Origin of the sequence: Streptosporangium sp. NPDC020072, assembly GCF_040631445.1 — a bacterium.
Taxonomy (GTDB): domain Bacteria; phylum Actinomycetota; class Actinomycetes; order Streptosporangiales; family Streptosporangiaceae; genus Streptosporangium.
On the sequence record NZ_JBEYAB010000016.1, the window covers coordinates 115343 to 230685 of the forward strand.

The window sequence follows — 115343 nt, forward strand, 5'->3', positions numbered from 1 at the left end:
GAGGGTCACACGTCGGTGTGCGTGGGGTCGAGCACCCGGCGCAGGAAGCTCCTGGTCCGTTCGTACCGAGGTGAGCCGATCACCTGGTCCGGGGGGCCGTCCTCGACGATCACGCCCCCGTCCATGAAGACCACGCGGTCGGCCACGTCCCTGGCGAAGGCCATCTCATGGGTGACCACGAGCATCGTCATGCCCTCCTCGGCCAGTTTGCGCATGACCGTGAGCACGTCGCCGACCAGCTCCGGGTCGAGCGCGGAGGTCGGCTCGTCGAAGAGCATCAACGCGGGGTTCATGGCCAGCGCCCTGGCGATGGCCACCCGCTGCTGCTGGCCGCCGGACAGCTGGGCCGGGTAGAAGGCCGCCTTCTCCAGGACGCCGACCTTCGCCAGGTGCTCCCTGGCGATCCGCTCGGCCTCGGCCGCGCCGCGCCTGAGCACCCGCCGCTGGGCGATCATCACGTTCTGCAGCACGGTCATGTGCGGGAAGAGGTTGAACTGCTGGAAGACCATGCCGACACGGCGCCGGGCCGCGTCGATGTCGACGTCGGGGTCGGTCAGTTCGACGCCTTCGAGCACGACCTTGCCCGAGGTCGGCTGCTCCAGCAGGTTCACGCAGCGCAGCAGTGTCGACTTGCCCGACCCGGAGGGGCCGATGACGCACACCACCTGGCCGGGGTCGACGGCGAAGTCGATCCCCCTGAGGACCTCCAGCCTGCCGAAGCGCTTGTGCAGGTCCCTGATCTCGACCGCGTGCGCCACGGGGGCGGCCGCCTGGGTCGTCGGCTCGGTCATCGCCGTCCCCTCCCCTGCCGTCTCTCCAGCCGGTTCGCGAGGTAACCCAGCGGGATCGTGACGAGCAGATACGTGATGCCGACGACCAGGATGGGCGTGGCGTTGGCGTGTGTGGAGGCCAGGTCGTTGCCGAACTTGGTGAGCTCGACGTACTCGCTGGTCACGCCGAGGAACAGCACCAGTGAGGAGTCCTTGAGCAGGGACACGAACTGGTTGGTCGTCGGCGGGATGACGATCCGCACGGCCTGCGGGATGACGATGCTGACCGTGGCGCGGGTGTGGGACATGCCCAGCGAGCGCGCCGCCTCCATCTGGCCCTTGGGAACGGCCTGCAGGCCCGCGCGCAGCGTCTCGGCCATGTAGGCGGACCCGACGACCGTCAGGCCCAGGATGCCCTGCCCGTAGGTGTCGCCGGGCACCTGGAAGCCGGGCAGCGCCTGTGGCAGGAACAGGATGAGCAGGAAGATGAGCAGCGCGGGCAGGCCCCGGAAGACCTCGATGTAGGCGATCGCGAGCCATCGGTACGGCAGCACCGACGACATCCTCATCAGGGCCAGCAGCAGGCCGAACAGGAAGGCGAAGACGAAACCGCCGACCGAGTAGATGATCGTGTTCTTCAGCGCGACCGTGATCACCTCGGGCCACGCCTCGGCGGCGATCTCCGGCTTGGCGAAGTTCTGCGCCAGACTGTTCCAGTCGATGCGCAGGACGAGGAACACGGCCACGGCGACCAGCACGGCGTACTGGACGGCCCGGCTGACGCGTTGTCTCTTTCGCGGACTGAGCCGGGTCCTGCGGGCGCGTCCCGCCGGACCCGGTTTCTCAGCCGTCGTTGACTGGTCGGTCATGGATCAGCCGAGCTCTCCGGGCTTCTTACCGAACCACTTGACGTAGAGCTTCTCGTAGGTTCCGTCCGCCTTGGCCGTGGTGATCGCCTCGTCGACGGCCTTGAGCAGCGCCGGGTCGGCGCCCTTCTTCAGGCCGATGCCGTACTGCTCACCGGTGTCCAGGCTGGCGAGCAGCTCGAACTTGTCGGCGATCTCCGGCTTCTTCAGCCAGGCCAGCACGACCGGCAGGTCCTGGACGATCACGTCGACCTGGCCGGACTGCAGGCCGAGCAGCTCCTTGGGCGAGTCCGCGAACTCCTTGGGGTCGAAGCCGTTCTTCCTGACGTACTCCAGGCCCGTGGTCGAGGCCTGCGCGCCCAGGCGCAGGTTCTTCGCCTTGACCTCCTCAAGGGTCTTGATCCCGATGCCCTTCTTGCCGAGCAACGCCTGGGTCGCGTCGAAGTACGGAACGGAGAAGTCGATGTTGGCCTTGCGCTCGGGCGTGATGGTCATGCCCGCCGCCGCCACGTCGCACTTGCCCGCGGCCATCGCCGCGCCGCTCTTGATGACGGCGAAGTCGATGTCGACGACGTCCTGGGTCAGGCCGAGCTTCTTGGCCGCCAGGTCGACGATGTCGATGTCGAAGCCGACGGTCTTGTCCCCTTCCTTGAACTCGAAGGGCTCGTAGGGAAGGTTCGTGCAGGTGGTCAGCTTGCCAGGGTGGACCACCTTCACGCCGCCCTCCGAGGGGGCGCTCGCGGAGGAACCTCCGGTGTTCTCGGTACCGCAGGCCGCGAGGCCGAACGTGCCGGCGACCACCACCGCCCCCGCCGCGAGCACACGACGGGAAACAAAACTCAGGCCCACAAGGCCTCCTTCGGTCAGAGTCACATCGTGGACAGTTACCTCCGGGTAATACTGCCCACCCGTACGGACGTATGGATCACCGCTACAACACGATTCGGACAACAACCCCTTTCGGCGCCACCATGATCGGTATCATGCCCCACCAGGCCCTTGACACCTTCGGACGCCGAGTGGTCAACACTGCCACCCAATACGGTCCGGGACAGGAAATCACCAAGCCACAAAACGGTGCAAATATTCTATCTTCGCACTTCAGGTGGGGTAAAGGCCGCTACGAAACTCCCCGAATCCATGGGGAAGTGCATTGAGGAACAGCCCACGCCTCGGTTACCTTGCCCGGTGTGCGCAACCTCCCAAAGACGTTGACCGGTGCCGTCCTGGCCACCGCGCTCCTCACCGCGTGCTCGGGGCAGCCCTCCGCAGCCCCCTCCCCCTCGCCCACCCCCACCTACCAGCTGACGCCCCGCCCGGTACGGCCGGGCGAGCACCCGGTCGCCGCCGCGCCCGTGACGGACGGCGACATCCGCTTCCAGGTGATCGGCCTGCAGACCGGCCTGAGCGGGTTCGTCGGCAGCCACGGCGAGTGGCAGGCCAAGGGCCAGTACGTGGTCGTGCGGATCGTCGCCGAGAACCCGGGCCGCACCAACTCCCGCTTCGTCGCCGGCCGCCAGCGGCTCCTCACCGCCGACGGCACGGCCCACGCCGTCGACAGGTTCGCCCAGGCCATCAAACGCCAGCCGGACACCCTCCCGCTCGGCGCCGAGGTCAGGATCGAGATGGACCTGTGGTTCGACGTCCCCAAGGACGCGAAGATCACCGGCGTCCGCCTGTACGGCGACCCGCCCCTCGGCGTCGGCGGCACCACCCAGGGCGCGACCGTCCCCCTGGGCTAGGCCGGGCACGTCCTCGCCGCACGCGCGCAGCGAGGACGTGGAACCCCTTCCTAGGCCTCGTGCCCGAGACCGCCGCCCAGATAGGCGGCCTGCACGTCGGGGTCGTTGAGCAGGTCGGCGGCGGGCGCGCTCTTGACCACCTTGCCGGTCTCCAGGACATAGGCCCGGTGCGCCAGCTTCAGCGCCTGCTGGGCGTTCTGCTCGACCAGCAGCACCGTGGTCCCACGGCGGTTGATCTCCTCGATGATCGAGAAGATCTGCTGCACCATCAGCGGCGCCAGCCCCATCGACGGCTCGTCGAGCAGCAGCACCTTCGGCTTGGCCATCAGCGCGCGCCCGATGGCCAGCATCTGCTGCTCACCGCCGGACATCGTGCCGCCCATCTGCGTCCTGCGCTCGGCGAGCCTCGGGAACAGCTCGTAGACCTCGGCCAGGTCCGCGTCGAAGTCACCGGAACGGGTGTAGGCACCCATGAGCAGGTTGTCGTGCACCGTCATACCGGGGAAGACCCCCCGGCCCTCAGGCGCCTGCCCCAGGCCCGCCAGGACCCTCTTGTGACCCGGCATCTTGCTGATGTCCTGGCCGTCGAAGACGACGCTGCCCGACGTCAGGCCACGCAGACCGGAGATCGTCTTCAGGGTCGTGGTCTTGCCCGCCCCGTTCGCGCCGATGAGCGTGACGATCTCGCCCTCGTTCACCTCGACCGAGATGCCCTTGAGCGCCGCGATCTTTCCGTAGTGGACGTGGATGTCCTTGACCTCAAGAAGCATCTGCGGGAGCCCCCAAATACGCCTCGATGACCCGGGGGTCGCTCCGCACCTCGTCCGGCAGGCCGTCGGCGATCTTCTGGCCGAAGTCCAGCACCGCGATACGGTCGCTGATGCCCATGATGAGGCTCATGTCGTGTTCGATGATGAGAATCGTCCGCCCCGCGTCGCGGATGTCGCGGATCAGCTGCTGCAGGGCGACCTTCTCCGCCGGGTTCATACCGGCGGCGGGCTCGTCGAGCAGCAGCAGCTTCGGGTTGGTCGCCAGCGCGCGGGCGATCTCCAGCCTGCGCTGGTCACCGTAGGGCAGGTTCTTGGCGTGGTCGTTCGCCCGGTGCGAGATGCCGACGAAGTCGAGCAGCTCCATCGCCAGCGCGCGCCCCTCACGCTCCGCCCTGCGGTGCGCGGGAAGCCCGAGAGCCACGCTCAGCATGCCCGAACGGTGGTGCGCGTCCGCGCCCACCATGACGTTCTCCACAGCCGTCATGTTGTGGAACAGCCGGATGTTCTGGAACGTACGGGCGACGCCCCGCTTGGTGATCCTGAAGCGCTTGACGCCGCTGATCCGCTCGCCCTGGAAGAGGACCTGCCCCTCCGTCGGCTGGTAGACCCCGGTCACCACGTTGAAGACCGTGGTCTTGCCCGCGCCGTTCGGACCGATGAGAGCGAAGATCTCCCCCTCGCCGATGGTCAGATCGACCTCGCGCAGCGCCGTGACGCCACCGAACCGCATGACAAGACCCTGCAGTTCCAGCATCGCTCGGCCACCGCGCCCACCGGCCGTCCCGCTCACCTCGGTGCTCATCGGGAGGCCACCTCCTCACCATGCGACTCGGGACCGGACACCTCTGCGCCGAGGCTTCCCATCCCGCCCGATCCCTCTTGCAGCTCCGCCTTGCGTTGACGCGAGGGCAGCAGCCCCTCGGGCCGGAAGATCATCAGAGCGACCAGCACCGCGCCGAAGATCAGCATGCGGTAGTCCTGCAGGCCACGGAAGCGCTCAGGCAGCCACGCCACGACGAACGCACCGAGGATGACACCCGGCAGGTTGCCCGCGCCGCCCATGACCACCGCGGCCAGGATCGTCGCGGACAGCAGGAACTGGAAGTCGTTCGGGTTGATCGAGATGGCCTTGGCCGCCCACAGCACGCCCATCGCGCCGCCGATCGAGGCACCGATCGCGAAGGCGAGCATCTTGAAGCGGAACGTCGGCACACCCATGACCTCGGCCGCGTCCTCGTCCTCACGGATCGCCGCCCAGGCCCGTCCGACCCGGCTCTTCTCCCAGCGCTTCACCAGGATGATCACGATGACCGCGAGCGCGACCAGCAGGTAGTAGTAGGGCCGCGGGTCGAGCACGCCGTACTTGAAGATCGCCACGTCACCGATCGTGATGTCGGGGAAGCTCGGCGGGTGCGGGATGCCGCGGACACCGTTCGGGCCGCCGATCGCGTCGGTGTTACGCGCCGTGATCCGGATGATCTCACCGAAGCCCAGCGTGACGATCGCCAGATAGTCGCCGCGAAGCCGCAGCGTCGGAGCGCCCAGCGTGATGCCCGACAGGGCGCACAGCCCGATGCCGACGACCAGGATCAGCCAGAAGTTCCAGCCGAGCCTGGTGCCGATCAACGCCATCGCGTAACCGCCGACCGCGTAGAAGGCGACGAACCCCAGGTCGAGCAGGCCCGCCTGACCGACGACCACGTTGAGCCCGATGGCCAGCACCACATAGGTGCCGATCGGGAAGAACAGGATGCTCGCCCAGTCCGTGTAGGGCGACATGAACGAGCCGATGCTCTCCGAGGGCAGCAGCAGCGCCCCGACGATCAGGAGAACGTAGACGACCCAGCGCTGCCAGCCCGGCGTGTTCAGCCAGCGCTCGTGTACGGCGTCGCCGTACTGGCTGAGCCTGTGACGGAAATCTGCCAGTGAATTCTTCTGGTTCATGCGCGCGCCTGCTGGAGTGATTCACCGAGGATTCCGGTGGGGCGGAACATCAGGACCAAGACGAGGATGCTGAAGGAGATCACGTGCTTCCAGTCGGAGCCCGCGAAGATCGCCCCGTAGTTCTCCACGAGGCCGAGCACCACACCGCCCACCAGAGCACCGCGCAGGTTGCCGATGCCGCCCAGGACCGCCGCGGTGAACGCCTTGATCCCGAAGAGGAAGCCGATGTAGTAGTACGTGTTCTCGTACGAGATCAGATACAGCGCCCCGGCCACACCGGCCATGCCGCCGCCGATCAGGAACGTCATCCGGACGATCTTGTTGATGTCGACGCCCATGAGGACCGCCGCCTCCGGATCCTGCGCGGTGGCGCGGATACCACGGCCGATCTTCGTACGGTTGACGAGGGCGTCAAGGGCGATCATCATGCCGACCGCCGCCACGATCACCAGCACCTGGTCCGCCCGGACCGAGTGGCCGAAGATCGAGAAAAGCTCGTTCCGTTCCATCAACCGGGGAAGGCCCATCTGGATGCGGCCTTGCTGCGGGCGGTTGAAGACGTTCGGAATCACCAGGAGCGCGAACAGCTCCTGCAGGAAGATCGAGGCACCGATGGCCGAGATGAGCGCCGCGAGGCGGGAGGCCCCACGCTTGCGCAACGGCCGGTACGCGATCCGCTCCAGCGCCACCGCGGTTCCCGCGGAGGCGAGCATCCCGGCCACGACCATCAGCAGGATCACCCCGGCCAGCGCGATGCCGGTCAGAGGTGAACTTATGCCGAACACGAACGGGACGAACATCGCGCCGAAGGTCCCGATCATGAACACTTCCGAGTGCGCGAAGTTGATCAGACGCAGCACGCCGTACACCATGGTGTAGCCGAGCGCTATCAGGGCGTAGATCGAACCGAAGGCCAGGCCGTCGATTGTGGCCGGCCAGAACTGATTGATGAAGTCATTGAGCACTAGGGTTTACCACTTCTAGCGGGGGTCGCCTGCACTGCCGGTAGCACACCGCTTCCAGCAGAACCTCGTGGACTCTGGTGGAAGTACACAGAAAGCGGGACCGCGCTTCGGCGATCCCGCTCCCCGTGCGCCAACTACCTTCTCTTCTCGCGGTCCGTCCCTAGCCCAGCTTGGCCTCGGTGGCCTTGCCCAGCAGCGTGATGGCGCCGCCCTTGACCTGGTAGATGTAGATGTCCTTGGCGACGACCTCACCGTTGTCGCCGAACTTCACCTGCTTGGAGACACCGGCCAGGTCAACGGTCTTGATGAACTCGTTGATCTTGTCGGTGGTGGTGTTGCCCGCCTTGACCGCCTCGACGAAGACGGACGCGGCGTCGTAGCCCTCAGAGGCGTAGATCGCCGGGTCGGCGTTGAACTTCGCCTTGTAAGAGTCGGCGAAGCTCTTCACCTTCGGGTCGGTGACATCGGGGGTGGCGATGTAGCAGGGGCAGCCGACGAGGGCGCCCTCGGCGTTCTGCGCGCCGGCGCCGTCGATGAGGCCCTTGTCCAGCGAACCGTCGCCGGAGAAGAACTTCGCGTCCTTCACGCCCTTGTCACGCAGCTGCTTGAGCAGGTTGCCGCCCGCGGCGTAGTAACCACCGAAGAAGATCGCGTCAGGCTTGGCCGCCGCGACCTTGTTCACCACCGAGGAGAAGTCGCTCTCGGCCGGGTCGAGTGAGTCGTTGGTCAGCTTCACACCCTTGGTGCCGAGCTGCGTACGGACCGCGTCGGCCAGCGGCTTGCCGTACTCCGACTTGTCGTCGATGACGAAGACGTTCTTCGCACCCGCCGCACCCGCGATGAAGTCCGCGATACCGGGACCCTGAACACCGTCGTTCGGCAGCACACGGTGCCAGAACTTCCAGCCGTTCTCCGCGAGCTTGGCGTTCGTCGCCGAGGCCGTGATGCTCGGAACACCCGCTTCTTCGAGCACCGGCGCGACCTGCGCGGACTCACCGGAGAACGCCGGGCCGATCAGGCCGGCGACCTTGTCGCTCTTGATGGCCTGCTGCGCCAGCGCGACGGCCTTGGAGGCGTCACCCTGGCTGTCGTACTTGACCAGCTCGATCTTCACAGCCGGGTTCGTCTTGTTGTACTCGTCGACGACGAGGTTCGCGCCGTTCCACGGCGGAATGACGATACCCGCGTTGGCGCCGGTCAGGTCACCCATGAAACCGATTTTGACGGTCCCGGCAGCGGAGGCGGCGGAACTGGAGCCACCGTCCGACTGCGGGGTCCCAGAGCCACTGTTACCACAAGCAGCGAGACCGAGGGTGAGCGCCACACCGGCAGCGAGCACTCCACCGAGGCGAGCAGTCTTGGGCCGCAAGGTTGCCTTCCTTTCGCCCGACCCCTCATGGGGAGCGGGTTCACAGATGCCCTCCCTGACGGAGTGGCCAGGGGGTTGTGTCGGTTAGTACAGCCAGCGGATGTCACGGGTCGATACAGGACAGGCCACCGTAACTATTTCGTTATTACACCGATTCTTTTCAGCTATAACTGACAAAAGTCATGGTCACCACGCGCATCACCACCCTCACATAGATCACTTCGAAGATGCAAAAGCCCGCGTCAGACCGGGGTCACCGGAGCCGCGCGGGCTTAACAAACAGGAAACCTTCCTAAAGGAAGAGGGGCCTCCCCACCGGGCCCACCCCTCACTCCCCCGGCGCACCCCCGGCCCCGGACACCCCGTCGACCACGATCTGCGCCACCTGACGCATGCTCAACCGGCGATCCATCGACGCCTTCTGAATCCACCGGAACGCCTGCGGCTCATTCCACCCGTGCTCCGACATCAACAGGCCCTTCGCCCGCTCGACCAGCTTGCGCGTCTCCAGCCGATCAGAGAGCGACCCCACCTCCCGCTCAAGCGCCACGATCTCCTCGTGCCTGCTGACCGCCATCTCGATCGCGGGCACCAGATCCGACTTCGTGAACGGCTTCACCAAATACGCCATGGCCCCGGCGTCCCTCGCCCGCTCCACCAGATCACGCTGGGAGAACGCCGTGAGAATCAGACACGGGGCGATCCGCCGCGACACGATCTGCTCGGCGGCCGAGATTCCGTCCAGGATGGGCATCTTCACATCCAGGATCACCAGATCGGGCCGGTGCTCGGCGGCCAGCGCGACGGCGGCCTCCCCGTCCCCGGCCTCCGCGACGACGGCGTACCCGTCCTCCTCCAGCATCTCCTTCAGGTCGAGGCGGATCAGAGCCTCGTCTTCCGCGATCACCACTCGCCGCTGCGTACTCACGAGCAAGAGAGTACCGATGTCCGCTAGATTAGAACCACGCCGGTGCCCACAGCCGATCCAGTTCTGGGTAAGCTCACCACCGGCACACAATCCGGACAAGTCCGGAAATATGCCCTGATATCCCAACGGCAGAGGAAATGGTCTCAAACACCATCTAGTGTGGGTTCGAATCCCACTCAGGGCACCAAAGGTCAGACCCCTCGGCGCACCGCGCGTTTTTGTCGCACCCTCCTGCGAAACTCTCCGCATGTATCACCTCACTGTGCGTCAGAGAGTGCTCCGGCTGCTCGATTCCGGGCAGACCATAAGCTCGGTCAGTCGCCAGACGGGTGTTTCCCGGGCGACGGTCAGGCAGTGGCGGGACCATCCCGACCGTCCGCCCTCCCGTACGGCCTCGTGTCCCCGGTGTCAGGAGATCCCGCAGCCTCCCACACCCGGTGACGTCTACGCCTACCTTCTGGGCCTTTATCTCGGTGACGGCTGCATCAGTGCCGTCGGAGACCCCGCGAAACAGGTGTGGTCACTACGGATCATGTGCGCGGACGCCTGGCCCGGGCTCCAGGAGGAGTGCGTCCAAGCCCTCACCGTCATCAGACCGGGCAACAAGGTCCGCAGGCTCCCCCGCCAGGGATGCACAGAGATCAACTGCTTCTCCAAGCACTGGCCTCACCTGTTCCCCCAGCACGGGCCGGGAAAGAAACACGAACGCCGGATCAGTCTGGAGAGCTGGCAGCGAGAGATCGTCGAGGCCAATCCCGGCAGCCTTGCACGGGGCCTTTTCCACTCCGACGGATGCAGATCGAACAACCGGGTCCGGCGAGAGTTCGGCGGCCGGTCACAGTGGTACGAATATCCGCGCTACCTCTTCGTCAACGAATCCCGTGACATTCTCACCCTCTGTGAGGAGACCCTCGACATGCTCGGGGTCGCCTGGAGTCGTCCCAAGCCGAACACCGTTTCCGTCGCCCGCAGGGAGGCCGTCGAGAGGCTGGACGAGTTCGGCGGCCCGAAGCACTGACGGTCCGCGTGGACGACTTGCCGCTGAGGGGAGGCATCGGGAAGAGTCGGCGGTTGCGGCCCTTCGATCTGAGAGGCAGACATGACTGGTGGTGTCGTCCCGGGGGAGCTCCGCCTGAGCGGGCACGGCCTGGTGTTGCGGGAGTGGGAGGACGATGACCTGGAGACGATGGTCGGCCTGTTCGACGATCCCGAGGTGGCCTACTGGACGCCTCTGGTCTCCCCGTTCGATCTGGAGGCCGCCCGGCTCTATCTGAAGCGTGCGCGGGAGCGCCGGGCGGCGGGGCAGGCCGTCCAGCTGGCCATCACAGAAGGCTCGGGGGCGGCGCTGGGTGAGGTGCTGCTGATGTGGAGCGAGCCCGGTTCGGGGGTCGCGGAGATCGGTTACAGCGTGGGTGCGGCCCATCGGGGGCGTGGGCTGGCGGTGCGGGCGGTGCGGGTCATGACGGAGTTCGCCCGGGGCACGCTGGGGATCGACCGGTTGCTGCTGGAGATCGAGAAGGAGAACACGGCGAGCGCGGCGGTGGCGGGTGCGGCGGGTTACTCCCTGACGGAGGCGCCGCCGATTCCCGGTGAGGAGAAGGGCAGGAGGTTGTTCCTGCGGACGTGGGAGTACGACGGTTGACCCGCCGTTGGCCCACGATGCCGGTACGGCGGGCGTCGGGGCGCCGGCCGTACCGGTTGGGTGCGGTTGGTCAGGCGGGGTGGGAGACGGCCGCGCCGATGGTGTGGACGCGCAGGGCGTTGGTCGAGCCCGCGGTGCCGGGAGGGGACCCGGCGACGATGACGACCTTGTCGCCCTTCTCCAGGCGGGCGTTGGCGAGCAGGGAGGCCTCGACCTGGCGGACCATGTCGTCGGTGTGGTGGACGAAGGGCACCTCGAAGGTCTCCACGCCCCAGGTGAGGGCCAGCTGGTTGCGGACGTGGGGGGCGGAGGTGAAGGCGAGCAGCGGGATGGGCGAGCGGTAGCGGGCCAGGCGGCGGGCGGTCTCGCCGGACATGGTGAAGGCGACGAGGGCCTTGGCCCCGACGATGGCGCCGACCTCGGCCGCGGCGCGGGCGATGGCGCCTCCGGTGGTCTCGGGCAGCCGGTCGAGGCTGTGCGTGGCGTGCAGGGAGGTCTTCTCCGCGGCGACCGCGATGCGGCTCATGGTCTGGACGGTCTCGATGGGGTAGTTGCCGACGGAGGTCTCGCCGGAGAGCATGACGGCGTCGGCGCCCTCCATGACGGCGTAGGCGACGTCGGAGGCCTCCGCGCGGGTCGGGCGGGGGGCGGAGATCATGGAGTCGAGCATCTGGGTGGCGACGATGACCGGCCGGGCCTTCTCGTGGCAGAGCTGGATGGCGCGTTTCTGGACGATCGGCACCTCTTCGAGGGGTAGTTCGACGCCGAGGTCGCCGCGGGCGACCATGATGCCGTCGAAGGCCTCGATGATCTCGGGGAGCCGTTCGACCGCCTGGGGCTTCTCGATCTTGGCGAGCAGCGGGAGGCGGACGGCTTCCTGTTCCATGATGTTGCGGACGACGTCGGCGTCCGAGGGGCGCCGGACGAAGGACAGGGCGATGAGGTCGAAGCCGGTGCGCAGGGCCCAGCGGAGGTCGGCCTCGTCCTTGTCGGTGAGGGCGGGGGCGCTGACGTTGACGCCGGGCAGGTTGAGGCCCTTGTTGTCGGAGATCATGCCGCCGATGATCACGCGGGTGGTCACGCGGGGGCCGTCGATGCGGGTGACCTCCAGGTGGACGCGTCCGTCGTCGACGAGGATGCTGTCACCGGGGCGGACGTCCTTGTGGAGGCCGAGGTAGGTGGTCGAGACCTGTTCGCGGTCACCGGGGACGTCCTCGGTGGTGATGGTGAAGACGTCTCCGAAACCGAGGCGGACGGGACCCTCCTCGAACTTTCCGACGCGGATCTTGGGGCCCTGCAGGTCGGCGAGCACGCCCACACCGCGGCCGAGTTCGGCGGCGGCCTCCCTCACCCTGTCGTATACCTCTTTGTGCAGTTCCTGGCTGCCATGGCTGAGGTTGAAACGAGCCACGTCCATGCCTGCGGCGATGAGTTCGCGGAGGCGTTCCGGGGAGGAGGTGGCGGGGCCGAGGGTACAGACGATTTTTGCGCGACGAGTCACGGGTCCCACCCTAATTGGTACAGACCACTTGGTCGTTACGTTGGCCGGAGCAGGGGTGAAAAACTCGATGACATCGTGTCACCGGTGCGGACCCGGGTGTTCCCGTTGAACGCCTGTGGGGGTCGGGGGCGTTGAGGCGGCGGCCCGGAGTCGTGGCCTGTGAACGCGGGCGCGGACCATGATGGCCGAGGGGTCTCGGTCGCGGCGGTGCCGTACGGCCGGGCGTCGGGACCGGCCGGGTACGGCGATCTCCATCCGGCCGGCGGGATGAACCCGTCGGACGTCTTCGGGGCGTCCGATTCGATCGGTGCTGGTCCTGCCGTACGTGGTCGAGGGGGGTTCGCGGTCGTCGTGCCGCACCGGCGGCGGTGAGCTGTGACGGCGCTCCGGCCTGGTGCCCGTGTGCGGCGACGCGGGCGGTCAGGGGCCTGACCCGCCTGCCGGTGGGGGGTGCGCTCGCCGGACCGGTGTTCACGGTGGAGGCGCTTCAGGCGTGGCCGGTGGCCGGGCCGTTGGATGGGCGGGTTCCAAGGCGGGGCTCGTTGGCGGCTGCGGGACCCCGGGACCCCGGCGGCGGGGTGGCCGGGGGCCTGTGCACGATCGGCGCGATCGGGCCCTTCTGGGGCCTGGGCGGACGCGGCTCCGCCTCGGCCCAGGCGCCCTCGCGGGGCGTCACCGGCCCGTGTGGGTGTGACGCCCGGAACGTCAGGGGGCGATGGTCGCGGCCTTGGCGGCGTCGACGATGCCGCGGCCGTAGAAACCGTTGCGGGACTTGGAGCCCTGGCAGGTGTGGGCGGCCTCGTCGCCGAAGCCCTGGTAGACGTAGCGGCGGGGCTTGGGGCAGGAGGTGCGGGTCGCGCTGGCGTAGAGCAGCCGTTCGACGTCGGCGGGGCGCATGGTGACGCCGTCCTTGGACGGTTTGCCGAAGCGGCTGATGATCACGGCGGCGACGCCGGTGGCGTGCGGGGCGGCCATGGAGCTGCCGGCGAGGTACTGGTAGTAGGCGCAGGTTCCCGCCTTGCAGTCACGTACGACGGAGCCGCTGCGCGGCTTGCCGTCGGCGTCGATGAGGTGTTCGGCGCGGAGCACGTTTTCCGGGGCCGCCGCCAGAACGGTCCTGGTGATGTCCTGGCCGCTCTCGCCGTCGGCGGCGTCGCCGCCGGGGGCCGCCAGGTCGGTCTGTTCGAGGCCGTAGTCGGAGTAGGAGGCCTTGCGCTTGGTCGGGCCGACGGCGGAGACCGAGATGACGCCCTTGGACTCGGCGGGGACGCTGAGGCAGGAGTTGCCGATCTTACGGGTGCGCTGCGCGTCGAGGGGGTAGTCGGGGCTGATGAGGTCGGTCTTCGGGTTTCCGAGGTCGGTGGCCTCGTTGCCGATGGCGCTGATCAGGGTGACGCCGTGTGCGCGGGCGTAGTCGAGGGCGCGCTGCATGCCGGTGATGACACCGCGCTGTTCGAGTTGTTCCGCTTTGGAGTCGCGGGGGTTGGCGGTGCAGTTGAACAGCCACGGGTCGATGTAGTAACTCATGTTGACCACGTCGATGCCGTTGTCCGCGGCGTAGGTGAGGGCGTCGATGCTGGGTTTGAGGAAGAACATCCCGGAGTCCTGGCCCGCGCGGAGGTTGACGAGGGAGACGCCGGGGGCGACGCCTGCGACGCCCAGACCGTTGATCGGGGAGGCGATGGTGCTGGCCACGTGGGTTCCGTGGCCGTCGTCGTCCCGGTCGACGGGGTCCTTGCAGCCCTTGAACTCGCAGGGGCCGTCGAGTTCCTTGCCGTTGGGGTCCTTGGGGATGTCGGTGACGAAGTTGCGGCTGAGGTCGCGGTTGAAGTTCGGGGCGATGTCGGGGTGTTTGCCATCGATGCCGGTGTCGATGACGCCGACCAGCACCCGCTTGTCGCCGGGGGCGGTGGCGTGCGATCCGGTGGCGGTCGCGCCGATCATCTTCATGTCCCACTGCCGTCCGGCGAGGGGTTCGCCGCCGCTGAGGGCGATGGTCCTGATGTCGGAGACGTTGACCCCGGTCGCCGTGGCGGGGACGGAGGCGGCGTGGCCGATCCTGCGGTCGCCGGAGACTCCGGCGACGGAGGGGGCACCGGCGAGGCTCTCCACGAAGCCGGCGGCGGGACCTCTGGCGACGACGTAGCCGAGTTTGGGTTCGGTGGAGAGCGGGGCTCCCCCGGCCTCTTCGATGGCCTTGACCGCTCCGGTCCGTGCGCCGTCGGCGTAGAAGACGAGGTAGTCGCGCAGCGCCCCGCCGCCGGCCGTGGCCTGGTTCGCGGGGGCGGCCGCGGTGAGACCCGCAACCACGGCGACGACGGCTGCCGCCCCGGTCAGGCGTGCGCGCCAGCGGTTCATCGATCCTCCACATCCGTTGGAGCCAGGAGAATCATCCTCAAGCCATCCGACCTGCAAAGCAAACCGATGTTCCCGGTACGGCGGGCGCAGGGCCGTACCGGGAACGCCGGGTCGTGTTCAGACCAGGGGTCTGGCGGTCGGCGGGATCGCCGTCGGCAGGGCGGTCTGGCCGGTGAGGTAGCGGTCGACGGCCGCGGCGGCGGAGCGGCCCTCGGCGATCGCCCAGACGATCAGCGACTGGCCGCGTCCCATGTCTCCGGCGACGAAGACGCCCTCGGCGGAGGTCATGTAGCCCTTGTCCCTGGCGACGTTGCCCCGGGCGTCGAAGAACTCGCCGTCGGCGGAGTCCGCGAGGTCCTGGAGCAGGCCGGCCTTCTCCGGGCCGACGAAGCCCATGGAGAGGGTGACTAGGTCTGCGGGGATCTCCCGTTCGGTGCCGGGGATCGGCTTGAAGCCGTTCGCGGGGCCCTCGACCTCGACGAGACGCAGTGCCCTGACGTTGCCGTCGGCGTCGCCGACGAACTCGGTGGTCGAGACGGCGTAGACGCGGTCGCCGCCGCCGTCGGCCAGTTCCTCGTGGGCGCTCTCCATCTTGAACAGGATGGGGAAGGTGGGCCAGGGCTGGCTGCCGGGGCGCTCGGCCGGGGGCTGGGGCATGATCTCCAGCTGGGTGACGGAGGCCGCCCCCTGGCGGATCGCGGTGCCGATGCAGTCGGCTCCGGTGTCGCCGCCTCCGATGACCACGACGTGCTTGTCCTTGGCGTCGATCGCCGAGACGGTGTGGTCGCCCTCCTGGACCTTGTTGGCCAGGGGAAGGTACTCCATCGCCTGGTGGACGCCCTTGAGGTCGCGTCCGGCGACCGGCAGGTCCCGCCACAGGGTGGCGCCGCCGGCCAGGACGACGGCGTCGAACTCCGCGCGGAGCTGGGCGGCCGTGACGTCGACGCCGACGTTGACGCCGGTGCGGAACTCGGTGCCCTCGGCCCGCATCTGGGCGAGCCTGCGGTCGATGTGCCGCTTCTCCATCTTGAACTCGGGGATGCCGTAGCGCAGCAGGCCGCCGACGCGGTCGGCGCGTTCGAACACCACCACGTCGTGCCCGGCCCTGGTGAGCTGCTGGGCGGCGGCCAGGCCCGCGGGCCCCGAGCCGACGACGGCGATCTTCCTGCCGGTCCTGGCCGTGGGGGTCTGGGGGGTGACCCAGCCCTCGTCGAAGGCGCGGTCGATGATCTCGACCTCGACGCGCTTGATCGCCACCGGGTCCGAGTTGATGCCGAGCACGCAGGCGGCCTCGCAGGGCGCGGGGCACAGGCGGCCGGTGAACTCGGGGAAGTTGTTGGTGGCGTGCAGGCGTTCGACGGCCTCGCGCCAGTCGTCGCGGTAGACCAGGTCGTTCCACTCGGGGATGAGGTTGCCCAGGGGGCAGCCGTTGTGGCAGAACGGGATGCCGCAGTCCATGCAGCGGGACGCCTGCTTGGTCAGGGCGGGCCTGGGGAAGTCCTGGTAGACCTCCTTCCAGTCGCGGATGCGCACGTCGACCGGGCGGCGGGCGGGCAGCTCGCGTCCGTGAGTGAGGAAACCCTTCGGGTCAGCCATCGGTGTGTACCCCCTTATCCCTGCACCGCGGCCGTCATGACCGCCTCGTCGATGTCTCTGCCCTCGCGCCTGGCGGCCTCGGCCGCGCGCAGCACCCGCTTGTAGTCGGTCGGCATGATCTTGCGGAAGCGGGCCGGGTCCCAGTCGGCCAGGAGTTCCTTGGCGACGGGCGAGCCGGTCTCCGCCAGGTGGGTCTCGACGATCTCCCGCAGTGTGTCGGCGTCGGTCTCGTCCAGGTCCTCGATCTCGACCATCTCGCGGTTGATCCGCGCGGTTTCCGGGTCGAGGAGGTAGGCGACGCCGCCGGACATGCCCGCGGCGAAGTTGCGGCCGGTGGGGCCGAGGACGACGACCCTGCCGCCCGTCATGTACTCGCAGCCGTGGTCGCCGACGCCCTCGACGACGGCGGTCGCCCCGGAGTTCCGTACGCAGAAGCGTTCGCCGACGACGCCGCGGATGTGGGCCTCGCCGGAGGTCGCTCCGTACAGGCCGACGTTTCCGGCGATGATGTGGCCGTCGAGGGGGGCCTCCTCGTGCGGCCTCACGGTGATCCGGCCGCCGGACAGGCCCTTGCCGAGGTAGTCGTTGGCGTCGCCGGTCAGGCGCAGGGTGACGCCCTTGGGCACGAAGGCGCCGAAGGAGTTGCCCGCTGAGCCGGTGAAGCGGACGTCGATGGTGTCGTCGGGCAGTCCCGCGCCGCCGTACCGCTTGGTCACCTCGTGGCCGAGCATGGTGCCGACCGTACGGTTGACGTTGCGGATGGGCAGGTCGAGCGTGACCGGGTCGCCGTTGGCCAGGGCGCCTTCGGCGAGCTGGATCAGGGTGTGGTCGAGAGCTCGTTCCAGGCCGTGGTCCTGTTCGGTGACGCGGCGCAGCGCGGTTCCCTCGGGGAGTTCCGGGCGGTGCAGGATCGGCGTGAGGTCCAGGCCTGAGGCCTTCCAGTGCTGCTCGGCGGGGGCGGTGTCCAGCAGTTCCGCGTGTCCGACGGCTTCGTCGAGGGTTCGGAAGCCGAGGGCGGCGAGGTATTCGCGGATCTCCTCGGCGATGAACTCGAAGAAGTTGACGACGAACTCGGGCTTGCCGCTGAAGCGCCTGCGCAGCTCGGGGTTCTGGGTCGCGACGCCGACCGGGCAGGTGTCCAGGTGGCACACGCGCATCATCACGCAGCCGGAGACGACCAGCGGGGCGGTGGCGAAGCCGTACTCCTCGGCGCCGAGCAGCGCGGCGATGATCACGTCACGGCCGGTCTTGAGCTGGCCGTCGACCTGCACGACGATCCGGTCGCGCAGCCCGTTGAGCAGCAGCGTCTGCTGGGTCTCGGCCAGGCCGAGCTCCCAGGGGGCGCCCGCGTGCTTGAGGGAGGTGAGCGGGGAGGCGCCGGTGCCGCCGTCGTGGCCGGAGATGAGCACGACGTCGGCGTGGGCCTTGGACACGCCCGCCGCGACCGTGCCGACGCCGACCTCCGCCACGAGCTTGACGTGCACGCGGGCGGCCGGGTTGGCGTTCTTCAGGTCGTGGATGAGCTGGGCGAGGTCCTCGATGGAGTAGATGTCGTGGTGCGGCGGCGGCGAGATGAGGCCGACGCCGGGGGTGGAGTGCCTGGTCTTGGCGATCCAGGGGTAGACCTTGTGGCCGGGCAGCTGGCCGCCCTCGCCGGGCTTGGCGCCCTGGGCCATCTTGATCTGCAGGTCGTCCGCGTTGACGAGGTACTCGGAGGTGACGCCGAAGCGGCCCGAGGCGACCTGCTTGATGGCCGAACGGCGGGCGGGGTCGTGGAGCCGGTCGGGGTCCTCGCCGCCCTCGCCGGTGTTGGACTTGGCGCCGAGGCGGTTCATCGCGACGGCGAGGGTCTCGTGCGCCTCCCTGGAGATGGAGCCGTAGGACATGGCGCCGGTCGAGAAGCGCTTGACGATCTCGCTGACCGGTTCGACCTCGTCGATCGGGACCGGTTCGCGGACTCCCTCACGGAGGGTGAACAGGCCGCGCAGGGTCATCAGCCGCTCGGCCTGGGAGTCGACGAGGGAGGTGTACTCCTTGAAGATCTCGTAGCGGCGTGAGCGGGTGGCGTGCTGCAGCTTGAAGACGGTCTCGGGGTTGAACAGGTGGGGTTCGCCCTCGCGGCGCCACTGGTACTCGCCGCCGACCTCAAGCCTGCGGTGGGCGTTCTCCGCCCTGGGGTAGGCGCGGGCGTGGCGCAGCGCGGACTCCCCGGCCAGGACGTCGAAGCCGACGCCGCCGAGGCGGGAGGTGGTGCCGGTGAAGCAGGTGCCGATGACGTTCTCGTCGAGGCCGAGCGCCTCGAAGATCTGCGCGCCGGTGTAGGAGGCGACGGTGGACACGCCCATCTTGGACATGACCTTCAGGACGCCCTTGCCGTACGCCTTGATGAGGTTGCGCACGGCCTTGTCGCGCTCGACCTTCAGGACGCCGGAGGCGATCATGTCCTCGACGGTCTCGATGGCGAGGTAGGGGTTGACGGCGCCCGCGCCGTAGCCGATGAGCAGGGCCATGTGGTGGGCCTCACGTGCCTCGCCGGTCTCGATGACCAGGCCGACCCGGGTGCGGGTCTTCTCGGCGATGAGGTGGTGGTGCACCGCGCCGGTGAGCATCAGCGACGGGATGGGCGCGAGGGCGTCGGAGGAGCCCCGGTCGGACAGCACGATGATCCGTGCGCCGCCCTCGATCGCCGCGGAGACCTCGGTGCGGATCTCCTCGATGCGGTGGAGCATCGCCTCGCCGCCGCCGTGGACCTCGTAGAGGCCGGAGACGACGTGCGGGCGGAAGCCGGGCAGCGCGCCTTCGTCGTTGATGTGGATGATCTTGGCGAGCTCGTCGTTGTCGATCACCGGGTAGGGCAGCACGAGCTGGCGGCAGGAGGAGGGCTCGGGGGCGAGCAGGTTGCCCTCGGGGCCGAGCGTGCTGGCCAGGGAGGTGACGAGTTCCTCGCGGATGGCGTCCAGCGGCGGGTTGGTGACCTGCGCGAACAGCTGGCTGAAGTAGTCGAACAGCAGCCTGGGCCGGTCGCTGAGGACGGCCACGGGGGTGTCGGTTCCCATGGAGCCGATGGGCTCGGCGCCCGTGGTCGCCATGGGCGCCAGGATGATCCGCAGCTCCTCCTCGGTGTAGCCGAAGGTCTGCTGCCGCTTGATGAGCGCCTCGTGGGTGGGGATCTCCCGCGAGCGGGCGGGCAGTTCCTCGAAGCGGACCAGGCCCGCGTGCAGCCAGTCGCCGTAGGGCAGTTCGGCGGCGAGCCGGGCCTTGATCTCGTCGTCCTCGATGATCTTGCCGCGGGCGGTGTCGACCAGGAACATCCTGCCGGGCTGCAGGCGGCCCTTGCGGACCACGTCCTGCGCGGGGATGTCGAGGACGCCCGCCTCCGAGGCGAGTACGACGAGGCCGTCGGTGGTCACCCAGAACCGGCCGGGGCGCAGGCCGTTGCGGTCGAGGACCGCGCCGACGAGGGTGCCGTCGGAGAAGGTGATCGAGGCGGGGCCGTCCCAGGCCTCCATGAGGGTGGAGTGGAACTCGTAGAAAGCCCGCCGTGCGGGGTCCATCTCGGTGTTGTTCTCCCACGCCTCGGGGATCATCATCAGCACGGCGTGGGGCAGTTCGCGGCCGGCGAGGTGGAGCAGTTCGAGCGTCTCGTCGAAGGAGGCGGTGTCGGAGCCGTCCGGGTCGCAGATCGGGAACAGCCGCGACAGGTCGCCGGGCAGGGCGGCGGTGCTCAGCATGGCCTCGCGGGCGCGCATCCAGTTGCGGTTGCCCTTGACCGTGTTGATCTCGCCGTTGTGGGCGACGTAGCGGTAGGGGTGCGCCAGCGGCCAGGAGGGGAAGGTGTTGGTCGAGAAGCGCGAGTGGACCAGCGAGATGGCGGTCTCGTAGCGCTCGTCGCTCAGGTCGGGGAAGAAAGGCTCGACCTGGCCGGGGGTGAGCATGCCCTTGTAGACGATCGTCCGTGAGCTGAGCGAGGGGAAGTAGACCTTCGTCTCGTGCTCGGCCCGCTTGCGCAGGCAGAAGGCGATCCGGTCCAGCTGGAGGCCGCTCTCACCTCCGGGGGAGGAGACGAACAGCTGCGCGAAGTGCGGCATGGTCGCACGGGCGCTGGGGCCGGGCAGTGCCCGGTCGGTCGGGACGTCGCGCCAGCCGAGGACCGTGAGGCCCTCCTCGTCCGCGATCCGCTCGATCTGCCGTACCGCGTCGTGGCGGGCTTCCGCCTCGGCGGGCAGGAAGGCGGTGCCGACCGCGTACGAGCCCGCCTCGGGGAGCGGGAAGCCCGCCTCCGCGCGGAGGAAGGTGTCGGGGATCTGCGTGAGGATGCCGGCACCGTCACCGGTGTCGGGTTCGCTTCCCTGGGCTCCCCGGTGGTCGAGGTTGCACAGGGCCGTCAGCGCCTTTGTGACGATGTCGTGGCTGCGGCGGCCCGCGACGTCGGCGACCATGGCGACGCCACAGGCGTCGTGCTCGTTCGAAGGGTGGTACAGGCCCTGGGGCTCGGGGAAACCGAGGTGGGCAGCAGGCATCGAATCCCTCCCGTCGTCTCGCTGCTCTGGATCAAGCTAGGGACGACGTTGGCCCTGCTGCGTGGTGGGTAGACATTACCGTACCCTGCCGGAAAGCTACCTACCCGGTCCGCATAGCGACCATTTAGTACAGGTTTGCCCACTTCAGTCAACATGCCCGTACGGCACGGCATTCCATCGGGCGCCCTAAGGTTGGCGCATGGACGCGATTGCGGATCTCCTCGCGCGGGCGGGAGTCGACGGCAGGAGACCGAGGGCCGTGCTGGCCGCGCTGGGCGACGGCCGCTGGTGGACCCTCGCCGATCTGGTCAGGCTGACCGCGACGTCACGGCGGACGGTCGAGTCCCTGCTGCGCGAGCTCGACCTGGAGCGCTCCGGCGACCGGTTCAGGCTCAGGGCCCCGCTGCCGGAGGCACCCGTGTCCCGTGCGCCCGCCGACCCGGTGGCCCATCTGCTGCCCGAGCAGGCCGGCCTGGTCGCCACGATGGAGAAGCTGATCACCGGCGCGCCCCGGGGGCGTCACACGCTCGACCACGTGTCGGCGACCGCGGAGACCGTGGTCAGGCGGGCCCTGCTGCTTGAGGCGAGGTTCTGGCTCGACGGCGCCCGCCTGCTGTGCGTCGGCGACCACGACCTGACCTCGCTGGCCGTCGCGGCGCTGTGCCCCGGCCTTGAGGTGACCGTCGCCGACATCGACGAGCGCATCCTCGGCTACATCGCCGAGCAGGCCGGACGCCTGGGCCTGCCGGTGCGCACCCGCTGGGCCGACCTGCGCCTCGGCCTGCCCGCCTCGGCTCGCGGATGGGCCGACCTGGCGATCACCGACCCGCCCTACACGCCCGAGGGGGTCGGGCTGTTCGTCGCCCGCGCCGCCGAGGGGCTGCGCGACCGCGACCAGGGCCGTGTCCTGCTGGCCTACGGCGCCAGCGAACGCACTCCCGCCCTGGCGCTGAAGGTGCAGAACTCCCTGTCCGCCCTCAACCTCGTCAACGAGGCGATCTACCCCGACTTCAACCGCTATCTCGGCGCCGAGGCCATCGGCTCGGCCGCCGACCTGTACGTCCTGCGGCCGACCACGAAGACCTGGCCCGCCGTCGCCGCCCGCGTCGAGGGCCTCAGCGCCGCCATCTACACCCAGGGCCCCCAGGCGGTCGAGTCGGCGGCCTCATCCGCTCCTCCTCCCCCGGTCACCGGGAGTCCCGAGGTGCTGGTCGGGGACTGGCCCGCCCAGGTGCTGCCCCGCACCCCCAGGGCCCGCCTGTCGACCTGGCTCGCCAAGCCGTACGCCACCGACCCCGCCGAGGTGGCGATCGCGGTGCCCGCGGGGCTTGAGGCCGCACTGCCCCGGCTGCTGCTGGCCACCCGCGCCCGCCGGGTCCAGGTCACGCTGGCCGAGCCTCCCACCGCCCTGCCCGCCGAACTGTCGGCCGTCTACGAGCTGACCGCCGAGGGCCGGACCGTGCACGCCGTACGGCTGCCGCCCCCGCAGACCGACGAGGGCCGCGTCCTGCGGCGCGTCCTGGACAACGCCCACGGCAAGGTCGCCAACACCTGGCGGGAGGCTCTCATCTCGGTCAGAGGTGAGCTGACCAAACGGCAGGCCAGGGCACTCGTCGCGCTGAGCGCGCCGTGGGCGCAGGACGTCACCGTCCTCGAACTGCCCGCGCACCGGCTGCGGGAGCTCCAGGACGCGGTCGCGCGCTCCCTGACCGCGCCCGTGCCCGCGGACTGAGCGCGCTCAGCGCACCAGACGGTGCTGGAGCAGCAGGCTGGGGCTGTCGACGGCCACCTGCGGGTAGGTCAGGTCGGCCTTACCCGCCCCCTGCCCCGTGTTCCCGGCGGGGGCGACCCAGCTGACGGTGACGTAGTGGCCGAGGGCGCGGGCCTGTGCCCAGCCCGCGGCCCCCTGGAAGCCCTCCGGGGTACCCGGGACCGGCCGTACGAAACCGTCACGGCCCAGCACGCCGACGAGCCGGTCGGCGGCGGCGGAGTCGGCCAGGTTGAAGACGACGAACTGGCCGAGGACCCGGCCGTCACGGGTCGCGTAGCGGGCGCGCAACACCTGGGTGCATCCGGCCACGGCCTCCCGTGCCCCACCCCAGACCGCCGAGGCGCAGTCGGTCAGCTGTTCGGTGCCCTGGCGCGTGAGCGTGACGCCGCCCGCGCTCACCGAACCCGTGGGAAAGACCTCCGCGACGGTCAGCGGGTCGGGATCGGCGGCCCGGGTGGCGATGGGGTCGTAGTGCGCCGTGGTCCGCTCGGCCCTGAAGGTCGCCGGGCGCTGGGTGTCCGTACCCGCCCGTGACCACAGGAACACCGCGGTCCCCGCGGCGGCGAGGGCCACGACGGCGACGGCGATGATCCACTTACGCATGACCGATGAGCCTACTGTCCGTGGGGTCACGAGGGGGACGCGGCGGGCTTCACCGCGACGACACGGCGGAAAACGGCCCTCTCCGCGCCCCTGACCGCCAGGGACAGGGAGACGAAGTCGTCCTTCTCGCCGGGATCGGCGCCGTCGGCGCGGCCGATCCAGACCAGGGCCGCGTAGTGGCCCATGGCGTTGCCGCTGCCCTCGCTGTAACCGGAGGAGGAGAACGGTGCCCTGCCGCCCTGCCCCAGCGGCTGTGGCCAGCCTCCCCGGTAGCCCGCGGTCAGGGACTGGACCAGTTCGTTGGCCGCGGCGGTGTCACGCAGGTTGAACAGGGTGTACTGCGCGACGTAGCGGCCGTCCGCGCTGGTGTAGGTGCCCCGCAGCGCCTGGGTGCAGCCCGACCTGGTGAGCTGGTCGGCCAGCTCCCGCCCCCAGACCGCCGCCGAGCAGGTCGCGTCGAGTTTGGTGGCGCCCAGCTTCAGGGTGATCGCACCCTCTTTGAGGGTCCTGACGGGGAAGATCTCCTTGAGGGTGAGCGGCGCCGGGTCGGCCGTGTTCCGCTCGATGGGCGCGAACAGCTTCGGCGAGTTCCATCCCTTGTAGGTGTCGGGCCTCGGCTGGGTCACGATGGCGGCGGCGGTCGCCCGCTCGGGGACGAAGTCGTTGCCGACCGCGGAGATCACAAAGGCCAGGACGACCGCGGTGACGATCACTCCGACGACGGAACCGCCGATCACCAGCAGCCGCTGCTGGAGGCGGCTCAGCCCCAGCTCCCGCAGTCTGCCGCCCTCCACGGGCTGCGCCGTCCTGGAGGAGCCGCGCCGGCGCCTGCGCGACGGGGTCGGGGCCTGGGGGCTGGGCGCGTTCACAGGCCGCCCCCGCCCAGCAGGTGGCCGAGGCCGAAGGTCAGGAGCGCGGCGAGCGCGCCGACGCCGAGCTGTCGCAGCCCGCTGTACCACCAGCTGCGCGCGGTGACCCTGGAGACCAGTGCCCCCGCCCCGAACAGCGCCAGGCACGAGACGATCGCGGAACCGACCAGGCTGGTGACCCCGAGAAGGTACGGCAGCAGCGGCAGGACCGCGCCGACGCTGAAGGACAGGAACGAGGAGACTGCGGCGACCTTGGGCGAGGGAAGGTCCCCCGGGGTTACGCCGAGTTCGGCGCTGGTGTGCACCTCAAGCGCCTTGTCGGGATTGAGGGAGATCTGCCTGGCCACCTCCGCCGCCAGCTCGGGCTGGACACCGCGCGACTCGTAGAGCTGGGCGAGTTCGCGCAGTTCGGCCTCGGGGTTGCGTTCCAGCTCACGCCGCTCGACGTCGATCTCGGCGACGGCGAGCTCCCGCTGGCTGGCGACCGAGACGTACTCGCCGCCCGCCATGGAGAACGCCCCCGCCGCCAGGCCCGCGATGCCCGCCAGCACGACGACCTGGGTGCTCGTCGTGCCGCCCGCGACACCGGCGATCAGCGCGAAGTTCGACACGAGCCCGTCCATCGCCCCGAAGACGGAGGGCCGCAGCCAGCCGCCGTTGACATCCCGGTGGGCGTGGTGGATCTCGGCGCGCTCCTGGGCGCCGCCCTGACTCATCGTTCCTCTTTCTTCGCCTGGTTCCTTAGCGGGGGGAGACCCGGCTCACGCCGTGCCTTTCTCCCCTGCTGCGCGCTCGCCGTCGGCCACGGCCGTCTCGGCTTCGTCGGCCTGGTCGGACCCGTGGGCGGGGTCGGTCTCTGCGCCCGTCTGGGCGAAGGCGGACACGAACTCCGCCTTTCCATCCTGCCCGTCCCGCCCGCCGGCCTGCTCCGAGGGGGGCGCGGAATCGGCGGGCCGGTCGTCCTCGGACTCCGCCCGCGGCCCGGTCTCGTGCTCGTCCGCCTGGTCGGCGGCGTGCGCGGGGTCGGCCGGATCGCCGGCCTCCTGGTCCTGCGTCACCCCGACGACCCGCTCCTCACCGGTCTTGTTCCTGGTGCTCCAGAACCAGATGAGTGCCGCGACGAACAGCACGATGGAGGTCCACTGGTTGAGCCGCAGGCCGAGGATGTGGTGGGCGGTGTCGATGCGCAACCCCTCGATCCAGAACCGGCCCAGGGTGTAGCCCGCGATGTAGAGCAGGAACAACCGGCCGTGCCTGAGGGCGAACCTGTGGCCCGCCCAGACCAGCACGAGGGCCAGACCCAGGTCCCACACCATCTCGTACAGGAAGGCGGGGTGGTAGGTGGAGACCCCCGGCAGCGTGCCCGGCTTGTCGGGGTCGATCTCCAGGCCCCACGGCAGGGTCGTCGGGCTGCCGAACAGCTCCTGGTTGAAGTAGTTGCCCAACCGGCCGATGGCCTGGCCGACCGCGATGGCCGGGGCCACGACGTCGGCGACCGCGGACACCGAGATTCCCCGGTTGCGGCAGCCGAACCAGACGCCCAGCGCGCCCAGGGTGACGGCCCCCCAGATGCCCAGCCCCCCGTTCCAGATGTAGAGCGCCTCGATGGGCGTGTGAGGGGCGTCAGGCCCGAAGTAGAGCTGCCAGTCGGTGATGACGTGGTAGAGACGCCCGCCGACCAGGCCGAACGGCACGGCCCAGACGGCGAGGTCGACGATGGTGCCCGGCGTTCCCCCACGGGCGCGCCAGCGGCGCTCGCCGATGGCGACGGCGACGATGACGCCGAGCACGATGCACAGCGCGTAGGCCCTGATGGGGATTACACCGAGGTACCAGACCCCCTGCGAGGGGCTGGGAATCGAGGCGAGGGGCATGTCAGGTGACGTTACCGTGTCGCGGGCTACTTGGCGGCATCGAGAACGGCTTTACGGAGATCCGCGGGCTTGAACGCGACGTCGTTGCCGATCTCGGTCCCGTTGATCTTCAGCGTCGGCGTGCCGCTGAGCTTGGCGGCCTGCATGGTCCTGGTGCTGTAGTCGATCTGCTCCTGGGCCTTCTGCTGGGTGGTCACGCAGGTGGCGAAGGCCGAGCCGGTGACCCCTGCGTCTCTGCCCCAGTCGACCATGTCGTCCACCTTGAAGCCCTCGACGGTCTCGGAGGGCTGCTCCTTGAACAGCTTGTCGTGGAACTTCGACCACGGGGTCCCTCCGGGGATGCACCGGGAGGCGGCCCCGGCACGCAGGGAGTTACCCCTGGTGACGCCCTGGTTCATCTCCTGCGAGAAGATCGTGATGGGGTGGTAGACCACCTTGACCTTTCCCTCGGCGGCCAGGTTCTTGATGGTGGGCCCGCTGGTCTGCTCCATCGCCCTGCACGCGGGGCACTGGAAGTCCTCGTAGACGTCCAGGACCGGCTTCTCGACGCCCGCGACGGCCATCACGACGGAACCGTCCGGGGAGGCGGTGATCGGCGCGAGCGCCTGGGTGACCTCCTCGGGCTTGCTGCCGTTGGCGGCGTACCACCATCCGGCTCCGATCGCGCCGAGGGCGACGACCACCACGGTCGTCACCGTCGCGACGCGCTTGAGCCGCTCCTTCTGCCGCTGCTCCTCCCGCTGTGCCTTGATCCGCTCACGCACCGAGTGCTCCCGTGCGGCCTTGCCCATCAGTGATCCTCCTGTTTCCGTGGTTCCTCCTCGCCGTCCACCTCGTCGTACGACTCCCGCTCAGGGGCCAGCCCGAGCGCGGAGTCCAGCGCGAGTCGTCCCGGACCGAACCGGGCGACGAGCACGCCGAGAACGAAGAGACCGGAGTCCCGCAGGATGTCGACGAGGTAGTCGGGCTCGACCCCCGGCTTGAGCTGGCCGCCGCCGCCGAAGCAGCCGCAGTCGATCCGCAGGCCGCGCGCCCACACGGAGGCGATGCCGATGACGAACGCCAGCATGAGCAGCGCGGAGATGCCGCCCACGACGCGGGTGAGCAGTCCGACAACCAGCAACACCCCAATGACGATCTCCAGGATGGGCAGGCCGTAGCCGACCACCGTGGCAAGCGAGTCTGGAAGCAGTTCGTACGCCTTGACCGACTGGACGGAAAGCACAGGCGTGCCGATCTTGCCCCAACCTGCGACAATGAGCACCCCCGCCAGCACCAACCGCGAGACGGTCGTCACCCAGGGTAGCGTCGAACTAGCTCTGCGCGACCTCGGGGGGGCCTGCTTTTCAGAAGTCACGAGCATCATCGTCTCCCATTCCGGACCTGCGTCGCGGCCGTCGCCGGCGGCTACACGCGTTCCTGAGGAACCCCATCACGTGCTGGATAAGCGTCGGGTAAGTCAATCGGCCGACCGTAACGCGCTCCGTGAGGGTCCCGAAACTCCGGTCTCCCGTTCGCCGAGTGTCCGGCCGGGCGTGGCATGGCGCGAAGGCGGGGACGGCATGGCCGCCGCCTCGGCTCCTCCGCCACTGGCACACACCCTCCAGGTTCGATGACCGTCCCGGTTCCCCCATGTCCCTGCGCCTGTGCGATCGGCGGGCCGAGCCTGTTCGAACTGGGAAATCGTAGCCGAGGCACGGTCCTCGCGGCGTTTTCAGGTCAACGGGGGGAGCGTTCGGACTGAACCGGGAGAGAGGTCTCGCACCCCCGGGGCCGATGCGCCGCTTCCAGCGTACGCATTTCCAGGGTACGCCGCAGCCTTCCGCGCAGGTCGGCGGGCATGACGACGCCCCGGCCCCATGGGGCGGCGCCGTACGAAGAACGCGGCCGTCCTGTGTGGACGGCCGCGTCGTATGAGATTTCAGGCGTGTCCCGGGCAAGCCCGGTTTTCAGCGGCGAATCAGGCGCGCACGCCCGCCGCCAGCTCGGCTCCCAGCTCCCTGACCGCGGCCAGGCCCGAGGCCTCATCCGGAGCGTCGAGCAGGCGGCGGATGAACGCCGAGCCGACGATGACGCCGTCGGCGTAGCGGGCGACCTGGGCCGCCTGCTCGCCGGTGCCGACTCCGAGGCCGACGCAGACCGGCAGTGAGGTCTGCCTGCGGGTCCGCTCGACCAGGCCTTCGGCGGCCTCGCCGACCGTGGCGCGCGCCCCGGTGACGCCCATCAGGGAGGCGGCGTAGACGAAGCCCGTGCAGCACTCGGCGACGGCCTTGATGCGTGTCTCGGGAGAGCTGGGTGCGACGAGGAAGACGGTGTCGATTCCGGCCCCCGCGCTGGCCTCCCGCCACGGCCCCGACTCCTCCGGGGTCAGGTCGGGGGTGATGGTCCCCGTCCCGCCCGCTGCGGCCAGGTCACGGGCGAACCGGTCGGCGCCGTAGCGGTCGATCGGGTTCCAGTAGGTCATGACCAGCGTGGCGGCGCCCGTCTTGGCCACCCCCTCGACCGTGCGCAGCACGTCGGCGATGCGGGTGCCGTTGATCAGCGACCGGTGCACGGCGTCCTGGATGGTCGGGCCGTCCATGAGCGGATCGGAGTACGGCAGGCCGATCTCGATCACGTCGCAGCCGGCCTCGACCATGGCGGTCGCGGCCGCGATCGCGCCGTCCTTCGTGGGGAAACCCGCGGGGAGGTATCCGATGAGGGCGGCGCGATCGTCCGCCTTAGCCTTGGCGAACACCGTCTGAAGAGTCGTCATCGTTGGTTCCGTTGTCGGTCGTGGCCTCCGTCCCCTCCGCGGGGCGGAGGGGAAGCAAGTCGGTCGTCAGAGGTTGAAGTACTTCATGGCGGTGCCCATGTCCTTGTCGCCCCGGCCTGAGAGGTTGACCAGGATGAGCGCCTCGGGGCCGAGCTCGCGGCCGAGCTTGAGGGCTCCGGCGAGCGCGTGCGAGGACTCGATGGCCGGGATGATGCCCTCGGTCCTGGCGAGCAGGGCGAAGGCGTCCATGGCCTCGGCGTCGGTGATGCCGTGGTAGGCGGCGCGTCCGGTGTCCTTGAGCCAGGCGTGCTCGGGGCCGACACCGGGGTAGTCGAGGCCTGCGGAGATCGAGTGGGACTCGATCGTCTGGCCCTCCTCGTCCTGCAGGACGTAGGTGCGCGACCCGTGCAGGACCCCGATGGAGCCCTCAGTGAGGGTGAGGGCGTGCTCGCCGGTCTCCTTGCCGCGGCCGCCGGCCTCGTAGCCGTGCAGCTGGACGTCCTGGTCCTCAAGGAAGGCGTGGAAGATGCCGATGGCGTTGGAACCGCCGCCGACGGCCGCGGCCACCGCGTCGGGCAGCCTGCCCGCGAGGTCGAGGATCTGGCGGCGGGCCTCGACGCCGATGATGCGGGCGAAGTCGCGGACGATCTCGGGGAACGGGTGCGGTCCGGCGATGGTGCCGAACAGGTAGTGCGTGTGGTCGACGTTGGCCACCCAGTCGCGGAAGGCCTCGTTGATGGCGTCCTTGAGGGTCTGGCTGCCGTTGGTCACCGGGACGACACTGGCGCCGAGCAGCTTCATGCGGGCGACGTTGAGCGCCTGGCGCTCGCAGTCGACGGCCCCCATGTAGATCACGCACTCCAGGCCCATCAGGGCCGCGGCGGTCGCCGTCGCGACGCCGTGCTGGCCTGCGCCCGTCTCGGCGATCAGGCGGTTCTTGCCGAGCCGCTTGGTGAGCAGGGCCTGGCCGAGCACGTTGTTGATCTTGTGGGCGCCGGTGTGGGTCAGGTCCTCGCGCTTGAGCACGATCCGGGCGCCGCCCGCGTGCTCGGAGAAGCGGGGGACCTCGGTGAGGGTGGTCGGCCTGCCCGCGTAGGTGCGCAGCAGGTGGTCGAACTCCCGCAGGAAGGCGGGGTCGTTCCTGGCCTTCTCGTACTCGGCCGCCACCTCGTCCAGCGCGGGGATGAGGGCCTCGGGGACGTAGCGCCCGCCGAAGACGCCGAACTTGCCGTCGGTGTCCGGGTCGTCGCCGTGGACGCCGTTGCCCGCGAGGTCCGCGGAGGTGAGGATGCCGTCTGTCACTGTCACGTGCTCACTGTCCCTCTGGTCGGGATGCGGGGTGGGCTCCGGCGGTGACCAGGTCGACCACGGCGGCCCTGGGGTCCTTGCCGGTCACCAGGCTCTCGCCGACAAGGACGGCGTCCGCCCCCGCCCTGGCGTAGGCGAGCAGGTCGTGGGGACCGCGCACACCCGACTCGGCGATCTTGATGATACCGTCCGGGATCTTCGGGGCGATCTTGGCGAACACCTCGCGGTCGACCTCAAGGGTCTTGAGGTTGCGCGCGTTGACACCGATGATCTTCGCTCCGGCGGCGAGCGCCCGGTCGAGCTCCTCCTCGGTGTGCACCTCGACCAGCGGGGCCAGCCCGATCGACTCGGCCCGCTCGATGAGGGAGACCAGCGCGTTCTGTTCGAGCGCGGCCACGATCAGCAGCACGAGGTCCGCGCCGTAGGCACGGGCCTCCCACAGCTGGTAGGAGGTGACGACGAAGTCCTTGCGCAGCACCGGGATGTCGACCACGGCGCGGACGGCGGCCAGGTCCTCCAGGCTGCCGCCGAAGCGGCGACGCTCGGTCAGGACGCTGATGACGTGGGCGCCACCGGACTCGTAGTCACCGGCGAGCGCGGCGGGGTCGGCGATGGCGGCCAGCGCGCCCTTCGACGGGCTCGAACGCTTCACCTCCGCGATGACCGCCACCTGGTCGCCGCCGAGAGCGGCGTAGGCGTCGCGGGGGGCGGGTGCCCGCTCCGCGCGTTCCTTGAGCTGCGCCAGCGACACCGTCTGCTGCCGGTCGGCCAGGTCCGCGCGGACTCCTTCGAGGATCTCCTCCAGTACGCTCACCTGTCCTCCTCGCGAAACTCGGAGGTCATGTCGGCGAACGCTGCCGTACGCATGGTCCGCTCACTCCACTCGCTCACGAGTAAGGCCCCTCCCGATCGATTGCCCTGTCTCGCCGATGCTATCGGCCTTGCCGTGGTCGCCCCGCCACCGGGTGACGCCTATAGGTGACTATGGGGCCAAGAATTCCCCAAAGGGAACATTCCGCACTATCCAAAAAACGATCATTAAACCAAGAAATGCCCATATATAGGCAGGATTTATAACTTTTCCGGCATCTCGTCTTCCCTGCCAGGAGAACAACGCCCAGCGTCCCCACAGCAGGACCACCACGGGGATCATGATCACGACGAACGGATTGAACCCCAGTGCGGCGGCCGGGTCACCCTGGGTGAGCGCGTGCACCGCCCGCAGCCCTCCGCAGCCCGGGCAGTACAGCCCGGTGAGGGTGAGGAAGGGGCAGGCGGGATAGTGCCCCGGCTCGCCGGGATCGACCAGCGCGACCAGGAGGGTTGCCGCACCCGCCGCCACGGCCAGGCCGAGCGGCGCCAGCACGGCCCGCATCCGCCGTGCTCTCGGCTCTCCCGCCCTCGCGGCCCCGCTGGTCACCATCTGCCCGCCCGCACCCCTTCTCCCGCGACGACTGTCACCGGCAACGATACTCAAGGCGGCGCCGGATGACCGGCGACGCCCCGGCGGGGAACGGTCGGGAGGTCCTAGTAGCCGTAGGTGGCCGAGCCCGCCAGGACGCCTATCGCGACCAGCCAGACCACCAGCACGACCAGCCAGCAGGCGACGCCGAAGTAGGACAGGACCAGGCCCGCGATGGCCATGCCCCGCCCCTCCTCGCCGGTGCGCTTGATCTGGCCCAGCGAGATGTGACCGAGCACGATGCCCACGATCGAGGTCACGCCGCAGACGAAGAGCCCGGCGATGCCCATGATGAGAGCGGCGATGGCCATGCCGTTGTTGCCTCGGGGCGGCGGCGCTCCGTAGCCATAGGGATCGTAACCACCGCCGGGCGGCGTGCCGTACCCGCCGGGTGGCCCGTAGCCGCCCTGCGGGGGCCCGTACCCACCGGGCTGATTCCCATAGCTCATGAATTACTCCCTCTACACACGTTGCGGCGAAATCCTAGCGAAATCAGATCATCGCGGCGGCGGGCCGCCTAGTCCGTGGGCAAGTTGTGACCGTACGGCGCGGCTCAGCGCCCGTCCCGTCCTGGGTCGGCAGCGGGCTCGGCGGTGGAGTCCGTGGCGGGACCCGTGGCGGAATCAGTGGCGGGGTCGGCTGTCGGGTCGGCGCCGAGGTCGATGGCGTCCCACATGGCCCGGCCGCTGCCCGAGGCTCCGGCGCGCGTGAGGGCCTCGCTCCCCCGAGCCGCGCCCCTGCGCTCGTAGCGCTCCGACATGCCGGGCCAGTTCACGCTCCACAGCGCGGCGACCGCTCCCCCGGCGAGCAGCACCAGGCCGCCCGCCCCGGCGAGCACCGGCCAGAGGAGGTGGCCGGTGGCCCGCGCCGTCTCGGCGGCCGCGGCCATGGGCGCGTGCCCGGCCGCGGCGGCGAGACCGGCGTCGGCTCCGCCGCCGGCTACCACCGCGACGATCACCCCTGCCCCGCACAGCGCCATCACGACGCCGATGGCCCTGCGCCACACGCCTCGCGTCGCGAGCACCGCGACCACCGCGGCCAGCGCCGCCCAGGCCGCGGGCGCCAGGGCGGGGGCGAGTTCGGCGGCGGAGACGGGCACGGCGCGCGTGCCGTACCTCACCGTGACCCAGTCGCGGCCCGCGGCCAGCAGCACCAGGCCCGCGCCCGCCGCGCACGCGGCGACCCAGGTCCACAGCGCCCGGCCCGCTCTCACGCCGGGGTCACCGCCAGCCGGTCGGCGTCGAAACAGGTCCGGTCACCGGTGTGGCAGGCGGCGCCCACCTGGTCGACCTTCAGCAGGATCGTGTCGCCGTCGCAGTCGAGGGCGACGGACCTGACGTGCTGGAGGTTGCCCGAGGTCTCGCCCTTGACCCAGTAGGACCGGCGGCTGCGCGACCAGTAGGTGGCACGGCCGGTGGTGAGCGTGCGGTGCAGCGCCTCGTCGTCCATCCAGGCGAGCATGAGCACCTCGCCGGTGTCGTGCTGCTGGACCACGGCGGGCACCAGTCCGTCGGCGGTGCGCTTCAGTCGGGCCGCGATGGCCGGGTCAAGGGGCATGTGGCAATTGTGCCGCACCTGGGCGGAGGTCCCGCGTCCGGCGGTCAGCGGGTGCGGTCGTCGTCGAACAGGTCGGCCGCGTGCACGACGATCCTGGGGTCGGGCCCGCCGACGATCTCGTGGTCCTTGTTGGTGTACTCGAACCGGCTCAGGAGGTAGCGCATGGCCTCGACCCTGGCCCGCTTCTTGTCGTTGCTCTTGATCACCGTCCACGGCGCCTCCTCCGTGTCGGTGTGCAGGAACATGTCTTCCTTGGCCTGGGTGTACTCGTCCCACTTGTCCAGCGACTCCAGGTCCATCGGCGACAGCTTCCACTGCCGCACCGGGTCGACCTGGCGGATGATGAAACGGGTGCGCTGCTCGGAGCGGGAGACCGAGAACCAGAACTTCACCAGGTGGATGCCGTCGCGGACGAGCATGCGCTCGAAGGCCGGCGCCTGCTCCATGAACTCCGTGTACTCCTCCGGCGTGGCGAAGCCCATCACGCGCTCAACCCCGGCGCGGTTGTACCAGGAGCGGTCGAAGAAGACCATCTCCCCCGCGGCGGGCAGATGGGAGACGTAGCGCTGGAAGTACCACTGGGTGCTCTCACGCTCGCTCGGCTTCTCCAGGGCGACCACGGTGGCCCCGCGCGGGTTGAGGTGCTCCATGAACCGCTTGATCGTGCCGCCCTTGCCCGCCGCGTCGCGCCCCTCGAACAGGATCAGCAGCCGCCCGCCGGTGTCCTTGATCCAGTACTGCAGTTTGAGGAGCTCGATCTGGAGCAGCCGCTTGGTCCTGTCGTACTCCGAACGGTCCATCCGCTCCGGGTAGGGATACCTCTCCCGCCAGGTGTCCACCGGGGTGCCGTCCAGCCGTACGAGCACGGGGTCGTCATCGTCGTCGTCGAGGACCCGCAGATTCGGCAGTTCGTCGAGCAGGTCGCTGCGGGACGCGGCGGAGCGCGCGTCGAGCACGGGGTACCTGCTGCCCCGCGCGGGTTCCTCACCCACCAGATCGGTCATGGACGTCCTTCCCGCTTCCCCCCGGCGGGAGCCCGGGGCGGTGGTCCCGCGGCTCCCTTACCTCCATCTCAGCACGTTAATCCCCGACATAAGGACATCAACAGCCCATTTGACGACCTGTAGGCCACTGTTCATCCCTCCTCACTTCCCCCATGACAATAAACCCACTAAACCAGTAGGTCTTGACGGGATTTGGTTCCTGTGTTGGAGTGAGGCCATGCAGGCTGAGCTCCCACCGGCGGTCCGCGGTCACCTCGCGCCGTGCCGCGCGCTGTCCCGTTCCTGTCGCCACTGACCTCGCGCCACCGGCCCCGCCCATCCGGTGCCGCGCGCCACCACGAGCCACCGCGAGCCACCGCGCCGCCGTCCCCGCTCCGGACGCCCCCGCCCAGACGACCTGCCAGAAAGGCCTCAGTCATGCCCGTCGAGTTCCTAGGCATAGGCGCCACGAACGACGGATCGGAGACCAGACCCCGCTCCGGGCCCGTGTTCGACAGACAGTTCACGCTACGGCTGGCGCGGGCCCACCACGAGCACGGCTGGGACCGGATCCTGTTCGCCTACGGCTCGGGCTCGCCGGACCCCGCGCAGGTGGCCGCCCTCGTCGCCGGGCAGGTCGAGGGGATACAGCTCCTGCTCGCCCACCGGCCGAACGTCTCCTACCCGACGTTCGCCCTGAAGACCTTCGCCACACTCGACCAGATCAGCGGCGGCAGACTGACCGTGCACTTCATCACCGGGGGCAACGACCGCGAGCAGGCCCGCGAGGGCGACCGCCTGTCCAAGGACCGGCGCTACGGGCGCACCCGGGAGTACATCCAGATCGTCAAGAAGGGCTGGACGTCCAGGACCCCCTTCTCCCACGAGGGAGAGCACTACCACTTCGACGACTTCCTGTCCGACGTCTTCCCCGTGCAGCAGCCCCGTCCGCTGGTCTCCTTCGGCGGCTCCTCCCCCGCGGCGTACGCGGCGGGCGGCGCCGAGGCCGACATCTACTGCCTGTGGGGCGAGCCGCTGGCCCAGACCGCCGAGCAGATCGCCGCGGTCAGGAGCGCGGCGCTCGCGTCGGGACGCAGGGACCTGCCCAGGTTCCAGGTGGCCTTCCGGCCCGTCATCGCGCCGACCGAGGAGAAGGCCTGGGAGAAGGCGGCCCGCACGCTTGAGGCGATCAAGTCGCGTGGTGCCTCCTCCCGGCGGCTGCCCGCGGGCCACGCCCCGGAGAACGCGGGCTCACAACGGCTCGTCGCGATCGCCGCCGGGGGCGACAGGTACGACCGCGCGCTGTGGACCCCGACCGCCGCGGCCACCGGCGGGGCGGGCAACTCCACCGCCCTGGTCGGCACCCCGGAGACCGTGGCCCAGGCGCTGCTCGACTACTACGACCTCGGCGTGGAGATCCTGTCCGCGCGCGGCTACGACCTGCTTGAGGACGCCGTCGACTTCGGCCGTCACGTCATCCCCATCGTCCGCGAGGAGGTGGCCAAGCGGGACCGCGAGCGTGAGGCCGCCGAGTCCCGGCAGTACCCGGCGACCAGTCTGGCGGGCCGGTGAGCCGCCCCGCGGTCGAGACCCGGCCGCAGGACGACACGGACTCCGGGACGGCCGGCCCGGACGCCCCGCCCGCGCTGCGGGTCGTCACCACCAGGCATCCCGGCCGGTGGGCGGCGGCGGCCGGGGTCGGCGTACTGCTCGCCATGGCGGCGAGCGCGCTGATCACCAACCCCGCCTGGGACTGGAACGTCGTCGGGGAGTACCTGTTCGCGCCCTCGGTGCTGCACGCCGTGCTGTTCACACTCCAGCTCACCGCGCTCGGCATCGGCATCGGCTTCCTGCTCGGCACCGTGCTCGCGATCATGCGCCTGTCGAGGAACCCGCTGCTGTCCTCGGTCGCCTGGGGCTATGTAGCGCTGTTCCGGTCGATCCCGCTCATCCTGCAACTGCTGTTCTGGTACAACCTGGCGCTGCTGTACCAGCGGATCTCCTTCGGCGTTCCGTTCGGCCCCTCCTTCTTCGACATCGGGACCATGGACCTGATCAGCCCGGTCACCGCCGCCGTGCTCGGGCTCGGGCTGCACCAGGCCGCCTACTGCTCCGAGATCGTCAGGGCGGGGCTGCTCTCGGTCGACCCGGGCCAGCGCGAGGCCGCCGCCGCATTGGGCATCCCCTGGAGAAGACAGCTGTTCAGGATCGTCCTTCCGCAGGCCATGCGCTCGATCGTGCCCACCGCGGGCAACGAGATCATCGGCCTGGTCAAGGGCACCTCGGTGGTCTACATCATGGCCCTGCCCGAGCTCTTCTACCAGATCCAGGTGATCTACAGCCGCAACGGCAGGGTCATCGCGCTGCTGCTCGTCGCGACCGTCTGGTACCTGATCATCACCTCCGTGCTGTCCGTCGCGCAGTACTACGTCGAACGTCACTACGCCAGGGGTCGCAGATGAGCGCCGTGATGGTCGACCTGCGGGGCGTGCACAAGAGCTTCGGCCCCCTGAAGGTCCTGCGTGGCGTCGACCTGCGGGTCGCCAGGGGCGAGGTCACCGTGATCCTCGGCCCCTCGGGCTCCGGCAAGTCGACCCTGCTGCGCACCGTCAACCACCTGGAGAAGGTGGACAGCGGATCGGTGCGCGTCGACGGTGAGCTGGTCGGCTACCGGCAGTCCGGCGACAGGCTCTACGAACTGCGTGAACGCGAGATCCTGCGGCAGCGGACCCGGATCGGGTTCGTCTTCCAGCACTTCAACCTCTTCCCGCACCTGACCGCGCTGGAGAACGTCGTCGAGGCGCCGCTGTCCGCGCAGCGAAGACCCCGGGCCGAGGTGCACCGGCTGGCCGTACGGCTGCTCGACCGGGTCGGCCTGGCCGACAGGAAGGACGCCTACCCCGGGCAGCTGTCCGGAGGGCAGCAGCAGCGGGTCGCCATCGCCCGCGCGCTCGCCCTGGAGCCGAAGGTCATCCTCTTCGACGAGCCGACCTCCGCGCTCGACCCCGAACTGGTCGGCGAGGTGCTCGACGTGGTGAAGGACCTCGCCAGGAGCGGCACCACCATGATCGTCGTCACCCACGAGATCGGGTTCGCCCGCGAGGTGGCCGACACCGTCGTCTTCATGGACGACGGGCGCGTCGTCGAACAGGGCCCGCCCGTCCAGGTTCTCGACTCCCCCCGGCACGAACGGACCCGCTCCTTCCTCAGCAAGGTCCTCTGATCCGTGACAACCCCTCCCTGCGATTCCCAGAAAAACAGGACTGAAATGTCGTTCCTCTCCAGGCTCAAGCCCGCCCTCCTCACCGCACCGCTTCTGCTCGCCGCCGCCTGCGGCTCGACCGGGACCACCTCCGCCGCCCCCCGGAGCGACGCCAAGCCCGCCGAACAGGCCTCCGCCCCCGCGGGAACCGGCGGCTCGAAGATCAACATCTCTCCGCAGCAGAACCGGATCCGGGCGGAGAAGGTCGACGCGATCGCCGCCCAGGTGCCCGAGGCGATCCGCGCGAAGGGTGAGCTGGTCGTCGGCTTCAGCGGGGAAGGCGCGCCGCCGCTGACCTTCCTCGCCGACGACGACCGCACCGTCATCGGCGTGGAGACCGACATCGCCCACATCGTGGCCGACGTCCTCGGCCTGAAGGCCAGGGAGGAGGTCACCTCCTGGGAGAACCTGTTCCTCTCGGTGAAGTCCGGAAAGTACGACGTGGCCTTCAACAACGTCACGGTGACCGAGGAGCGCAAGGACATCTACGACTTCGCCACCTACCGGGTCGACCAGCTCGCCTGGCAGACGGCGAAGAACAGCCCGATCACCTCGATCAAGCAGCCCTCGGACATCGCCGGGCGCCGGGTCGCGGTCGGCTCGGGCACCAACCAGGAGAAGATCCTGGTCGACTGGGACACGCAGAACCAGAAGGCGGGCCTGAAGCCCGCGCAGATCCAGAACTACCAGAAGTACGTCGACGCCCTGCTGTCCCTGAAGTCGGGCCGCATCGAGGCCTACTTCGGCCCCAACCCCTCCCTCTCCTACCAGGACGCCGTCGGCGGCGACACCAAGATCGTCGGCACCGTCTCGGGCGCGGGCCCCGACCTGCAGGGCCTGATCGCGGCCATGACCAAGAAGGACAACGGCCTCGTCAAACCGCTCAACGCCGCGATCAACGAACTCATCGGGAACGGCAAGTACGGCGAGGTGCTCAAGCGCTGGAACCTCTCCAACGAGGCCATCCCCGAGTCGCTGGTCAACCCGCCCGGCCTGCCCAGGCAGACGGCGAAGTGACGGCCCCGGGCGGCGCGCCGCCGCCCGGGAACCCGTGGTCAGGATCTGGCGGCCGAGACCCAGGAGGCGTGCAGGCCCGCGTAGACGCCGGGCTCGCCGACCAGCTCGGCGTGCGGGCCGCGCTGGACGATGCGGCCCCCGTCGAAGACCAGCACCTCGTCGGCGGCCTCCGCGGTGGACAGGCGGTGGGCGATGGAGACCGCGGTACGGCCCCGCGTCACCCCGTCCAGCGCGCGGGCCAGGCGTACCTCGGTCGCCGGGTCGACGGCGGAGGTGGCCTCGTCGAGCAGCAGCAGGTCGGGGTCGGCCAGGTAGGCGCGGACCAGGGCGACGAGCTGGCGCTCCCCCGCGGACAGGGACTCCCCCCGCTGACCGACCGGGGTGGCCAGGCCCTCGGGCAGTCCTTCGAGCCAGTCGGCCAGCCCCAGCTCGGTCAGGGCGAGCAGGATCTCCTCGCTCGTCGCCGAGGGACGGCCGAAGCGGATGTTCTCCTCCAGGGTGCCGTCGAACAGGAAGCCGTCCTGCGGCACCATGACGATGCGCTCGCGCAGCGAGGAGAAACGGACCCCGCGCAGGTCGTGCCCGTCGACGGTGACCCGGCCCGTGACCGGGTCCATCAGGCGGGTCAGCAGCTTGGCGAAGGTCGTCTTGCCCGAACCGGTCTCCCCCACGACCGCGATCCGCGAGCGCGGCGGGATGTCCACCGTGACGCCGGTCAGCACCGGCGCGCCACCCGGGTAGGAGAAGCCGACCTCCTCGAAGGACACGGAGATGGGGCCGCGCGGCAGCTCGACGCCGTCCTCGCCGGGGTCGGCGACGTCCGGCGGCGTGTCGAGCACGCCGAGGATGCGGCGCCAGCCGGCGATGGCGTTCTGCGCCTCGTTGAGCATCTCGGTCGCGGTCTGCAGCGGCGAGACGAACAGCGTGATCAGGAACAGGAAGGCGATCAGGCGCCCCGCGGTGATGTCGCCGGCGACGCCCAGTCGTACGCCGATCAGCACGACCGCGGTCGTCGCCAGCGCCGCGACGATCTCCGTCACCGGGAAGACCGTGGCGACGATGCGCTGGGTGCGGGCCTGCGCGGCCTTGTTCGCCTCGATGGTCACATCCAGCCGCTCGGCGGTGCGGGCCTCCGAGCCGTGGGCCCTGATCACCGCCGCCCCGACGACCGACTCGCCGACCGCGGCGAGCATGTCGCCCGCGCGCTCACGCACCTGCGTGTAGGCGCCGGAGAGCCACCGCTGGAAGCGCGGCAGCACGATCATGAGCGGCAGGAAGCACAGCCAGACCGTCAGGGCGAGCTGCCAGGAGTAGACGAACATCAGCACGGTCGCGACGAGGAGCTGGCCCAGGGCGATGATGATCATCAGCCCGCCCCACTGCATGAAGACGCTGATCTGGTCCACGTCCCCGGTGACCCTGGAGACCAGGGCGCCACGCCGCTCGGAGTTCTGGGTGAGCACCGACAGGTCGTGCACGTGCCGGAAGCCGCGTGTCCTGAGGGTCGCGAGGGAGGCCTCGGTCGCCTGGTACAGACGCACGTTCATCAGGTAGGCGCACAGCGCGGTGAGCACGACGGCCGCCGCGCACAGCAGCACGGCGCCGCGGATGTAGGGCAGGTCGGGGACCGCGCCCTTCAGTCCCGTGTCGATGGTCTGCTGGACGGCGATCGGGACGATGACCTTGCCGATCGTCGCCAGCACGGCGAGCGCGAGCGTCCCGGCGATCCCCTTGCGGAACTCCGGTGTCAGCGACAGGCCGTGCCGTACGGTGGCCAGCGCCGACCTTTCGACGCCGTGGAGCGAACTCACGCGCTGACCTCTTCCTCTTTCTCGGCTTCCTCGGCGTCGAGCGCCTCGCGCTCGGCCTCCTCACGTTCGTAGGCGGTGACCAGGTTGCGGTACCCCTCGCACCTCGGCAGCAGCAGCTCGTGCGGGCCCTGGTCGGTCACCCTGCCGTGTTCGAGGTAGACGACCTCGTCGGCCAGGGCGATGGTGGCCATCCGGTAGGCGACGACGACCACGGTCGATGCCTGGGCGGTGTCCCGCAGGCCCTGCAGGATCTTGGCCTCCACCTGGGGGTCGACGCTGGAGGTCGCGTCGTCCAGGACGAGCAGCCTGGGGCGGCGGACCAGCGCGCGGGCCAGGGCCAGGCGCTGGCGCTGGCCCCCGGACAGGGAGGTGCCCCGCTCGCCGACCCTGGTGTCGAGCCCTCCGGGCAGGGCGCTGACGAAGCCGTCGGCCTGGGCCAGGCGCAGCGCCGCCCAGACCTCCTCGTCTCCCACGGGCAGGCCGAGGGTGACGTTGCCCCGCACGGTGTCGTCGAACAGGAAGGTCTGCTGCGGTACCAGTGCCACCGCCTCGCTGACCCCGCCGCGGGCCACCTCGCGCAGGTCGACCCCGTCGATGAGAACGGCCCCCCGCGCCGGGTCGACCAGGCGGACGAAGGTCTGGGCGAGCGTGGACTTGCCCGAGCCGGTCGGCCCGACCAGCGCCACCGTACGGCCGGGCGGGACGTCGAGGTCGACCTCGTGCAGCACCGCGGAGTCCCCGTAGGAGTAGCCGAGGCCCTGTACCCGCAAACCCGCGGGCTTCTCCCCGGTCAGGGTCGCCGAGCCGTACTCCATGGAGCCGGTCGTGTCGAGCACGGCCCGCACCCGCTCGTAGCCGACGACGGCGCGGGGCAGCTCGGCCAGGACCCAGCCGAGGGCGCGGATGGGGAAGGCGAGCAGGGTGAACAGGTAGGCGACCTGGACCAGCACACCAGGGGTGATCGCCCCGCTCTCCAGGCGTCCCGCGCCGACCAGCAGCACGGCGAGCACGCCCAGGATCGGCAGTGCTTCGAGGAGGGGGTCGAACAGGCCCCGCACCCGGCCGACAGCGATGTTGGCGTCGCGCAGTTCCTCGGCTCCGGCGCGGAACCTGGCGGTCTCCTCGTCCTCACGGCCGAGGGTCTTGACGACCAGGGCCCCGTCGAAGCTCTCGTGCGCGACCTCGCTCACCTCGGCGCGCAGTTGCTGGGCCCTGGTGGCCAGTGGGCTGAGCCTGCGCTGGTAGACGAAGTTGAGCACGGCGATGGCCGGGAAGATCAGGAACCCGACCAGGGCGAGGACCGGGTCGGTGGCCACCAGCGCCACGGCCGCGGTGACCAGCATGACGACCACGCCGACGGCCATCGGCAACGGGGCGAGCGGCGCCCAGGCCGCCTCGGCGTCGGCGCTGGCGTTGGACAGCAGCTGGCCGGTCGGGTGCTTGTGGTGCCAGGCCAGGGGGAGCCTGAGGTACTGGCGGGTGACCTCCCTGCGGGAGCGCGCCTGCATCCGGTACTGCATGACGCCCGCGAAGTAGCGCCGTCCCGCGACGCCCGTCGCCTTGAGCAGCGCGACACCGAGGATGAGGAGGACGGCGGTGGTGAGCGCGCCGTCCGCGACCCGGCCCTCGGCGAGGGAGGGAAGCACGAGGTTCTGGGTGGCCCACCCGAGAGCCCACGCGGAGGCGACCGTCATGACACCGTAGACGGCGCTTGACAGGACCGCGACGGCGAAGACCCCTCTCTCGGACCGGATGGCCACCCCCAGGACGCGGAACCCTTGACGCATGACGGCGGAGGTCACCTTGCTCGCCACTCGGGGGGTGTCCTTTCGTTGAGGTTGTCACTACTTATGTGACTATCACTCTCAATCAAGCACTTATTCCCCCACGCCCATGGATCAACTGCTTTCGTAGCATCAGTGACACCTCTCGGGCGTGGAGGCCACGAGGTTCACCCGCTTCCGGCCCCGGCTTCACCAAGTGTCGGGCATATCACGCTTTGTCATGACGTGGCATTGTTAGGATCGCCGGATGACGCATGCCAGCGCCGAACGCGCCGCGCTCGCCGACCTGCTCGACCGGCTCGGCCAGGACGCCCCGACCCTCTGCGAGGGCTGGACGACCTTCGACCTCGCCGCCCATCTCGTGCTGCGGGAGAGGCGCCCGGACGCCGCGGGTGGCATCGCGCTCGCCCCGCTGGCCCGCCGCACCGCCTCGGTCCAGGAGTCCCTGAAGGCCAGGTACGGCTACGCGGGCCTGACCCGGCTCATCCGCACCGGCCCCGGAGGCGTCTACCGCCTGGTTCCCCGGCTGGACGAACTGGTCAACCCCCTCGAATTCTTCGTCCACCACGAGGACGTCCGGCGCGCCCGTCCAGACTGGGAGCCACGCGAGCTTCCCCCCGGTCTCGACGAGGTCCTCTGGAGGCGGCTGCGGATCGTGGGACGCCTGCAACTGCGCAGGTCCCCGGTCGGCGTGGTGCTGCACCGCACCGGCGGCGGCGTCGTTCTCGGCGGCGGCCGGGGAGGCCCCCGGGTCGAGGTGCGGGGCACCGCGGGTGAGCTGACGCTGTTCTGCCTCGGCCGTCAGCGGCACGCCAGGGTCGAGACGATCGGCGGCGACGAGGCCGTCTCCCGGCTGCTGGGCGCGCCGCTGGACCTGTGACCGGCACCGGCGTGAACGCCAGTCAGCCGCACAGGCGCAGCAGCGGGCGATGCGGGTCGGAGTAGTGGTCCAGGACCCCGTCGCAGAAGCCCGCGTACGTCTCCATGAACAGGTGCGCCTTGGCCTGCCAGCTCTGCTCCGTCCCCTCGTCGATCCCGGGCATCCGGGCGAACAGCGCGCGGCTGAGCGCCCCGTGACGACGGGCCGCCCCGGCCCTGGCGTGCGCGCGCATCGGTTCGACGAAGCCGGGGGTCAGCCCCACCCGGTCACAGGCGGCCAGGAAGGGACAGCGGGCGGCGGGCCCCTCGTCCTCCGCTTCGAGACGCTCCTCGATGACGCCGATCGTGGCGACGAAGAACAGCGGGTCGGTCCGCGCCCACCAGGACAACATCTTGATCAGGGCGGCGGTCGTCGGCAGCGGACGGGCGCGCAGCAGGTCGCCGCGCGTGGCGCCGAGAGACCTGAAGGCGTGGACCGCGACGTCGTCGTGGCGCCTTCCCCTGCGGTCGAAGTCGTCGAGCGCCCCTCTGAGGTCGGCGTTCTCCGCCAGAGCCCGTACGGCTGAGCCGAGCTCGCTCTCCCTGGAGAGCAGGAACCAGTTCTCCAGCCCGAAGCCGAAGAAGACGTTGGGGTGCAGCCGCTGCGGGCGCTCCAGGATGCGCCTCCAGAACGGGCCGGTGAGGACCAGGTCCTCAAGGAGGTGGTTGAGGAGGCCCTCAAGACGGGCCAGGGCGGCCGTACCCGGGGAGAAGGCCGGCACGGCGGCGCCCTCGTCGATCAGCCCCTGCACCACGCCGGGCTCGACGACCTCGCGTACCGCCTCACCGTCGAGGCCGGTCTCGCGTTCCAGGTCCTCGATGGTCCTGCTGCCGTCGAGACGCCTGAGCAGGTCGAGAAAATCGTCCCTGCTCATGCCCTCCGGGACTTCGACCTCCAGAACCCCCGAGGGGGTATGCAATTCCGCCTCGCCCTTCTCACCGATGCGAAGGGAGGCTCGCAGACAAGGCTTTACCGGGAGGAAGTTCACAGCCAATGTCAATGTCCTTTGATGTCGGAGAACGCCCGAAGCGAGATGACACACGGGAGGAAGGCCCGTATCAAGGACACCGACCCCCCTGGTCGGTCATGACCGGTCACATCATCGGTGAGCGGCAGAAACAGCGGTCACCCCGACACAACGCCTGACCCGCACGGCACACCCCCTCAACTCCCCGTTGATCACAAAAAGCTACCCCGTCGTACATACTGACCGATTTACCAAGATGCCCTGATCAGTGTCAGACATTAAAGCCGCCACATACGCCCGTCAACCCTGACATACTCAGTTGACATGAATCTGCTTTTTCAGTTGATGTCTCTATGAGACTTACTTGAAGTGATTTTTCGTACTAAGACACCACACAGCGGGCGTTGCCCAAGTCCGCCACGCCCGGGACACTCAGGCCTCCGGCCCACCGCAGATCTCCCCTTCGGGAGCAGGCCCCTCGAAGGCGCCCCCCTGCCGCCGGACATCCTCCCAGTCCACGTTCTCCCACTGCGCGACCTTCCAGTCGTCGCCGAACAGACGGGCCGAGACGTTGGCCTGCGCGACCCGGCGCAGCGCCGCGACCAGCGCGTCCCCGAGCGAGGTCCCGACAACGACGATCTCGATCATGCGTTCCAGGTTCGGCTCCTCGGCCATGCCCGCGACGTCGGCCCTGGCGATCGTGCCCGCCGCCTCCGCGTAGTCGTCGAGCCGGTCGAGGATGCCGTCGTAGCCGAGCCCGCGCAGGGTCAGCAGCACCCCGGCCACGCTCCGCATCGGAGAACTGTCCGGGTGATGCCGCCAGCCGTGCCGGGCGATCAGTTCCTCGGCCTCGCGCATCGCCGCGGCCCATTCCTCCCCCTCCCCCGGCTCGCGCTTGGGCGTGATGCTCGTCTGGGCGTGGCCGAGACGGTCGTGCAGACCATGCGAGGGGTCGTCGAGATGACCGAGCACGTCGCGAATCTCAGCGATCGACAGACCGGCGTAGTCGGCCATGGCCCGTACCAGCTTGATCCGCCGCACGTGCTCCTGGCCGTATTTCGCCTGGTTAGGACTGGTCCGCTCCCCGCTGGGGAGCAGCCCCTCCCGCAGGTAGAACTTGATCATCGGGACCGAGACACCCGTCGCCCGACTCAGGTCCGCCATCCGCACCGCAACTGCCTCCTCTTGTGATCGCACCTGAGTTTAGCTATAGATAACGGATAAATCCGTTATCTATTGAAGGATCTTCTGGATGACCCGCTGGCATCGCCCGCTCCTCCTCATGTCCGCGATCATGGCCGTCCTGTCCGTGATCTCCCTCTTCGGTGTCCTCCTCGACCACCGCACCCTGGACGGCCTGCCCATCTGGCTCAAACCCCTGAAGTTCACCCTCTCCTTCGTCGCCTACGGGCTGACCTGGGCCTGGCTGCTGTCCCTGAGGCGTACGGCGCAGCGCGCGAGCCGGCTGCTGGGCAACGTGATGGCGATCGCGTGCGTCGTCGAGATCACGGTGATCATCAGCCAGGTCATCCGGGGGCGGCACAGCCACTTCAACTTCTCCACCGCGCTGGACTCCTCCCTGTACGCCCTGATGGGCACGACCGTCATGCTCCTCATGCTGGTCAACCTGGCCGCGGCCTTCCTGGTGCTGCGTGAGCGCCAGGCGACCCCGGCCGACACCTGGGCGATCCGCGTCGGGCTCGTCGTCTCGGCCGCCGGTCTCGGCGTGGCCGTCCTGATGCTCCCGCCGACCTCCGCCCAGCTCGCGGACGTCACCACCACGGTCCTCGGCGCGCACGGCGTCGGCGTCCCCGACGGCGGTCCCGGCCTGTCCCTGCTCGGCTGGAGCACCACCGGCGGCGACCTGCGCGTGCCGCACTTCTTCGGCATGCACGCCCTGCAGGCCCTGCCGCTGGTGGCCCTGCTCACCCGGGGAATCCGCGACCAGGCCGTCCGGCTGCGCCTGGTCCTGACCGCCGGAGCCTCCTACACCGGCCTGGTGGCGCTGGTGACCTGGCAGGCACTGCGCGGCCAGCCCCTGGTACGGCCCGACGCCCTCACCCTGGGCGTGGCGGGCCTGCTGCTGGCCGGTACGGCGATCGCCGTACCCCTGTGCCTGCTGCCGCTGCGTGGCGGGCGTGTGAGCCCCGCCGCGACCACGCCCGCCCCCGCCCTCGAACCCGCCGAGTCCGCGGACGACGCGCGGGAGGCCGCCGCGGTCGAGGCGTAGGGCTGCCAGGGGTCTTCAGGGGCCTCAGCACGAGGGAGAGGTTCCACGGCCGGCGCGAGGGGCCGGTTCGCTGGTCACACCCCCTGCCCGGGTGTCAACGATCTTCACGGCGCCCTAACGCTAGCGGTATATCTGGCATTCGGGATTGGACAGAACCGCTTCGCCACCGCACCATTGCGGAGGTGACTCATGCCAATCTCACGATCTGGCCATGGATTCCCACCGCTCAACAGGTATGATCATCAAAATCCGGGAGCCACCCGGGCCGAAGATGCCAAAGATCATTAAAATCCGGGTATAACGGCTGGGACTGGAGCAGCAGGAGGCCCCCCATGCAGGTCAAGAAGGTCGCCACCTATGTAGCGGTGGCGTTCGTGGCCTTTTATCTGTTCACCAGGCCCGCCGATGCGGCGAACGCGGTGAACGGAGTCTTCGACGGGATCGTGAGGGCGGCGGACCAACTGTCGCTGTTCTTCACACGTGTGTTGAGCTGACCGACGGTGGGGGTTTGCCCCACCTCTGACCTGTTTCTCCGGCGTTTCCGCATTCCGTACGCGGGACCGCGTACCCCGTGACGCCGCGTCGCCGCGCGATGTGCTTCCACCGTCCTGCGGGACGTGTTACGCAGGAAGCATGGCAGAGCGCTACAGCGTCACCGGGGTTCATCCTCTCGATCCCGAAGATCGGCGCGTCCTCGAACGCGTCGAGACGGAGGGCATCGAGCTGGTCCGTTTCCTGTACGCCGACCACGGCGGTGTGATCCGCGGCAAGGCCGCCTCACGCTCCCGGCTGGCGGAACGGCTCGGCTCCGGCATCGGGCACACCGTGGCGATGATGGCGATGAACATGCTCGACCAGCTTCAGGAGGTCGAGGGACTCGGTCCGGTCGGTGAGGTCCGTCTCGTTCCGGATCCGTCCACCTTCGTCGCCCTTCCCCACGCCCCCGGCGCCGCGGCCATGCTCGCGGACCTGCGCGAGATCGACGGCTCCCCGTGGGCGGCGTGCCCGCGCACCTTCCTCCGCGAGGCCGTGGCCGCCCTGTCCGAGGAGAGGCTCGTCGCGGTCGCCGCCTTCGAACCCGAGTTCACCCTGGGCCGCCGTGTCCCCGGCGCGGACGGGGAACCGGACAGGCTCCTTCCCCTCGACGACAGCCTCTGCTACGCCACGTCCGGTTTCGACCAGGCCCACGACTACGCCATGCGCCTGGTCCGCGCCCTGCAGGCGCAGGGCCTGCGGGTCGAGCACTACCATCCCGAGCTCGGCCACGGTCAGCAGGAGCTGTCCGTCCGCCACGCCCCGGCCATGCGCGCCGCCGACAACCAGGTCATCTACCGGGAGACCGTGCGCGGCGTCGCCTTCGGCATGTCGCTGTGGGCCTCCCTCGCCCCCAAGCCGATCGCCGACCAGGCCGGGAACGGGGCGCACCTGCACATCTCCCTGTGGGACCCCGAACTGCGCTCCAACGTCTTCAGCGACCCCGCCGACCGGTACGGCGTGTCGGCGACCGCCTACCGGTTCATCGGCGGCCTCATCGCGCACCTTCCCGCGCTCACCGCGCTGACCTGCGGCTCGGTGAACAGCTTCCGGCGGCTGGCACCGAGGATGTGGTCGAGCGCCTACGCCTGCTACGGCATGGACAACCGGGAGGCCGCGGTGCGGATCTGCTCCCCCATGCGAGGGGCGGCCGAGGCGTCGGCCAATCTGGAGATCAAGCCCTCCGACTCCTCCGCCAACCCCTACCTGTCCCTCGGTGCCGTCATCCACGCGGGCCTGGACGGCATCCGCAGGGGGCTCGACCCCGGCGAGGCCGTCGACGTGGACCCCGCCGCCCTCCCCGAGGGGAGCGTGCCCCGCCTGCCCCGGTCGCTGGATGAGGCCCTGGACGCCCTGGAGGCCGACGATCTGCTGATGAACGCCCTCGGCCCGCTCCGCTCCTCCGCCTACCTGGCCGTCAAGCGCTCCGAGGCCCGCGCCTTCGCGGCCGAGGACGTCTCCTACGAGCTGTTCAACCACTTCCGCGCCTTCTGAGGTCACCTGGTACGGCGTGGCTCACGCAGCACGAGGAGGGCGACGACGAGGGCCGTGGCGAGGAGTCCCGTGCCGACGGTGAAGGCCAGGCGGTAGCCGCCGGTCAGCGCCTCGGCCTGGCTTGCGCCGCCGGCGAGCAGGTCCCCGGTGCGGGAGGCCGCCAGGGTCGACAGCACCGCGACGCCCAGGGCCATGCCGATCTGCTGCGTGGTGTTGAACACCCCGGATGCCAGTCCGGCGTCCTCCTCCCCGGCGCCCGACATGCCGAGCGTGGTCAGCGCGGGGAGCGCGAGACCGAAGCCCGCCGCCAGCAGCATCACCGGAAGCAGGTCGGTGACGTAGTCGGCGCGCACCGGAAGCCGGGTGAGCAGCCCGAGGAGCGCGACCAGGAGCACCAGCCCCGCCAGCAGCACCCTGCGCTCCCCGAAGCGGACGTTGAGCCTGGCGGAGACCCCCAGGGAGACCACGCCGATGACCACGGCCGCGGGGAGCATCGCGAAACCGGTCTGGGCGGCGCCGTACCCGAGGACCCGCTGGAGATACAGGGCCAGGAGGAACTGGAAGGCGAACAGCGCGGCGACCATCAGGATCTGGACCAGGTTGGCCCCGGAGACGCCGCGTGACCTGAAGATCCGCAGCGGCATGAGCGGGGCCTTAGCGGTGGCCTGGCGGATGACGAACCCGGCGAGCAGAGCGAGGGTGAGGGCGCCGAGGCCGAGGGTGCGCGCCGAGAGCCAGCCGTGCTCCTCGACCCCGACCACGGTGTAGATGCCGAGCATCAGGCCGCCGGTGACCAGAAGGGCGCCGGGCACGTCGGCTCCCGCGGAGAGGCCGGGTCCCCGGTCCGCGGGCAGTACGGACGCCGCGACCGCGAGCGCCGCGATCCCGATCGGCAGGTTGATGAAGAAGATCCAGTGCCAGGTGAGGGCGTCGGTGAGGAGGCCGCCGAGCACCGACCCCAGGGTGGCGCCTCCCGCGCCGGTGAAGCTGAAGACGGCGATCGCCCTGGCGCGCTCCCCGGGGTCGGGGAACAGCGTCACCAGGATGCCCAGGCCGACCGCCGAGGCCGCGGCGCTGCCGACCCCCTGCAGAAAGCGGGCCACGATCAGCAGTTCGGCGCCGGTGGACACCCCCGCCAGCAGCGAGGAGGCGACGAACACCACGGTGCCCGCGAGGAAGACGCGTTTGCGGCCGATCAGGTCACCGAGTCGTCCGGCCAGCAGAAGCAGGCTGCCGAACGCGATCAGGTAGGCGTTGACCACCCAGCTCAGTCCGGCCGGGGAGAAGCCCAGGTCGTTCTGGATGGCCGGCATCGCCACGGTCACGATGCTGCCGTCGAGGACGGTCATCAGCAGGCTTGTGGCGATCGCTCCGAGGGCGATCCAGCGTGACCCGGTTGCCGGAGGGGCGGAGGTGACGGACATGGGTTCTCTCCTGTCGAATGAGGACGACAGGAGAGACCGTAGCAGATTGTTTTGTAATAGACGATTTTCTTCGGATCTAAGTTGTCCGCTGCCGGGCGCGCCGTACCGGCTGGGGGTTCTCCACGGGGGTGGCCAGATGGCCGGTCACCAGACGGCCGAGGGCCCGCAGGAGAATCTCCCGTTCCTCGTCGGGGATCGTGGCGAGGGCCTCCCGGTGCACACGGTCGACGATCTGCTGGCTCCGCTCGGCGATCCGCGCGCCCTCCTCGGTGACCGCGATGATCCGGGCCCGCCGGTCGGTGCCGGACGGGCGGCGCTCGGCGAGACCGGCCCGTTCCAGGGCGTCGACCGTCACCACCATCGTGGTCTTGTCCATGTCACCGATCTCGGCGAGCTGGATCTGGGTGCGCTCCTCCTCAAGGGCGTGCACCAGCACACAGTGCATGCGGGCCGTGAGCCCGATCTCGGCGAGCGCGGCCGACATCCGGGTCCGCAGGACATGGCCGGTGTGGTCCAGCAGGAACGACAGGTCGGGCGCTGTGCTGGTCGGTGCCATGGCGGTCATGCCCACCAGCATAGTCACCGGTTCCGTAGTGGATCGTCCGGTGAGAATCCATCACGGCGGTAGGAGCCCACCGGTTCTCCGACGGCCTCCTCACGCCGAACTGCGGCCCGGTGAACGGCTTCCGGCGCCGAGGAGGTGGTCGAGGCCCACACCTGCCACGGCCGTCACGTGCTCCGGGATCCGCGCCCCCGCGGACCGTCGGTCGTGTCCGCCGGAAGTGGAGCCGTCCGCCTGGATCCCCGGCCGTCCCAGCGGGTGCCCCGGGTTCGGACGGCCACCTCAACCGATCCTCAACGCGTTCTCAACATCTTCCGTCCTATGTTCCGACCCAGGAAGACGACGTTCCCCCTGGGACAACGATTGGAAAGGGCGACATGATGAGAAATCTTTCCGCCACCATCGCCGCCGGCGTACTCGCCGCGGGTCTCCTCGTTCCGGGGGCGGCCCACGCGGCCGCCCCCGGAACCGCGCTCGCGCCGACCGCGGCCTCTCTCCCCTCGGCCGGTGAGGCGGTCCACGCTTCGGCGCAGGCGCGCTGGTCCACCCTCTGGAGCGGCAGAGCGAACACCAAGAAGCTGCAGAGCCCCTCCCGGAACACCCGCGCCAAGGTGCTGCAGATCGTCGTCCAGTGCTGGAACGGCGGCGACGGCACGCGTGCCAAGGCCTACATCCAGCGCAGGTACGCGGGCCTCTGGATAACGGCAGGCGGGTCAAGCAGCGGTTACTGCGTCGGGGGGAAGATGTACCACCGCATCCGCAACGTACCGGCCGGCACCTACCGTGCCGTCATCACGCTCAGCCCCAAGGCCCACACGGTCAACGCGTGGTTCCAGCAGTACGGCTGATGCCGTGACCCGGATGCGGTTCCCGCCGGTCTCCGCCGCCGGGACCTGATCCGGGGTGGTCCGCAGACCTTCACGCGGGATCACGGCTCGCCCGTGGTCCCGCGTTCTCCCGGTCTCCTGCCCGGCGGAACCCGCCCTGGCGCCCCTCCCTCCGCCTTCGGCGGTGAGGTCAGCGAACCGGATGCCCCGCCCGCCGGAGCGTGTCCTTGACCTCGCCGATCTTCAACTGCCCGAAGTGGAACACCGAGGCCGCCAGGACCGCGTCCGCCCCCGCCTCGACGGCCGGGGGGAAGTCCTCAAGCGCCCCGGCCCCGCCGCTGGCGATCACCGGCACCGAGACCACCGCCCGCACCGCGCGGATCATCTCCAGGTCGTAGCCCTTCTTGGTGCCGTCGCCGTCCATGGAGTTGAGCAGGATCTCCCCGGCGCCGAGTTCCTCGGCTCTGCGGGCCCACTCGACCGCGTCGATCCCGGTGCCCCGGCGTCCTCCGTGGGTGGTGACCTCGAACCCGGAGGGAGTCGGCGGGCCGTCCACGACCCGGCGGGCGTCGACGGACAGCACAATGCACTGCGCGCCGTACCGCTGGGACGCCTCGGTCAGCAGTTCGGGCCTGGCGATGGCGGCCGTGTTCAGTCCCACCTTGTCCGCGCCCGCCCGCAGCAGCCTGTCCACGTCCTCGACCGAGCGCACTCCCCCGCCGACGGTCAGCGGGATGAAGACCTGTTCGGCGGTCCTGCGCACCACGTCGTAGGTCGTGGAACGGTCGGAGCTGGACGCCGTGATGTCCAGGAAGGTCAGCTCGTCGGCCCCTTCCGCGTCGTAACGGCGGGCCAGCTCGACCGGGTCCCCCGCGTCACGGAGGTTCTCGAAGTTGACCCCCTTGACCACCCGTCCGGCGTCCACGTCCAGGCAGGGGATCACACGTACCGCGACAGTCATCTGACCGCCGCCAGGGCGTCCTCAAGGGTGAAGGCCTGGGCGTAGAGCGCCTTGCCGACGATCGCGCCCTCGACGCCGAGCGGGACCAGCTCCGCCAGGGCGCGCAGGTCGTCCAGGGAGGAGACGCCGCCGCTGGCGACCACCGGCCGGTCGGTGCGGGAGCAGACCTCGCGGAGCAGGTCGAGGTTGGGGCCGCGCAGCGTGCCGTCCTTGGTGACGTCGGTGACGACGTAGCGGGGGCAGCCGTCGCGCTCAAGCCGCTCCAGCACCTCCCACAGGTCGCCGCCCTCCTCGGTCCAGCCTCGCGCGGCCAGGGTGGTGCCGCGCACGTCCAGGCCGATCGCGATGCGGTCGCCGTACTCAGCGATGATCTTGGAGCACCAGACGGGGTTCTCCAGCGCCGCGGTGCCGATGTTGACGCGACGGCAGCCGGTGGCCAGCGCCGACTCCAGGGAGGCGTCGTCGCGGATGCCGCCGGACATCTCGACCTTCACATCGAGCGCGCCGACCACCGAGGCCAGCAGCTCACGGTTGGAGCCCCGGCCGAAGGCCGCGTCGAGGTCGACCAGATGGATCCACTCGGCGCCCGCCTCCTGCCAGGCGAGCGCGGCGGACAGCGGGTCGCCGTAGGAGGTCTCGGTGCCTGCCGCCCCCTGGACCAGGCGGACCGCCTGGCCGTCCGCGACGTCCACGGCGGGCAGCAACTCTAGCGACATCTGATCAGGACCTCCGGTCGAAGACGAGAGTGACAAAAAGCGGTACGAGAAGAACAGAAATAACAAAGACCCCGAACCGTGCGGTCCACGAGGACCACAACAGCCAGGCGATGACCTGCGCAATGAGGAACAGGACCGCCACGACGCCGTTCTGGGCCCTGCGGCGGCGAGCCTTGATGCCGCGCTGGGCTGCGATTCTGACGGGCCTGCCGGGCAGGAACGCGGTGACCCGCCCGGCCAGCTCACGCCGCCGGGCGAGCCTGGCCTCCCGCACGGCGCGCAGGGCGGCCTGCCTGGCCTGCTCGGCCTCGCGTTCCGCCCTGCGCCTGGCCCGTTCCCTGCTCACGACGACCTCTGCGAGAAAGGAGTCACCCGAGGGTGCCGAGCCAGTTGGTGAGCAGTTGCGCCCCCGCGTCGCCCGACTTCTCCGGATGGAACTGGGTGGCCGTCAGCGGGCCGTTCTCCACCGCGGCGACGAACGGCACGCCGTGCTCCGACCAGGTGACCAGGGGGTCGGTGAACCCCGGGCCCGCCTTGAGCTCCCAGTCGCGCACGCCGTAGGAGTGGACGAAGTAGAAGCGCGTCTGCGGGTCGAGCCCGTCGAACAGCACACTGCCCTCGGGCGCGCTGACGGTGTTCCACCCCATGTGGGGCAGGACCGGCGCGTCGAGCCGTTCCACGGTGCCCGGCCACTCGCCACAGCCCTCGGTCGTGACCCCGTGCTCGATGCCCGTCTCGAAGAGGATCTGCATGCCGACGCAGATGCCGAGGACCGGCCTGCCCGCGGACAGGCGACGGTCGATGATCCGCTCTCCCCGTACGGCCCGCAGTCCCGCCATGCAGGCCGCGAAGGCGCCGACGCCGGGGACGACCAGGCCGTCGGCCTCCAGCGCCTGCGTGTAGTCGGAGCTGACCGTGACGGTCGCGCCGACCCTGGCCAGCGCCCGCTCGGCGGAGCGGAGATTGCCCGACCCGTAGTCGAGAACCGTGACCCTCACCACCACAACACCGCCGCGGTGGTCGCCAGGGCCGCGAGCGCGCCCAGGAGCAGCGCGCCCTTCTTGAGGCCCTGCTTGAGGAAGGACACGATCCCGCCCACCATGAACAGGGCGACGAAGGCCATGGCGACGGCCGTCCAGTTGCCGGTCACAGGACGCCCTTGGTGCTCGGCACGCCGCTGGCGCGGGGGTCGGGCTCGCTGGCCTCCCGCAGCGCCCTGGCCAGCGCCTTGAACTGCGCCTCCACGATGTGGTGCGCGTTGCGGCCGTAGGGTACGTGGACGTGCAGGCAGATCGCGGCCTGCGCGACGAACGACTCCAGGATGTGCCTGGTCATCGTCGTGTCGTAGGTGGAGCCGATCATCGGCGCCATTCCCTCGGGCTCGCTGTGCACGAGGTACGGCCTGCCCGACAGGTCGACCGTGACCTGCGCCAGGGCCTCGTCCAACGGGCACGACGCGTTTCCGTAACGCCTGATGCCCGACTTGTCGCCCAGTGCCTCCCGGAACGCGGCGCCCAGCGCGAGCGCGGTGTCCTCGATCGTGTGGTGCGAGTCGATGTGCAGGTCGCCCTCGGTCTTCACGGTCAGGTCGAACAGACCGTGCTTGCCGAGCTGGTTCAGCATGTGGTCGTAGAAGCCGACCCCGGTGGACACCTCGACGTATCCGGTGCCGTCGAGGTTGACCTCGACCAGCACGGACGTCTCCTTGGTCGCGCGCTCGACGCGGCCGAGGCGCCGGGTGGGCTCGGCTCCGGCAGAACTGCTCACAGGGTTCCTTCCAGGGCGGCGCGGAAGGCCGCCATCTCCTCGGTCGTTCCGATGGACACGCGCAGCCATCCGGGCGGCCCGACCTCGCGGATCAGCACCCCGCGGTCGAGCATGTCCCGCCAGACGGTGCGCCTGTCGGTGAAACGGCCGAACAACACGAAGTTGGCGTCGGAGTCGGCCACCTCAAGGCCCTTGGCCCGCAGCCACCCGACCGTCGCGTCGCGCTCGGCGCGCAGCGTGTCGACGGTGCCGAGCAGCTCCCCGCGGTGGGCGAGCGCGACGCGCGCGGCCGCCTGGGTGAGCGACGACAGGTGGTACGGCAACCGCACCAGCAGCAGCGCCTCGATCACCGCCGGGTGGGCGGCGAGATAGCCCAGCCGGGTCCCGGCCATGGCGAACGCCTTGGACATGGTCCGCGTCACGATGAGCCGGGGGTTGCCCGGCAGCAGCGTCAGCGCGGACGGCGTTCCCTCACGGGCGAACTCGAAGTAGGCCTCGTCCACGACGACCATGCCGGGCGCCGCCTCCACGATCCTGGCGATGACCTCGGGGTCGAGCGCGGTACCGGTCGGGTTGTTCGGCGAGGTCAGGAAGACGACCGCGGGCCGGTGCTCCTCGATCGCGGCGATGGCCTTGTCCGGGTCGATCCCGAAGTCGTCCTCACGGGACCCGGCGATCCACTCGGTCGAGGCGCCGGTGGTGATGATCGGGTGCATCGAGTAGGACGGCTCGAAGCCGAGCGCCGAGCGCCCCGGCCCGCCGAAGGCCTGCAGGATCTGCTGGATGACCTCGTTGGAGCCGTTGGCGGCCCAGACCCGCTCGTGGGTCAGGCCGTGCCCGAGGTAGGCGGCCAGGTCCTCACGCAGGGCGACCGCGTCCCGGTCGGGATAGCGGTTGAGCTCGCCCGCCTGGGACCGTACCGCCTCGGCCAGGTCGGCGACCAGGGACTCGGAGGGGCCGTAGGGGTTCTCGTTGGTGTTGAGCCGCACCGGGACGTCGATCTGGGGCGCGCCGTACGGCGTGCGTCCCCGCAGGTCGTCACGGATGGGCAGGTCCTCAAGCCTCATCGGGGATCTCCCATCCGAAACGGGCTCGTACGGCGGCGCCGTGCGCGGGCAGGTCCTCGGCGTCGGCGAGCACGCACACGTGCGCGGCCGAGCGCGCCAGCGCCTCGCGGCTGTAGTCGACGACGTGGATGCCGCGCAGGAAGGTCTGCACGGACAGACCGGAGGAGTGACAGGCGCAGCCGCCGGTCGGCAGCACGTGGTTGGAGCCCGCGAGGTAGTCGCCGAGCGAGACCGGCGCGTGGGCGCCGACGAAGATCGCACCCGCGTTGCGCACCCGGGCGGCGAGCGCGGCGGCGTCCGCGGTCTGGATCTCCAGGTGCTCGGCGGCGTAGGCGTCGACCACCCGCAGCCCCGCCTCCATGTCGTCGACGAGCAGGATGCCCGACTGACGGCCGGACAGGGCCTCGGTGACGCGTTCGCCGTGCTTGGTCGCCGCCACCTGGCCGGGCAGCTCACGCTCGACGGCCTCGGCCAGCTCGACCGAGTCGGTGACCAGCACCGAGGCGGCGATCACGTCGTGCTCGGCCTGGCTGATCAGGTCGGCGGCCACGTGCACCGGGTCGGCCGTGGCGTCGGCGAGGATCGCGATCTCGGTGGGGCCCGCCTCGGAGTCGATGCCGATGACGCCCTTGAGCAGCCGCTTGGCCGCGGCGACCCAGATGTTGCCGGGGCCGGTGACCATGGTGACCGGCTCGCACTCCTCGGTGCCGTAGGCGAACATCGCGACCGCCTGGGCCCCGCCGACGGCGTAGACCTCCTCGACCCCGAGCAGCGCGCACGCGGCCAGGATCGTCGGGTGCGGCAGGCCGCCGAACTCCTTCTGGGCGGGCGAGGCGACGGCCAGCGAGGGCACGCCCGCCTCCTGGGCCGGCACGACGTTCATCACGACGCTCGACGGGTAGACCGCCCTGCCGCCCGGCACGTACAGGCCGACCCGTTCGACGGGGACCCAGCGCTCGGTGACGGTGCCGCCCGGCACGACCTGGGTCGTGACGTCGGTGCGGCGCTGGTCGTGGTGGACCAGGCGGGCCCTGCGGATCGACTCCTCAAGGGCGGCCCTGACCCTGGGGTCGAGGTCCTCCAGCGCGCGGGCGATCGCCTCCGCGGGCACCCGGGTGGAGTCCAGCTCGACACCGTCGAACCTGGCGGTGAACTCCCGTACGGCCGCGACCCCACGATGATGCACGTCCTCGCAAATCGGCCGGACCGCTTCCAGGGCGGTTTCGACGTCGAGCTCGGCACGGGGCAGCACGGCGCGGAGGTCCCTCGGCAGGGACCCGCGCAGGTCGGTACGAGAAATCACCCGCCCAGTCTACGGACGTCCGGCACCCGGTCTTGTTCCGTACCATCATACGGACACGTCCTTTACGTTGTAGATTTTTCGTGGTGGTTAGACTCCCCCCGTGAGCAAGAGCAGGAACAAGGGCGGCCAGGGCACTCCGGCGACGGTCGCGCTGGCCCAGGCCGGGATCGGCTTCACCCTCCACCCCTACGAGCACGACGCGGCTTCCCAGGCCTACGGCGAGGAGGCGGCCGACGCGCTCGGCGTGCCGTACGAGCGGATCTTCAAGACACTGGTCGCCGAGGTCGAGGGCGCTCTGGCCGTCGCGGTCGTACCGGTCGCGGGCAAACTCGACCTGAAGGCGTTCGCCGCGGCGCTGGGCGGCAAGCGGGCGGCCATGGCCGAGGCGGCCAAGGTCGAGCGGGTCACCGGCTACGTGGTCGGCGGGATCAGCCCGCTCGGCCAGCGCAGGCGGCTGCCGACCGTGGTCGACGACTCCGCCCTGGGGTTCGACACGATCTACTTCTCCGCCGGGCGCAGGGGCCTGCAGATCGAGACGGCCCCCGCCGGGCTGGTACGGCTGACGCAGGCCGTCACGGCCCCCATCGGCAAGACGGGCTGATGTTCTACCTGACCGCCCTGGAGATGCTGGAGCTGCTGCGGACCCGGCAGGTGGGGGCCGTGGAGCTGCTGCGGGCGCACCTGCGCAGGATCGAGGAGGTCAACCCGCGCGTCAACGCGATCGTCACGCTGGCGGCCGAGCGCGCGCTCGCCGAGGCCGAGCAGGCCGACCGCGACCTGGCGCGGGGTCACCCGCGCGGCCCGCTGCACGGCCTGCCGGTCGCGCACAAGGACCTGACGGAGACCGCGGGCATCCGCACCACCTACGGCTCGCCGCTGTTCGCCGACCACGTCCCGCCCCGTGACTCCATCCTGGTACGGCGGATGCGCGAGGCCGGGGCGATCACGGTCGGCAAGACGAACACCCCCGAGTTCGGCACCGGCTCCCACACGGTCAACGAACTGTTCGGCGTGACCCGCAACCCCTACGACCTGTCGCGTTCGGCGGGCGGCAGCAGCGGCGGGGCCGCGGCGGCGCTCGCGGCCGGGATGATCCCGCTGGCCGACGGCTCCGACATGGGCGGCTCGCTGCGCAATCCGGCCTCATTCTGCAACGTGGTCGGGCTGCGGCCGACACCGGGACGCGTGCCCGCCCCCTCCCCCACCGCCGCGTGGTTCACCCTCGGCGTGCCGGGGCCGATGGCCCGCACCGTCACGGACCTGGCGCTGCTGATGAGCGTGATCTCCGGTTTCGACGCCGCCTGCCCTCTCTCGATCGCCGAGAGCGGGCAGGCGTTCGCCGGGTCGCTGGAGATCGACCCGGCGCGGCTGCGGATCGCGTGGAGCCCCGACCTCGGCGGCCTGCCGGTCGACCCGGAGACCGCCCGGGTCACCGCGTCGGCCCCCGAGGTCCTCCAGGGGCTCGGCGCCCGGGTCGAGCAGGTCAGGCTCAACCTGTCGGACGCCGAGGAGGCCTTCCGCGTCTACCGGGCCTGGTACTACGCGCTGTCCTACGGCGGCATGCCCGCCGAGCGGCTCGGGGCCAACGTGCGCTGGAACGTCGAACAGGGCCTGAAGGTCACCGGGGCCGACCTGGCCAGGGCGGAACGGCTGCGCAGCGGCCTGTACCGGCGGATGGGCCGTTTCTTCGGCGACCACGACTTCCTGCTGACGCCGGTCAGCCAGGTGCCTCCGTTCCCGGTCGGCGAGCCGTACGTCTCGGAGATCGACGGCGAACCGATGCCCGACTATCTGGCGTGGATGCGCTCGGCCTACTGGATCAGCGTGCTGCACGCCCCGGCGATCTCCGTGCCCTGCGGTTTCACCCGGGACGGCCTGCCGGTCGGCGTGCAGATCGTCGGACGGCCGTTCGACGACCTGGGCGTGCTGCGCCTGGCCCGCCTCTTCGAACAGGCGACCGGCCACGGCGCGCGCAGGCCGGACCTGCGCTGAACGACCCCCTCAGGCCCGCCGGGGCCTCGGAGCACGCGTGCGCACGAGGAACAGGATGAGACATCCGGCCAGGCTCGCGGAGGCCCCGGCGCCCAGGAGCGCGGCGGAGGTGAACTGGGAGCGGTGCTCCTCGTCGTCGGTCCCGGCGAAGCCGAGGTAGCGCTCCGCCTCCGCCGTCAGCTCGTCGTATCGCCTCTGGTCCTTCTCCTTGACGGCCTCCGCCTCGGCGAGCAGGTCGGACACCTTCTGCCGATGCCCGTCGAGCCGCTCCCCCGTCTCGCCCGCCCGCAGGAACGCCAGGGTGCTCAGTCCCGCCAGGACCAGGGCCACGGCCACCAGGGCCGCTCCGAACCACATACGTCTCGCCGTCGTCATGGCAGAGGAACGTAGTGCGGCGCCCAGGACGGCCGAACCCGCCGCGAGGGTGATCCCGCCTCCCCCGCCCGGGTGATCGTCAGTGCCCGCTGATGTCGTAGCCGGACAGCGGGCCGTAGGGGTCCCGGCCGCCGAACGGCGTGCGCAGCGGCGAGTCACGGTAGCCCGCGATGCCCTCAAGCACGAAGAACAGGCCGACCGCCAGTGTGGGCCAGGCGAACATGACTCCGGTGGCGGTCAGGGCGAGCGGGCCGGGGAACAGGGAGACGGAGGTACCGGAGGCCACGACGTCGGCCGCCGGGGCCAGGTTGACGGCCCCTCCGGTGAGGCTCGCGAGGTAGGACCCCAGCAGGCCCCCCGCCGCCAGGCCGAGGACGATCGCCAGCGGCCTGCCCCGGCGCGACAGGCTGTAGCCGACGGCGCCGCAGGCCAGCCCGATCACGCCGGTGACGGCCGCGAACAGGCCGTCGTCCGCGATCAGCGCCTGGGTGGAGGGATCCGCCAGCAGCGGGCCCTGCCCGGTCATCACGTACGGCGGGCGCGGCGCGAGCGTCGACCACAGGACACCTGCCACCACCCCGAGGATCCCCAGGGCCAGTACGGTGACGGCGAAGTCGCGCGCATGCCGCAAAGTCTCCCCCTACCCGCTGTACTGATGTCTGTGCTGATGTGCCCGATGTTACCGATCCCGGGTCGTGTTCCCGGAGAGTCAGGGCGAATCCCGTTACGCTGTCCGGGTGAACGAAGAGGTGTGGCTGATCGAGCCTTCCGGACCGCTCCGCGGCGACGTCGAGGTCCGCGGCTCCAAGAACGCCGTGTCCAAGCACATGGTCGCCGCGATGCTCGGCGCCGGGGAGAGCACGATTCACAACGCCCCCGATGTGGGTGAGGTCGGCATCACCGCGCAGATGCTACGGGCGCTCGGCATCGACGTCGAGATCACGCCCAGGGAGATCAGGGTCGCCCGGGGAGAGCGGATCAACCCGCACGTCCCCGCGGCGTTCACCGGCCTCAACCGCATCCCCATCCTGATGCTCGGCCCGTTGCTGCACCTGGCCGGCGAGGCGTTCGTACCGCTGGTCGGCGGCGACCCGATCGGGCGCAGGCCCGTGGACTTCCACGTCGAGGCGCTGCGCGCGATGGGCGCCGAGGTCGAGGTGAGCGACACCGGGGTCTACGCCAAGGCCAGGAGACTGCGCGGCACCCGGATCGAGCTTCCCTATCCCAGTGTGGGCGCCACCGAGACGATCCTGATGTCGGCGGTGCTCGCCGAGGGCAAGACCGTCCTCAAGGGCGCCGCCATGGAGCCCGAGGTGGTGGAGCTCGCCCTGTTCCTGCAGCGGATGGGCGCGCGCATCGAGCTCAGCCCGGACCGGCGCATCGTCATCGAGGGCGTCAAGCGGCTGCGCGGCGCCTCGACCTGGCTGAACGGCGACCGGATCGAGGCCTTCTCCTACCTCGCCGCGGGCCTGATCACCGGTGGCGAGGTCAGGGTGCACGGCTGCCCGCAGGACCGCCTGGTGACGGCCATCACCACCCTCGCCAGGATGGGCGCGGAGATGGACATCACCGACGACTACGTCTCGGCCTCGGCCCCCGAGGGGCTGCGGGCCGCCGCGGTGCAGACCGACACGCACCCGGGGTTCATGACCGACTGGCAGACGCCGCTGATGGTGCTGTTCACCCAGGCCCAGGGCATGTCCGTGCTGCACGAGACGGTCTTCGAGAACCGGCTGGTCTACGTGCCCGCGCTGCAGCGGATGGGCTGCGAGATCGAGGTCTTCGACGTGTGCCTCGGCGGCCCCGCCTGCCGTTACCACGACACCAACGCCAAGCACTCCGCGGTCGTGCGGGGCGTGTCGAAGCTGCGCGGCGCCGACGTGACGCTGCCCGACATCAGGGCCGGCTTCTCCGCCGTGCTGGCCGCCGCGGCGGCCGAGGGCACCTCGACGCTACGCGGCGTGCACCACATCGAGCGGGGCTACCACCGCCCGTTCGAGCAGTTCGCCTCCCTGGGCCTGCAGGTCAGCAGGGAAGCGGTCGGGGAAGGGTAAAGATTCACTGCCGGGCGTTTGCCCCAGCCCGTCCGGCCGCACGTTACTGTCTGTGACATTTCGATCATCCGAGGTGAGACGCGGGCTCGCCGGGTGCCTGTGGGGTCTGACGGCCTGCGGCGTGCTCGGCGGGCTCCTGGTCGCGGCCATCGCCCTGCCGGCGGTCGGCGGCGCGGGCATCACCACCAACACGGTCACACACCTGTTCATCGACCTGCCCCCCAGCCCGAGGGAGGACCCGCTCCCCGAGCGGACGATCCTCCTGGACAGGAACGGCAAGCAGTTCGCCCAGTTCTACACGGAGAACCGGAAGATCGTTAAGCTCGACCAGGTCGCCCCGGCCATGCGCCAGGCGATCGTGGCGATCGAGGACTCCCGCTTCTACGAGCACGCGGGCCTGGACATCAAGGGGACCCTGCGGGCCCTGGTGACCAACACCCAGGCGGGCGGCGTACGGCAGGGCGGCTCCTCCCTCACCCAGCAGCTGGTCAAGAACATCCTGGTCGAGAGCGCCGAGACCGACGCCGAACGGGACAGGGCCCGCGAGCCGAGCCTCAGACGTAAGATCACCGAGCTGCGCTACGCGCTGGCCATGGAGGACAAGTACTCCAAGGCGGAGATCCTGGAGCGCTATCTCAACATCGCCTACTTCGGCGCCGGGGCCTTCGGGGTCGAGGCGGCCGCCCAGCGGTTCTTCTCCGTCTCGGCCGCCGACCTGACCCTGAAGCAGGCGGCCACGCTGGCGGGGGCGGTGCGGACGCCGTACTCGACCGACCCCTCTCTCGGCCCGCAGCGCAGGCACCGCCTGCGGGAGCGCAGGGACATCGTGCTCGACCGGATGGCCCAGCTCGGCGACATCCCGGTGGCGCAGGCCGAGGCGGTCAAACGCACCCCGCTGGACATCCGCATGCGGCCCGAGCCCGGCGGATGCGCCGGGAGCGCCTACCCCTACTTCTGCCTCTACGTCCACAAGGAACTGGTGACCAACCCCGCCTTCGGCCCCACCAGGGCCGCGCGGGAACGGCTGCTGGCCAGGGGCGGCATCGTGCTGCGCACCACCCTCGACCCGACGGCCCAGCGGGCCGCGCAGCGCGCCGTCTCCTCCCACGTCTCGCCGAAGGACACCGAGGTCGCCGCGGAGGCGATGGTCGAGCCGGGAACCGGCCGGATCAGGGCGATGACGGCCAGCAAGAGGTACGGCGTCAACTCGGGCAACGCCAAGAACGGCCCGAGCACCACCTACAACCTCCCGGCGGACATGGCGCACGGCGGCGGGCAGGGCTTCCAGGCGGGGTCGACCTTCAAGGCGTTCACCCTGGCGACCGCCCTGGCCAGGGGCTGGCGCTTCGACGACGGCTTCATGACACCGGGCAGGTTCGTGCCCTCGGGGGGTTACTTCGACTGCCGGGGACACCGGGTGAACGACCCGCACAGCCAGATCTTCAACGCCAGCGGCGAGGGCAGCGGCGGGCCGCAGAGCATCTCGACGGGCACCTGGAAGTCGGTGAACATCTTCTACATGATGCTGGAGCGCCGGGTCGGCCTGTGCCAGGTGGTCAAGACCGCCAAGGCGCTCGGCGTGGTCCGCGCCGACGGCACGCCGCTGCGCGAGGTGCCGACCTTCACGCTCGGGGTCAACGAGATGGACCCGGTGACGGTCGCGGCGGCGTTCGCCGCGTTCGGCGCGCGGGGCCGTTACTGCAGGCCGATGGCGATCATCGACATCGTCGAACGGGACGGCACGCACGTCCCGGTGCCGCCGAGCTGTGTGCAGGCGATCGAGCGTGACGTGGCCGACGCGGTCAACCACGTGCTGTCCGGGGTGTTCAGCAAGGGAACCATGACGGGACAGGACATCGGGCGCGACGCGGCGGGCAAGACCGGCACGAACAACGGCTACACCTCCGCCTGGTTCGCCGGATACACCCCCGACCTGGCCGCCGCGGTCAGTGTCGGCGACATCAGGGGCGCCTACCGCTACCCGCTGCGTGACGTGACGATCGGCGGCGAGTACTACGGGCAGGTGCAGGGCGCCTCCCTGCCGGGCCCCATCTGGGTCTCCTCCATGGAGGCCGCCCTGCGCGACGTCGAGGCGTCCTCCTTCCACCACCCGGACATGTCACGCTTCGGTGGTGGCTACACCCCGGGCATGGACAAACTGCTGGAGGCCGAGAAGAAACGCGACGGCCGGAACGGGGGCGGTGACGGGGATGGCGGGGCGGACGGGCAGGACGCCGGGGAGCCGGACGAACGGCACAGCCTCGGCGCCGACCACGGCTACCGGGGCGGCAGGGCCCACTGGAGGAAACCCCGCCACCAGCAGCGGCAGCAACAGCCGCACCGGCGGCAGCGACACCACCGGCCCGGTCCCGGCCACCGGGCCCGCTGAGGGGCCCCGGGGCCGTCCCCGCGCGGGACGGCCCCGAAGGCCTACCTCTTGACCAGGACCTGCTGGGTCGGGAAGGGCACCAGGGCCGTTCCCCGGGCCAGGGCGGCACCGGGACCGCACAGCGCCCGCAGCATGTGATCACCGAGCGCCTGGTCGATCGGATGCTGCTGCGGAATCCCCTGGGCGTCGAGGCGCTGGTACTTCATCAGGTTGATCCCGAGGGAGATCTGGCGGCGGCCGTCCTGGCTGGACAGGGAGAAGGTGCCCATGCCGAAGACCCCTCCGTCGTGGCCCCAGAACCGGCCGCAGGGCAGGTCCTGGGCGTAGACGCCCAGACCGTAGTTCATCAGGACGTTGCCCTGACCGTCGGTGACGGGCACCGTGGTCTGCATCTGGGCGAGCTGGGCCTTGGGCAGCAGCCTGCCTTCGAGCAGCGCCCGGTAGAACCGGTCGAGGTCGCCGGTCGTCGAGACGACGGCGCCCGCGGTGTACGCCCACGACATGTCGTAGACGCTGTAGTCACGCGGCGGGTCGATGAGCCCGTAGAGCGACTCGTAGGCCTTGGAGTGCGGCCCGGGGATCACCGGCGTGCGGGGGAAGGAGGTCTCGCGCAGCCCGGCCCTGTGGATGACCTCACGGGTGATGTACCGCTGCGCCGGTTCGCCGGTCACCGCCTCCAGCAACAGCCCCGCGATGACGTAGTTCGTGTTGGAGTAGGACCAGCGCTCCCCGGGCTCCCCCGTCGGCTGGGCCTGCAGGCCGAGCCTCACCAGTTCCGCCGGCGCGATGGAACGGAAGCGCTCCTCGTCCAGGCTCGCGGCCGACCCCTGGGCCAGGGAGGGGAAGGCGCCCAGGACGTAGTCGCCGATGCCACTGGTGTGGTTGAGCAGCATCCGCACCGTGACCCTCCGCCCGAGGTCGGCGGGGAGCAGCCTCGGCAGATGACGCGCGACGGGCGCGTCCAGGTCGAGGCGCCCCTTCCCGGCCTGCTGGAGGATCGCGACCGCGGTGAAGGTCTTGGTGATGCTGCCGACCCGGTGGCGCATGCCCGGCCGTACCGGTCTGCCGGTTTCCACGTCGGCGACCCCGGCCGCCCCGTCCCACGCCTGCCTGCCGTTCCGGACGCTGGAGTAGAGGCCGTACATGCCCGCGTCACGGACCGCGTTGAGGGTCGCCTCCAGTCCCTCGCGGTCGAGACCCTGCGGCGCCACCGGGCCGGGCTCCGGCGGCCCCGCCGCCTGCGCGGGCAGGGCGGCGCCCGCCACGAGCGCGGCGCTCAGCCCAAGCCCAACGATCACAACCCCACGACGCCGCATGAAGGCCGCCATTCGCCATCTCCTCGGAACCGGGAACACGACCTCATCACGATCACAAAATCACCACCCCGGGGCCTCCCCTTTCCGGACGAATTGACGTTCGTTCTCAGGAATGACAATCGCCGCCGAACGACCGCGTACCGGTCCGCCCGCGACTCGTCGCGTGTCTGGCCGAATGCCGTGGCGGGCGAAACGGATGCCACCGGCCTCGTGGCCGGTCACCGGTTCACCACGGGTGGCCCCGCATCGTCGGCGCGGGCGGCGATGCGCACCTCCCACGGCGTCCGGGACCGCGCGCCGAGCGGCGGCCTCTCCTCGAAGCCAGAGAAGCCGCGAGGGGCAGAATCCGCTTTCTCCTCCCGAATATTCCGCCCGGTCAAAATCGAAGACTCCCACCGTGAAATCGGTGCACGACGGGAAAAGGAAAACACGTATACGTGGTGGCACGGCCCCGCCCCGTACTTCACCGTTTACCTCCGGCCAGGAGAGCCAGGAGAACCAGAGGAAACCGCCGGGACCATCGGATTCACGCGACGTCCGGCACCCGGCCTGGAGTCGCTCCGCCCTCCCATAGCCGTGAGATCCTGCTGATCTTGAGGACGGACGGGTTCCCCGGGCGAGCCCCATCAGACCGCCTGCCGTAAGGACCCGCGCGTCCGGACGACCGGCACCGGAGGAAAGAGACCATGAAGCACGAGTACGAGGCCACGTTCCTGTCCGTCGAAGTCGCCGACCTCCGGACCAGGCTGATCTCCCTGGGGGCCGTCCAGGTGTTCCCCCGCACCCTCCTGACCAGGAAGATCTTCGAGAGCGACGTCTTCGGCGACGGCCAGTGGCTCCGGCTGCGCGACGAGGGGGGCCGTTCGACCCTCACGCTCAAGCAGGTCACGGACGCCACCGTCATCGACGGCACCGTCGAGGTCGAGACCGAGGTGGGCGACGCGCGGGCCATGGCCGAGATCCTGCGGCGTCTCGGCCTCCGGGAGGCCCGCTACCAGGAGAACTACCGGGAGGAGTGGAAACTCGGCGACGTCGTCTTCGACATCGACACCTGGCCCGGCCTGCCGACCTTCGTCGAGGTCGAGGGGCCGGACGAGGCCGCGGTCCGCCAGGCCTCGGCCCTGCTCGGATTCGACTACTCCACGGCCCGTTTCGGCAGTGTCGACGTGATCTACCGCAGCGAGACGGGCCGGGACATCCTCTCCGAGCCCACCCTCCTGTTCTCCCCGGAGGACCGGCAGGAGAGCGCCGGGCCCTCCGCGAAAGACTGACCTCCCGGAAACCCTCGCACAGAACGTGAGAGCGAAGGGAGGCCGGCGTCCTTCTCCGGCCTTCGGGGCACCCGGCGCGAACACCCTGAGCGACGATTGGATACTGTCCGTAACGTCGTTTCCTGGTGACTGGCGGGGGGACCCATGAAGACGGACGAGGGCTACGTCCACGCGCTCGGCAATCGCCAGGTGCAGATGATCGCGATCGGCGGCGCGATCGGCGTCGGCCTCTTCCTCGGGGCGGGCGGGCGGCTGCAGGCGGCCGGTCCCGCCCTTGTGCTGTCGTACGCCGCCTGTGGGCTCGTGGCCTTCTTCGTCATGCGGGCCCTGGGCGAACTGGTGCTCTACAAACCGTCCTCCGGGTCGTTCGTCGAGTACGCGGGCGACTTCCTGGGCCCGTGGGCCGCCTTCGCCAGTGGCTGGATGTACTGGGTCAACTGGGCCTTCACCGGCATCGCCGAACTGACCGCCATCTCCACCTACGTGGGACTGTGGGCCCCGCACTTCCCCCGCTGGCTCACCGCGCTCATCGCGCTGGCGTCCGTGCTGGTCGTCAACCTGCTGTCGGTACGGCTCTTCGGCGAGCTCGAGTTCTGGTTCGCCATGCTCAAGGTCCTGGCCATCTGCGCCTTCCTGGTCGTCGGCCTGGCCCTGGTCGCCTTCGGCACCTCGCTGGGCGGCGGCACCGCGGGCCTGGGCAACCTCGTCGCGCACAAGGGCTTCTTCCCCAACGGCTTCCCCGTGGTCCTGATGAGCATGCAGTCGGTGATCTTCGCCTACTCCGCGATCGAGCTGGTCGGCATCGCCGCCGGTGAGACGAAGAACGCCAGGCAGGTCATCCCGAGGGCGATCAACGGTGTGATCTGGCGGATCGCGATCTTCTACGTCGGCTCGGTGCTGCTGCTGGCCATGGTCCTGCCGTGGACCGCGTACGGCCCCGGCCAGTCGCCGTTCGTGACGGTCTTCGCCGCTCTCGGCGCCCCCTGGGCCGCCGACGTCATGAACCTCATCGTGATCACCGCGGCCCTGTCGTCGTGCAACTCCGGCCTGTACTCCACGGGGCGCATCCTGCGGGCCATGGCCGTCAAGGGCGAGGCTCCGGCGTTCGCGGGCCGGATCGGCTCCCGCCACGTCCCCTACGGGGGCATCCTCATCACGGCGAGCGTGTTCGTGGCCGGGGTCGTCCTCTACTACTTCGTTCCGGAGCGCGCCTTCAACATCGCGACCGCGGTCGCCTCCCTCGGCGTCGTCACCACCTGGGGGACCCTGCTGCTGTGCCAGATCCGCCTGCGTGAGGCGGCCGGGAAGGGCCTGCTCGTGCGCCCCTCCTTCCGGATGCCGGGCGCGCCGTACACGGGCTGGGGCAGTCTGGCCTTCCTCGGCCTGGTGGTGCTGCTGATGCCGTTCGCCGACGCCGACCAGCGGGTGGCCTTCTTCTGCGTCCCGCTGCTGGTCGCCGGGATCGCCGCCGGGTGGCGGATCGTCGGCTCACGCCGTTCCACCGGAACACCTCTTGATCAATAGTACGTTGCACGATATATATCGACCGTGGGCTTACGCGAGCAGAGCTATCTGATCCTGCTGGCCCTCTCACAGGGGCCTCTGCACGGATACGGCGTGACCAAGACGGTGCGGGAACTGTCCGAGGAACGGGTACGGCTCGGCGCGGGCACGCTGTACGGCGCCCTGGACCGGCTGGCCACGGACGGTCTGGTGACCATGGCGGGCGAGGAGGTCGTCGACGGCCGTCACCGCCGTTACTACGACCTGACGGAACACGGCCGCGAGATCCTCACCGAGGAGACCGCCCGCCTGATCCGCCTCACCGCGACCGCCCGCCGCCGTCTCGCCCTCCGTCCCACGCCTGAGCCGTGAGTCCCGGTCAGTCCCGGCGCGTCCCGGCGCGTTCCTCGGCGAGGTGGAGCCCCGCCTCGATGACGGCGTTCATGATGGGGGCCAGGCGCTCCTCACCGAGGGTGGGGGCGCGGCGGGCCATCTCGGCGACGAGACGGCGCTCACGGTCCATGTCGCGCCCCGCGAAGCCGCCGACGGGCTTGAGCCGCTGGATGGTCCCCGCCAGCTCGGCGCGCCGTTCCAGCAGGACGGCCAGGACGGCGTCCACCCGGTCGATGGCGCCACGCGCCTCGGGCACCGAGCCCGGCGTCTCCCTGCGGACGACCACGCCGACGATCCGCGCGACCTCCCCGGCGTCCAGGGCGGCCTGTTCCGGAGCGCCGGGGTCGAGCAGGAGGCCGTCGGCCCCCGCGGCGACCGCCGCCGCGGCCAGCGAGGGGTCCTCGCCGAGGCCGACCAGCACCGGGCGGCCCGAAGTCCGCCGCGCCGCCCGCATCAGGGCCAGGTCCAGGGTCGTGACCGCCTGGTGCGTACGGCTGCCGCTCTCGCACAGCACCACCTGGTCGTTGCCCTCGGCCACGCAGTAGTCGGCGATGGCCAGCCACTCCTGGAGGGTCGCGGCGGGCCCCCGCTGCACGAGCACCGGGAGCCCGAGTCTGGCCACCGCCCTGACCAGCTGGAAGTCCTGCATCCATGCCGCACCGATCACGATCCCGTCGGCGTGGGCCGCGATCTCCGGCAGATCGGCCGCGGAGAAGGGCTCGACCAGCAGCGGCCCGGACCACCCGGCGCGTGCCTCGGCCACGGTCTGGGCCGCGGGCACCCGCCCGTGGTGGTCGCGCAGGCTGATCCAGCGGGCGTCGGCACCCTCTCCGCCGATCACCACGGCCGGTCCCGCTCCCACGCTGAGCGTCCCCACCCGTACGGCTCCGCGTTCCAGGTTTCGCTCCAGGTCTGCGGTCAACGACATCTCGGCTCCCATGCTCAGCCGGCACGCATCCCCGGGCCGGCGAATCGTAAGAAACAAAAAAGGCAGAGACCTTGTCTCTGCCTGGTGCCGGCTCCGAACGGTCGCTACGTCACGCTGTCACGACCGGCTCCCCGGAGCCGGCTCGGTAAACACGAAGTAGAACGTCATGAAAACGACGATAGGGCATCCTCGCCCCAGGCGCCACTCGCAGGCCAGGGGGCTGCAGGGGGGAGGGAGATCCAGATCTCCGGAGAGTCGATCACCCTCCTCGGCCTATGAGAGTATTCGGTGGTTCCGGAAAGGGGCCAAGAGAGGGGGAGGTGCGATCGATGGCCGAAGCACAGCCTGAGGGACGTCGCGTCGCCTCCCGTTACCACCTGCTCGAACCCATCGGCCGTGGTGGCATGGGCATCGTCTGGCGGGCGCACGACGAGTTCCTCGACCGTGAGGTCGCCGTCAAGGAGGTCCGCTACGCCGACATGCTCGGCGAGGACAGCCAGGAGGACTTCAACCGCCGCACCAAGCGGGAGGCCAGGGCGGCGGGACGGCTGACGCACCCGAACGTGGTCGTCGTCCACGACGTGGTCGAGGAGGACGGCAGGCCCTGGATCGTCATGCAGCTGGTCGAGTCCCGCTCGCTCGGCAAGGTGCTGCGCCAGGAGGGGCCGCTGCCGTACCGGCGGGTGGCGGAGATCGGGTCGCAGGTGCTTGAGGCGCTGCGCGCCGCCCACGCCCAGGGGGTGCTGCACCGGGACGTCAAGCCGGAGAACGTGCTGCTGGCCGACGACGGCCGGGTGGTGCTGACCGACTTCGGCATCGCGACTCTGGAGACGGAGACCGCGCTGACCATGACGGGGATCGCGGGCACGCCCGCGTTCATCCCGCCGGAGCGGATCAAGACCGGCACCGCGCAACGCGAGTCAGACCTGTGGTCCCTCGGGGCGACGCTGTACGCCGCCGTGGAGGGCAAGCCCCCGCACGATCGGGGCGGGGCGCTGCCGACCATGCACGCGGTGCTGAACGACGAGCCGGAGCCCCCCGTCCACGCCGGGCCACTGGCGCCCGTGCTTGAGGGGCTGCTGCGCAAGGACCCCGAGCTGCGGATGTCCTACGACGAGGCGGCCCGGCTGCTGCGCCAGGTGGCCGAGGGGCCTCAGGAACGGCGGCAGCCCGCGAGGACGACCGTCATGCCCGCCGTCGCGGGTGAGGCGGGTGCCGAGACCGATCCGGACATCCGGTACCGCCCGGAGGGGGTGCCCGCGACGGGGCTGAAGCTGGGCTCCGCCGCGCCCGCCCCGGCCTCCCCCGCGGAGGAGCCTCCGACGCAGGCGCGCAGGGACCGGCCCTCCGGCACGGGACAGGGAGCCGCCGCGCAGGGAGCGCGGAAACCGGCCGCCGAACCCGCCCAGAAGGCCCCGCGGCAGGCCGTGCCGAAGGCTTCGCAGCAGGCCCAGCAGGCCGCCGCGACGCGGAAGGTCACGCCGAAGCCCGCCGCGAAGCCGGTTTCCGCGACTCCGGCGCCGCCGCGTGCCCAGGCCGGGAAGGTGGCTCAGCCGCCGCTCTCCAAGCCCTCGGCCAGACGTGAGCCCGCACCGGTACGGCCGCCGGTCCCCGTCTCGCGGCCCGAGCCCTCCTCCGCTCCCCCCGCCGTTCCGCCCGTCACTCCGCCGCCCTCGGCGGCGGAGTTCTTCCCCACGTCGCCCTCCGGGGCGGGGAAGCCCTCCTGGAGCTGGGACTCCATGCCACCGCTGCGGCGGTGGTCGCTGCTGCTGGTGCCCGTACTGGTGATCATCGTGCTCGTCGCGGGTTATCTCGGAATGCGCTACGGCAGGGAGGTCGGGCTGCCGGAGCCCAGGACGAGTGAGTCGAGTGAGACCGTGGGGGCGGCCGACCGGCCCGCGGAGACGACCACCGAGCCGATCTCCGAACACTCCCCCTCCCAGAGCGCGAGTCCCAGCCCCGTCGAGAGTCCCACCAAGGACGACGAAGACGATGAGGACGACAAGAAGAAGGAAGACAAGGAGAAGGACTCCGGGCTTCCCGAGGGCTGGCGCACACACAAGGACTCCAACGGGTTCTCCGTCGGCCTGCCCAAGGGGTGGGACGTCGACAGGCGCTCCGGCCCTTCGGTGTGGTTCCGCGGCCCCGACCGGGTGAGCTACCTGCTGATCGAGTACACCAACACTCCCAACTCCGACCCGAAGAAGGACTGGGAGGACCAGGAGCGCTACAGCAGGGGCAACTTCAACGGTTACAAGCGCATCCGGATCGAGAAGGTCGACTACATGAAGAAGGCCGCCGACTGGGAGTTCACCTGGGACACGAGCGCCGGTAAGGCGCGGGTGATCGACCGGGGCTTCGTGACCGAGGGCGGCAGGGGTTACGCCATCTACTGGCACACCATGGCCGACGAGTGGGACAAGAACCTCGCCCTCTTCAGGGGATTCACGGAGACCTTCTCCTCGAAAAAGTAGGCGAGCCTCCCGACCGGCTACGATGCGTGGGTTTGGGAGGGGCTGGAGAGAATGACCGAACGGAAGGTCGCGGGCCGGTACCGCCTGCTCGAACCCATCGGCGAAGGCGGGATGGGCGTCGTCTGGCGTTCCCACGACGAGCTTCTCGACCGGGTCGTGGCGGTCAAGGAGGTTCGTTACCGCGGGATCGACGAGGCCGCGCGGGCCGACCTGAACCGGCGGACGATCCGGGAGGCCAGGAGCGCCGGACGGCTCGACCACCCCTCTGTGATCATCGTGCACGACGTGGTCGAGGAGGAGGGCAGGCCCTGGATCGTCATGCAGCTGGTCCGTTCGCGTTCCATGGGCGAGGTGGTGCGCCGGGGTGGGCCGCTGCCCCCGTCGCGGGTCGCCGAGGTCGGGCTTCAGGTGCTCGGCGCGCTGCGGGCCGCGCACACGGCCGGGGTGCTGCACCGGGACGTCAAGCCGGAGAACGTGCTGCTCGCCGATGACGGCCGGGTGGTGCTGACCGACTTCGGCATCGCCTCGATGACCCAGGAGACCGGGATCACCCGCACCGGGGGGATGGTCGGCACCCCGGCCTTCCTGCCCCCGGAGCGGCTGCACGGCATGCCCGCCACCCCCGAGTCGGACCTGTGGTCGCTGGGGGCGACGCTGTACGCGGCGCTTGAGGGACGTCCGCCGTTCGAACGGCCGACGGCCGCGGCGACCATGATGGCGGTCCTGAACGGCGAGCCGAGCCCCATGTCGCACACCGGCTCCCTCGTCTCGGCGATCCTCGGCCTGATGGCCAGGGAGCCCGCGGCCCGGCTGACCGCCGACGCGGCCGAGGCGCTGCTCACCCGCGCCTGCACCGAGGCCCCGGGGGCCGCGGCGGGTACGGACGACCGCCTTCCCCAGGCGGGCCCGGCCCCCCGGCACGGCCGCCCCCACACGGCGGAGGTGCCCCACACCGGCAACGGCGCCTTCCCGCACCCGAACGAGGGCCCGTACACGGGAGGGCACACCGCCGATCCTCGCCACGGCGGCGAGCCCTGGCGGCAGGCGGCACCCCAGCCCGGTCCGCAACCGATGCCGCTACCAGGACCCCAGCCGGGAACGCGGCCGGGCGAGGCCCCGTGGGACGCCTCCCCGTGGACCGGGCAGCCGGCCGGGCAGCCGGTGGGACCGGGACAGGCGGCCTCGTGGCACACCGGCCAGGCCGGGGCCTCTCACGGCGCCCCGTCGTCCGCCGGGCAGGCGCCGTACCCGGGAGATCCGGCACATTCCCCCTACCGTGACGACGCGACCCGGGTCGGGCGGCCGTCCTACCCCAACGACCCCTTCCAGGCCTATCACCCGGGTGGCCAGGCTCATCCCGGCGATCCGTCCTCGCACGGCCAGGGCGGACACCCGCTGCCCGAAAACCCGTTCGGCGGCCCCCTTCCCGGCCTCCCCCACGGCACCGAACCGGCCTACCAGGGGCCCGGCAGACGGCGGGGCAGGCGTGCCGCGCCCGGCTCGCAGGCGTCCCCGCGACGGCCGGCCGTACGGCGGGCGGTTCTGATCGTGGGGATACCGGTACTGGTCGCGGGGTTCGGCGCCGGAGGGTGGCTGCTGGCGGACAACTTCGGCGCCGGCCGGACCGCGACCCCGACGCCCCCCGCCACCTCCGCCCCGTCGATTCCGTCCGCCAAGCCGTCGAAGAGCCCGCGCCCGTCCCCCACCGCCTCCCCAACGGTGCGCCCGTCCAGGCTGCCCGAGGGCTGGCAGTACTACAAGGACCCGGTGATGGGCTTCACCGTTGCCCTGCCGCGCGGCTGGACGAGCAAGCGCTTCTCCGGGCGTGACCGGGTGGAGTTCAGGAGGCCCGGCTCGTCCGCCCTGCTGTGGATCGAGTCGACCGCCGATCCGGAGAAGGACCCGGTCAAACACTGGGAGAACCTTGAGAAGGACCGCGTGGTCAAGAAGCTCTGGCCGGGCTACGAACGCATCGGCATAACCCCGCTGCGATACCGTGGTGTGGAGGCGGCCGACTGGGAGTTCACCTACCTGAAGAACGGCGTCCGGACACACGTCCTGGACCGGGGGTTCCACACGATCACGGGCCGTCCTTACGCGATCTACTGGGAGAGTCCTGAGTCCGAGTGGGACCGGGCGTTCTTCGACAGGTTCACCGAGACCTTCCGTCCGTGACCGGCCGGGGGTCGGGCCGGGAGACACCACTGGAGACACGACCGCGGTCCTTGGAGACGGAGACGGGGCTGGAGCCGGGGAGCGGAAGCCTGGAGGCGGCACGCTTCTGGCGCAATCCGGCGCTGCCCGGGGTCGATCTGCTCAAGGCGAGATACGTGACCCATCGGTTCACCCGGCACGCCCACGCGGGCTACGCGATCGGGGTGATCCTGACCGGGATCGAGGAGTTCGACTATCGGGGCGCTCGGCACCGCGCGGGCGCGGGAAGCGTGGTGCTGGTCGACCCCGACCAGGCGCACAACGGTCACGCGGGTGAGCCGGACGGCTGGGCGTACCGGATGCTCTACCCCTCCGTCGAGGTCCTGTCCGGGATCGCCGAGGAGCTGCTCGCCGGGCGGGGCACGCCGTACTTCCCCGAACCCGTCGTCTCCAGCGCGCGCGGTGCCGCGCTGCTCAGGAGGGCGCACGACGCCGCCGAGCGCGGCGACAGCCTGGCCTCCTCGACGCTGGCCCGTACGGCCTTCGGCACGCTGCTGCGCCTGCACGCCGCCCGGCGTCCTCCGGAGACGCGCTCCGTCGGCAACGACCTGGCCGTACGGCTCGCGCGGGAGATCCTGCACGAGAGGCTCATCGATCCGCCCACGATCGAGGACCTGGCGCTGGCCGTGAAGGCGAAGCCGTTCGGGCTGATCAGGGCCTTCAAGGCGGTCACCGGGCTGCCGCCGCACGCCTACCTGAACACGCTGCGGGTCAGCCGGGCGCGTGGCCTGCTCGACGCCGGGGTACCCGCGGCCCAGGTCGCCGCGGACGTCGGTTTCACCGACCAGGCGCATCTGACCAGGCATTTCAAGCGGGTCGTCGGTGTCCCCCCGGTCGCCTACCAACGTGCAGGAACGTACAAGACCGAGGCAGAAAACTCCACATAACCTCACCATCATGGAAATATCCACTCGTTCCTCAGCGACAAGGGACGGACTGGGAGTGGGGATCGCGGTCGGGCTGTCCGGCGTCGCGTTCGGCGCCAGCGCGGTCACCGCGGGGCTGAGCGTCGCCCAGGCATGCGTGCTGAGCCTGTTCGCCTTCACCGGAGCCTCACAGTTCGCCCTGGCGGGCGTCATCGCGGGCGGCGGCAACCTCGTCGCGGGCACCGCGGGCGCCCTGCTGCTGGGGGCCCGCAACAGCCTGTACGGCCTGCGCATGGCCGACGTGCTCGGCGCCAGGGGCGGTGCCAGGTTCGTCACCGCCCACGGCGTGATCGACGAGACGACGGCGGTCGCCCTGGCCCAGCCCGACGAGGAGTCGGCCAGGACGGGCTTCCTCGTCACGTTCGCCAGCCTCTACCTGACCTGGAACCTCACCACCCTGCTCGGCGCGGCGGGCACCTCCTGGGTGGCCGATCCCGCGCTGCTCGGCCTCGACGTGGTCGGGCCCGCGACCTTCCTGGCGATCCTGTGGCCCAGGCTCACCGGCGGCGGCCGGGAGACCGGCGCGCTACGACTGGTCGCGGGGACGGGCGCCGCGATCGCACTGGCCGTGACTCCCTTCGCCCCGCCCGGGGTTCCCGTGCTGATCGCCGCGACCGCCGTACTCGCGGTGACCCTGAGGAGGCCCCGATGAGTGCCGTGTGGTGGGCCGTGATCGCCACCTGCGCGGGGTGCTACGCGCTGAAGCTGGCCGGAATCTCCGCGCCGCGCAGGCTGCTCGACCACCCCAGGGTGCAGCGTTTCGCCGCGTTGGTCCCGGTCGCGCTGCTCGCCGCGCTGATCGCGGTGCAGATGTTCGCCCACGGTCAGTCGCTGCATCTGGACTGGCCGCGCACCGCCGGGCTGGGCGCCGCCGTCGTCGCGCTGCTGCTGCGCGCGCCCTTCCTGGTGGTGCTCGCCGGCGCGGCCGTCGTCACCGCGGCACTGCGGTGGCTGATCGGCTGAGCGGAACCGTACCCGGAGCGTGACGGTGATCCCCGGCGCCAACTATTGCGGTGATCTGCGTAGTTCATCCTGAATACCGGGACACATCACGGGTAGACGAGGCCCATGTCCGACTCTGGAGAGGTCATCGGCACGCGTTACCGGCTGATCGAACCCATCGGCCGCGGGGGAATGGGCACGGTCTGGCGGGCGAAGGACGAGGTACTCGGCCGTGACGTCGCGGTCAAGGAGGTCATCCCCTCTCCCGACCTGACCGGCCCGGAGCGTGAGGTCTTCACGATCAGGACGCTCAGGGAGGCGCGGGCCGCGGGCAGGATCGGCCATCCCGGCGTCGCGACGGTCTACGACGTGATCGAGGAGCGCGGACGGCCGTGGATCGTCATGCAGCTCGTCGAGTCCAGGACGCTCGGGGCGGTGGTCCGTGAGGACGGGCCGCTGCCCGCCTGCAGGGCGGCCCGCGTCGGGCTCGACGTGCTCGGGGCGCTGGTGGCCGCCGGTCACGCGGGTGTGCTGCACCGCGACGTCAAACCGGACAACGTGCTGCTGGCCAGGGACGGCCGGGCCGTGCTGACCGACTTCGGCATCGCGGTGCTCGAAGGAGACTCCTCCGTCACCAGGACGGGCGCCCTGATCGGCACCCCGGCGTTCATCGCGCCGGAACGGGCGGGCGGAGGACCTGCGGTGTTCGCCTCCGACCTGTGGTCACTCGGGGTGACGCTCTACGTGGCGGTCGAGGGACGCTCCCCCTTCGAACGCGCCCACCCGCTGGCCACCCTCAGCGCGGTCATGCACGAGGAACCCGCCCCGATGCGGCTCTCCGGGCCGCTCGGGCCGGTGATCCACGGACTGCTTCGCAAGGACCCCGCCGAGCGGATGTCCGCCGAGGAGGTGCAGGTCGGCCTGCGCTCCATCGTGAACGGAATCGCCCCGCAGGAGACGATGCCGATCGACCTGCCCGTCCCCGCGCCGCCTTCACCGCCCTCACCGTCCTCACCGCCGGAGACCGGACCGGTGGCCGGGCCCGTGGGCGTGGCCGTGACCGGACAGGCGGCCGCGTCCGGCCCTCCTGCCCCCCGGAGACCGCGGAGAGGGGCGGCGGTCGTGGCCGCGGCGGCGCTCGCGGTCACCGCCACCGCGAGCGCGGCGGCCTGGGTCGCCATGAACTCCGTTCCCCCGGCGACCCGGGGACCGGTCACCCCGGCCGGGGTCTCTCCGAGCGGGCGCACCCCCGCGACGAAGCCGGAGCAGGCACGGCTGCCGGCCAGGAAGGACCCCGCCCCCGAGCGGACGCAGGAGAGCGACGAACGCCGCACCGTCCCCGAGGCGCCGCCCGAGAAGCCACAGAACCCACAGAGCCCGGAGAAGCCCGAGAGGACCGAGAAGCCGAAGCCGAGCGAGTCCCCCGATCCCCCGAAGAAAGAAAAGCCCCCAAAGGATGACAAACCAGACAAGAGTGAGGACGAGGGGCAGGAGGCCGGTCCGCCCGAGGAAGGCGGCCAGGACACTCAGGAGCCGGCCCCCGAGGACGACCAGGAGCAGGAGCCGGTGGGCGAGGTGGCCCCGGGCGACGCCCTGAACGCCCTCGCCGTGCTCTCCTGACCCCTACCTGGCTACCGGGACTCTTCGCCGACGACCTTCAACGCGTGCGCGAGATCGTCGGGATAGTCGGTGGTGAAGGTCATCCACTCGCCCGTGACGGGGTGTTCGAAGGCCAGGGAGACGGCGTGCAGCCACTGGCGGGAGACACCGAGCCGCGCGGCCAGCGTGGGGTCGGCGCCGTACATCATGTCGCCGACGCACGGATGGCGCAGCGCCGACATGTGGACCCTGATCTGGTGGGTCCGCCCGGTCTCCAGCTTGATGTCGAGCAGCGAGGCGGCCCGGAAGGCCTCGATCGTGTCGTAGTGGGTGACCGAGTCCTTGCCGCCCGCCACGACCGCGAAACGGCCGTCCCCCGCCGGGTGACGGTCGATCGGCGCGTCGACGGTGCCGCGCAGCGGGTCGGGGTGCCCCTGGACCAGCGTGTGGTAGCGCTTGTCCACGGTGCGCTCCTTGAAGGCCCGCTTCAGCCGTGAGTAGGCGTGCTCGCTCTTGGCCACGACCATCGCGCCGGTGGTGTTGGCGTCCAGGCGGTGCACGATGCCCTGACGTTCGGCGGCGCCGCTGGTCGCGACCCGGTGCCCGGTGCCGAGCAGGCCGCCGATCACGGTCGGCCCGGTCCAGCCCGTGGTCGGGTGGGCGGCCACCCCGATCGGCTTGTTGACCACGACGATGTCGTCGTCCTCGTAGACGATCGTCATTCCGGGGACCGGCTCGGCGACCGGGGTGGGCGCGCTCGGCGGGGGCGGGAGCGTGACGTCCAGCCACGCGCCGGCGTGGACCCGGTCGGACTTGGCCGCGGGCGAGCCGTCGACCAGCACGTCCCCGTCGACGATCAGCTCCGCCGCACGGGTGCGCGACAACCCGAACAGCCGGGACAGGGCCGCGTCGAGGCGTTCGCCCTCAAGCCCGTCGGGGACGGGAAGACTCCGCTGTTCAGCCATCATTCCTGCTCTCCGCCCTGTCCTTGGAACCTTCCTCGGCCTTGTGGGTCTCCGGCGCCGTCTCCTGCCCGCCGTCGCGTGTGCCGTCGAGCTGGTAGCCGCGCCAGGCGAGGAAGACCGCCAGGATCCCGCCGCAGACGATCGCCGAGTCCGCGACGTTGAACACCGGGAAATGGCTGGGGAAGACCTCGACGAAGTCGACGACGTGCCCCTGCAGCCCGCCGGGAGCACGGAAGAGCCGGTCGGTCAGGTTGCCCAGCGCCCCGCCGAGCATCAGGCCGAGTGTGACGGCCCACGGCAGGCTGCGCAGCTTGCGCGCGGTACGCAGGATGGCCACCACGACGCCGGCCGCGATGATCGTGAAGACGATGGTCATGCCGGTGCCGATGCTGAACGCGGCCCCCGCGTTGAAGATCACCCGGAACTGCAGCAGCCCGGGGATCAGCACGAGCGGGTCCTTGCCCTCCAGGGTCCGCAGCACGGCCGTCTTCGTCGCCAGGTCAAGGCCGTAGACGACCACCGCGAGAGCCGCCAGCAGCGCGACACGCCGCCTCCTGGGCGGAGGCGTCCGCGAGCCGGCGGCCTCTCCCGTCAGCGCCGCTCCTCCCGCTGCTTGCAGGCCACGCACAGCGTCGCCCTCGGGAACGCCTGAAGGCGCTCCTTGCCGATCGGCTTGTGGCACGATTCGCACACTCCGTAGGTCCCTGCGTCGATCCGGGCGATCGCCCGTTCGTTCTGCGCGACCAGGTCGCGCGAATTCAGGGTAAGGGCGATCTCACGTTCCCGCTCATACGTCCGGGCGCCCGCGTCCGCCTGATCGTCTCCGGCTCCGTCCGTGACGTCACCCGAGGCGATCTCGCTTTCGGCCTTGAGGATCTCCTCGTTCAGCTCGTCGATCTCCACGCTCAGCCTCGTGCGGACCTCGGCGAGCTCCTCGGCCGTCCAGGTGACGGTGCCGCCGTTCCCCGACGGGGCTACCGCGCTCTCGTCCGCGCGTACGGTCGCGGCCATGGCGGCCTCCTTGCTCGATCGGACCGTATCCGGTGTGGTAAACGGTGCGGGCAGCTTAGGTCCCCCATAACGGAACGGCAAACGACCCGCCGGGATGTTTACCACTCCCGTAACATCCGGTCCCCCTCACCGGATTCCGCCCGCGCCTTGACATCGCAGGAGAAAATCGGGAAGTTTCGCGCGGGGACGTACGTTAGGGTGTGAGCCTGCAAGGCGTTGATGGGGACGAGTACCTCCGAGCCCCTCGCACGAGCGACCCGGGGACGGTGCGAGCCCGGGGCGATGCCCGGAGGGAAGATCACCCCTGAGCCGCCGGAGGAACGGCCGCGCGAACGCGCCGCCCAGTAGAACCGGCAGCAGACTCAAAGGAAGAGGGCCTTCTCGCGAAGGTCAAGGAGGGTGGTACCGCGGGGCCGTACGGTCTCGTCCCTCCACGCCACTGCCAGCACCAGCGTGGAGGTCCAGCCCGGTCATGTCCGCCTATTTCCGCTCTCTTCCCGCGCAGGTCGATCTGCCCGCGCTCGAACACGAGGTGCTCGGCCGCTGGCGGGACGGCAAGGTCTTCGAGCGCTCGGTCGAGCAGAACGCCGACGGCCCCAACTGGGTCTTCTACGAGGGCCCGCCGACCGCCAACGGCATGCCCGGCGTGCACCACGTCGAGGCCCGCGTCTTCAAGGACCTCTTCCCCCGCTACCGCTCCATGCTCGGCTACAACGTGCCCCGCAAGGCCGGCTGGGACTGTCACGGCCTGCCGGTCGAGGTCGGCATCGAGAAGGAACTCGGCCTGTCCGGCAAGAAGGACATCGAGGCGTACGGCATCGCCGAGTTCAACGCCAAGTGCCGCGAGTCGGTGCTGCGGCACGTGGACGCCTTCGAAGAGCTGACCGAGCGCATGGGCTACTGGATCGACCTCTCCCAGGCCTACCGCACGATGGACCCCTCCTACGTGGAGTCCGTCTGGTGGTCGCTCAAGGTCATCTTCGACAAGGGCCTCCTCAGCCGCGCCTTCCGGATCACGCCGTACTGCCCGCGCTGCGGCACCGGCCTGTCCGACCACGAACTCGGCCAGCCCGGCGGCTACGAGACCGTGACCAGCCCGTCGGTCTACGTCCGCATGCCCGCGACCTCCGGCCCGCTGGCCGAGCTCGGCGCCTCGCTGCTGATCTGGACCACCACCCCGTGGACGCTGGTGTCCAACACCGCCGTGGCCGTGCACCCCGAGGTGACCTACGTCGCGGCGCGCCCCGCGGGCTCCGACGAGGTGCTGGTCGTCGCCGAACCGCTGCTGACCGCGGCTTTGGGCGAGGGCGCCGAGGTGCTGGCCTCCTTCCTGGGCGGCGACCTTGAGCACACCACCTACTCACGCCCCTTCGACCTGGTCGACATCCCCGGCGCGCACTACGTGGTGCTCGGCACCTACGTCACCACCGAGGACGGCACGGGCCTGGTCCACCAGGCGCCCGCCTTCGGCGCCGACGACATGACCACCTGCAACCGGTACGGCCTGCCCGTGGTCAACCCGATCGGTCCCGACGGGCGTTTCCTGGACGACGTACCCCAGGTCGGCGGCCAGTTCTTCAAGGACGCCGACGAGGGCCTGACCGCCGACCTGCGGGAACGCGGCCTGCTGTACCGGGGCGATCACTTCGAGCACAGCTACCCGCACTGCTGGCGCTGCCACACCGCGCTGCTGTACTACGCGCTGCCCGCGTGGTACATCCGCACCACCGCGGTCAAGGACCAGATGCTCGCCGAGAACGAGAAGACCAACTGGTACCCCGAGACGATCAAGTGGGGCCGCTTCGGCGAGTGGCTGCGCAACAACGTGGACTGGGCGCTGTCCCGGTCACGTTACTGGGGCACGCCGCTGCCGCTGTGGGTCTGCTCGGCCGACGACTCCCACATCACCTGCGTCGGCTCGATGGAGGAGCTCGGCAGACTGGCGGGCCAGGACGTCTCCGCCCTCGACCCGCACCGCCCCTACGTGGACGACGTGACGCTGCCCTGCCCCACCTGCGGGGCCGAGGCACGCCGGGTACCGGACGTGATCGACGCCTGGTACGACTCGGGCTCCATGCCCTTCGCCCAGTGGGGCGCGCCGTACCGCAACGAGGAGATGCTCACCCAGGCCTACCCCGCGCAGTTCATCTGCGAGGCGACCGACCAGACGCGTGGCTGGTTCTACTCGCTCATGGCGGTCGGCACGCTGGTCTTCGGCAGGTCGTCCTACGAGAACGTGCTCTGCCTGGGCCTCATCCTCGCCGAGGACGGGCGCAAGATGAGCAAGCACCTGGGCAACGTGCTGCAGCCCATCCCGCTGATGGACAAGCACGGCGCCGACGCGCTGCGCTGGTACATGGCCTGCTCCGGCTCCCCCTGGGCCGCCCGGAGGGTCGGGCACGGCGCCCTTGAGGAGATCGTCCGCAAGGTCCTGCTGACCTACTGGAACACCGCCTCCTTCTTCACTCTCTACGCCAACGCCGAGTCCTGGTCGCCGTCCCAGCTCCCCGAGGCCCTGCCGTACGGCGAGCGCCCGCTGATCGACCGCTGGGCGCTGGCCGAGTTGCACCGCACGGTGGCCGAGGTCACCGCGTCGATGGAGGAGTTCGACACCGCCAGGGTCGGGCGGCGGCTGGCCGACTTCCTCGACGACCTGTCCAACTGGTACGTACGCCGCTCGCGCCGCCGTTTCTGGTCCGGCGACACCTCGGCGTTCGCCACGCTGTACGAGTGCCTGGAGACCGTCACCCGCCTGATGGCACCGGTGACGCCGTTCGTCACCGACTACGTCTGGGACGTGCTCCGCGACACCGGGGCTCCCTCCTCCGTCCACCTGGCCACCTGGCCCGCGGTGAAGGAGGAGCTGCTCGACGGGGAGCTGTCGGAGCAGATGGCTCTGGTGCGCCGCCTGGTCGAGCTGGGCCGTTCGGCCCGTGCCTCCAGCGGGGTGAAGACCCGCCAGCCCCTCGGCCGCGCGCTGGTCGGGGCCCGTGGCTGGGGCGCGCTCTCCCAGGAGCTGCGCGACCTGATCGCCGACGAGCTGAACGTGCAGCGGCTTGAGGACCTCGGCGCCGTCGGAGCCGATCTGGTCTCCTTCACCGTCAAGCCCAACTTCCGGGCCCTGGGCAAGCGGTTCGGCTCGCAGACCAAGCTGGTCGCCTCGGCCGTCGGCGCGGCCGACGCGGCCGGGCTGGCCCGCGCGCTGCGCTCCGGATCGGCCGTCACGGTCGAGGCCGGTGAGCTGGGCACGGTCGAGCTGACGACCGAGGACGTGATCGTCACCGAGCAGCCGAAGGCCGGCTGGGCGGTGGAGACCGGGGCGATCGGCACCGGCACCGGCGAGACCGTCGCGCTCGACCTGGCCATCACCGACGAACTGCGCCGGGCGGGCCTGACCCGCGACGCCATCCGTCTGTTCCAGGACGCCCGCAAGTCCACCGGTCTGGCCATCACCGACCGGATCGAGGTGTGGTGGTCGGCCGCCGACGCCGAGCTGGCCGAGGCCCTGCGGGCCCAGGGCGCGACGGTCGCCGGTGAGATCCTCGCCGACTCCCTCACCGAGGGCACCGAGGGCACAGCCGAGGACCTCCCCGTCCACCACGACGCCGACCTGGGGTTGACCTTCAAGCTCCGCCGTAGCGTCTGATCCGGCTCGGGAAACCAAGGGGGCGGGTGGCGTCATACGCCACCCGCCCCCTTGTCCGTCTCACGGGAGACCATGCCTTCCGGGGCCTTCCGGGGACCCTCAGGTTCTTCAGGTGATCGGCCGGCAGACGGAGCAGCTGCGCATGCCCGCCGCCTCGGCGTCGGCAAGGGAGATGGTCTCAAGGCCGCTGCCCTCGACGCCCTTTATGGCGTCCAGGCCCCTGATCAGGGGGCAGGTGGGGCTGTGGAAGCGGCGGGTGCCGACGATGATCTTGACCATCTCGGGCTCGCCCGCGTCCGGCTTCTTCTCCGGCGCGGCACCGCCTTCTCCGGTCTCCTTCGCGTCCGGCGCCTGGGCCTCCGGCTTCGCGGGACTCTCGGGTACGGCGGCCTGCTCGGGGGCCGCCGAGGTGGAGCCGACCGGCACCGGCCGCCCGGCGCGCCCGGGTCCGGTCTCGGCCGGCTCCACCGGCTTGGTTCCCTCCGCGGGGGCCTGTCCGGCGTCGGCGGGCTTCGTGACGGCCGGTTCCGTGGAGGCGGGCTTCACAGGAGCGGACTCGGTCTGGGAGGGCTCGGCCGCCTTGTCCGGGGACGTCGTCTTCCGGGCGGGCTCCGCGGGCTCCTTCTGAGCCTCGGCCGCTTCCCGGTCGCCTGCCTCGGCGGGGACGTCCTTCTTCTCCTGGCCGGTCGCGGGCTCCTTGGACTCAGCCGAGGCGTCGTCGGGCACCAGGTGCCGGACGATGTCACGGCTGAACCAACTGGTGGCGTTGGGGTCCTCCGCCTCCCCTGAGTCCTCTGTCTTCTCGGGACCGGGGGCGGGGGCCTGCGAAGGCTGGGGGTGGGCGGGTGCTTCCGCGGCGCGAGGCGGTACCACCCGTTCCTCGGTCTGTGGCCGGTCCGGCTGCCCTGCCGAGGGCGGCTGCGCGGGGCCCGGCTCCGGCTCCGTCCTGCGGGTCTGCTCGGCTGGAGCCGAGGGACTCTGGACGTAGGGGCGGGTCACCGGGGTGTCGCGGACGTCCGGCGGGACCGCGGCGTGGGAGGCGAGTCCGGCCGGGTCACGGACGCCCGCCTCTGCGGCGTCCGCCCGGTCGGAGGAGCCCGGCCCCCGGGGGGAAGGGGACACGGGTTCCCGAATCTCCGGCGGGGCTCCCTGCTGGAGTCCTCCGGTGAACTCGGGCAGGCACGTGGTGCAGGGCGTGAAGCCCTCCTCCCGCGCCTCCTCGTGAGTGAGTTCCTCATGATCCCGTCCGGCCAGCTGACGGCACCCGGCGACGTGGTACCGCTTACGGCCCGGGATCACCAGGACGATCGCGTCGTCACCGAGGTGACCCCGCCTCGCGGCCGCCGTACGGCCCGGCCCCTGCTGGGGGGCGACGGGAACCGTCTGCCTGACACCGTGCGGCACCGTAGGCGGCGGTGTCCGCATGACGGGCTGGTTCGGCACGGGCGGCCCCGGAGGGACCGGTCCCCTCGGCGGGGGCGGCGGAGCTGCCCCGCCGCGTCCGCCAGCGGGGAACAACTCGTGGCGGCGTAGCAACGCACCGATCACCAGGAAGACCGCGGACAGCACACTGACCGCGATCGACCACATGACCAGGAACGGCTGGGACATCACGAACCCCGCGATGAGCAGGACTATGGCCGTGAGCACCAGCCCAGCGCTGATAAGGATCACAGAGGAACTCCTGGATACGGGTCAGACGGATGACCCGAAACCCTAGCGGCGGCGGTCGTCAGCGGCGGTCGTTGTGCGGGCCGTCGACTCCCTGGAAGGCGCCCGAGTGCTGCGCGGGCTCTCCGCCGAACGGGCTGGCGGCGGCCGGAATGGACGGCTGGACACCGGGGGCGCCGGCGTGGGACATCGCGGGCGGGCCGCCCACGATCGGGAACCCACCACTGCCCTCAGCGGCGACGGTCAGCTCGGCGAGCTGGTTCTCCAGGTACAGCTTCAGACGGCTGCGGTACTCCCGCTCGAAGCTGCGCAGCTCCTCGACCTTGCGCTCAAGCTCGTCACGGGTCTGCACCAGCGACCCCATGGCCTGCCTGTGGCGCTCCTGGGCGTCACGCTCAAGCGTCTCGGCGCGGGCGCGGGCGTCGCCGATGACCTGCTCGGCCTGGCGGCGCGCCTTCCCGAGGATGTCGTCGGCCTCGCGGCGGGCCCTGGTCACCGTCTCGTCCGCCTCCCGGCGGGCGTCGGCGATCGCCTGGTCGGCGGTCTGCTGGGCGAGGGCGAGGACGCGCGCGGCGGTGTCCATGTTGTCCTCGGCGGGGGGCATGCCCATCGCGACGGGGACGGGCTGCTGGTGCGGCGCCGGCTCAGGGGGCCTGATCGGCTCGGGCTGCTGCATCATCATCTCGGGCTTGGGCTCGGCCACCGGGGCGGGCGCCATGGCCATGCCCATCCCGCCGGGCACCTTGCCCCTGAGGCACTCCGCCAGTTTGGCGCGGAGCTCCTCGTTCTCCTGGATGAGGCGGTCGAGCTCGGACTCGACCTCGTCGAGGAAGGCGTCAACCTCCTCCTCATCGTAGCCCGGCCTCAGCCGGGTGGTACTGAATTGCTTGTTCCGCACATCAGCGGGCGTCAGCGGCATTTCGGTCTCCTTGGCGCGCTTGGAGTCTGTCCGGAGGACGGTACCCGATCAACGAAGCGCGGACACGAGTTGGATCAAGCCCAAGACCCCAATGAACAGCATGGTGAAGCTTAGGTCAAAGGCCACCGTACCCAACCGGAGTGGTGGAATGAAACGTCGGAGGAACTTGAGGGGTGGGTCAGTCAGTGTGTACACGACTTCCGCCAGGACCAGGACGACCCCGGTGGGACGCCACTGGCGGGCGAACGACTGCACCATCTCAAGCACGATCCTGCCGATCAGCAGAACCAGGTAGAGGGACAGGACGGCGACCACGATCTCGCTAATGATCCCCACGGCCCGTACCCACCTCCATTCCGCTGCTCCGCCGCCCCCGGTCTCGTACGGACCCGTCCGGCCGGTAACTGTTCATGGTGGAACTCTAGCTCTGGTTGAAGAACCCGCGTTCCGCTATTCGAGCCTTGTCCTCAGCGGTCACCTCGACATTGGCAGGGGACAGCAGGAACACCTTGTTGGTAACACGTTCAATGCTGCCGTGTAGGCCAAAGACAAGACCTGCCGCGAAATCCACAAGGCGCTTCGCGTCACTGTCAACCATCTCGGTCAAATTCATGATGACCGGAGTACCGTCGCGGAAATGCTCACCGATCGTACGGGCCTCGTTGTAGGTCCTGGGATGAAGCGTGGTGATGCGTGCCAGATCGGTCGTACGGCGCTCCAGAACGGCCGTCGAGGGCCTCGGGGCGGGAACCCCCGGGTCGGTCTCGTCCTCACGGTCGTGGACCGTGCCAGGCCTCTCCTCGCCGGGTCTGCGCGAGTCTTCGAAATCCTCGTACTCGTCGTCGGGATAGCTGTCGTACCTCTCATAACGGTCGTCCTCGACAAGACCGAGGTAGACCGCCATCTTGCGCATCGCGCCGGCCATCGCTACTTCTTCCTCCGCCTTACCTCGACCTGTCTGGGGCGGTAGCCGCACCCCCTTGGAGCTCACCACCGAACGACCTCTGTGTGGGCATGTGGACGCCAAGGTCCACTTGGAGGGACATTACCTGACGAAGGGCTTTCTACGACCGAGCAACGCCGTACCGACACGCAGGTGTGTCGCGCCGTTCGCGACGGCCTCCGCCAGATCACCGCTCATCCCCGCGGAGATGACGACCGCCTCCGGGTGGTCCGCCCGTACGGCCTCCGCGATCTCCCGAAGCCTCGCGAACGCCCTGCCGGGCTCCTGCCCCAGCGGTGCCACGGCCATCACCCCGCCGAGGCGTATCCCCCCGGCCTCTGCGACGGCGTCCGCCAGGGTCGTGACCTGGGCGGGAACGACCCCGCCTCGCCCCGGGTCGTCGTCCAGGGCCACCTGCACCAGACATGTGATCTCCCTGCCCGCCCGGACCGCCTCGTGGCTGAGCGCGGTCACCAGGCGTGGGCGGTCGACCGAGTGGACGACGTCCGCGTAGCCGACCACGGAACGGACCTTGTTGGTCTGCAACTGACCGATGAAGTGCCAGGTCAGCCCAAGGTCCGCACACTCGCGGGCCTTGGCGGAGGCCTCCTGGTCACGGTTCTCCCCCACGTTCCGCACCCCGAGCGACGCCAGCAGGCGCACGTCGGAGGCGGGGTAGGTCTTGCTCACCGCGACGAGCGTCAACTCCTCGCGGGTACGGCCCGCGGCCTTGCAGGCCTCGGTGATGGTCGCCTCGACCACGGCCATCCCGGCCGCGATCTCGTCACGTCGTGTTGTCTCCGTCACATCTCCGCCGCTCGAACGCTGGGAAACCGGCGGAGCCCATTCTTCCCGCCACGGCCAGGTGGCCCGTCGCCCGCCTGGCCGTGAGCAATGTCACTTCAGGAAGTCGGGGACGTCGAGCTCCTCCTCCTGCTCCTCGAAGACCACCTGACGCCGCCTGGCGGGGTCGGGGACCCTGGCGGAGATCGGGGTCGGCTGAGGCGGCTCGGGCGCCGGACGCGGGATCGACACCGGCGGGGTGAGAGGCTCCTCCGCCCTGGGCGGCTCGGCCTGCTCAGCCGCGGGCGGCGTGTGGAGAGCGTGCTGGACCGGCTGGGGCGTGTGGTGCGGCGGGGTCTCCACGACGGGCGGCGGAGGCGGTGGGGGCGTGCTGACCACCGGCCTGACCTGGGCGGCGGGCTGCTCGGCCCTCGGCTCCACCCTGGGCTCGGCCTTCACCGTCGGCGCGGGCGGGCGCATCTGCACGCCCACGGAGGGAGGCGGGGAGGCCTGGGCCGGGCGTGCCTGGGGCTGCTGACGCGGCGGTGGCTGCGCCGCGGCCTCCTTCTTGTCCTCCGCCACGGGCTCGTCGAACCCGGCCGCGATCACCGTGACACGCACCTCGTCACCCAGGGCGTCGTCGATGACCGTACCGAAGATGATGTTGGCGTCGGGCGCCGCCGCGTTCGAGACGAGCTGGGCCGCCTCGTTGATCTCGAAGAGACCGAGGTCGGAGCCGCCCGCGATCGACAGCAGCACACCGTGCGCGCCGTCGATGCTGGCCTCAAGCAGCGGGCTGGAGACGGCCATCTCCGCCGCCGCGACCGACCGGTCGTCGCCACGCGCGTGCCCGATGCCCATCAGGGCCGAGCCCGCCCCGGACATGACCGACTTCACGTCGGCGAAGTCCAGGTTGATCAGACCGGGGGTGGTGATCAGGTCGGTGATGCCCTGGACACCCGAGAGCAGCACCTGGTCGGCCGCCTTGAAGGCGTCGAGCACGCTCACCTGCCGGTCGGAGATCGACAGCAACCGGTCGTTGGGGATCACGATGAGGGTGTCGACCTCCTCGCGGAGCGTCTCGATGCCCGCCTCGGCCTGCATCGCCCGGCGCCTGCCCTCGAAGCTGAAGGGCCGGGTCACCACACCGATGGTCAGCGCGCCGAGGGAGCGCGCGATGTTGGCCACGACCGGAGCGCCGCCCGTGCCCGTGCCACCGCCCTCTCCGGCGGTGACGAACACCATGTCGGCGCCCTTGATGACCTCTTCGATCTCCTCACGGTGGTCCTCGGCCGCCTTGCGCCCGACTTCGGGGTTGGCCCCCGCGCCGAGGCCGCGGGTGAGTTCGCGTCCGACGTCGAGCTTGACGTCGGCGTCACTCATCAGCAGCGCCTGGGCGTCGGTATTGATGGCGATGAACTCGACGCCCTTGAGTCCCTCCTCGATCATCCGGTTGACGGCGTTGACTCCGCCTCCGCCGATTCCTACAACCTTGATGACCGCGAGGTAGTTCTGCGGTGCTGCCACGACGAGGGGCCTTTCCGCTCGTTGACTTGCCATTTCATGCGGCACGGGGCCCGTGCCGTCGTTTCCAAAACCCTCACCCTCAAGTTGAGATTTAGATTTATGTCAACCTGAGGAGTGATACGGACAGTAGGAGTTGCCTCCAGGTGGGTCAACTAACCGCGCCGCAAGGCGTGTCCGGCGTGTCGCGGGCCGTCCTTTTCCCGGAAGGCCCGTCCTGCCGTGGATCACTTCACCGTCACGACGTCCGGGGAGCTCACGTCGTAGCTGTCGGCAGGACGTTTCAGCAGCGTGAGGAGGATGTCCGCCTTGTCGGCCGGACGGTCGGGGCCTCCCCACACGACCTCCCTGCCGTCCTTGAGGCGCAGCGAGACCGTCTCCGGCGAGGGCGCGAGAACCTCCGCCACCCTCGGGGCCAGACTCGGCGGCAGCGCGCCTATGACGCTCAGCGCGGCCAACGTGGCCGGGTCGCCCGTCTGCGGACGGTCGACCCGCAGCAGCGGAAGCATCGGCGGCCTGGTGGCCGCGACCTCGGTGACCACGCCGTGCCGGTCCACGACCGCGAACTTCCCGCCGACCGGGATCGCCGCCACCGGCTCGCGCTCGACCACCTTCACCCTCAGGGTGCCCGGCCAGTCCCGGCTGACCGAGGCCGACTCGATCTGCCTGATCCGCCTGAGCCTGCCCGTGACCTCGGCCACGTCGACGGTGGCCAGCGGCGCGCCGTCGGCCACCCCCGTCGCCTGCCGGATCTGCTCGGCGGGGACGGTCAGGTTGCCGACCACCTGGATGTCCCGCACCCCCAGGACAGGGGAGAGGAACACCAGCCAGGCGGCGCTGCCGACCACCCCCGCCGTGAGCAGCGCCAGGAAGGCGGGCCGCCACACGCCGTTCACCGCCTCACCCCGTCCCGCCCCCCGGCCCGGGTCACCGTACGGCCAGCTCCGCCACGATCAGGGGGCCGAGTTCGGTCACGTCACCGGCTCCCATGGTGAGCACGATGTCGCCCGGCCTGGCACGCCCGGCGACCAGGGCGGGGACGCTCTCCCGCTGCGGCGCGTAGACCACCTGTTCCCCGGGGAGCGGCACCCTTTCCGCGACCATGGCGCCGGAGACACCCGGTTCCGGATCCTCGCGGGCGCCGTAGACGTCCAGGACGACCGCCTCGTCGGCCAGGCCGAGGGCGACGCCGAACTCGTCGGCGAAGAACCTGGTGCGCGAGTAGAGGTGGGGCTGGAAGACCGCGATCACCCGCCCCGAACCGGAGAAGGACGCCACGACGTCACGCGCCGCCCGCAGGTCGGCCGCCAGCTCGGTCGGGTGGTGGGCGTAGCTGTCGAAGACCGCCACTCCCCCCGCCTCGCCCTTGGCCTCGAAACGGCGCTTGGCCCCGGTGAAGGCGGCCAGCCCGTCCCGGATCTCGTCGAAGGACACCCCGAGCTCCGCCGCGACCGCGACGGCCGCCGCGGCGTTGAGCGCGTTGTGACGGCCCGGGACCGAGAGCCTGACCTCCCCGTGGCCGACGATCGTGAAGCACACGCCCAGACCGTCGGGGACGACATCGGTGATCCTGAGGTCCGCCTCCTCCGCCACGCCGTACGTGGTCACCTTCAGGCCGCGTGCGCGGGCGATGGGGATGAGGGCCGCCGAGCCGGGGTCGTCGGCACAGACGATCATCGATCGTCCTACCCGCTCGGTGAACCTGGCGAAGCTGTCGTACACCGCCCTGGGGTCGCCGTAGTTGTCCAGGTGATCCGGCTCGACGTTGGTCACCACCGCGATGTCGGGGGCCAGCATGAGGAAGGAGCCGTCGCTCTCGTCGGCCTCTGCGACGAACACCCCGCCCGCGCCCTCGTCCGCGCCGAGACCGGTGGTCACCAGCTGGCCGCCGACGCAGTAGGACGGGTCGGTGCCGCACTTCTGCAGCGCGACCGTGAGCATCGAGGTCGTGGTGGTCTTGCCGTGGGTCCCCGCGACGGCGATCCCGGTACGGCCCGCCATGACGGAGGCCAGCGCGGCGGCCCTGGGGATCACCCGCAACCCCTGCCGCAGCGCCTCGCCGAGTTCGGGGTTGGAGTCGCGGATCGCGGTCGAGACCACGACGGTGTCGACGTTCTTGATGTGCGAGGCGGCGTGACCGATGTGGATCCTGCCGCCCAGCTCGCGCAGCTCGGTCACCAGCTCCGAGCCGCGCGAGTCGCTGCCCGAGACGGGCACGCCGCGCTTGAGCAGGATGCGGGCGATGCCGGACATCCCCGCGCCGCCGATCCCGATGAAGTGCACCCGGCCGAGATCCTCGGCCGCGACCGGGTCGACCAGTTTGACCAGGCTCATCGCTCGTCCGCCCCTCCTCGTCCGCCGCGCGGGCGTTCCCGCCCTTCGAGGACCCGCCTTCCCGCCATGAACCGCTCCCCCCGCTCGCTCACTCCGCGGCCGGCCTCGTCCCTCAGCCGACCACTCCACTCACTCCGCCGGGCTCGTTCCCCTCCCATGGGTCACTCCCCCCGCTCGCTCACTCCGCCGGGCTCGTTCCCGCCCATGGGTCACTCCCGCTCGCTCCCGGCTCACCGCTTCGCCTCTGCCGCGATCTGCAGCACCCTGCGGGCGAGCGTCACGTCGGCGTCCTTGCGGCCCATCCGCACCGCGGCCTCCGACATGGCGACCACGCGCTCGGGGTCGGACAGGATCGGCAGCACGTTCTGGATGATCCACTCCGGCGACAGGTCCGCGTCGTCGACCATGAGACCACCACCCGCCTGCACGATCGGCTCGGCGTTGAGCCGCTGCTCGCCGTTGCCGTGCGGAAGCGGGATGTAGGCCGCGGGCAGGCCGACGGCGGTCAGCTCGGCGCAGGTCATCGCGCCGCTCCGGCACAACGCGAAGTCGGCCGCCGCGTAGGCCAGGTCCATCCGGTCGACGTACTGCAGCACGACGTACTGCGGGTCACCGCGAGGCGGCTCGTACTCCAGTGTGTTCTTCGGGCCGATGACGTGCAGCACCTGCACCCCCGCCCGGCGCAGCGCGGCGGCGGCGCCCAGGGCGGCCCCGTTGAGGGACCGCGCGCCCTGCGAGCCGCCGGTGACCAGCAGCGTCGGCAGGTCGGCCTCAAGACCGAACCAGGAACGCGCCTTGTCCCCCATGGAGAGCCGGTCCAGCCCCACGATCTCCCGGCGAAGCGGGATGCCCACGTGCTGCGCCTTGGGCAGCGGCGTGTTCGGGTGCCCGGTGAACACGTGGTCGGTGAGCCGGGCGCCCAGCCGGTTGGCCAGGCCCGGCCTCGGGTTGGCCTCGTGGACCACGATCGGCACACCACGTCTGCGCGCCCCCAGGTAGGCGGGGGTCGCCACGTAACCGCCGAAGCCGACCAGCACGTCGGCCTGGACCCGCTCCATGATGCTCGCGGCCGTGTTGATGGCCCCGGCCAGGCGTCCCGGCACGGTGAGCAGCTGGGGCGTGAGGGCCCTGGGCAGCGGGACGGCGGGCACGAGCTGTAGCTCGTAGCCCCGGGCGGGCACCAGCCTGGTCTCCAGGCCGCGCTCGGTGCCGAGGCAGGTGATCCCGATGTTCGGGTCCAGTTGGCGCAGCGCGTCGGCCAGAGCCAGCGCCGGTTCGATGTGTCCGGCCGTCCCGCCGCCTGCGAGGACCACCCTCATGTCGGTCCTTTCACTTATCGTCTCTCTCGGGCCGGCCGTCGTTTCCGCGCCGGACCACCCAGGCCAAGCCAGCTTAGGCCCCGCGCAACCGGTCCGGGGCCACGCAGGGCGAGAGCCTCGCGCGCTCCGGGTTCCTGTTTGGCGAAGGAGAGCAGCATGCCGAGGGCGGCCAGGGTCGGCAGAAGCGCCGACCCTCCGTAGGACACCAGGGGCAACGGGATGCCGGTGATGGGCAGCACCCCGATGACCGCCCCGATGTTCACGATCGCCTGCCCGGCGATCCAGGCGACGGCGGCCGCGGAGGCCAGACGGACGAAGGGGTCCTTGACCCTGGTCGCCACCCGCAGTCCCGCGTAGCCGAGCAGACCGAACAGGGCGATCACCACGAGGGTGCCCATCAGGCCGAGTTCCTCACCGAGGATGGAGAAGATGAAGTCGCTCTCCGCGTGCGGGAGTCTGCCCCACTTCGCCCTGCTCGACCCGAGTCCCAGCCCGAACCAGCCGCCGCTGCCGATCGCGATCTGTCCCTGGACCGCCTGGTAGCCGGTCGTCTGCGCGTTGGCCCACGGGTTGAGCCAGCCCTCGATGCGGTCCGAGCGGTAGCCCTCGGTGCTGATCATGATGACGGTCGCGAGCGAGGCGACCGCCAGTACGCCGCCGAACAGCCGCAGCGGGGCGCCGACCACCCACAGCAGCGACAGGAAGATCAACAGCAGCACCAGCGTGGTACCGAGGTCGCTGCCCAGCATGACCATGACGGCCAGGATCACGGTGCCCGGCATCAGCGGGATGAACAGGTTGCGCCACTCGATCATCCCGCCCCGCGCCTTGCGGGCCAGCAGGTCGGCGCCCCACAGCAGCAGTCCCAGCTTGGCCGGCTCCGAGGGCTGCAGATAGACGGGGCCCAGGTCGATCCAGCGCTGCGCGCCGAGCTGGGAGGTGCCGACGAACAGCACCAGGACCAGCGCGAGCACCGACAGGACCATCAACGGGTATCCGGCGAGCCTGAAGAACCGCTGGGGCAGCAGCGAGCAGATCCACATGAGCGGGATGCCGAGGCCGACCGAGATCGACTGCTTGAAGAACCAGTAGAACGGGCTCCCCATCTCCTGCATGGCCTCGATGCTCGACGCGGAGAGCACCATCATCAGACCCAGGGCCAGCAGCAGCGCACTGCAGCCGAGGATCAGATAGTAGGAGGTCAGGGGACGGTTGAGCAGCTCACGGAAGGCGGTCAGGTGCTCGTGAGTCCTCGCCGTCCCCCCGGCCTCCGCGCGGCGCGCGGTCCTGCGGCGCCCGACGTCCTCCTGCGCCGCGGTGCTCACTCCGGCCCGCCGTCACGTCCGTCCGCGAGCCGGTGTACGGCCCGCGCGAACGCCTCCCCCCTCGCTGGGTAGCCGGCGAACATGTCGAGGGAGGCTCCCGCCGGAGCCAGCAGCACGGTGTCCCCGGGGGCTGCGAGCCTGGCGGCTTCGGTGACGACGCGGTCCATGACCCCAGTGTCTTGCCCCGCCACCTCAACCACCGGAACATTCTCGGCGTGTCGCGCCAGAGCCTGACGAATTCGCTCACGGTCGGCACCCAGCAGCACCGCGCCACGCAGACGGGGGGCGGCCCGCCGTACCAGGTCGTCCACCTCGGCGCCCTTGAGCTGCCCTCCGGCGACCCAGACGATCGACGGGTAGGCGGCCAGGGAGGCCGCGGCGGCGTGCGGGTTGGTCGCCTTGGAGTCGTCCACGTAGTCGACCTCGCCGACCCGGGCGACGTGCGCGATCCTGTGCGGGTCGGGGACGAAGTCCAGCAGGCCCCGCCGTACGGCCTCGGGGGGGACCCCGTAGGACCTGGCCAGCGCTGCGGCGGCCAGGGCGTTGGCCACATTGTGCGGCGCGAAGGGCCTGACGTCGGACAGGGAGGCGAGTTCCTCGGCCGCACGGACCGGGTCGGCCACGAAGGCCCGGTCGACGAGCAGGTCCTCGACCACCCCGACCTGTCCCGGTCCCGGCACGCCGAGGGTGAACCCCACCGCCCGCCCCTCCCCCAGGTACGGCAGCGCCAGCCGGGCGGGCCAGTCGTCGTCGGCGTTGTAGACGACCGTGCCCGCCCTGGCGAAGATCTCCCCCTTGACCCTGGCGTACTCCTCAAGGGAGCCGTGCCAGTCGATGTGGTCGGGGGCGACGTTGAGCAGGGCCGCGGCGTGCGGGGCCAGACCCGGCGAACGGTGCAGCTGGAAGCTGGACAACTCGACCGCCAGTACGTCCCAGGGGCCGGTGACCGCCTCGACGACGGGGGTGCCGACGTTGCCGACGGCCAGCGCCCGGTGCCCGGCGGCCTTCAGCATCGAGGTGAGCATCCTGACCGCGGTGGTCTTGCCGTTGGTGCCGGTCAGCGCCAGCCACGGCGCGGCGCCCTCGGGCCGCAGCCGCCAGGCCAGCTCGACCTCGCTGACGACCTCGACGCCCGCCCGCGCCGCGGCGAGCATCAACGGGTGACCCGGCGGCCAGCCGGTGGTGACCACCAGGCCGGTGCCTTCGGGAAGCTCCTGCGTGGAGGCGCCGAGGCGGACCTCGACGCCCGCCTCGGCCAGCTCGGCCGCGGTCTTCCTGACCCGTTCACCGTCGCCGCTCTCGACGACGACCACCTTCTCTCCCCTGGCGGCCATGGCACGGGCGGCGGCGGCGCCCGAGACGCCGAGTCCGGCGACGCAGATCATCACTGCTTCGGCATCCATTCCACGTAGAACAGCCCGAGACCGGCGGCGGCGCACAGGGCCGCGATGAGCCAGAAACGGACCACGATGGTCGTCTCGGCCCAGCCGGACAACTCGAAGTGGTGCTGGAGAGGGGCCATTCTGAAGACGCGTTTACCCGTCATCTTGAACGAACCCACCTGGATGATCACCGACAGGGTGATGAGCACGCACATACCGGCCAGGATGATCAGCAGGAGCTGGGTGCGGGTGGTGATGGCCAGGCCCGCGATCACACCGCCCAGCGCCAGCGACCCGGTGTCGCCCATGAAGATCTTGGCGGGCGGGGCGTTCCACCACAGGAAGCCCAGCAACGCGCCGAGCACGGCCGCCGCGACGACGGCCACGTCCAGCGGATCACGGACCCAGTAGCAGTTGGGACCGAGCTGGGTGGTGCAGTTGTTGCGCAGCTGCCAGTTGCCGATCAGGACGTAGGAGGCGAGCACGACGCCGGTCGCGCCGCTGGCCAGGCCGTCCAGGCCGTCGGTGAGGTTCACCGCGTTCGAGAAGCCCACGATCATGATGAGCACCCAGATCGTGAACCCGACGATGCCGATGGAGGGCCCGAAGTCCCGCAGGAACGACACGCGGGTGTCGGCCGGGGTGATCAGGTGGCCGTCGGGGAAGCGGGTCACCAGGATCGCGAAGACGGCGCCGACGATGAGCTGGCCCAGGGCCTTGGCGCCGCTGCGCAGGCCGAGGCTGCGCTGCTTGTAGATCTTGATGAAGTCGTCGAGGAAACCGACCGCGCCCAGGCCCGTCATCAGGAACAGCACCAGGCTCGCGGAGGGGGTCGGCAGGGTCCTGCTGTACAGGTGGGCGCAGGTGAAGCCGAGCAGCGCCGCGATCACGATGACGGTTCCGCCCATGGTCGGCGTGCCGCGCTTGTCGTGGTGGCCGGAGGGCCCCTCCTCACGGATGCTCTGGCCGTAGCCTCGCCTGGAGAACAGACGGATCGCCAGCGGAGTGCCGAACATCGACAGCAGCAGTCCGACCGCCGCCGCGATGAGGATCTCCATCATTGGCGCTCACCCCCGGTCAGGGCCTGCGCGACGCGTTCGAGGCCGGTGACGCGCGGCCCCTTGATCAGCACCACGTCCCCTGGGGTGAGCAGCGCCTCAAGCCCGGCCGAGGCCTCCTCGACGTCGGCCACGTGAACGACTCTGGTCGGTCTTCCCGGCAGCGCCTGCCGAGGTGCCCCCGGTGGTGCCCCCGCCTCGGGCGCGTCCGTGACGGACGCCGCGCCTGCCAGGACCGGGGCGGCGTCGGAGCCGACCACGAACAGGGCCTCCAGACCTGAGCTCGCGGCCATCCGCCCGACCTCGGCGTTCAGCGCGTCGCCGTCCTCACCGAGCTCCCGCAGGGCGGCGATGACCGCGAACCTGCGCCTGCCGCCCGCCAGGGCGTCCAGGGCGCCGAAGGCCGCGCGCATGGAGTCGGGGTTGGCGTTGTAGGCGTCGTTGATCACGGTGACGCCGTCCGGCCTGTCGCTGACCGCCATCCGCCAGCGGCTGCGCGGCTCGGCCTCTGACAGTTCCTCGGCGATGGCGGCGACCGGCAGGCCGAGCTCGTAGGCGACGGCCGCGGCGGCCAGCGCGTTCTCCACTGCGTGCTCGCCGTACAGACGCAGGGCGACCGGCGCGGTCCCCGACGGGGTGCGCAGCGTGAAACGGGCACGGCCCCGCTCGTCGAGGGTCACCTCCTCGGCGCGCACCGCCGCCCGCGGCCCCCTGCCGAACCAGGTGACGCGGGCGGCGGTGCGCCCGGCCATCCCGGCGACCAGCGGGTCGTCGGCGTTCAGTACGGCCACGCCGTCCGCGGGCAGTGCCTCGACCAGCTCACCCTTGGCCTGCGCGATGGCCTCCTTGCCGCCGAAGACGCCCAGGTGGGCGGTTCCGACGTTGAGGACGACACCGATCCTGGGCGGCGCGATGCGGGCGAGGTCCGCGATGTGACCCGCGTGCCTGGCGCTGAGTTCGAGCACCAGGTAACGGGTCTCCTCATCGGCCCTCATGACGGTCAGGGGGTGGCCGATCTCGTTGTTGAACGACTCGACGGGGGCGATCGTCGGACCGAGCCTGGCGGCGAGCCGGGCCAGCAGGTCCTTGGTCGTGGTCTTGCCCGCCGACCCGGTCACGCCGATGACGGTGGCCAGCGGCAGCTCGGCGGCCACGGCGGTGGCCAGCGCGGCGAGCGCCGCCAGGATGTCGCCGACGACGACCGCGGGGGCGTCGACGGGCCTGGAGGCCAGAACCGCGGTGGCTCCCGCCTCGACGGCCCCGGCTGCGAAGTCGTGCCCGTCCGCCCGCGTGCCCTTGATTGCCACGAACAGCGACCCCGGCTCCACGGCCCGGGAGTCGATGACGACCGGGCCGCGCACCACGGCACGGGGATCGGCCATGCCGGCGAGGGCGCCCGAGGTGATCTCGGCGATCCTGGCCAGCGGCAACGGGATCATGATGAGTCTTCCCTACTCTCCATACGTGCTTGCGTGCCCGGGCCGGTCGCGTCGCCTGACGATCGCGTCGGCGACGACCCGCCTGTCGTCGAACGGGAGCACCTGGTCCCCGACGTACTGGCCCTGTTCGTGCCCCTTGCCCGCCACGACGACGACGTCGCCGTGGCCCGCCCCGGCGACGGCGAGGTCGATGGCGGCGGCCCGGTCCGGCTCAATGATCACATGTGCGCGTTCGTGCGGGGACACGGCGAGGGCCCCGTCCAGCATCTCGGCGAGGATCCGCAGCGGGTCCTCGGAGCGCGGGTTGTCACTGGTGAGGATGGCCACGTCCGCGAGCCTGGCCGCCGCCTCCCCCATCATCGGCCGTTTGCCCTTGTCGCGGTCACCGCCGCAGCCGAGCACCACGGTCAGCCTGCCCGTGGTGACCTCGCGCAGGGCGTTCAGCACCGACTCGACCGCGCCGGGTTTGTGGGAGTAGTCGACGATCGCCTGGAAACCGTCGCCGCCCGGCACCCGTTCCATCCGGCCCGGCACCCCGGTCAGCGTCGCGACGCCCGCGATCGCGGCGCGCAGCGGCGCCCCCGACTCGACGAGGGCGACGATCGCGCCCAGCGCGTTGGCGACGTTGAACGGCCCCGGCAGGGCCACCGTCGCCTCCTCCTCGACACCTCCCGGGCCCACCACGCGGAAGGCGCTGCCCTCGGCGTCCAGGCGGACGTCCACGGCCCGCCAGTCGGCCTCGGCCGCGCCCGACGCGGAGAAGGTGGTCATCGGGATCTTGCCGACGGCCAGGAGCTCCCGGCCGTGGGCGTCGTCGATGTTGACGACACCCACCCGGCTCATCTCCGGGGTGAAGAGCCGGGTCTTGGCGGCGAAGTAGTCGTCGAGGTCCTTGTGGAAGTCGAGATGGTCCTGCGACAGGTTGGTGAACAGCGCGACGTCGTAGAAGACCCCGTCGACGCGGCCCAGCGCCAGGGCGTGGCTTGAGACCTCCATCGCCGCCGCCGTCACGCCCTGCTCCCGCATGAGGGCGAACAATCCCTGCAGGTCGCTGGCCTCGGGAGTGGTGAGCTTCGGGGTGAGGCACAGCTCGCCCGCGTGGATCTCGACGCCGCCGATCAGGCCCGCCCGGTGGCCCGCGGCCCGCAGCCCCGCCTCCAGCATGAAGGCGATCGTGGACTTGCCGCTTGTCCCGGTCACACCGATGACCGTCACGGCGTCGGCGGGCCTGCCGTACACCCAGGCGGCGACCCTGCCGAGGACGGCGCGTGGATCCGGCACGACGAGGACGGGCAGGCCGGTCGCGGCCGCCGCCTCACGCCCGTCGGGGTCGGTCAGGATCGCGCAGGCTCCCGCGGCCAGAGCCTGCGCGGAGAAGTCCGCGCCGTGGGAGGTGTTTCCCGGCAGGGCCACGTAGAGATCGCCGCGCTGGACCTGACGCGAGTCGATGGTGACCCCGGAGACCGGGGCCAGCGGCGCCCGTGACGCGCCCGAGGGCACGCCGAGCAGGCTCGCCAGTCCCGAGAGCGGGCGGGATGAGTTGTTCGAAGGTCGCATGGACGACGGGAAACGCACGGCGAGAGCGTACCTTCCCTGCTCATTCCCCGGCGCGTATCCGCACCGCGGGCGGCTTGGTTCCGGTCGGCGGGATCTTCTTGCTCTTCAACGCGAACGTCATCACTTTCTTGAAGACGGGAGCGGCGATCTCCCCACCGTAGTACCCCCTGTGGGGGTCCTGGACCACCGCGAGAACGACCAGGCGGGGCTTGTCCGCGGGGGCGAAGCCCACGAATGTCGCAGTGTATCCACAGTAGCCCTGACATTTGGCGTCATAGCGCATCGCGGTACCGGTCTTACCGGCCACACGGTAACCGTCGATGGCGGCGAGGTTACCGGTGCCCTCCTCGCTCACGGCGGCCTCGAGCATGCCCGAGATCTGCGCCGCGGTGTCCTGCCCGATCACCCGGGTCCGCCCGGCGGGCGCGGCGGGGGTGAAGGCGCCCTCTGCGCCGGTCGTCCCCGCCACGATCTGCGGGGTCACGCGTACCCCGCCGTTGGCGATGGTCTGGTAGACGCTGGCGGTCTGCAGCGCGGTCACCGAGACGCCCTGGCCGTAGGCGACCGTGCAGCGCTGGCTGCCCGACCACTTGCGCCAGTCGGGCAGCAGTCCCGCCTCCTCGCCCGGCAGGCCGGTGCCCGGCCTGGTGCCGAAGCCGAAGCGCTTCAGCATCTCGTAGAGCTTCTGGTCGCCGACCTTCTGCGCGGCCAGGATCGTGCCGACGTTGCTCGAAGTGGCCACGACACCGGAGAAGGTCAGCCGCTCGACCGGGTGCGGATGGGAGTCCCTGAGCACCTGGTCGGCGCAGCGGATGTTGTCCCTGACCGAGAACACGCTGTCCGGGTTGACCGCCCCGGACTCCAGGGCGGCCGCGGCCGTGATGACCTTGTTGGTGCTGCCCGGCTCGAACACGTCCGTCACCGAGCGGTTGACCCAGTCCTCCGGAGCGGTCTTCTGCCAGTTCTTCAGGTCGAGCTCGGGCGCGTTGGCCATGGCGAGCACGTGCCCGCTCTGCGCGTCCAGGACGATGGCGCTGCCCGTGCGCGCGCCGACGGCCTTGACCTGGTCGGCGATGGCCTTCTGCGCGGCCCACTGGATGTCGCGGTCGATGGTCAGGCGCACGCTCCCGCCGTCCACCGGCGTCTGCAACGTGCTGCCGGTCATCGGGATGCGCTGCCCCCCGGCACCCGTCTCGACGAGTTGCTCCCCGTCACGGCCCGCGAGCAGTTTGTTGTAGGTGCTCTCCAGCCCGCTCAGGCCGCTGCCGTCGGCGCCGATGAAGCCCAGCAGGGTGCCCGCGAGGTTACCGCCCGGGTAGTCGCGCCGGTAACGGTGCTTGCTGCCGACGCCCTTGAAGTCACGGTCCATGATCCGCTGGGCGACGACGGGGTCGACCGCCGCCGCCACCTGCTGGTAGCGGCCGCCCGCGGCGAACTTCGCCATGATCTGCTCTTTGGGCACACTGAGTTCCGCGGCCAGGGCCGTGGCCACCCGGTCGCGCTGCTGCGGGGTGGTCACCACGCCGGGGTCGACGAAGATCTCGCGCGCCTCCAGGGTCAGCGCGAGTTCGTGGCCGTTGACATCGGTGATCGCCCCACGCCGTGCGGGCAGCTTCTCCGGCCTGATCCGCTCGGCCGCCTTGGCCGCGTAGACCTTGGAGTCGAGGCCCTGGAGCTGGATCAGCCGCCCGGCGAAGATGGACAGCACGAAGGTCATCCCGATCAGGCCGATGCTGATCCGCCGTCCCGGGTTGCCCAGGCGCAGTACGGCCGGCGGACGCGCCGGAGGCCTGCCCCTGCCGGAGCCGGGATCACCCGTCCAGCCGGCTCTGGAGACGAGCCCCTGGACCATCTGGGAGAAGGGTGAGGGTCGCGGAGGCCTGGGGCCTCGCGGCGGGCCCGGTCTGCCCGGTGCCTCCGCGCGTGCCTGCCCCGCCGCCCTCGGTCGCGCGGGGCCGCCGCCCACCGGCCCCGGCCCGGACGCCGGCGTCCGGCGCGCCTGGCGTGCCTGCCCGGGGGGAGGGGCCTCCGCCCGTGACCCGGTCGTTCTGGGGCCCGCCGGCCTGCCGCCCCGTGTGGAGCCGTCCTGGGGGGTTCCCTGGCGCGGACGGCCCGGCTGCCCGTTCGCGGGCCTGCCCGCAGACCCACTCTGAGGTCCGCCCCGGCCGGCCGCCGGCCGTTCCTGACGCGGCCTGCCCGCCGGCTGGGACCCGGTGCCCCTGTTCGGGGAAGCGCCCTTGGAACCGCCCTGCTTACCGGGAACACCCGGCCTGCCCGATGCGCCCTCCGGGCGGCCCTGCCTGCCGGAGCCACCCTGGGCTCCCTGCCCGCCCTGCCGTGCCGCACCGCCCGGCCTGCCGGTCGAGCCGTCGGGGCGTGGCCTGCCCGTACCGTCCTTACGGCCGGGGGCGCCTGGCCGTCCTGAACCCTGCTGCCTGCCGCCGTCGTGGCCGCCCTGTCCCTCCGGGCGCCGGGGGCGGCCGGGCTCACCCTGCCCGTCCTGGCGGGGAGGGCGGCCCTGCGGCCCCGGCTTCCCCGCGCCGTCCTGGCCCGAGGGTCTGCCGGTACGGCCCGGCCCGCCCGGTCCCCTGCGGCCCGGGTTTCCGGCGGAACCGCCGCCCGAGCCGCCTCTGCCGGGTCTCGGACCCCGCCCGCCGGCCTCTCTCACCGGCCCGTGCCCGGCGCTCGCTCCTGCCCCGCGGGCGTCTGGCCGTCGTTTCCGGCGGCGCCCACGGGGCTCTCCCCCGCGGCCCCCACCGGGGCGCCCTCCTTGGGCGTTCCCGGAGTGGGGCGGCCGGGGACCATGACGTTCGGGTTGTCCCAGTCGGGTTCGAGTCCCTGCTTCTCGGCGTTGCCCGCGAGCCACTCCGGGGTGTCCATCAGGGCGTTCTGGTGCTTGAGCGACTCCTTCTTCTGGCGGAGCTGGTTGTTGCCGTTACGCAGCTCGGTGGCCCTGAAGGAGTCCTGGTTGAGGATCGTGTTCAGCAGCTGGAGGCTGACCAGGCCACCGCAGAGCAGGCCGATGACGAGCAGCACGAACGGCGTGCGCGGCGCCTTCCGCCCGCGGGCCGCGGACGGTTTGGCCGCCCCCGCCGCTGCCGTCGCGGGAACGTTCCTGGACGGACGCGTCCTGCGCACCTGGGGCGTCGTGCGGGGAACGCGCGTGGGCCGCCCGCCGCGGACCGGTGCACCGCGGCGGACGTCTTGCTCACTCCTCGTCAACTGCCTCACGAATCCTCTCTGCCGCCCGGCACCGGGCGGAGGCGGCCCGCGGGTTGCGGGCGACCTCCTCTTCGCTCGGGAGCTCGGCTCCCCTTGTCAGGAGGGCGAACCGCGGCTGGTGAGCCGGCAGCGGGACGGGCAGCCCTGGAGGGCCCGTCTCCTTGGTCCGCGCCGCGAGGACCCGTTTGGTCAGCCGGTCCTCAAGGGAGTGGTAGGCGAGCACGACCACGCGCCCGCCGAGCGTCAGCGCGTCGAGCGACGCGGGGAGGGCGCGTTCCAGTGCCGTCAACTCCGCGTTCACCTCGATCCGCAACGCTTGGAAGGTCCTTTTGGCGGGGTTGCCCCCGGTTCGTCGAGTGGCGGCGGGGATGGCCTCACGGACAATCTCCGCAAGCCGCTTAGTCGACGTTATGGCCTCCTTGGCCCGTTCCTTGCCGATTAGGTGCGCGACACGCGGGGCGAATCGCTCCTCGCCGTAATCCCGGAGAATCCGGATCAGCTCGGGGATCGGGTAGGTGTTGACCACGATCTCCGCGGTCAGCTCCTGCCCCCCGTCCATCCGCATGTCCAGCGGCGCGTCGTAGGAGTAGGCGAAGCCGCGCTCGGCCTCGTCGAGCTGAGGAGAGGAGACACCCAGGTCGAACAGCACCCCGTTGACCCGGGGGCGCCCGAGGTCGGCCAGCACTTCGGCCAGCTCGTCGGAGATGGCCTTGACCAGCGTGATCCTGTCGGCGTACGGCGCGAGCCTGGCGGTGGAGCGTTCGATGGCGGTGGGGTCCCGGTCGATTCCGACCAGGTGCAGCGCGGGGTGGGCCGCGAGCAGTGCCTCCGCGTGACCGCCGAGGCCGAGGTTGGCGTCGACCACGACGGCGCCGGGTCCGGAGAGCGCGGGCGCCAGCAGCTCAAGCACCCGGTCGAGCATCACGGGAACATGGCCGCCCCGGCCCTGGGAATCCCTCTTGTCGTCTTCGGCGCGCATGAAGCGCCAACCCCCCTCTCGCCGCGTCTCCCGCGCGGTCACGCGGCGGACGCCCATCGGTGTCTTTCTCCTGGCTCCCACCCCCGGGGGCCGTCCGGCCAGGTCCCCATCCGCACCCGCTTTCCGTCGCCACCTGACACCGGGGAAGGTGCATCAGCTGACGAACATGTGGTTGCGGGTGGAGACCTCGCCGAACGACGTTTTCACCGATGAGTCGACCGTGCAGTCACAGAATCCCTGGCAGCACCTCCTCCGACAGGTCGGAGAATGCCTGTTCCTGGTCGGCCAGGTACTTGTCCCAGACCTGGGCGTCCCAGATCTCCAGCCGGGTGTTGGCGCCGATGACGGCGCAGTCACGGCTGAGTCCGGCGTAGTCGCGCAGGGCCTGCGGGACGGTGACCCGGCCCTGTTTGTCGGCGACCTCGTCGGAGGCGCTCGCGAAGAAGACGCGGCTGTAGTCACGGACCGCCTTGGCGGTCACCGGCGCTGTGCGCAGAGCCTCGGTTATGCGCTGGAACTCCTCTACGGGGAAAACGTAGAGGCAGCGCTCCTGGCCTTTGGTGATCACCAGACCCTCCGCCAGCTCCTCACGGTACTTCGCCGGCAGGAACAGCCGTCCCTTGTCATCGAGGCGCGGGTAGTGGGTGCCGAGGAACATCGGCCTCACCTCCCGTGCCTAGCGGAGCACCTGGCGCTGTGGCCCCTGCCCTCCACTGCGCACCACCATACTCCACTTCTCTCCACCGTCAACTGATTCCGCGGCTCTTAACGACGGGTTTCGCCGCCATTTTCCCAGCTCAGAACAGGTGGAGCGGAGTGGAGGGGCAAGGCGCCTCCGGTATGTCACGGGCGTGTCGAGAAGGTAAGCGATAGTCGGACAATCGAGGAATGAACCAATCGGCGGCACCGCAGAGGGAAAGTGGAGCGCGTGACCGCCGGAAGGCCTTGCCCCACGGCCCGTCACAAGATCCGGACACGTCCTCCACACGAACAGAACGCTCAGCTCACACACTGTGGCTGTCCACCCGGAAACAGCCCTAATACCCACATAGAGTCGCTCTGGAACCTCGGGCGTCGTAGTGTCGGTACGCACAATGGAAAAGGGCCTATAAAGACCCCCAAATACCAACCCCCGGCGTGAAACCGCCGCAGCTTCATGGAGGCCTGGTGGCAGTAACCCATGACATCTCACCTCGGCTCGATGATCTGGTCGTCACGGCGCATCGCATCCGCCAGGCGATCGAGTCGGTGATCGAGGGCAAGGGGGACGCCGTCCGCCTGACCTTGACCGTTCTCCTCGCGGAAGGGCACCTCCTCATCGAGGACGTGCCCGGTGTCGGCAAGACGATGCTCGCCAAGGCCCTGGCCCGTTCCATCGACTGTCCGGTCCGCCGTATCCAGTTCACCCCCGACCTGCTGCCAAGCGACATCACGGGGGTCAGCGCCTACAACCAGCAGACCCGGGAGTTCGAGTTCAAGCCCGGCCCGGTCTTCGCCAGCATCGTGGTCGGGGACGAGATCAACCGCGCCTCGCCGAAGACGCAGTCCGCGCTGCTCGAATGCATGGAGGAGCACCAGGTCACCGTGGACGGCGCGACCTACGCGCTGGAGAGCCCCTTCATGGTGATCGCGACGCAGAACCCCATCGAGATGGAGGGCACCTACCCCCTCCCCGAGGCGCAGCGCGACCGCTTCACCGCCAGGATCGCGATGGGCTACCCCGAACCCGGCGCCGAGCTGGAGATGCTCGACGTTCACGGGGCGGCCTCGCCGCTGGACAAGCTGGAGCCGGTCGCCACGACCGCGGAGGTGCGGGCGCTCATCGAGGCGGTGCGCGCGGTCTACGTCTCGCAGCCGATCAAGAAGTACGCCGTCGACCTGGTGACCGCGACCCGGCAGAGCCCCGAGCTGCGGCTGGGCGCCTCCCCGCGCTCGACTCTGCAGCTGGTCAGGGCGGCCAGGGCGCACGCCGCGCTGGCCGGGCGTGACTACGTCATTCCCGACGACCTGCAGGACCTGTGCGTGCCGGTGCTGGCGCACCGGTTGCTGCCCAGTGTCGAGGCCCAGGGGCAGCGACGCATGCCGGAGCAGGTGGTGGCAGACCTGGTTCGCCGGGTGCCCGTGCCCGAGGTCCAGACGAAGTGACCTCGGGCCTCAGAGCGCTCACCGCCCGCGGCTGGTCATTTCTCGCCTCCGGCGCCGCGGCGCTGCTGTGCGCCTTCTTCCTCGGCGAGCACGACCTGCTCAGGATCGGGGTGCTGATCATCTCGCTGCCGCTGCTCGCGGCGATGGTGGTCAGCCGCACCCGCTACCGGCTGAGCTGCGCGCGCCGCCTTGACCCGCCCCGGGTCCCGGTCGGCGGCGAGACCACCGTGACGCTGCGCCTGGAGAACGTCACCCGGCTGCCCACCGGTCTGCTGATGATCGAGGACACCGTCCCGTACGCCCTGGGCGCCCGTCCAAGGTTCGTCCTGGACCGGGTGGAGGCGCTGGGAATCCGTGAGATCGACTACCGGGTCAGGTCCGACCTGCGCGGCCGGTTCGGCATCGGCCCGCTCACCGTGCGGATCACCGACCCGTTCGGCCTCGTCGAGCTGACCAGGTCCTTCACCATCAGCGACACGCTCGTGGTGACGCCCCAGGTCGTCCCGCTGCCCCGGGTCCGCCTCTCCGGGGAGCTCGCGGGCGGGGGCGAGAGCCGTACCAGGAGTGTGGCGGCGGCCGGTGACGACGACGTCGCGCCGCGCGAGTACCGGCAGGGCGACGACCTGCGGCGGGTTCACTGGCGCTCGACCGCCAGGTACGGCGAGCTGATGGTGCGGCGTGAGGAGCAGCAGTGGCAGAGCAGGGGCGCGCTGCTGCTGGACACCCGCAGGTACGCCCACCGGGGTGAGGGACCCCGCTCCTCCTTCGAGGTCGCGGTCTCCGCCGCGGCCTCCATCGGGCTCCATCTGGCGCACGAGGGGCTCGGCCTGCGCCTGGTCACCGACCAGGGCGCGGAACGGCTTCCGGAGACCGGGCTGAGCTGGGCGCTGCTCGACACCCTCGCCGAGATGCGCACCAGTTCCGCCCGCTCCCTGGAGTACGGCGTGGCCGCTCTTCGGCAGGGCGGCGGCGAGGGCCTGATCGTCGCCGTGCTCGGCACGGTCGACGCCGAGCAGGCCCGGGAACTGGCCCGGCTCAGGCACGGCAACATGACCGGGGTCGCCGTGCTGCTGGACGTCGCCGGCTGGGAACGGCCGGAACTCGGCGAGGATGAGGGCCACCAGGCGGCCCAGGCCGTGCTGGCCGGGGCCGGATGGCGTGTCGTGCCACTGCCCTCTGGCGCGACGATCGCGAACGTGTGGCCGAAGGCGGCGCAGGGCGGGCGATTCGTACTCAGTGGGGGCGGCTCATGAGACTTCCGATCGCGGCGGGCGCGGCGACCATGGCGGTCACCGTCTCGCTCTACCCCCTCTTCCAGGGGGGCGCCTGGTTCTGGGCGAGCCTGGGGGCCGTCGTCGTCGTGACGGCGGTCGGCGTACCGGCCAGCCGCTACAGCCTGCCGGGCTGGCTGGCGCCGCTCGGCCAGGTCGTCGCCATCTGGATCTATCTGACGGCCGTCTTCACCCCGGAGAAGGCGTGGGGCAGGGTCGTCCCGACCAGGGAGTCGGTCGTCGCGCTGGCCAGGATGCTGGTCGCCGGCTTCGCCGACATCCAGCGCTTCGCGGCGCCCGTGCCCGCGACGACCTCCATCACCCTGCTGACCTGCGGGGGCGTCGCCCTGATCGCCGTCCTGGTGGACCTGCTCGCCTCCCGCGCGCGCAGGGCGGCGCTGTGCGGGCTGCCGCTGCTGGCGCTGTTCACCGTCCCCGCCGCGGTGGCGACCGAGCCGGTCAGCTGGCCCGCGTTCATCGTCGCGGCCGCCGGCTACCTCGGGCTGCTGGTCGCCGACGGCAGGGAACGCGTGGGTCACTGGGGCAGGGCCGTACTGGTGCGCCGTGCCTCGGTGACGGCGCGGACCGTCGCCGACGTCGGCCCGCTGCGCCTGTCCGGCAAGCGCATCGGGCTCACCGCGGTGGTGCTGGCCGTCCTGCTGCCCGCGCTGCTGCCCACGCTCGAACCCTCCCCGCTGTTCGGCTTCGGCGTCGGCAACGGCAGGGGAAAGGGCAACAACTCGATCAGCATCTCCAACCCGATCGTCGGCCTGCGGGGTTCGCTGTCGCTGCCGGCCAACGCCGACGTCCTCAGCTACACCACCAGCGACAACCTGCCGCGCTACCTGCGGATGTACTCGCTGGACATCTTCGACGGCCAGCAGTGGACGATGGCGGGGCCCAGCGGCCTTCCCGAGGACCGGATCTCACGCGGGCCGCTGCCCCCGCCTCCCGGTCAGAGCCGTGAGACGCCCGTCGCGACCGTGACGACCAGGATCACGGTGAGCAAGACCCTCAAGGGGCTGGAGTTCCTGCCGCTGCCGTACCCGCCGAGCCGCATCGGGATCGAGGGCGACTGGCGGCCGGACCGTGACTCCCTGATGGTCTTCTCCACCGAGGACACCGCGGAGGGGATGACCTACACGGTCGTCAGCGACGAGCCCAGGCCGACCGCGGAGAGGCTGAGGTCGGCCACGGCCGCGCCCCAGCAGATCACCGACCGTTACCTGCAACTGCCCAGGGACCTGCCCAGGGAGGTCAAGGAACTGGCGGCCAGGGAGACCAGGGACGCGAGGACCCCCTACGACCGGGCGGTCCGGCTGCAGGAGTTCTTCACCAGCAAGGGCGGCTTCGTCTACACTCTGGCCGCTCAGGGACACGGCGGGCAGGCGCTGACGGACTTCCTGATCCGCAACAAGGCCGGATACTGCGAGCAGTTCGCCGCCGCGATGGCGGTGCTGGCCAGGGTGCTCCACATCCCGGCCAGGGTGGCCGTCGGCTACACCGGCGGCAGCAGGGTCGGCGACCACTGGCAGGTGGGCACGCACGACTCCCACGCCTGGCCCGAGCTCTACTTCGAGGGGACGGGGTGGCTGCGCTTCGAGCCGACCCCCACCGGTCTCACCGGGCAGGGCAGCGCCACGGTTCCCTCCTACAGCCGCGCGCGGGCGGCGAACGAGCCCGGCGACCAGCCTTCGGCCGCTCCCGCGATCGGTTCCGGCTCCTCCGACCTGGCCAACGGGTCGGCGAGCAACCCCCGCAACCGCAGGCCCGAGCTCGACTACGGCGGCAGCGGGCCCATCGTGGTCGAGGAGGAGACCCCTCTCGCGGTCAGGATCGGCCTCGGTGTCGCGGCCGTGGCGTTCATCGTGCTGATCCCGGCGATGCTGCGGCTGCGGCTGCGCGGGCACCGCCGCCGGATCTGCTCCCGCGCGGCACGACCGGCCGTCGTTCTGGCGGAGGCGCCGGGAACCGTCACGGTCAGGACGGGACTGTGGAAGCAGGCGACGACGGCCGTCTGGGCGGAGCTCGGTGACACGCTGTACGACTACGGGGTGTCTCGCGCGCCCAGTGAGACCCCCAGGGCACTGGCCGTACGGCTGAGCGCCCAGCACGGGTTCGACGCGGACGCGGAGGCCGCCGTGACGCGGATCGCCGCCTCGGCCGAGCGGATGCTCTTCGCCAGGACCCCCGGCGAGACCGGCTCCCCGCGTGAGGACCTGCGCGTGGTACGGCGGGCGCTGGCGGCCTCCGCGCCCCGGGGCAGGAGGATCCGCGCGGTGCTGCTGCCGCCCTCGACGCTGACCGGGATGCGGACCCTGGGCACACGTCTGCTGGACGTCTTCGACCGGCTGGAGAACCTCCGCCTCACCGGCAGGAAGGCCTGACCCCACCGCGGAGCGCCCACACGCCCGCGTCCGGACAGATCCGGGCGCGGGCGTGGTCCGTTCGGCGGCACCGGCCGGGGACCGGTCACAGGGAGACGGTCACGGGGGACGGTTCGGGGAGACGTCCGGACGGCATGACCCAGGTGGCACGGTCCAGCCGGCACGGGACCCGGCCGGACTCCGTGCCCCGAGGGCGTGCCGTCCCAGAGGGTGCGGGGAGAGGCTCAGCGCTCGTCGTTACGACGGCGCCAGCGCTCCTCCATCCGCTCCATGAAACTCGGTTTGGGACCACTCCTGCGGCCCGCCCTGCCCGTCTGGCGGGAGGGGCCGGCCCCTGAGGTCTCACCGAAGCCGTTCATGCGCTTCCAGCTGGACAGACCCCACAGACACGCGGCGAGCATGACCACGAAACCGCCGACTCCGAGCGGGATGTAGTTCACGACGCCGACCATCAACAGGACGACGCCCAGGACGAAGCCGATGGAGGCCTTCACCAGGCGGCGCTTGTAATGGCTGCGTGGATCACTGATCCTTACGGTATTGGCCCACTTCGGGTCCTCGGCGTAGAGGGCCTGCTCGATCTGGTCGAGCAAGCGCTGCTCGTGCTCAGAGAGCGGCACGGCGCCTCCCAAGGACAGCCCCAGTACGGGGAAGACGGTGACGGACGACACGGGGTGTCCGAACCTCGCGGTCGGTTATCCCCAGAATACGAGGCTGTAGACGTAGACGAAAGAAAACGTCCAACGTAGTCCAAACCGGAGGCGGTGTCATAGATCTATTTCACCAAACGACGGGCGAACAAGCGACGCCGGGAGCACCGCATCCTGACCGAACCTGCGGGCCGCCCTGTCCATCGCCTGCTCGGCCTCCCGCCAGCCCGTCTCGCGCTCCCCCAGGCCGAGTTGCCTGGTCACCCCGGCCGCCGGCACGAGGTTCTCGACCCGCACCCCGACCAGGCGCAACCGCACTCCCAGCAGGCCGGAGGCGCCGTAGAGGTCGCGGGCCGTGGCGTACAGGACGCGGGCGACGTCGGTCGGCTCTCTGAGGGTGCGGGACCTGGAGATGGTGGTGAAGTCGGCCCTGCGGAGCTTGACGCTGACCGTGCGGCCCGCGTGACCGGCCTGTCTGAGCCTGGCCGCGACCCGCTCCGACAGGCGCAGCAGTTCCCGGTGGATCCGCTCCGGGTCGTCGACGTCTGTGGCGAATGTCTCCTCGGCGCCGATGCTCTTGTCCGGCGTGTGCGGGGTGACCCGGCGCTCGTCACGGCCCCAGGCCAGCGCCGCCAGGTGGGTTCCCACGGCCTGGCCGAGCTCGTGCTGGAGGGTCTCGACGGGGATCCTGGCGAGGTCGCCGACCGTCCTGACGCCCAGGCGTGCCAGGGAGCGCTCGGTGCGCTCCCCCACGCCCCACAGCGCCGCGATGGGCAGCGGGTGGAGGAAGTCGACGACCTGGTCCGCGGGAACGACCATCAGGCCGTCCGGCTTGCAGTGCTGTGAGGCGAGCTTGGCCACGAACTTGCTGTTGGCGACCCCGACGGAGCAGGTGATCCCGTGCTCGCCGGCGACCCGTTCACGGATCATGGCGGCGATCGCGGCGGGCGGGCCGAGCCTTCTGCGCGCTCCGCCGACGTCCATGAAGGCCTCGTCGGAGGCGATCGGCTCGACCTCGGGGGTGAAGGTCCGGAAGATCTCCATGACGCCCCTGGAGACCTCGGAGTACTTTCCCCGGCTCGGCGGGATGATCACGGCCCTGGGGCACAGGCGCCGGGCGCGGATCATGGGCATGGCCGAGTGCACCCCGAACCGCCTGGCCTCGTAGGTGGCGCTGAGCACCACCCCCCGCGGGCCGGGGGCGCCCACGATGACGGGCAGGCCGCGCAGTTCGGGGCGTTCACGCAACTCGACGCTGGCGAAGAAGGCGTCCATGTCGACGTGGAGGATCGGACAACCGGTGTCGTCCGTGCCCAGCGCCGAGACCGGACGCGGCACCTGCTGTTTCCTCGACACGAGGCCATTGTACGAGACACATGGGAACACACGTTCGGCGAGAACTCACTTTCTGCCGAGGACGTGGAGCTGGGTGGCGATGTCCCTGAGCACGGGGTGGGCCGCGGCGGCCTGTTCGAGGGCCACCAGGGCGCGCGCGGCCCCCGGCTCCCCGTCCAGCAGGCGGCTGGGCACCAGGTCGGCGAAGATCCGCACACCGTGGACCTCACCGGGGGTGAGCCCGGCGGCGGACAGGAGCACGGCCAGGGTCTCGCGGGTGAACCGCCGCGGCGTGGGGTCGCGGTCGCCCCAGCGCCCCTGCGGGTCGTCCAGGACCTGCAGTGCCTCCTCGAACCGGCCCGCGATGGAACGATGCAGGGCCGCGGCGAGCGGATTGGCGGCCAGCACGCTGATGGCGCCCCCCTCGCGCAGCAGGCCCGCGATGGCGCCCAGGGCGCCCGCCGGGTCCTCGACGTACTCCAGGACGCTGTGGCACAGCACCAGGTCCGCCCCGTCCGTGGGGAGGATCTCCTTCAGGTCGGCCGCGTCCCCCTGCAGGGCGCGAACGCCGACCCCGGCCTCGGCGGCCCGGCGTTCGAGCGCGGCCAGCGAGTCGGGGCTGGGATCGACGACGGTGACGGCGTGCCCGAGCCCGGCCAGCGGTACGGCGAAGCCGCCCGTGCCCCCTCCGGCGTCGACGATGTCGAGCCGATCCCTGCCGGTCGCGGCCACCCGGTCGGCGAGCACTGCCCGCAACACGTCCCACACGACGGCGGTGCGGACCGCCGGAGTGGCCGACGGGCGTGAGATGCCTACGGCGCGCAACTTAAGATCGCCTCCTCTTTCGCGGTACGAGCCCCAGCCTACGCCGGGCCGTACCCGGTGCCGTCCGGGGAGGAACCGGGGCCGGGCTCGATCTGCTCTTTCCCCGGCGTGGAAGGAGTTCGGACCGGGGCCGCGTGGTTCAGGAGGCCGGAACGGAAAGGTCCGTTCACGGCTCCCGCGGGCGCGTCCATGGAGAGGACCGGAGAGAGGTCCTCCCCACGGATGTGACCTACAGCGCCAGGGACGGCTTGAGCTGCTTGAACCGGGCCATGAGGCCGTTGACGAACTGCGGGGACTCGTCGGTCGACAGCTCGGAGGCCAGCCCGACCCACTCGCTGATGACGACGCCCTCGGGCACGTCGGGCATCCACAGCAGCTCGTAGGTGCCGCCGCGCAGGAGGTTGCGGTCGACCGCGGGCATGCGGTCGAGCGTCCATCCCTCGGCGTAGGTGGTGATCAGCTCGTCGATGCGCGCGCGGTGCCTGCACACGCCCTCGACGATGGTCGCGGTGTACTCGTTGACGGGCGGCTCCGCCCTTTCGAGACGCTCGGCCAGAACCGCGAGCGGGTCCTGGCTGCGCGCCTCGGCCTCGAAGAGGATGTCCAGCGCGCGCCTGCGCGCCTTACCCCGTGCGGACATCAGGCGCGGCCGAGGTATTCGCCGGTGCGGGTGTCGACCTTGACCTTCTCACCGGTCGTGATGAACAGCGGCACCTTGATCTCGGCGCCGGTCTCCAGCTTGGCGGGCTTGGTGCCGCCGGTGGAGCGGTCACCCTGCAGGCCCGGCTCGGTCTCGGCGATGATCAGGTCGACGGCCGCGGGCAGCTCGACGTAGAGCACGTTGCCCTCGTTGACCGCGACGGTGGCGAGCATGTTCTCCAGCAGGTAGTTGGCGCTGTCGCCGACGGCCACCCGGGAGACGTTGAGCATGTCGTAGGTCTCGGTGTCCATGAAGACGAACTCTTCGCCGTCCATGTAGGAGAACTGCATCTCGCGCTTGTCGACGTTGGCCACCTCGACCTTGACGCCCGCGTTGAAGGTCCTGTCGACGACCTTGCCCGACTTGATGTTCTTCAGCTTGGTGCGGACGAACGCACCGCCCTTGCCGGGCTTGACGTGCTGGAACTCCACAACCGTCCAGAGCTCACCGCCGTCGAGCTTGAGCACCAGGCCGTTCTTGAGGTCGTTCGTCGTCGCCACTAGTTTCTCCTGCGTACGGCCGCTCTTTAAAGGACAAGCAGCTCTTTGGTCGTCCGTGTGAGAAGCTCCGGTCCGGCATCACGCGTCACGAGCGTGTCCTCGATGCGGACGCCGCCCATACCCGGCAGGTAGACACCAGGCTCGACGGTGACCGGAACTCGATCCTCTAGTCTAGCGTGCCCGGCATCACTGTCTGGCTTCGGCGGAGCCAGGAACGGCACCTCGTGGATCTCCAGCCCGACGCCGTGTCCCAGGCCGTGCCCGAAGCGCTCACCGTGCCCGGCCGCGGTGATCAGGTCGCGGGCCGCGGCGTCCACCTCGTGGGTGAGCGCGCCCGGCCGTACGGCGTGGCGACCGGCCCGCTGGGCGGCCCTGACCAGGTCGTAGAGCTCCCGCTGCCAGGCGGCGGGCTCCCCGATCGCCACGGTCCTGGTCATGTCGGCGTGGTAACCGTCGTACAGCGCCCCGAAGTCCATGGTCACGAGGTCTCCCCGTTGCAGGGGACGCTCCGAGGGCGAGTGGTGCGGGATCGAGCCGTTCGGGCCCGAGGCGACGATCGAGTCGAAGGCGGGCTTGTCCGCGCCCAGCTCGATCATCCGGGTCTCCAGCGCCCTGGCGACCTCCCGTTCGGTCACTCCGGGCCGCAGTCTGGGCAGCACGTCGGCGAAGGCCTGGTCGGTGAGCGCGCAGGCGGTGCGGATGAGGTCGATCTCCTCCTCGTCCTTGACCCTGCGCACCGACTCGACCAGCCCGCTCAGCCGCGGCAGGTCCCCGCCGAGACGGAAGTAGTCGGCCACGGACATGTGGTGCGCCTCGACGCCGACCCGGCCCGCCGCCGTCGCGACCAGGCTTCCCGCGACGTCGCGTTCCTGGCGCACCTCGACATCCGGGCACAGGCGCCTGGCGGTCTCCGTGTAGCGGGAGTCGGTGGCCAGCGTGGCGGTGCCGTCCGCCGTGACCAGCACCGCGGCGTTCGAGCTCGCCAGGCCGGTCAGGTAGCGCACGTTCACCCCCCGGGTGACCAGGACGGCGTCCACGTCGTGGGCGGGCAGCAGCTCCGCCAGACGCGTACGGCGCGTGGCGTGGGTGGCGGTCATGCCTCGCATGCTATTGACCTCCTCCGCCCCTGTCTCCACCCCCGCCCGCCACACCTTGGGCGGCGGCGGGCGGGAGAGGCGGTGGCGGGCCGCAGGTGCCGCCCGCCACCTCGGGGCGTCAGGCGGGGGCGGGGGCGCCCCCGGTGACCAGCGGTCTGGCGGACGTCTCGTCCAGGGGCAGCGGCGGGGCGTTCAGCACCGCCTCGTCGAGACGGCCCTCGGAACGGGCGACGAGCACGGGCACCACGATCTGCCCGGCCACGTTCGTCGCCGTACGGATCATGTCGAGGATCGGGTCGACGGCCAGGAGCAGGCCGACGCCCTCAAGGGGCAGGCCGAGCGTGCTCAGGGTGAGGGTGAGCATCACGACCGCGCCGGTCAGGCCCGCGGTCGCGGCGGAGCCGACCACCGAGACGAACGCGATCAGCAGGTACTGGCCGAGGCCGAGCGGGACGTCGTACACCTGGGCCACGAAGATCGCGGCGAGGGCGGGATAGATCGCGGCGCAGCCGTCCATCTTGGTGGTCGCCCCGAAGGGCACCGCGAAGGAGGCGTAGTCGCGGTCGACGCCCAGGCGTTCGACGGTGACCCGCTGGGTCAGCGGCAGGGTCCCGATCGAGGAGCGGGAGACGAAGGCCAGCTCGATCGCGGGCCAGGCGTTGCGGTAGAAGGTCAGCGGGCTGACCCGGCCGACGAGGGCGAGCAGCAGCGGGTAGCTCACCAGCAGCACCAGCAGGCAGCCGATGTAGACGCCCGCTCCGAGCTTGGCCAGCGGGGCCAGCAGGTCCCACCCGTAGGCGGCGACGGACTTGCCGATCAGGCCCGCGGTGCCGATCGGGGCCAGTCTGATGACCCACCACAGGGCCTTCTGCACCAGTTCGAGCACCGAGCGGCTGAGGACGAGGAACGGCTCGGCCGCCTCGCCGACCGCCAGGGCCGCCGCGCCGAGGACGACCCCGATGAAGACGATCTGCAGGACGTTGAGCTCGGTGAAGGCCGTGACGACGTTGGTCGGGATGATCCCGGTCACGAAGTCGAGCCAGGTCCCCGCGCCGTCGAGGTCGGGGGCCTTGGCTCCGGCGGTGGAGATCGTGACGCCCTCGCCGGGGTTGATGACCAGGCCGAGGCCGAGGCCGATGACCACCGCGATCAGCGAGGTGACCAGGAACCACAGCAGTGTCT

At 70.6% G+C, this 115343-nt stretch carries 103 protein-coding genes and 1 tRNA gene (1 of these 104 cut by a window edge); 31 read left to right on the forward strand and 73 right to left on the reverse strand.

Features of this window, described 5'->3' with window-relative positions; translation table 11 throughout:
* Positions 1-5: 5 nt before the first annotated feature.
* The 3 genes from ABZ470_RS33585 to ABZ470_RS33595 are packed head-to-tail and all read right to left on the reverse strand — an operon-like array spanning position 6 to position 2485.
* The gene (locus ABZ470_RS33585) at positions 6-791 is read right to left on the reverse strand and encodes an amino acid ABC transporter ATP-binding protein (protein WP_352009079.1); all 786 of its coding nucleotides are present in this window, start codon (positions 789-791) and stop codon (positions 6-8) included.
* A complete protein-coding gene (locus ABZ470_RS33590; RefSeq protein WP_362771587.1) occupies positions 788-1639 on the reverse strand; it encodes an amino acid ABC transporter permease in 852 nt (283 codons plus the stop codon). The genes ABZ470_RS33585 and ABZ470_RS33590 overlap by 4 nt, the downstream gene beginning before the upstream one ends.
* 3 nt (positions 1640-1642) lie before the next feature.
* The gene (locus ABZ470_RS33595) at positions 1643-2485 is read right to left on the reverse strand and encodes an ABC transporter substrate-binding protein (RefSeq protein WP_352009077.1); all 843 of its coding nucleotides are present in this window, start codon (positions 2483-2485) and stop codon (positions 1643-1645) included.
* A gap of 341 nt (positions 2486-2826) precedes the next feature.
* On the opposite strand from ABZ470_RS33595, the gene ABZ470_RS33600 reads away from it, so the two are divergent.
* Entirely contained in the window at positions 2827-3378 is a 552-nt protein-coding gene (locus tag ABZ470_RS33600) for a DUF4352 domain-containing protein (protein WP_362916465.1), read from the forward strand.
* A 50-nt stretch (positions 3379-3428) separates the two neighbouring features.
* Here ABZ470_RS33600 and ABZ470_RS33605 read toward each other — a convergent pair whose 3' ends face one another.
* The 6 genes from ABZ470_RS33605 to ABZ470_RS33630 all read right to left on the reverse strand — a co-directional run bounded on the left by ABZ470_RS33605 (position 3429) and on the right by ABZ470_RS33630 (position 9336).
* The gene (locus ABZ470_RS33605) at positions 3429-4148 is read right to left on the reverse strand and encodes an ABC transporter ATP-binding protein (RefSeq protein ID WP_352009075.1); all 720 of its coding nucleotides are present in this window, start codon (positions 4146-4148) and stop codon (positions 3429-3431) included.
* Entirely contained in the window at positions 4138-4950 is an 813-nt protein-coding gene (locus ABZ470_RS33610; RefSeq protein ID WP_362771583.1) for an ABC transporter ATP-binding protein, read from the reverse strand. Before ABZ470_RS33610 ends, ABZ470_RS33605 begins: the two co-directional genes overlap by 11 nt.
* Positions 4947-6092, reverse strand: a complete 1146-nt coding sequence (locus ABZ470_RS33615) for a branched-chain amino acid ABC transporter permease (protein ID WP_352009073.1) — start codon at positions 6090-6092, stop codon at positions 4947-4949. The genes ABZ470_RS33610 and ABZ470_RS33615 overlap by 4 nt, the downstream gene beginning before the upstream one ends.
* The gene (locus ABZ470_RS33620) at positions 6089-7057 is read right to left on the reverse strand and encodes a branched-chain amino acid ABC transporter permease (RefSeq protein ID WP_352009072.1); all 969 of its coding nucleotides are present in this window, start codon (positions 7055-7057) and stop codon (positions 6089-6091) included. The genes ABZ470_RS33615 and ABZ470_RS33620 overlap by 4 nt, the downstream gene beginning before the upstream one ends.
* A gap of 160 nt (positions 7058-7217) precedes the next feature.
* Positions 7218-8396: a branched-chain amino acid ABC transporter substrate-binding protein gene (locus ABZ470_RS33625; RefSeq protein ID WP_362916588.1), complete on the reverse strand. Its 1179-nt coding sequence runs from the start codon at positions 8394-8396 to the stop codon at positions 7218-7220.
* A gap of 358 nt (positions 8397-8754) precedes the next feature.
* Positions 8755-9336 (reverse strand): response regulator, encoded by a 582-nt coding sequence (locus tag ABZ470_RS33630; protein WP_362916590.1) that lies wholly within the window; start codon positions 9334-9336, stop codon positions 8755-8757.
* Between the two features lie 129 nt (positions 9337-9465).
* On the opposite strand from ABZ470_RS33630, the gene ABZ470_RS33635 reads away from it, so the two are divergent.
* The 3 genes from ABZ470_RS33635 (at position 9466) to ABZ470_RS33645 (ending at position 10996) form a co-directional block, all read left to right on the forward strand.
* A tRNA-Leu gene (locus ABZ470_RS33635) sits at positions 9466-9541 on the forward strand.
* A 60-nt stretch (positions 9542-9601) separates the two neighbouring features.
* On the forward strand, positions 9602-10372 hold the full coding sequence (locus tag ABZ470_RS33640; protein ID WP_362916467.1) for a helix-turn-helix domain-containing protein: 771 nt from the start codon (positions 9602-9604) through the stop codon (positions 10370-10372).
* Between the two features lie 81 nt (positions 10373-10453).
* Entirely contained in the window at positions 10454-10996 is a 543-nt protein-coding gene (locus tag ABZ470_RS33645) for a GNAT family N-acetyltransferase (protein WP_352009070.1), read from the forward strand.
* Positions 10997-11066: 70 nt separating this feature from the next.
* Here ABZ470_RS33645 and pyk read toward each other — a convergent pair whose 3' ends face one another.
* The 4 genes from pyk to gltB form a co-directional block, all read right to left on the reverse strand.
* The gene (gene pyk / locus ABZ470_RS33650) at positions 11067-12497 is read right to left on the reverse strand and encodes a pyruvate kinase (protein ID WP_352009069.1); all 1431 of its coding nucleotides are present in this window, start codon (positions 12495-12497) and stop codon (positions 11067-11069) included.
* 705 nt (positions 12498-13202) lie between these two features.
* Positions 13203-14855: a S8 family serine peptidase gene (locus ABZ470_RS33655; protein ID WP_362916469.1), complete on the reverse strand. Its 1653-nt coding sequence runs from the start codon at positions 14853-14855 to the stop codon at positions 13203-13205.
* A 117-nt stretch (positions 14856-14972) separates the two neighbouring features.
* Positions 14973-16451: a glutamate synthase subunit beta gene (locus ABZ470_RS33660; protein WP_362771577.1), complete on the reverse strand. Its 1479-nt coding sequence runs from the start codon at positions 16449-16451 to the stop codon at positions 14973-14975.
* Positions 16452-16465: 14 nt separating this feature from the next.
* Entirely contained in the window at positions 16466-20971 is a 4506-nt protein-coding gene (gltB, locus tag ABZ470_RS33665; protein ID WP_362916471.1) for a glutamate synthase large subunit, read from the reverse strand.
* 199 nt (positions 20972-21170) lie between these two features.
* Here gltB and ABZ470_RS33670 point away from each other — a divergent pair, with 199 nt between their 5' ends.
* Positions 21171-22703: a bis-aminopropyl spermidine synthase family protein gene (locus ABZ470_RS33670; RefSeq protein WP_362916473.1), complete on the forward strand. Its 1533-nt coding sequence runs from the start codon at positions 21171-21173 to the stop codon at positions 22701-22703.
* Positions 22704-22709: 6 nt separating this feature from the next.
* On the opposite strand, the gene ABZ470_RS33675 is transcribed toward ABZ470_RS33670, so the two are convergent.
* The 14 genes from ABZ470_RS33675 to ppk2 all read right to left on the reverse strand — a co-directional run bounded on the left by ABZ470_RS33675 (position 22710) and on the right by ppk2 (position 34174).
* Positions 22710-23345: a hypothetical protein gene (locus ABZ470_RS33675; RefSeq protein ID WP_362916475.1), complete on the reverse strand. Its 636-nt coding sequence runs from the start codon at positions 23343-23345 to the stop codon at positions 22710-22712.
* A 26-nt stretch (positions 23346-23371) separates the two neighbouring features.
* Positions 23372-24214: a hypothetical protein gene (locus ABZ470_RS33680; RefSeq protein ID WP_352009063.1), complete on the reverse strand. Its 843-nt coding sequence runs from the start codon at positions 24212-24214 to the stop codon at positions 23372-23374.
* Entirely contained in the window at positions 24211-24930 is a 720-nt protein-coding gene (locus ABZ470_RS33685; protein WP_352009062.1) for a VIT1/CCC1 transporter family protein, read from the reverse strand. Before ABZ470_RS33685 ends, ABZ470_RS33680 begins: the two co-directional genes overlap by 4 nt.
* A 45-nt stretch (positions 24931-24975) precedes the next feature.
* Positions 24976-26088 carry a prolipoprotein diacylglyceryl transferase gene (lgt, locus tag ABZ470_RS33690; RefSeq protein ID WP_362916478.1) on the reverse strand — a complete coding sequence of 371 codons (1113 nt, stop codon included), beginning with the start codon at positions 26086-26088 and terminating at the stop codon, positions 24976-24978.
* A gap of 26 nt (positions 26089-26114) precedes the next feature.
* Positions 26115-26879, reverse strand: a complete 765-nt coding sequence (locus tag ABZ470_RS33695) for a thioredoxin domain-containing protein (RefSeq protein WP_352009060.1) — start codon at positions 26877-26879, stop codon at positions 26115-26117.
* A complete protein-coding gene (locus ABZ470_RS33700; protein ID WP_352009059.1) occupies positions 26879-27385 on the reverse strand; it encodes a DoxX family protein in 507 nt (168 codons plus the stop codon). The genes ABZ470_RS33695 and ABZ470_RS33700 overlap by 1 nt, the downstream gene beginning before the upstream one ends.
* Before the next feature lie 663 nt (positions 27386-28048).
* A complete protein-coding gene (trpA, locus tag ABZ470_RS33705; RefSeq protein WP_352009058.1) occupies positions 28049-28843 on the reverse strand; it encodes a tryptophan synthase subunit alpha in 795 nt (264 codons plus the stop codon).
* Between the two features lie 66 nt (positions 28844-28909).
* Complete coding sequence (gene trpB / locus ABZ470_RS33710) at positions 28910-30133, reverse strand: tryptophan synthase subunit beta (RefSeq protein WP_362916592.1); 1224 nt, start codon at positions 30131-30133, stop codon at positions 28910-28912.
* A gap of 22 nt (positions 30134-30155) precedes the next feature.
* Positions 30156-30965 (reverse strand): indole-3-glycerol phosphate synthase TrpC, encoded by an 810-nt coding sequence (trpC, locus tag ABZ470_RS33715; RefSeq protein WP_352009057.1) that lies wholly within the window; start codon positions 30963-30965, stop codon positions 30156-30158.
* 168 nt (positions 30966-31133) lie between these two features.
* The gene (locus tag ABZ470_RS33720; RefSeq protein ID WP_362916480.1) at positions 31134-31526 is read right to left on the reverse strand and encodes a DUF2752 domain-containing protein; all 393 of its coding nucleotides are present in this window, start codon (positions 31524-31526) and stop codon (positions 31134-31136) included.
* Positions 31527-31678: 152 nt separating this feature from the next.
* A complete protein-coding gene (locus ABZ470_RS33725; protein WP_352009055.1) occupies positions 31679-32062 on the reverse strand; it encodes a DUF4190 domain-containing protein in 384 nt (127 codons plus the stop codon).
* Positions 32063-32166: 104 nt separating this feature from the next.
* Positions 32167-32826, reverse strand: a complete 660-nt coding sequence (locus tag ABZ470_RS33730; RefSeq protein WP_362916482.1) for a Trp biosynthesis-associated membrane protein — start codon at positions 32824-32826, stop codon at positions 32167-32169.
* A complete protein-coding gene (hisI, locus tag ABZ470_RS33735) occupies positions 32823-33170 on the reverse strand; it encodes a phosphoribosyl-AMP cyclohydrolase (RefSeq protein WP_362916484.1) in 348 nt (115 codons plus the stop codon). The genes ABZ470_RS33730 and hisI overlap by 4 nt, the downstream gene beginning before the upstream one ends.
* A 44-nt stretch (positions 33171-33214) precedes the next feature.
* The gene (ppk2, locus tag ABZ470_RS33740) at positions 33215-34174 is read right to left on the reverse strand and encodes a polyphosphate kinase 2 (RefSeq protein WP_362916486.1); all 960 of its coding nucleotides are present in this window, start codon (positions 34172-34174) and stop codon (positions 33215-33217) included.
* Between the two features lie 486 nt (positions 34175-34660).
* Between ppk2 and ABZ470_RS33745 the strand changes: the two genes are divergently transcribed.
* Genes ABZ470_RS33745 through ABZ470_RS33760 form a run of 4 tightly spaced genes read left to right on the forward strand, consistent with a single transcriptional unit; the run spans position 34661 to position 38432 of the window.
* Positions 34661-35725: an LLM class flavin-dependent oxidoreductase gene (locus tag ABZ470_RS33745; RefSeq protein ID WP_362916488.1), complete on the forward strand. Its 1065-nt coding sequence runs from the start codon at positions 34661-34663 to the stop codon at positions 35723-35725.
* Positions 35722-36615 (forward strand): amino acid ABC transporter permease, encoded by an 894-nt coding sequence (locus ABZ470_RS33750; RefSeq protein ID WP_362916490.1) that lies wholly within the window; start codon positions 35722-35724, stop codon positions 36613-36615. Before ABZ470_RS33745 ends, ABZ470_RS33750 begins: the two co-directional genes overlap by 4 nt.
* A complete protein-coding gene (locus ABZ470_RS33755) occupies positions 36612-37376 on the forward strand; it encodes an amino acid ABC transporter ATP-binding protein (RefSeq protein ID WP_362916492.1) in 765 nt (254 codons plus the stop codon). Before ABZ470_RS33750 ends, ABZ470_RS33755 begins: the two co-directional genes overlap by 4 nt.
* A gap of 45 nt (positions 37377-37421) precedes the next feature.
* Positions 37422-38432 carry an ABC transporter substrate-binding protein gene (locus ABZ470_RS33760; protein WP_352009048.1) on the forward strand — a complete coding sequence of 337 codons (1011 nt, stop codon included), beginning with the start codon at positions 37422-37424 and terminating at the stop codon, positions 38430-38432.
* A gap of 38 nt (positions 38433-38470) precedes the next feature.
* On the opposite strand, the gene ABZ470_RS33765 is transcribed toward ABZ470_RS33760, so the two are convergent.
* A complete protein-coding gene (locus tag ABZ470_RS33765; protein WP_352009047.1) occupies positions 38471-40243 on the reverse strand; it encodes an ABC transporter ATP-binding protein in 1773 nt (590 codons plus the stop codon).
* Positions 40240-42030 (reverse strand): ABC transporter ATP-binding protein, encoded by a 1791-nt coding sequence (locus ABZ470_RS33770; RefSeq protein WP_352009046.1) that lies wholly within the window; start codon positions 42028-42030, stop codon positions 40240-40242. The genes ABZ470_RS33765 and ABZ470_RS33770 overlap by 4 nt, the downstream gene beginning before the upstream one ends.
* Positions 42031-42274: 244 nt before the next feature.
* Here ABZ470_RS33770 and ABZ470_RS33775 point away from each other — a divergent pair, with 244 nt between their 5' ends.
* Positions 42275-42907 (forward strand): TIGR03085 family metal-binding protein, encoded by a 633-nt coding sequence (locus ABZ470_RS33775; protein WP_362916494.1) that lies wholly within the window; start codon positions 42275-42277, stop codon positions 42905-42907.
* Between the two features lie 22 nt (positions 42908-42929).
* Here the strand turns inward: ABZ470_RS33775 and ABZ470_RS33780 are convergent, their stop codons facing one another.
* Together ABZ470_RS33780 and ABZ470_RS33785 are read right to left on the reverse strand one after the other, a co-directional pair.
* Positions 42930-43820, reverse strand: coding sequence for a hypothetical protein (locus ABZ470_RS33780; protein ID WP_362916496.1), 891 nt, complete (start codon positions 43818-43820; stop codon positions 42930-42932).
* A gap of 525 nt (positions 43821-44345) precedes the next feature.
* Entirely contained in the window at positions 44346-45077 is a 732-nt protein-coding gene (locus ABZ470_RS33785; protein WP_352009043.1) for a MerR family transcriptional regulator, read from the reverse strand.
* Positions 45078-45165: 88 nt separating this feature from the next.
* Here ABZ470_RS33785 and ABZ470_RS33790 point away from each other — a divergent pair, with 88 nt between their 5' ends.
* The 3 genes from ABZ470_RS33790 (at position 45166) to ABZ470_RS33800 (ending at position 48171) form a co-directional block, all read left to right on the forward strand.
* Complete coding sequence (locus ABZ470_RS33790) at positions 45166-46143, forward strand: hypothetical protein (protein ID WP_362916498.1); 978 nt, start codon at positions 45166-45168, stop codon at positions 46141-46143.
* 332 nt (positions 46144-46475) lie between these two features.
* On the forward strand, positions 46476-46637 hold the full coding sequence (locus tag ABZ470_RS33795; RefSeq protein WP_184714415.1) for a hypothetical protein: 162 nt from the start codon (positions 46476-46478) through the stop codon (positions 46635-46637).
* Between the two features lie 139 nt (positions 46638-46776).
* Positions 46777-48171 carry a glutamine synthetase family protein gene (locus ABZ470_RS33800; RefSeq protein WP_362916500.1) on the forward strand — a complete coding sequence of 465 codons (1395 nt, stop codon included), beginning with the start codon at positions 46777-46779 and terminating at the stop codon, positions 48169-48171.
* Between the two features lie 2 nt (positions 48172-48173).
* Here the strand turns inward: ABZ470_RS33800 and ABZ470_RS33805 are convergent, their stop codons facing one another.
* On the reverse strand, positions 48174-49595 hold the full coding sequence (locus tag ABZ470_RS33805; RefSeq protein ID WP_362916502.1) for an MFS transporter: 1422 nt from the start codon (positions 49593-49595) through the stop codon (positions 48174-48176).
* 76 nt (positions 49596-49671) lie between these two features.
* Positions 49672-50160, reverse strand: a complete 489-nt coding sequence (locus ABZ470_RS33810; protein ID WP_352009039.1) for a MarR family winged helix-turn-helix transcriptional regulator — start codon at positions 50158-50160, stop codon at positions 49672-49674.
* 374 nt (positions 50161-50534) lie between these two features.
* On the opposite strand from ABZ470_RS33810, the gene ABZ470_RS33815 reads away from it, so the two are divergent.
* Positions 50535-51005, forward strand: coding sequence for a hypothetical protein (locus tag ABZ470_RS33815; RefSeq protein ID WP_362916504.1), 471 nt, complete (start codon positions 50535-50537; stop codon positions 51003-51005).
* A gap of 169 nt (positions 51006-51174) precedes the next feature.
* Here the strand turns inward: ABZ470_RS33815 and hisF are convergent, their stop codons facing one another.
* The 8 genes from hisF to hisD are packed head-to-tail and all read right to left on the reverse strand — an operon-like array spanning position 51175 to position 56798.
* On the reverse strand, positions 51175-51945 hold the full coding sequence (hisF, locus tag ABZ470_RS33820; RefSeq protein WP_352009037.1) for an imidazole glycerol phosphate synthase subunit HisF: 771 nt from the start codon (positions 51943-51945) through the stop codon (positions 51175-51177).
* Positions 51942-52661 (reverse strand): bifunctional 1-(5-phosphoribosyl)-5-((5-phosphoribosylamino)methylideneamino)imidazole-4-carboxamide isomerase/phosphoribosylanthranilate isomerase PriA, encoded by a 720-nt coding sequence (gene priA, locus ABZ470_RS33825; protein ID WP_352009036.1) that lies wholly within the window; start codon positions 52659-52661, stop codon positions 51942-51944. The genes hisF and priA overlap by 4 nt, the downstream gene beginning before the upstream one ends.
* Before the next feature lie 4 nt (positions 52662-52665).
* Positions 52666-53007, reverse strand: coding sequence for a hypothetical protein (locus tag ABZ470_RS33830; RefSeq protein WP_352009035.1), 342 nt, complete (start codon positions 53005-53007; stop codon positions 52666-52668).
* 22 nt (positions 53008-53029) lie between these two features.
* A complete protein-coding gene (gene hisH / locus ABZ470_RS33835; protein WP_352009034.1) occupies positions 53030-53665 on the reverse strand; it encodes an imidazole glycerol phosphate synthase subunit HisH in 636 nt (211 codons plus the stop codon).
* A complete protein-coding gene (locus ABZ470_RS33840; protein WP_352009033.1) occupies positions 53656-53811 on the reverse strand; it encodes a hypothetical protein in 156 nt (51 codons plus the stop codon). The genes hisH and ABZ470_RS33840 overlap by 10 nt, the downstream gene beginning before the upstream one ends.
* A complete protein-coding gene (gene hisB, locus ABZ470_RS33845) occupies positions 53808-54428 on the reverse strand; it encodes an imidazoleglycerol-phosphate dehydratase HisB (RefSeq protein WP_362916506.1) in 621 nt (206 codons plus the stop codon). Before hisB ends, ABZ470_RS33840 begins: the two co-directional genes overlap by 4 nt.
* Positions 54425-55495: a histidinol-phosphate transaminase gene (locus ABZ470_RS33850; protein ID WP_352009031.1), complete on the reverse strand. Its 1071-nt coding sequence runs from the start codon at positions 55493-55495 to the stop codon at positions 54425-54427. The genes hisB and ABZ470_RS33850 overlap by 4 nt, the downstream gene beginning before the upstream one ends.
* Positions 55485-56798: a histidinol dehydrogenase gene (hisD, locus tag ABZ470_RS33855; RefSeq protein WP_362916508.1), complete on the reverse strand. Its 1314-nt coding sequence runs from the start codon at positions 56796-56798 to the stop codon at positions 55485-55487. The genes ABZ470_RS33850 and hisD overlap by 11 nt, the downstream gene beginning before the upstream one ends.
* A gap of 100 nt (positions 56799-56898) precedes the next feature.
* Between hisD and ybaK the strand changes: the two genes are divergently transcribed.
* Entirely contained in the window at positions 56899-57399 is a 501-nt protein-coding gene (gene ybaK / locus ABZ470_RS33860; protein WP_362778519.1) for a Cys-tRNA(Pro) deacylase, read from the forward strand.
* Positions 57399-58790, forward strand: coding sequence for an amidase (locus tag ABZ470_RS33865; RefSeq protein WP_362916510.1), 1392 nt, complete (start codon positions 57399-57401; stop codon positions 58788-58790). Before ybaK ends, ABZ470_RS33865 begins: the two co-directional genes overlap by 1 nt.
* Before the next feature lie 9 nt (positions 58791-58799).
* On the opposite strand, the gene ABZ470_RS33870 is transcribed toward ABZ470_RS33865, so the two are convergent.
* On the reverse strand, positions 58800-59165 hold the full coding sequence (locus tag ABZ470_RS33870) for a hypothetical protein (RefSeq protein WP_362916512.1): 366 nt from the start codon (positions 59163-59165) through the stop codon (positions 58800-58802).
* 79 nt (positions 59166-59244) lie between these two features.
* Complete coding sequence (locus ABZ470_RS33875) at positions 59245-59796, reverse strand: hypothetical protein (protein WP_362916514.1); 552 nt, start codon at positions 59794-59796, stop codon at positions 59245-59247.
* A gap of 106 nt (positions 59797-59902) precedes the next feature.
* Here ABZ470_RS33875 and murA point away from each other — a divergent pair, with 106 nt between their 5' ends.
* Together murA and ABZ470_RS33885 are read left to right on the forward strand one after the other, a co-directional pair.
* Positions 59903-61219 carry a UDP-N-acetylglucosamine 1-carboxyvinyltransferase gene (murA, locus tag ABZ470_RS33880; protein ID WP_352009025.1) on the forward strand — a complete coding sequence of 439 codons (1317 nt, stop codon included), beginning with the start codon at positions 59903-59905 and terminating at the stop codon, positions 61217-61219.
* A gap of 52 nt (positions 61220-61271) precedes the next feature.
* On the forward strand, positions 61272-63608 hold the full coding sequence (locus ABZ470_RS33885; protein WP_362916516.1) for a transglycosylase domain-containing protein: 2337 nt from the start codon (positions 61272-61274) through the stop codon (positions 63606-63608).
* A gap of 41 nt (positions 63609-63649) precedes the next feature.
* Here the strand turns inward: ABZ470_RS33885 and ABZ470_RS33890 are convergent, their stop codons facing one another.
* Positions 63650-64906, reverse strand: coding sequence for a serine hydrolase domain-containing protein (locus ABZ470_RS33890; protein WP_362916517.1), 1257 nt, complete (start codon positions 64904-64906; stop codon positions 63650-63652).
* A 704-nt stretch (positions 64907-65610) separates the two neighbouring features.
* Here ABZ470_RS33890 and ABZ470_RS33895 point away from each other — a divergent pair.
* The 3 genes from ABZ470_RS33895 (at position 65611) to ABZ470_RS33905 (ending at position 68070) form a co-directional block, all read left to right on the forward strand.
* Positions 65611-66195: a class IV adenylate cyclase gene (locus tag ABZ470_RS33895; RefSeq protein ID WP_362916519.1), complete on the forward strand. Its 585-nt coding sequence runs from the start codon at positions 65611-65613 to the stop codon at positions 66193-66195.
* Positions 66196-66339: 144 nt separating this feature from the next.
* On the forward strand, positions 66340-67719 hold the full coding sequence (locus tag ABZ470_RS33900) for an amino acid permease (protein ID WP_362916521.1): 1380 nt from the start codon (positions 66340-66342) through the stop codon (positions 67717-67719).
* A gap of 24 nt (positions 67720-67743) precedes the next feature.
* The gene (locus ABZ470_RS33905) at positions 67744-68070 is read left to right on the forward strand and encodes a helix-turn-helix transcriptional regulator (RefSeq protein WP_362916523.1); all 327 of its coding nucleotides are present in this window, start codon (positions 67744-67746) and stop codon (positions 68068-68070) included.
* A gap of 7 nt (positions 68071-68077) precedes the next feature.
* Here the strand turns inward: ABZ470_RS33905 and ABZ470_RS33910 are convergent, their stop codons facing one another.
* Positions 68078-69019 carry a chorismate mutase gene (locus ABZ470_RS33910; RefSeq protein WP_362916525.1) on the reverse strand — a complete coding sequence of 314 codons (942 nt, stop codon included), beginning with the start codon at positions 69017-69019 and terminating at the stop codon, positions 68078-68080.
* A gap of 329 nt (positions 69020-69348) precedes the next feature.
* On the opposite strand from ABZ470_RS33910, the gene ABZ470_RS33915 reads away from it, so the two are divergent.
* From ABZ470_RS33915 to ABZ470_RS33940, 6 genes are all read left to right on the forward strand, one after another.
* A complete protein-coding gene (locus ABZ470_RS33915; protein ID WP_362916527.1) occupies positions 69349-71493 on the forward strand; it encodes a protein kinase in 2145 nt (714 codons plus the stop codon).
* A gap of 51 nt (positions 71494-71544) precedes the next feature.
* The gene (locus ABZ470_RS33920) at positions 71545-73668 is read left to right on the forward strand and encodes a protein kinase (protein WP_362916529.1); all 2124 of its coding nucleotides are present in this window, start codon (positions 71545-71547) and stop codon (positions 73666-73668) included.
* 50 nt (positions 73669-73718) lie between these two features.
* On the forward strand, positions 73719-74594 hold the full coding sequence (locus ABZ470_RS33925) for an AraC family transcriptional regulator (protein ID WP_362916531.1): 876 nt from the start codon (positions 73719-73721) through the stop codon (positions 74592-74594).
* A gap of 10 nt (positions 74595-74604) precedes the next feature.
* Positions 74605-75285 (forward strand): AzlC family ABC transporter permease, encoded by a 681-nt coding sequence (locus ABZ470_RS33930; protein WP_352009015.1) that lies wholly within the window; start codon positions 74605-74607, stop codon positions 75283-75285.
* Entirely contained in the window at positions 75282-75596 is a 315-nt protein-coding gene (locus tag ABZ470_RS33935; RefSeq protein ID WP_362916533.1) for an AzlD domain-containing protein, read from the forward strand. The genes ABZ470_RS33930 and ABZ470_RS33935 overlap by 4 nt, the downstream gene beginning before the upstream one ends.
* Before the next feature lie 105 nt (positions 75597-75701).
* On the forward strand, positions 75702-77195 hold the full coding sequence (locus tag ABZ470_RS33940) for a protein kinase (RefSeq protein WP_362916535.1): 1494 nt from the start codon (positions 75702-75704) through the stop codon (positions 77193-77195).
* Positions 77196-77206: 11 nt separating this feature from the next.
* Here the strand turns inward: ABZ470_RS33940 and ABZ470_RS33945 are convergent, their stop codons facing one another.
* From ABZ470_RS33945 to ABZ470_RS33955, 3 genes are read right to left on the reverse strand one after another with little or no spacing between them, the layout of a single operon-like run.
* Entirely contained in the window at positions 77207-78139 is a 933-nt protein-coding gene (locus tag ABZ470_RS33945; RefSeq protein WP_352009460.1) for an RluA family pseudouridine synthase, read from the reverse strand.
* Positions 78132-78767, reverse strand: coding sequence for a signal peptidase II (gene lspA / locus ABZ470_RS33950; protein WP_362916537.1), 636 nt, complete (start codon positions 78765-78767; stop codon positions 78132-78134). Before lspA ends, ABZ470_RS33945 begins: the two co-directional genes overlap by 8 nt.
* Entirely contained in the window at positions 78731-79150 is a 420-nt protein-coding gene (locus ABZ470_RS33955) for a TraR/DksA C4-type zinc finger protein (protein ID WP_352009011.1), read from the reverse strand. Before ABZ470_RS33955 ends, lspA begins: the two co-directional genes overlap by 37 nt.
* Positions 79151-79622: 472 nt before the next feature.
* Here ABZ470_RS33955 and ileS point away from each other — a divergent pair, with 472 nt between their 5' ends.
* On the forward strand, positions 79623-82796 hold the full coding sequence (gene ileS, locus ABZ470_RS33960; protein ID WP_362916539.1) for an isoleucine--tRNA ligase: 3174 nt from the start codon (positions 79623-79625) through the stop codon (positions 82794-82796).
* 108 nt (positions 82797-82904) lie between these two features.
* On the opposite strand, the gene ABZ470_RS33965 is transcribed toward ileS, so the two are convergent.
* From ABZ470_RS33965 to mraZ, 18 genes are all read right to left on the reverse strand, one after another.
* Positions 82905-84470, reverse strand: a complete 1566-nt coding sequence (locus tag ABZ470_RS33965) for a hypothetical protein (RefSeq protein ID WP_362916541.1) — start codon at positions 84468-84470, stop codon at positions 82905-82907.
* A 58-nt stretch (positions 84471-84528) separates the two neighbouring features.
* Positions 84529-85386 (reverse strand): DivIVA domain-containing protein, encoded by an 858-nt coding sequence (locus ABZ470_RS33970; protein ID WP_352009008.1) that lies wholly within the window; start codon positions 85384-85386, stop codon positions 84529-84531.
* Between the two features lie 48 nt (positions 85387-85434).
* Positions 85435-85722 (reverse strand): YggT family protein, encoded by a 288-nt coding sequence (locus ABZ470_RS33975; protein WP_352009007.1) that lies wholly within the window; start codon positions 85720-85722, stop codon positions 85435-85437.
* A gap of 85 nt (positions 85723-85807) precedes the next feature.
* On the reverse strand, positions 85808-86311 hold the full coding sequence (locus tag ABZ470_RS33980) for a cell division protein SepF (protein WP_352009006.1): 504 nt from the start codon (positions 86309-86311) through the stop codon (positions 85808-85810).
* A 120-nt stretch (positions 86312-86431) separates the two neighbouring features.
* A complete protein-coding gene (locus tag ABZ470_RS33985) occupies positions 86432-87097 on the reverse strand; it encodes a YggS family pyridoxal phosphate-dependent enzyme (RefSeq protein WP_352009459.1) in 666 nt (221 codons plus the stop codon).
* Positions 87098-87226: 129 nt separating this feature from the next.
* Positions 87227-88639: a cell division protein FtsZ gene (gene ftsZ / locus ABZ470_RS33990; protein WP_362916543.1), complete on the reverse strand. Its 1413-nt coding sequence runs from the start codon at positions 88637-88639 to the stop codon at positions 87227-87229.
* Between the two features lie 224 nt (positions 88640-88863).
* Positions 88864-89532, reverse strand: coding sequence for an FtsQ-type POTRA domain-containing protein (locus ABZ470_RS33995; RefSeq protein ID WP_362916545.1), 669 nt, complete (start codon positions 89530-89532; stop codon positions 88864-88866).
* Between the two features lie 31 nt (positions 89533-89563).
* Entirely contained in the window at positions 89564-90970 is a 1407-nt protein-coding gene (gene murC / locus ABZ470_RS34000) for a UDP-N-acetylmuramate--L-alanine ligase (protein ID WP_352009003.1), read from the reverse strand.
* A 230-nt stretch (positions 90971-91200) separates the two neighbouring features.
* Positions 91201-92289: an undecaprenyldiphospho-muramoylpentapeptide beta-N-acetylglucosaminyltransferase gene (murG, locus tag ABZ470_RS34005; RefSeq protein WP_352009002.1), complete on the reverse strand. Its 1089-nt coding sequence runs from the start codon at positions 92287-92289 to the stop codon at positions 91201-91203.
* 14 nt (positions 92290-92303) lie between these two features.
* Positions 92304-93614, reverse strand: coding sequence for a putative lipid II flippase FtsW (gene ftsW / locus ABZ470_RS34010; RefSeq protein ID WP_352009001.1), 1311 nt, complete (start codon positions 93612-93614; stop codon positions 92304-92306).
* Positions 93611-95017, reverse strand: coding sequence for a UDP-N-acetylmuramoyl-L-alanine--D-glutamate ligase (murD, locus tag ABZ470_RS34015; protein WP_362916547.1), 1407 nt, complete (start codon positions 95015-95017; stop codon positions 93611-93613). Before murD ends, ftsW begins: the two co-directional genes overlap by 4 nt.
* Complete coding sequence (gene mraY, locus ABZ470_RS34020; protein ID WP_352008999.1) at positions 94999-96057, reverse strand: phospho-N-acetylmuramoyl-pentapeptide-transferase; 1059 nt, start codon at positions 96055-96057, stop codon at positions 94999-95001. Before mraY ends, murD begins: the two co-directional genes overlap by 19 nt.
* On the reverse strand, positions 96054-97493 hold the full coding sequence (murF, locus tag ABZ470_RS34025) for a UDP-N-acetylmuramoyl-tripeptide--D-alanyl-D-alanine ligase (RefSeq protein WP_362916549.1): 1440 nt from the start codon (positions 97491-97493) through the stop codon (positions 96054-96056). Before murF ends, mraY begins: the two co-directional genes overlap by 4 nt.
* Before the next feature lie 12 nt (positions 97494-97505).
* A complete protein-coding gene (locus ABZ470_RS34030) occupies positions 97506-99050 on the reverse strand; it encodes a UDP-N-acetylmuramoyl-L-alanyl-D-glutamate--2,6-diaminopimelate ligase (protein ID WP_362916594.1) in 1545 nt (514 codons plus the stop codon).
* A gap of 40 nt (positions 99051-99090) precedes the next feature.
* Complete coding sequence (locus ABZ470_RS34035) at positions 99091-100902, reverse strand: penicillin-binding protein 2 (RefSeq protein WP_352008997.1); 1812 nt, start codon at positions 100900-100902, stop codon at positions 99091-99093.
* 812 nt (positions 100903-101714) lie between these two features.
* Entirely contained in the window at positions 101715-102188 is a 474-nt protein-coding gene (locus ABZ470_RS34040) for a hypothetical protein (RefSeq protein WP_362916551.1), read from the reverse strand.
* A gap of 70 nt (positions 102189-102258) precedes the next feature.
* On the reverse strand, positions 102259-103251 hold the full coding sequence (gene rsmH, locus ABZ470_RS34045) for a 16S rRNA (cytosine(1402)-N(4))-methyltransferase RsmH (protein ID WP_362916553.1): 993 nt from the start codon (positions 103249-103251) through the stop codon (positions 102259-102261).
* A gap of 226 nt (positions 103252-103477) precedes the next feature.
* Positions 103478-103909 carry a division/cell wall cluster transcriptional repressor MraZ gene (gene mraZ / locus ABZ470_RS34050; RefSeq protein WP_362916555.1) on the reverse strand — a complete coding sequence of 144 codons (432 nt, stop codon included), beginning with the start codon at positions 103907-103909 and terminating at the stop codon, positions 103478-103480.
* Positions 103910-104418: 509 nt separating this feature from the next.
* Between mraZ and ABZ470_RS34055 the strand changes: the two genes are divergently transcribed.
* Genes ABZ470_RS34055 through ABZ470_RS34065 form a run of 3 tightly spaced genes read left to right on the forward strand, consistent with a single transcriptional unit; the run spans position 104419 to position 109054 of the window.
* Positions 104419-105396: a MoxR family ATPase gene (locus ABZ470_RS34055; RefSeq protein ID WP_352008993.1), complete on the forward strand. Its 978-nt coding sequence runs from the start codon at positions 104419-104421 to the stop codon at positions 105394-105396.
* The gene (locus ABZ470_RS34060) at positions 105393-106649 is read left to right on the forward strand and encodes a DUF58 domain-containing protein (RefSeq protein ID WP_362916557.1); all 1257 of its coding nucleotides are present in this window, start codon (positions 105393-105395) and stop codon (positions 106647-106649) included. Before ABZ470_RS34055 ends, ABZ470_RS34060 begins: the two co-directional genes overlap by 4 nt.
* The gene (locus tag ABZ470_RS34065; protein WP_362916559.1) at positions 106646-109054 is read left to right on the forward strand and encodes a DUF3488 and transglutaminase-like domain-containing protein; all 2409 of its coding nucleotides are present in this window, start codon (positions 106646-106648) and stop codon (positions 109052-109054) included. The genes ABZ470_RS34060 and ABZ470_RS34065 overlap by 4 nt, the downstream gene beginning before the upstream one ends.
* 224 nt (positions 109055-109278) lie before the next feature.
* On the opposite strand, the gene ABZ470_RS34070 is transcribed toward ABZ470_RS34065, so the two are convergent.
* The 7 genes from ABZ470_RS34070 to ABZ470_RS34100 form a co-directional block, all read right to left on the reverse strand.
* The gene (locus tag ABZ470_RS34070; protein WP_362916596.1) at positions 109279-109674 is read right to left on the reverse strand and encodes a DUF3040 domain-containing protein; all 396 of its coding nucleotides are present in this window, start codon (positions 109672-109674) and stop codon (positions 109279-109281) included.
* Between the two features lie 147 nt (positions 109675-109821).
* Positions 109822-111060 carry a DNA polymerase IV gene (locus ABZ470_RS34075; RefSeq protein WP_362778577.1) on the reverse strand — a complete coding sequence of 413 codons (1239 nt, stop codon included), beginning with the start codon at positions 111058-111060 and terminating at the stop codon, positions 109822-109824.
* A 45-nt stretch (positions 111061-111105) separates the two neighbouring features.
* Positions 111106-111864, reverse strand: coding sequence for a methyltransferase domain-containing protein (locus tag ABZ470_RS34080; protein ID WP_352008988.1), 759 nt, complete (start codon positions 111862-111864; stop codon positions 111106-111108).
* 229 nt (positions 111865-112093) lie between these two features.
* Entirely contained in the window at positions 112094-112504 is a 411-nt protein-coding gene (gene nusB / locus ABZ470_RS34085; RefSeq protein ID WP_352008987.1) for a transcription antitermination factor NusB, read from the reverse strand.
* A complete protein-coding gene (gene efp, locus ABZ470_RS34090) occupies positions 112504-113064 on the reverse strand; it encodes an elongation factor P (protein ID WP_352008986.1) in 561 nt (186 codons plus the stop codon). Before efp ends, nusB begins: the two co-directional genes overlap by 1 nt.
* Before the next feature lie 26 nt (positions 113065-113090).
* On the reverse strand, positions 113091-114161 hold the full coding sequence (locus ABZ470_RS34095; protein WP_362916561.1) for a Xaa-Pro peptidase family protein: 1071 nt from the start codon (positions 114159-114161) through the stop codon (positions 113091-113093).
* A 118-nt stretch (positions 114162-114279) separates the two neighbouring features.
* A protein-coding gene (locus ABZ470_RS34100) for a dicarboxylate/amino acid:cation symporter (protein WP_362916563.1) crosses the window boundary here: on the reverse strand, positions 114280-115343 show its 3' portion. The gene runs 232 nt beyond the window's last position; 1064 of the gene's 1296 nt are visible here — the last part of the coding sequence; its start codon lies beyond the right edge, outside the window — the gene reads right to left on this strand; it ends in the stop codon at positions 114280-114282.

Coding starts and splice junctions, on each gene's coding strand:
- ABZ470_RS33585 (WP_352009079.1), bottom strand. CDS start 791: ATGACCGAGCCGACGACCCAGGCGGCCGCCCCCGTGGCGCACGCGGTC.
- ABZ470_RS33590 (WP_362771587.1), bottom strand. CDS start 1,639: ATGACCGACCAGTCAACGACGGCTGAGAAACCGGGTCCGGCGGGACGC.
- ABZ470_RS33605 (WP_352009075.1), bottom strand. CDS start 4,148: ATGCTTCTTGAGGTCAAGGACATCCACGTCCACTACGGAAAGATCGCG.
- ABZ470_RS33610 (WP_362771583.1), bottom strand. CDS start 4,950: ATGAGCACCGAGGTGAGCGGGACGGCCGGTGGGCGCGGTGGCCGAGCG.
- ABZ470_RS33615 (WP_352009073.1), bottom strand. CDS start 6,092: ATGAACCAGAAGAATTCACTGGCAGATTTCCGTCACAGGCTCAGCCAG.
- ABZ470_RS33640 (WP_362916467.1), top strand. CDS start 9,602: ATGTATCACCTCACTGTGCGTCAGAGAGTGCTCCGGCTGCTCGATTCC.
- ABZ470_RS33645 (WP_352009070.1), top strand. CDS start 10,454: ATGACTGGTGGTGTCGTCCCGGGGGAGCTCCGCCTGAGCGGGCACGGC.
- ABZ470_RS33655 (WP_362916469.1), bottom strand. CDS start 14,855: ATGAACCGCTGGCGCGCACGCCTGACCGGGGCGGCAGCCGTCGTCGCC.
- ABZ470_RS33660 (WP_362771577.1), bottom strand. CDS start 16,451: ATGGCTGACCCGAAGGGTTTCCTCACTCACGGACGCGAGCTGCCCGCC.
- gltB (WP_362916471.1), bottom strand. CDS start 20,971: ATGCCTGCTGCCCACCTCGGTTTCCCCGAGCCCCAGGGCCTGTACCAC.
- ABZ470_RS33670 (WP_362916473.1), top strand. CDS start 21,171: ATGGACGCGATTGCGGATCTCCTCGCGCGGGCGGGAGTCGACGGCAGG.
- ABZ470_RS33675 (WP_362916475.1), bottom strand. CDS start 23,345: ATGCGTAAGTGGATCATCGCCGTCGCCGTCGTGGCCCTCGCCGCCGCG.
- ABZ470_RS33685 (WP_352009062.1), bottom strand. CDS start 24,930: ATGAGTCAGGGCGGCGCCCAGGAGCGCGCCGAGATCCACCACGCCCAC.
- lgt (WP_362916478.1), bottom strand. CDS start 26,088: ATGCCCCTCGCCTCGATTCCCAGCCCCTCGCAGGGGGTCTGGTACCTC.
- ABZ470_RS33695 (WP_352009060.1), bottom strand. CDS start 26,879: ATGGGCAAGGCCGCACGGGAGCACTCGGTGCGTGAGCGGATCAAGGCA.
- trpA (WP_352009058.1), bottom strand. CDS start 28,843: ATGACGACTCTTCAGACGGTGTTCGCCAAGGCTAAGGCGGACGATCGC.
- ABZ470_RS33720 (WP_362916480.1), bottom strand. CDS start 31,526: ATGCGGGCCGTGCTGGCGCCGCTCGGCCTGGCCGTGGCGGCGGGTGCG.
- ABZ470_RS33725 (WP_352009055.1), bottom strand. CDS start 32,062: ATGAGCTATGGGAATCAGCCCGGTGGGTACGGGCCCCCGCAGGGCGGC.
- hisI (WP_362916484.1), bottom strand. CDS start 33,170: ATGCCCCTTGACCCGGCCATCGCGGCCCGACTGAAGCGCACCGCCGAC.
- ppk2 (WP_362916486.1), bottom strand. CDS start 34,174: ATGACCGATCTGGTGGGTGAGGAACCCGCGCGGGGCAGCAGGTACCCC.
- ABZ470_RS33755 (WP_362916492.1), top strand. CDS start 36,612: ATGAGCGCCGTGATGGTCGACCTGCGGGGCGTGCACAAGAGCTTCGGC.
- ABZ470_RS33760 (WP_352009048.1), top strand. CDS start 37,422: ATGTCGTTCCTCTCCAGGCTCAAGCCCGCCCTCCTCACCGCACCGCTT.
- ABZ470_RS33770 (WP_352009046.1), bottom strand. CDS start 42,030: ATGCGTCAAGGGTTCCGCGTCCTGGGGGTGGCCATCCGGTCCGAGAGA.
- ABZ470_RS33775 (WP_362916494.1), top strand. CDS start 42,275: ATGACGCATGCCAGCGCCGAACGCGCCGCGCTCGCCGACCTGCTCGAC.
- ABZ470_RS33780 (WP_362916496.1), bottom strand. CDS start 43,820: ATGAGCAGGGACGATTTTCTCGACCTGCTCAGGCGTCTCGACGGCAGC.
- ABZ470_RS33785 (WP_352009043.1), bottom strand. CDS start 45,077: ATGGCGGACCTGAGTCGGGCGACGGGTGTCTCGGTCCCGATGATCAAG.
- ABZ470_RS33790 (WP_362916498.1), top strand. CDS start 45,166: ATGACCCGCTGGCATCGCCCGCTCCTCCTCATGTCCGCGATCATGGCC.
- ABZ470_RS33795 (WP_184714415.1), top strand. CDS start 46,476: ATGCAGGTCAAGAAGGTCGCCACCTATGTAGCGGTGGCGTTCGTGGCC.
- ABZ470_RS33800 (WP_362916500.1), top strand. CDS start 46,777: ATGGCAGAGCGCTACAGCGTCACCGGGGTTCATCCTCTCGATCCCGAA.
- ABZ470_RS33805 (WP_362916502.1), bottom strand. CDS start 49,595: ATGTCCGTCACCTCCGCCCCTCCGGCAACCGGGTCACGCTGGATCGCC.
- ABZ470_RS33810 (WP_352009039.1), bottom strand. CDS start 50,160: ATGACCGCCATGGCACCGACCAGCACAGCGCCCGACCTGTCGTTCCTG.
- ABZ470_RS33815 (WP_362916504.1), top strand. CDS start 50,535: ATGATGAGAAATCTTTCCGCCACCATCGCCGCCGGCGTACTCGCCGCG.
- hisF (WP_352009037.1), bottom strand. CDS start 51,945: ATGACTGTCGCGGTACGTGTGATCCCCTGCCTGGACGTGGACGCCGGA.
- priA (WP_352009036.1), bottom strand. CDS start 52,661: ATGTCGCTAGAGTTGCTGCCCGCCGTGGACGTCGCGGACGGCCAGGCG.
- ABZ470_RS33850 (WP_352009031.1), bottom strand. CDS start 55,495: ATGAGGCTTGAGGACCTGCCCATCCGTGACGACCTGCGGGGACGCACG.
- ABZ470_RS33865 (WP_362916510.1), top strand. CDS start 57,399: ATGTTCTACCTGACCGCCCTGGAGATGCTGGAGCTGCTGCGGACCCGG.
- ABZ470_RS33870 (WP_362916512.1), bottom strand. CDS start 59,165: ATGACGACGGCGAGACGTATGTGGTTCGGAGCGGCCCTGGTGGCCGTG.
- ABZ470_RS33895 (WP_362916519.1), top strand. CDS start 65,611: ATGAAGCACGAGTACGAGGCCACGTTCCTGTCCGTCGAAGTCGCCGAC.
- ABZ470_RS33900 (WP_362916521.1), top strand. CDS start 66,340: ATGAAGACGGACGAGGGCTACGTCCACGCGCTCGGCAATCGCCAGGTG.
- ABZ470_RS33910 (WP_362916525.1), bottom strand. CDS start 69,019: ATGTCGTTGACCGCAGACCTGGAGCGAAACCTGGAACGCGGAGCCGTA.
- ABZ470_RS33915 (WP_362916527.1), top strand. CDS start 69,349: ATGGCCGAAGCACAGCCTGAGGGACGTCGCGTCGCCTCCCGTTACCAC.
- ABZ470_RS33920 (WP_362916529.1), top strand. CDS start 71,545: ATGACCGAACGGAAGGTCGCGGGCCGGTACCGCCTGCTCGAACCCATC.
- ABZ470_RS33930 (WP_352009015.1), top strand. CDS start 74,605: ATGGAAATATCCACTCGTTCCTCAGCGACAAGGGACGGACTGGGAGTG.
- ABZ470_RS33935 (WP_362916533.1), top strand. CDS start 75,282: ATGAGTGCCGTGTGGTGGGCCGTGATCGCCACCTGCGCGGGGTGCTAC.
- ABZ470_RS33940 (WP_362916535.1), top strand. CDS start 75,702: ATGTCCGACTCTGGAGAGGTCATCGGCACGCGTTACCGGCTGATCGAA.
- ABZ470_RS33945 (WP_352009460.1), bottom strand. CDS start 78,139: ATGGCTGAACAGCGGAGTCTTCCCGTCCCCGACGGGCTTGAGGGCGAA.
- ABZ470_RS33955 (WP_352009011.1), bottom strand. CDS start 79,150: ATGGCCGCGACCGTACGCGCGGACGAGAGCGCGGTAGCCCCGTCGGGG.
- ileS (WP_362916539.1), top strand. CDS start 79,623: ATGTCCGCCTATTTCCGCTCTCTTCCCGCGCAGGTCGATCTGCCCGCG.
- ABZ470_RS33970 (WP_352009008.1), bottom strand. CDS start 85,386: ATGCCGCTGACGCCCGCTGATGTGCGGAACAAGCAATTCAGTACCACC.
- ABZ470_RS33980 (WP_352009006.1), bottom strand. CDS start 86,311: ATGGCCGGCGCGATGCGCAAGATGGCGGTCTACCTCGGTCTTGTCGAG.
- ABZ470_RS33985 (WP_352009459.1), bottom strand. CDS start 87,097: ATGGCCGTGGTCGAGGCGACCATCACCGAGGCCTGCAAGGCCGCGGGC.
- murC (WP_352009003.1), bottom strand. CDS start 90,970: ATGAGCCTGGTCAAACTGGTCGACCCGGTCGCGGCCGAGGATCTCGGC.
- murG (WP_352009002.1), bottom strand. CDS start 92,289: ATGAGGGTGGTCCTCGCAGGCGGCGGGACGGCCGGACACATCGAACCG.
- murD (WP_362916547.1), bottom strand. CDS start 95,017: ATGGATGCCGAAGCAGTGATGATCTGCGTCGCCGGACTCGGCGTCTCG.
- mraY (WP_352008999.1), bottom strand. CDS start 96,057: ATGATGGAGATCCTCATCGCGGCGGCGGTCGGACTGCTGCTGTCGATG.
- murF (WP_362916549.1), bottom strand. CDS start 97,493: ATGATCCCGTTGCCGCTGGCCAGGATCGCCGAGATCACCTCGGGCGCC.
- ABZ470_RS34030 (WP_362916594.1), bottom strand. CDS start 99,050: ATGCGACCTTCGAACAACTCATCCCGCCCGCTCTCGGGACTGGCGAGC.
- ABZ470_RS34035 (WP_352008997.1), bottom strand. CDS start 100,902: ATGGTCCAGGGGCTCGTCTCCAGAGCCGGCTGGACGGGTGATCCCGGC.
- rsmH (WP_362916553.1), bottom strand. CDS start 103,251: ATGCGCGCCGAAGACGACAAGAGGGATTCCCAGGGCCGGGGCGGCCAT.
- mraZ (WP_362916555.1), bottom strand. CDS start 103,909: ATGTTCCTCGGCACCCACTACCCGCGCCTCGATGACAAGGGACGGCTG.
- ABZ470_RS34065 (WP_362916559.1), top strand. CDS start 106,646: ATGAGACTTCCGATCGCGGCGGGCGCGGCGACCATGGCGGTCACCGTC.
- nusB (WP_352008987.1), bottom strand. CDS start 112,504: ATGTCCGCACGGGGTAAGGCGCGCAGGCGCGCGCTGGACATCCTCTTC.
- ABZ470_RS34095 (WP_362916561.1), bottom strand. CDS start 114,161: ATGACCGCCACCCACGCCACGCGCCGTACGCGTCTGGCGGAGCTGCTG.